Below are 114870 nucleotides of genomic sequence, written 5' to 3' on the forward strand. Positions count from 1 at the left end.
GGTCGAGCATCTCCATCTCGAACTTGTCGGTTGCCCCCATCAGGATGAGTTCGCGCAGGCGTGCGTCGTCGAAAGACGCGGCGATGGTTTTCCGATCGTCCCCGTCCTCGCGCATGTCGCGATAGGCCGCCTCAATCTGCTCCTGCCCGAGGTTGGTCGTCATGATGATGATCGCCTGGGAGAAGCGCACTTCCTCGCCATTGGCATTGTTGCCCCGCCCCTCGAGTATCGACAGCAGGATGTCCTGGATCGAGGGATGCGCCCGATCAATCTCGTCGAGCAGGATGACGCAGCTGGGGCGGCTGTGTGCCACATCGTAGATGGTGCGCGAAGCGCCGTAGCCGACGTAGCCCGGGTCGGCGCCGATGAACCGCGTGCGCGAACCGTCGGTGGAGTACTCGCTCATATTGAGGACGATGAACGCATCCTGGTCATAGCCGAGATTGCGCGCTAGCTGTCGCGACAGCAGCGTCTTGCCGACGCCGGGCGGGCCGGCGAACAGGAACCGTCCGCGCGGCAGCTCGGTCGACCCCACCTTCCGCTCGGCGGCAAGCACCCGTGTCACCAGTCGCACCGCGTGATCCTGCCCGATGATCTGTGCGCCCAGCTTGCGGTCCAGCTCGGTGTAGAACGCATCCGGATTCTGACCGAGGGTCTCCGGGGCGATACCGAGTTCGCCGACGATCGCCGCCTTCAGATCATCGAGGCCGATGCTGTCGAGCGGCGCCTCCTTCAGGAAGCCGACGCGGGCGACGCCTCGCTCGATGGTACTTGAGGCCAGATGGAGCGCAACTTCCGGGAAGAAGCGGCCCGGGTAGTACTCGCGAGCGGAGGCGACGATCTCCCGAGCAATAACATCAGCGCTTGGATCGAGCGTCAGCTTGGCGGCATTTTCCCGCCGCCGCGCCTCCAGCATGTTCGAGGTCAGCCGTCCGGTGGAGTCGCCGTCGAGTGCGGGCAGGGGATGCGCCTGCAGCGTGCGCAGCAGTTCGTCTTTGCGGGCCGGCGTCACCGTGCTAACCAGCACGAAGCTCTGGCGCGGGCGGAGCAGGTGCAAGCCGATCATCTCGCGGAACGCCGAGGCACTCGGCAGGGCCGGTTCGAGAAACGTGTGGATGTCGTCGAACGCCGGGATAATCGAAGGATCGCGCCGAAGCAGATCGAACACGGTCGTCACGCGCTGTTTAGTCGTTTCGGCATCGAACATCAAATCGTCGGGGCGCAACACAAGAAAGCGCCGGCGGCGTAGGCGCTCGCTTGCTTCGGTGGCGAAGCGTCGCTGCGCGCGCTGGAGCAACGTCTCAAGGAAAATCGTCTTGCCAACGCCTCGCTCGCCGGTGATCAAATAGTGCCGGTCGGCGAGCAACGCATTGCGCAACAACCCCAGGTGCCGCTCGATATCGGCGTCCCGGCCAATGAGCTTGTCGTCGGCACTGGAGTCATCGGCAATGAAGAAGCCGAGGCCGATTTCTGATTTGCCCGCGATGGTCCCGTCGGTGGCGACAAAGGCGGCAGGCGTCATGCGATTGGCGTAGCAGACGCGGCGGCAGGCCTCGAAGAAGTTGAAGGCGTCATCGTAGTTGTCAGCCAGCAACCACCACAGCAACTGGTCGAAGTCGGGCAGATCCGGCTTGTCGGCGAGGAACTCGAGGCAGCGCTCGATCGCCTCAAGCGCATCGAAGGTTGCGCTCGACACGTCCTGCTCCGCCGCGGCCTTCTCGGTGGCCGGCAACAGGTGTCGAGCGATGGCATCGTGGGCAAGGCGGGCAGCGGGGTCCGAGGTCCGCTCGGAGCGCTTGGCCAGTGCGGCCATGAACAGGTGTTGCGGGCCCAGCGCCTGTCCGGCGGCGAAAGCGTTGTTGCCGAGCCGGCCGATAATCTCCTTGAGCTTGGCCTGGTCGAGAGACATCGCTTATGGCTCTCCCAGTGCGTGGGTTGGCCGCCATCCCGCGCCGCCCGCTCCCAAGGGCGGGCCGTTGACCTGATCTAGGTAATCCTCATCGAGATGGAAACCTCGTGTTGCCGCTTTGAGGATTGGGCGCGCCTCAGCCGGTGCCCAGAAGAGCTGCCTCAGGTAGTCCTGCCACCAGTTCGGCCGGTAAAGGATCGGAGGCACCGCCTCGAGCGGCCTTTGCTTATTGAGGACTGCAAGAAACGTTGCTCCGCCGTCCCGTACGGTCTTGACCAGGTCGAGCATGTAGGGTTGCTCGAACGCGGAATGCGCTTTGGTCATGGCGCTGTCGACTTCGCCGTCGAAATGGTCCTCTAGCAGGGGAAGGTCCGCGGTCAGGCTGGACTGCGGGACGAGAAACGCTTGGGCAAAGGCATCGAGTTCGTGATGCAGCTGGAACTTGCCGCCTCGCTCGTTGCCCAGGTTCGCCGGAAGCCGGGCAGGCTCGGCGAAGCGCTTGCGAAGCTCGGCCAGGACCGCGACGGCGAACTCAATCTCCAAGGGTCGCTCAGCCGTTCTTTGCCCGACGCGCTCCAGTTGCACCTCCAGCGTTCCGCGGTGCCCCAGGTCGATCGGCGCGTCCGCAGGGGGCCGCTGCTGCTCAGTGAAGGCTGTCGCCTTTGCCGCAAGCTTGTCCGGGGCGAGGCGCTCAACTCCGAGGCGTCCTAGAGCCCTGGCGGCGAATTTGAAATCGACGCTCTCGAGGTCGAGGTTCGGCTCGGTCCAGGACCAGGTCCGCGAAGCCGCCGAGAACCGGAAGGTGCCGCGCAGCACATCCAGGCCCACAAAGTCAACGGCGCGCGGAACGACCGGGTCATTGTCGCCTGCGGACGTCCGACGAAGCAGCAGGTCGATGGCTGCCGGCGGCCGGCCGGCAAGCCGATGCTCGAGCATCTCCAACGCGGTTGCCCGAGCTACTTCATTTTCCGACAGACAAGGGATGAGCCACCAACTCCGGCGCCTCCCGATTTCCGCCAGTGCAGCGGTGGCGCTGTGCGTACCCGCGGCGCTCGGCAAGGGCCATGCTGCCGACCCTTCCAGGCGGATCGCGACCGGATTGAGGTGAGCGTCCACTCCGCCATCGCCGAGCGCGCGGCGCTCTCGAAGCTCGACAATTGCGTACTCTTGCTGACGCACCGCGCTCGCAGGCGTCGGGATCTGACGGAACGGTTGCAGGCTCTCCAGCCACGGGTCGATCGTTAGACCAAAGAAGTGCTCCTTGGCGCCGTCGACGTCGATCCGCTCGAAAAATGCGACCGGCCTCGACTTGTCATCCTTCACGTCGGTGAGCTGAAATTTCCTAAGCTTGAAATCAGAGCCCCAGACCAGCAGCTTGGCGTTGTCGCGCCCAAGCACGTCGATGACGGCCGCGTTGTCTGACGCGCCAGCCAGCCACCCATCAGGGGCTTCCGTGTTCGGGACCAGCCGGAGCTCGGTTGCACCGATAGCTCCGGCGGCGGGCCAATAATCCTTGGCTTCGACGGGAACTGGCGACCCGCGCAAGAGCTGGGGTACCTCCTTGATCCAGGCTGGGAGGCTGCGGTCCAGAGATTCGATGCGGCCGATGAACAAGTATTCGCTCATTCCGGTTCCCCCAGCTGGAGGGAAGGGCAGGGCGGCTTGCCGCGGAACGAGCTGAGCCTACAGGCAGCCCTCTTGAGGTCAGAGATCTGCTTTGCGAGGTCTTCCAGTAGTTTCGCTACCGGTTTTCCGTCCGCTTGAACATCGGCCGCGGGAATACTCTTCAGCCGCAAGTGCAGCGTGCCGGTTGACGTGTCTCCCAAAAAGGTTTGGATGCTGGTCAGGTCGTCGCCGAGCACTCGCAATCGCTCGGCAGCGTGGAGGTCGTCGGTAATACCTGCTTTCGCGAGTCGTCCATCGACAAACAAGGCAAGCGAAGACTGACTGACATCCGCATCGGGCCCCAGAAACGTCCTCAGCGTATCTGCTGAGGTCTTGAGGGCCGCAATCTTGTTGTCTAAGTCGATAATTGCAGCTTGCCTGGCTTGAGCCTCCGAGCTCTGTGCTGTGATCGCTCCATCGAGGCGTCGCTCGGCGGTCTCGACCCTCCGCTCCAACAGGCCGACCGTCACGCTCGTGGGTAGCTGGTTAACTGCAGAAGCCACCGAGAACTGGTTAACGGCTAACCCGATCGCCATGATCAAAGCGAGGGCGGCGGCTGCGAAGGTGTGGGCCCCGATCACTGACCCGGGCTTGTTGTCTGGCAAAGGTGACGTCATCGGTTCACGCTGGCCGACCTTGCCCAGGCGTTCATCGATATTGCCAAGGCGATCGTACACAGCCTGGATCCTGCGATCCATGCCGACGCGTTCCTCAGCACCTGCCTCAGACAGCGAGTTAAAGCTTTTCTCAAGATTGCGCAGGCCTCGGCTGGTTTCCGCACCTTGTTGGGTAGCGGTCCGCACAGCCTGCCGAATCGAAGGATCCGTGTCCGTTGCCGTCGGCCGGCCGACCGCAGCGGCCGCGGCGACGCGATCTAGTTTGGCGCCAGGTTCGAAAAGGAAGCGGCAGTGCGCCGCGTTTCGCGCAGTTCCCCTTTCGGGGGCAATTGAAATGTAGTCCGGCTCGCGGTCGGTCTCGCTCAGTGCTTCGAAAAGCCGCTGTGCCAGCTGCAGGGTCGGCGCTCCGCCTCCGCTGGTGATCCTGCCGTCCGGCTTGCCGACCCATCGCAAGGGTCCCGGTGACACGGTATCGAGGCCAAGCTCCTCGGCGCAAGGCGCCGCGAGCGCATCCACGAACGGGGAAAAGCCAAGCGACCGGTACTCGCTGCGGTTGACCCGGTGCGCATAGATGGAGTTAGAGCCTGCGGGCTTGACCACTACGTACCAAAAGTCGTCAGCGGCCTTCTGGTGGCCGACCGCGGCAACCGACTCCCCCAGTGCGCCGAATGGCAGCCAGGTCGAAAAGAGACGATCGGCATCAGGCTGCTCGTCGGGCGCGGCACCTTTGATGACGTAACCCTGCTGCTTGGCGAACTCGATTACGAACCAGCTCATGGGGAAGCCAAGTTGTCGGCCGCTGTGATGAGGTCGCCGAGCTCCACGAGCTCGGCCTCGAGCTTGTCGATTGCGGTGACGAAGTCGCGGTCGCCGGGCCCAGCCCTCCGCACGCCTTGCACCGGCAGTAGCTTGCCGGCAATTGCGGTCTGCAGGTTCTGCGCCTTCTCCGACTGCCTTGCGAGGTCATCCGAGAGCGACTGCCGTACGGCTCGCGAACGTTTGATCCACTGGCCTTGCTCGAGATAGAAGAAGGCCGAGGTAACGTTCAGCAGCCTGCGCTTCTCGAACAATTCCCGGACCTTGTTGCGGAAATCCTCGCGACGAAGCTCCCCGGCAAGCATTGAGTGGTAGCGCTTCACGAAGAGCTGGAGCGATCGTTCGACGTCATGCCGTTTTTCTGTGTCCTTTACACCTAGGCGCCGCGTCGCGGAGAGGCAGGCCTCCACCAGCGCATGTGAGGTCAATACTTCGTTCGTGACACGCCGTGCCTTGTTAACGGCCTCGACCTGCTGGCCCAAAGAGACATCGAGTGACCTGGCGCTTTCGACGACATCGGCCAGTTGCGTGCCCTTTTCTGCGCGTATCGCCTCGAAGGCTCGCAGTGCACTGGCGGTCCGGGCCCTGCGGCCCCACGATATCGAGTCTAGAAGCCACGTTTCAGTAGCGGTCTCCTGCTGTCTCTCGTCAAGGATTGAATGATGCTGACGACGGAAGGCCGAGAACATTTCCTGCAGAGACCGCAGCGTTGTCGCAACGGAGTGCAAGGCGCCCTGAGGCGGTGCGGCGGACGCCGGGCCGACAGCCGCCGGATTGGCGGCTGCTGCGGGAGGCTTGGCGGGAGCGGCTGGTGCGGGCGCGCTGCTGGCCGGGGGGGGTGGCAACGCAATGGAGCGTATGAGCGCATGCAGCTGCTCGTCGCCGGTAGGCAGGCCTGCAGCGTTCAGGCGAGCAAGGTACTGCAGGACGCGGAAGGCCATGGTGTAGTCGACGAACCGGGCGAGATCGAGCGCCCGCAGGTCGTCGAGCGTCGAATAGAGAACCTGCAGGCATTCAAGCAAGTTGATCCGGAACGCCCGCTTGTCTACGGCCAACCGTTCGGTCAGCACTGCGAACTGGTGCAGGTCTTTGTTGCCCAAGCGCAGCCACTGGGCGCGGTAGTCGCTGTTTCCCTCCGAAACCGCGTAGAGAGCATCGGTCAGGGCAAGCTGATCGGCCATCTGCCAGTCCTGTTTGCCCATCGCAAACAGCTCGCCAATTGTGGTAATTCGGCCGGCACCCAGGATGCGATGTGCGACCTCGGGGGAGACTTGGCGCTCCCAGATCCTGGATTCCGTGCCTGACTGCACGCCTTCCAGGACGTCGTAGGCGGCGGTGCGCTCCGGCCCGGCCAGCTTTCCCGGGGGCGCGACCATTGGCCTTGCGTCAGAAGCCTCAAGGGCCGACGGAAGGGCGCGCCCGATTAGTTTGGCCAGCTCGTCGCGTTGATATTCCGAGAAGAAGGTCACTTTGCCGTTGGCCTCCCATTGAACGGACGCCAGGCCCTGCTTCACCTGCTCGAGGATATCGGCCTCGAGTTCGACGTCGGTCGTCGGCCTCTGGGTCTTGGCGACGATTTCAACCACGTCGCCATTCAGATCGATGCCCGCCTCGCGAAGGAGAGCCTCGATGGCATCGGGAAGCACTTTGTCCCTCACCACTCGCGCTTGGGCGGCAGCGGCCAGTACCCCTTTTCCCGTGGCAATGAGCGGGTGATCGGGATCGATCTTGGCGATTTGGGAGATACAATTCTCCCAATCGCCCTCCGCCACGGTCACTTCCGGCGGCCGTGACGGACTGGGTGCACCATTGGCGGCGAACGCCAGTGCGGCACTTTGCGCGACGGTCGCCTCTACGGCCTCCAGGTGACTGGCGGCTGCTGTCCGGTCGGCATCGATGCGCCCCTTGAGCAACTCTTTGAACCCGGCTTTGCGCTGGCTAGCTGTAGCCGCCAGCAGCCGCTGAGTCAGATCCTCCCAAAGCTGATTGAGAGGAAGCAGGTGGTCCGGAACACCGGCCGCGAGGCAGGTTGCGTAGACGATGGAGATGTCGCGGTTGCCTTGCGCGAGGAGGGTGTCAATAACCGGGCTGAGGCGAGCGATGTCTGCTGCGAGCTGAGCCTGAAGAAGCGGACGCTTGACGATGCCGCGATGGCTGCGCAGAGTCTTGACCACGTCCGCCGCCCCACCCTTCAGCCGCTGGACATCGACGCTGCGGAGGCTGAAGAACGGCAGCTGTTGTTCGTTGCCGCGCGCGTCCTTGTACTTCTGCAGGTCCTCGGCCCGACCGCCGAGTATCTGGCGTATCGCGTCCTGGACCGGTCCGGCATACCGCTCGACAATCTGATCGGACTTATTGATAACGAGATAGACCGGGATGTCCTTGAGATCGCCGAGCAAGTTCTGGAAGATCACGGGATAATTGCGGCCGTCGTGGGTTTCGTCCGCGGCGTCAAAGAAGATCAATGCGCGTTGGTTGAGCCCGCGCAGATTGTCGGCAAGCACGCCGGACGGAGCCCGCGTGTCCGCACTCCATAGCTGCTCGCCGGCAACGTCGAAGAAGCGAAAACTGGCATGGTACGCGGTATCGACGCGGGCCAGGACACGCCAGCCGCCCCGCACCGTGTTCATGTCGCCGGCCGTGCCCGCTTCCCAGCGCGGCCGAATCTCCTCGATCTTGGCCGCCGCGGTCTTCCGGTCGCTCTCCGGGTAGGGGAACGGCTCGACCTCGGTCCTGAGGCCCGAATGCGCCTTGCTGTTGAGCGCCTTTTCGGTCGCGAAGATGAAATGGGTCTTGCCCACGCGTGGCGCACCTAAGACGGCGACCCATAGGTCACCCAGGTGCGGAGCCGCGAAACCGTTCGACGGTCCGGCATCCAACTCCGGGCTCCAGAAGCGATGGTCAAACATATCGGCCAGCGCGTGCCCGAAGATGGGATGCCTCGCCGCCCAGAAATTGAGCAGATCGTCAATGTCTTCGGCACTCACGCCCGCGCCGTTAAAGCGGCCAAGGAGTTCGGCTACCGAAGACGTGCCGTACTCACCGGTCGGGGTATCGGTTGCCACGCCGCTGAAATAGAGCAGCACTGAGTAGGCTTCATCGCGGCCAGTCGTCTCGCGGCCCTTCCCGTCTGCGACCAAGAGCGCAGCCGAGATGTCGGTGGGCGCTTTCGCTGCACCACGGCTTTCCTTGTAGGCGCGAAGCGTCGCGGCTTCGGCTACGATGGTGTCGCGTCCCGCATCCGCCGCCTGCATGAGGCGGTCGAGCCGCAGCAGGGCGTAGAGGGTGGAGCGCAGCGAGAGCGGCGCTGACTGGCCTTCCGCGGCGATGCGGCGAGCGACGTCGAGCCCTGCGGTGCTGATCGAGGTTGCAAAGTCGGCTCTCTCTCCGGGCAGCAACTGAGCGAAGATGCCATTGCCGGTTGCCAGTAGGTCGCGCACGACGGCCGGTCTCACGCCGGGCCCCTGCGCCAGTGCTGCGTCCGTCAGTTCCCCATTGCTGCCGGCCCCGGCCAGCCAAATGTCCCACAAATCGAGCAGCAGGCCACGGGCGATGGCGCCGGTACCTTCGTTCCACCCGGCTTCGATTAGTTCGGACCAGATGGCGTAATGTGCCTCGACGGGTAGGTCGCGGACATCATCGCCGAGTTCGGGAGCGAGCTCAGCCATCGCCGGTAACCTCGCAGCCAGGCCGCGAAACTTGGCTCGGATCTCGGTTTCGAGTTGCGACAGCGATTCCGGGTCGGCCGTGGATCGCGTCAGGGCCTTCAGCGTCGTCCGAAAGTCGGCGAGTTCCTCGCCCAGGTTCCTCAGGCGATCCGGGTACATCTCGGGCTCCGCCATTTCAGTGCTGGTGCTACCAGTAGACCTCGATACCGTCATTCCTGCCCCCTCGAACGCGCTCTAGCCGGAGCGACCTTCCACCCGAGTGTCCTCAGGCCCGATCACGACCAGTGACTTTGCCCGACCCTCGACCGGCAGGTCGTACAGCCACTCATCAGGCGAACCCGAGACTCTGCTGCTCTCGCGCAACGGCTGCAGGGCCGCGTCGTCGAACCCCCACTGCACCGGAGGCGGCCGGCTGGAGAATGAAAGCCGGACCTTGGCGGGCTGCGGGTGGCCGAGGCTGAACACGCAGCGGACTTGCCCCCTGAGGCCCCGTCGCGACTTATTGACCTCGGCGTTCAGCTTGTTTCCGGTGATCAGCAGCCGGTCGAGGACGCCATTCGCACTGAAAGCGACTGTCCAGGTCCGCAGCCAGGCTTCCGTCGCATCGACCGTCGCCTCAGGCGCCGAGATCAACTCCTCGAACGAGGCCGGGTCGGAAGCCCGCAGCGCGTGCCGAGCGAGCGCAGCAAAGGATGTCAGCCGGTGAAAAGCGCTTGGCGCATCGATAGTCGCGAGATCGGGCTGCATCGTCTGATCGAAGGAAACCAGGACCGGCGCAGCCGCGACGTGGTCCACCGGATTGACGATGCGGCTCGGCTCGAGCAACCGGCGGCGCCACGATTGCGCCGCCTCCATCAGGGCTGCCAGCTCAGCCTCGACCCTGTCCACGGCGGCGAGGCAGGCGAGCCCGGCGGTTACAGTCCAGCCCCCTGTACCGACTGCAGCGATCTTGTATCCCGCCGCCTCGGCCGCATCATCGATTTGACCTTCCCGCACAATCGCGATCGCCTTCGCCGACTTGCTGGCCGGGTGGTCGATCGCATCGAAGTGGAACGTCCGGCCAACCTGGTCAACAATCCAGACGCCGGTGCCCTTGAGGTGCCCCTCGCCGCTGACCGTAAGGGTTGCGGCCAGGGCGCCCGCCGGGCGGAAAACGCCCAATGAACCGTGCCCATGAGCAAGCCGCTCGGCATACCGTCGCGTCAGCTCGAACGCCTGATTTAAGTCCTCGGCGCGAAGTAACTGTCCATTTCTGAAGAGGGGAATGTCTGCCGCTTGCGCGGCGGGTGATGCAGTTTTCTTAGTTTTTGATGCCGTCCTTGGTCCTGCCGCCATCGTAAACTCCCCACAGCCCAACCATAATCAATACCCCTTACCTTGACCAGAGACGCGGGCGTAGTGTGACAAAAATCTGCCGAAGCCCACGGCTTAGACTGACGAGATGGTCGCAAGCTCGGAATTGCCATGCCTGGGATTGCCGTATCGGGTGCAAGAATTCTGGTCACTCCAACAAATGGTTGGTCCTGGGGGCCCAGCTGGTTGCTGGAACCAGGCAAGATCGACGTCAACGGCACGGCCGATCGATACAAAGTTGCCGGCCGGCCTGCGGCGTTCGAGAGCGATTTGCTGGAGGCTCTCGAACGCGAGCTGAAAGGGCGCGGTTACATTACGCCTGACTTTCCCATCGAGGGCAAGGTTGGACAGGTTTCGGCGATCGTCACGGGCGAAGCGACGGCCGGCAACACGGTCGGGAAAAGAAAGCTCGGCATGCTGGGGACGAAAGGCAGACTCAAGGCGGTCGCCAGTCCCAGCGCGAGCAACCCCGTGGGCCAACACGGCGGGATGTTGGAGGCCACCTGGGAGGTGGTCGACGCCGGGCAAACTATAGCCTTCGACAGCGAAACAAGGCCGGCCGCCGCTGGCTGCGGCGGAGAGCGCGAGCCCGCCAGTGCCGGCGACGGATTAGAGGAGCCGACGAGGGGCGAGAGCTTCACCGTCGCCGTTCGTTTCGAGCTAGATGATGCGGTCAACTACCAGATGCTGCGCCGTGCCTTCCCACGCGGCATCCAGATTGACCTCGCGTTTGCGCAGATGCGTGGTAGCACGCCCGTGGTTAGTCGGAAGACGGTTTTCTACAACCTCGGAGCGCTGCAGCCGCCCATGGCCGATCCGCCCGCCGAACAACAACCGGCCGTGGGCTGGGATGCGCAGCGCATCGAGATCCCCCTTGGGGAGCTGAGCTGGGAGACGGCGACCGAGTTCGTCGCGGCCGGAGCCAATGCTGTCGGGCTGCCGACCCATGTCCAGTGCAAGCAGATCGGCCTGCCGTTCCTCGCGTTCTCTCCCAATGGCGCGGAATTTCACGATGTGCAGCGTCACCGGGGGGGACGGCCGCGTTGGCGCGACACATACGGCAAGATCTTGAGCGCAGGGGGGAGGTCCGGTGCTCCATGGAGATTGACCGCTGCGCTCAACGGCCAGCCCAATAATGACAAGGCACTTTCCGAGTGGGCCGTTATCTACGTGCCGCAACGGGTCGAACTCGTCAGGGGCGCCGAAGTCACGTTGACCATGGCGCTGAGCTTTCCACGCCTATTCGCGATCGTCGATCGCACCGAGCAACTGGAGCGCGAGCTCGATCGTCTCGAAATAAGCGTGGCCAGGCGAGCTGAGCGAGTGAAGCTTGCCGCCCTAATCGATGGTTTGGACCAGACCATGGGGACCATTTTCAGCAAGGCGGCGGCGGTCAGGGATCCCGTTCTGGGTCGCTTCGTGATAGTCGAGGAGGACTACGACGCCGAAGGGAGGTCGGCGCCGCCAATCTTTCTCAATACCACCGAGATGCTGCTCCAATTGCATGAGTTCGACCTCATCGAGCGTCTCGTACCGATCATGGCTAATGCGACCGCGTTGCGCGAGCTACTTCCGGCGAGTTTCGAGAACGGGTTTTGTCAGGCAGCGGACGAGGAATACTGGCGGATGAAGCAGGGGAGATCGCATGGCGTGCTGCGCCCCGATCTCGAATGGTTGGCGCAGGCGGCAAAGGACGAGACGCCACTTCCGGATGGCATGCTCGCTGCGGTCGCGCACTGGATGGTGAGATCTTTCACGCATCGCAACGATACGTCACCGTTACGCGCGATAAGCGCCGCCATTCGCGCTTTCGAGGCTCTGCACTCGCTGAAGGCGTCACTGCGCTTCGAGAGCCAACGCTTCAAGCGCGAATTCCCCCGGGCAGACGAGGAGCAATCGGCTTGGAAGGATTGGCTGCAGGGCATTTCCGTGTCGCTGCAGGCCTCGCTCGGTTCGAGCGCCCGCCGCAGTTTCCTGGTCGACGACCTCAGGGCTTTTGCGTTCGTGACGCCCTTGTCCCTGTCGTCAGGGATCAAGGCGGTGGCCGGGACGACGACGACCGTCCTGAACGTCAAAGGAGCAATGAAGTCAATCGCCGACATCTTCCACCGCCGTGGCATTTGGCTAGGCAAGCTCGACGAGCTGGACATGAGCTGGCTGAAGAGCTTTGAAGGCAATGTCTTCGCGGTTCGCGAGGGGCGTCTCGTCGGCGTCCCATATCTGGGTCGGCTTCGGTCCGATCTCAGTGACAGCCTGCGGGAGGGGCGACTTCGCGGCGCGCTCGAAAAGAAAAAGCCCAACGACTTGTTCTCCGACATCGACGTGATCTTCCTACCCATAAAGATTGCAGCCCTGTCGGTCGAGCTATCGGAGGCGAAGTTCTCGCTGGAGAATGAGGGCGAGCGCGAGAAAACTACCAAAGTCATCGGCGGACTCGTCTCGATGATCTCAGATATTTCAGCCTCGCCAAAGGACATGGTCACTGTAGCCACCGCCGCAGGGGCGAGCAGCGGTCGCGCAAAGGAGGCTCTCGGCCGCTTCCTTGCGCTCCTGAAATCGGCGCAGAAGATCGGCGACCCGATTCACAAGGTTGCCGGGCCGATGGGGCGGGTCTTTTCGATCTGGTCGACGCTGCTGGCAGTCGAGCGGCAGACGCAAAGCGGCGAACGAGTCGATGCGGCCATTGGCTTAGTCGGAGCGGCGATCGGCGTCGTGGAGCTTGTCGCTCTTCTGTCGGGAGTTACTCTCGGGATCGTCTTCATCTCTGCCAGCGTATCGTTCACGGTTCTGTCGCTCCTCGCCGGCTCAGTCGTATTCAATCCTACCCAAGCCGAGATCGCTCTCCGGAAGGCGATTGGGACCAGCGAGTTTGGCAAGCAGGGTCTGGCGGAACGCCTGCGAAGTGGGCGTCTCCAAAGACCACTGCAATCCTCAACCGACGTGTGGTCCGATGACCTGAAGCGCTCATGGGGACGAGCCTATCTGGAGCTGAAGGAGACGGAAACGTCGTCCTTCATCCGACAGCTCGAGAGTGCCGTGCTCAGTGCCATCTGGAAATTGGAAGCCGATCACTATGCCATCGACGGTTCGGTGGTAGGCAGGCTCAGTGTGCGTCCCCGGCTCGCCATGAGTAGGATCTATCGCGCCGCTTACCTGTTCCCGGCCGATGCGAAAACTCGGGTCGAACTCGAATTGACCGTTCTGCCGAAGGCGGACGGCAAGTTACCCTTCGAGACTTGGCTCAACACCGCAGCCGCGATCAACACGAGCGCCAATGGAGGTGTGAAGCTGGTTGCCCGCGTCGCCAGCGGAACTCCTCATCGCCTGCGCCGGATCACGCCTTACCTTGACAAAGAGACCGGCAACCCGCGGTTCACCATAAGCTTAGCGCCGGAGGCCGATGGCGAGGGGGAGTGCAGCGTGGCGGCAGCCGCAGATTTCGATCTAAGCAACGGTGAGGTCTCGATCGTGATCGGTACCCACGTCGGTGAGGCGATCATGAGTTCTGATTCGCGAAGTGAGGTCGGGAAACGAGTGCCTGTTCGGATCAACGCCTTAGAGATAGTCGGCGGAATTTTCATCCAAGTGACGTCTGATATACCGGCAGCGATCCTGACATGGGAGAAGGTTGAGGCACCCAAGCAATAGGGCGCACGAACAAGGTTGCCGGTGCAATGATTGATCCCCATAGTCGCAGTCACCGCCGCTTCCATTTGATATTCTCAAAGTGACTATTTTCGGCGCTTCCGATCACTTTGGTGCGAACGGCGATTGATAGCTGTTCTCTGCTGCCCATTTCAGAAAAGCGCCTGACTCCCGGTCGACGTTCGCGTGTCTCACGCGAAACTTGGTCCTTACATAGTTAGCATTTTCGGTTGATAGTTCTCCGATGATTTCATACGTGAGCTGTTCGAACGCCGCGATAACTGGCTTCTCGAAGTTGTAAGCATTGTACAATCTTTCATCGTAGATCTTCCACAATTCGCCCATGTACCTAGGGTACTGGTAGGAACGCTCTCCTTCGGCCGATCTTTTCCAATAATCTTTTACAAATGGCCTAGTGAGACCCGCGTCTAGATCGGTTAGATAGCGCGGTAAAAAAAACCGTTGGTAGACTCCTTTGACAAAATACTCGTTTCGACTCGAGGCACAAACGGTGGTGAACGCTGCAAAGAATTTCGCCGGGTCTTCGACCTCACCCAGAAGCTTGTGAAAAATTAGATCAATGAGGTAAGGATCTCTTTCAGCGATCCGATCACACAGGTTCTCGAATTCTTGAGCGAGTTGATAGAAAAAATTGTCGTCAGAAAGATAGGGTGAACTCTTGACGTTCTGCAAATCATCTTGAAATGCGGCAAGGATGTCGGAATCAATACTTCTGACTGACAGTGGAAAAATCTTTGTAACCATTGAGCCCTTTCTTAGCATCTACCGTCTCCGATTGTGTCCTCGATGGCCGAAAGAGTAGTGTCGTCGCGAATCTCTGGGCGCGCGGCTCGAGATCACACGGCTCAAGCGCGAAGTGGCGAAGCTTAAGGCCGATCGGGACATCCTAGCACTACTTTGGCAAGATTTATGAAGCGGGCCCAACTGACTCTTGACCAGCCGGCTGTTGGTTCGAGCCCTGCATCGCATTGAATTCACTTCATATTTACCGACGGCCGCCAGACCCGGCTGCGACAGTTAGGTTTGCAGTTGGGAGAAACTGATGCCAGAACGTTCTCAGTCCGCATTGCGCTGACCCCTTTCGAGCTTCCGAATTGCGCTCTCAGCCGAGTGCCAGATCGCGCGCCAGATAGTGCAAGAATGGCTCCGTCACCGGTGCGATCCGCGTGACCGCGGTGCCGCGCTCGCGCCAAGTTGCGGGGGTCGAGGGCGATAACGTAATAGAGCAACGCTGAGAACGACGCCGTTCAATTGGTTGAAATCGCGCTCGAGCTGTCGCAAAGTTGATTGCCGGTTTCTGCAGCGACCTACTTGACGCTCAGTGTGGTTTCTTCCAGCCAGCCGCGCTCCGTGCTAGGATTCCTGCTTGAGCGCAGTGCGCGCGCAATTCTGCACGCGCCAACGAGCAGAAATTCCCAGATGGCGGGCGCTATCCATTTTTGGAGCAATTGCGGGCTCAGACCACGATGGCTTCAGATTCCGAACCTACCGTCGTGGCGGACCCAATTTGACGTTTGAACCAAGCCAGATGTGAGAAGACAACGGAGTACCTGCATGCGCTGGAGCCGCTCCCTTGACCGCCTTCGGCGACAATGCGGAACGTTGTGCCCCGTTGCGTTGGAGCCGTCCAATTTGGACCGAGTCGAGATTGGTAGGTGCAGACTACTGCGAAGGCGCGCAAAATTCCCCAGCATCAGTTCTGGAGGGCTGCGATGGAATATGTTGTCGTCATAGTCGTGATCTTCATTCTGATTGCATGGCTGACTAAATCTCGCGAGGAAAAATCACCTGCACAGAAAGGTATAGGGGCCTCAGAGCAACCCAATCAAAGCGGCGGCTTGCAGAAACGGAACGATGACATCGTATCGATTGTTGAACCTTTGGGAGACGAGGCCTCAATTCGACGGAGCTTTCGATCGGTGTTCGCAATGCTAACCGCTGATCGTCAAGCCGCTCTGATAAATTTCTACCGACAACAGCGTGGCGTTGACGAGTTAGAGGCCATGCAGATCGCAATTTTAGATCGCCAAAACGATGAAGATCGATTTAAGTAGTTAAATTTTGAAACCGGCCGATTTGGCTTGGTTAACGCTGCGGCTTGCAGGCCGTAGCCTGCGCGCACCCGATCGCGTTGGCGATGGTCTATCCGAGGGGCGCATCGGCGCAATGCTGTCGTCCCACGGGACGAACGGCAAGCTGATCTCCAACCCGTACTAGCAGTCATCGTGCTACGGCGTGTCTATCCGGAGACGCTTGGCGTTTCGCGCCTAAAGTTACGGACAATCGGTACTCGCGCTCAACAAGTACGCGCAAATGACGCACACCTCCCAACACTATTCGGCACAAGTTGATCCGCAGGCCTGGCTGGCTGATGTCCTAGCCCGCATCGCTGACCGTTGCGCTCGTCGGCAGGTCAAGTTGCTTCACCGGCTGCCGTAGGAGCGCGTATGCGTTGTTTTCAGGCCGTCCTTGAGGGATCGCCTTCGGTAGGCCCAAGGCAACAGGGTCTCTGCTTCTCTAGTTGTTGGTTGGTGTGCCAAGGCTGGATGTCATCGCATGCATCCAAGATGGCGAAGCCGTGTGGAGGTCGCCGTTAACGCGCTCATTCTTTAGCTCCTGGCGTTCCAGTCTATCAGGATCGTTGCTCTTGCGTCATGGTCCGCGGGCCTTCCTCTGCGCTCCCACTCTGCCAAGATGTGTCGAGGAGTATGGGTCCGCACATAACGCGAGACCGTCCAGGGAATATCCGGGTTGTAGAACTCGAACCAAGTCGTGAATAGACGAGTCTCAAGACTACGCTGCAGGAAATTGCCGGCTATGCGGTCGAATGCTTCTCCGTATTCATCCTCGTTGCGTCGGTTAAGCTCATCGATAATTTCTCCCAGGCAAAGCTGAAGGTGACGGGTAAGCAGCAAACCCTGGAAGATGGCGTCGCGAATTTCGTGCGCGCTCATGGTAGAAGACAGGAGAGCCCGGAACGTACCGATTTCCTGGCCCATGTTGCGAGCGACCGGCAGTCCCTCCCTGATCAGCCGCACCAGTTCTTCCGTCAGGCGCTCATCACTTGCGCGAACGCAGCATGCCGTTGACTCGATGGCTCCCCAGTAGCCCCGTTCATCGATGGCACGAGGGTTGCTAGACAGTTCTCCTAGGAATGAGAGAGCGCTCGCGGCCCGGTCACGAGCGTTAGGGCTCGTCGACATGCCAAAGCACAGGTCGCGCAATTGATCGCACACGTCCGCAACGTCGGTTTCTCCACGAGAATGAGATGCGCGAAGAGCGGTGAGCTTGCGTCCAAATTCGTCCAGACTCGACGACATCTGATTGCCATCCCATAGATGGCGGCATCGTACCAGATCGGGCCAAGTCTGCCTATGCTGTTCCCAAGCACCGCCCGTCGCGCGTTTTAGTGATTACAGCTTATGGCGCGGCACTGCCCTAGGCAGAAGCGATACTCACGCCGAGCAAGATTCTGCACATTCGTTTGCATCAGGAATCCCTTAACAGCTTCGAACGTATGGGCTCCCCCCACTTCGTGCGATCAGTCCCCGGATCATTGCGACGCCTGGCAGCCACTCATCCCGCGCAAATCGGCCGGGCAACTTGAGTCAGTCGCCGCATTCTACAATCCCGAAGGTTGGTATCTCGAAGAATCCGCCCCGCACACCTAGAGACCTTGCGTAAGCTTCCGCATTCTTTGGGTCATTCACTTCACGGTTTCCAGCAGAATTGATCGTGCGTTAAGTTCACAAGTCCACAGGCTTCGTTCCACTTCGGCACTCGCGCTCGAGTCGAAGTGGCGCATAGCAGGATCGCTGCGGTGGACGCCGTTCATACAAACGGCTTCGGATCATTGTCTAGCGCTGTGCGTTCTACTGTTGCGCTGTCTGCTACATTGCCGCTCTCTGAGGACACGCTGGCACTTGCTCATCGCAAGATGTCGGCAGGCCCGATGCCCCAATGCGGGTTGCTTCGGGCTCCTTGCTACCGCAAGCTGCTGCGCAGAAGGCAACAAGCTTGCATATCGAGAGCTACCGAGACGCCGCCACATATTCCGGGCTTGGTTTCAAAAAATACCGGACCCGTCCTGTTCCAGGAAAGATTTTTGCTACTTGGCAAGGCCAGACCCCGAACGATCTTCGTGGAAGTGAACACCGTTATCGCGGATGAGCAACAGACCCATTCAAACATGAGTGTGCCGACGAAAGGGCTGCGTACGTGCGCCCCGTATTGAGTTAGTGACGCTCAGCCGAGAAGCCGTCTTTAGACGGCTTTGAACGGAAATCGTTACTACGGGGTTCAAGTTGAGGGAGCGAAATACGGCGTTGGCTTCGGATCTGCCCTCGCCATATCCTACACTGCCGATCTCTCGATACTTTCGGCAATCATCCACGGCATCTTGGGCTGGATGTATGTGATTTACGACGCACTGTTTCGGTCATGTTCACCTCACCATCAACACCTCGTAACCCTGATGCAGATCGCCGATCGACTGAGCGGTCATTTGGCAGGCCGACGAGAGGCGGCTAGTTGCGCGGGTCCGGCCGAAGCCAAGTAGAAGGTCTCCTTCCAAGGGTTAGGAACCGACACACGATGGCTCGCATGCATGGGGCGAACGAACTCGCCAACTTCAACAAGGGCGATCGTGCATCATCCTATTGGTGGACGTCGGCACATTTGCTTGGTACAAAGGGCCAATTCGGTGTGGTTCTAAGCTTTTGATTTTGCTTCAATTTGCGGTGTTGGAGGACAATCCTTTCCTGGGCACCATTGCCCTTGCCCGAGCGAGTTGAGATGCCGGCTGGCGCCAGACCCCGGGGCGATGGATGCTCACCTGCAGTGGCGATATGTTGCTGACCTATGCCGTCGGATCCGGATCGGATGCCGTCGTGTGTCCGTCCGGACCACGACTGAACACGCCGTAATTGCTCGACTTCGCCCCGTCGCCATCGGCTGCCTGCGCCGTCAGCCCAAGTTTCAGGAGTTCGCGAACGGCCGCTGCCCGCGTCGGCATGCGGTGTTTGAAGCGGAAATCGTCAATTGCGGTCAGTTCATCCGGCGAAAGCATGACCTGCAATCGTTCATCGCGGATATCGGACATCGCTGCGACCCAAACTGAGCTGATTGAGTAATCCACTCAATGCGCGTGACCGGCGCAGGTTCCAGCAATGGAGATTCAGGAGCTAAGTTAGCTAATTACACCAGTAAAAACAATGTGTTACAGGTTGATTTAGCGTCTGCGCCGGCGCATAATTTGGTCTTGGAGAATGGCCATGACCGAGAACGTCAAGCTGCCGCGCAAGCTGTCCGAAGAGCGGGAACCGCCACCGCCGCGCCGGCCGAGCCATGCGGACGTCATTGAAAATCTCGACCGTTGGGCCAACAGTCCGGAGCTTCAGCCGCCGAAATCACCCGACGAGAAGACGGGCTAATCCGCCCTGACCTCCGGCAGCGGGCATACGTCGCCATGCACGAAGCGGGCGATGGCCTGAGTGGCGGACAAAATCACGGCGAACTCCGCAATTCCCGCCGTATAAGCCATGCCCAGCCGCTCGCCTCCGGCGGTTTCGGGCGCTAGTGTTTCCGTCGAATCGACTGAAGACACGAGGCTTCCCTTCATGACAATCCGCCTGCATCGTGGCGACCTGCCCGATCTGTCCCGTTACAAGGATTCGGTGGCGATCGATACCGAGACCATGGGGCTCAATCCGCATCGTGACCGGCTCTGCGTGGTGCAGATGTCGAGCGGAGATGGCAGCGCTGATGTCATCCAGATCCCGAAAGGCCACACCGACGCGCCGAACCTGAAGGCGCTGCTCGCCAATCCCGCCATCACGAAGATCTTTCACTTCGCCCGCTTCGATGTCGCCGTGCTCTACAACACCTTCGGCGTGATGCCGCAGCCGGTCTATTGCACCAAGATCGCCTCGCGGCTGAGCCGCACCTATACCGACCGCCACGGCCTGAAGGACCTGGTGCGCGAGCTGCTCAACATCGATCTATCGAAGCAACAGCAGTCGAGCGACTGGGGATCAGAGAGTCTGAGCGAGGCGCAGCTCGCCTATGCCGCGTCCGACGTGCTGCATCTGCATGGCCTTCGCGAGCGGCTCGATGCCATGCTGGCGCGCGAGGGGCGCACAGCGATGGCGCAGGCCTGTTTTGACTTCCTGCCGACCCGGGCAAAACTCGATCTCGGCGGCTGGGAGGCCGAGGACATCTTCGCGCATTCGTGATGCGTGCCCCGGATGCTGCGCAGCGCCATAAGCGCGTTTACGCGCGTCTTCGAAGCACTATGGTGATGCGCTGCTGAGCCGGGCCTGTCTCCGCACGTCGGGCGCTGGATCCCGGCTCTGCGGAGCAGCGCGAAGAACGCTGCACCGCGTCCGGGACACGGTCAAATAATCCGCTTCCGCCCCGTTTCGGTCACACTCATCGCGAGTGTCCGGGCTGCATAATCCCGCGATTGCGGGTAGGATGGCGCTCTCTTGGGCGTCTTTGGAGCCGCGGTGAACTCGTTACAGAACCCAGCCTTTGCCACCGGAATGGAGGCCCGCTTCGCTGCGGCCGCCCGTCACAGCCGGATGGTGCGGGTGCTGCGGGTCGCGGTTCCGGCAGCCGTGCTGCTGGCCATGGCCGGGATCGTCGCGATCTCGGTCTTTAATCCGTTCCGCATCACGGGGCTCTCGAAGCTGCCGGTCGACATGGGCAATCTCGTCGTGTCAGGCACCAAGATCACCATGGAAACGCCGCACCTTGCCGGCTTCTCCACCGACCAGCGCCCATACGATTTGTGGGCCAAGGCAGCGATCCAGGATCTGACCAACCCCGATCACGTCGAACTCCAGACGCTGCGGGCCAAGGTCATGATGGAGGACAAGAGCACCGTGACGATGGATGCCCGCACGGGATTTTTCGACAGCAAGCAGCAGATGCTCGACCTGCGAAAGGACATCTTCCTGCAATCCTCCACCGGCTACGAGGCGAAGCTGTCGCAGGCCTATGTCGACATCAACAAGGGCACGGTGACGTCGGACGAGCATGTCGACGTCAAATTGCTGAACGGGACGCTGACCGCCGATCGGCTCAGGATCATCAACAGCGGCGAGATCGTGCGCTTCGAAGGCAATGTCGTGATGAACCTGATCATGGAAAGCCCTCCGGCACCTGAGCCTGAGCCCGAGCCGCAGCCAGCGCCGAAGACGCGGTCCATCAGCGGCAAGTCCGCCAACACGAAATGATATCTATGATGCAGTTGTTCTCGCGCAGGTTTGCGGCCGTAGCACTTGTGCTCGCGTTGACCGCCTCCGATGGCGCCTTCGCGCAGGGCGCCATGTCGGGCGTGCCGAATGCGATGCAGGGCTTTTCGCAAAATCGCGATCAGCCGATTCAAATCGAGGCGGCGTCGCTCGAGATGCGCGACAAGAAAAAAGAGGCGACCTTTTCCGGAAACGTGAAGGTCGTGCAGGGCGACACCACCATGACCTCGAAGTCGCTGGTGGTGTTTTACGACTCCGGTCCGGCATCGGACGCGCCGCCCGCCGCACCCAAGGGATCGAAATCCGCGTCGATGCAGTCCGCGAGCCCCGGGCCTGGCGGCAGCTCGTCTATCCGCCGGCTCGAAGCCAAGGGCTCCGTCGTGGTCACGCAGAAGGACCAGGTTGTGACCGGCGAGACTGCGATTTTCGACACGCGGGCCAACCTCATCACCATGGTGGGCGGGGTCGTGCTGACCCAGTGCAAGAACGTGCTCAAGGGTGACCGCCTCAAGGTCGACATGACGACCGGCGTGTCGCGCGTCGAATCCGACAGCGGCAAGGTGCAGGGCATGTTCATCCAGGGAGAGAATTGCGGGGCGGGATCGGGCGGGTCGAAGCCTGCTCCGGTTCAGATACCCTCGCTGATCCCTGGTAAAAAATAAGCCAGATCAGCGTCTTAAAGATTATTTGGGCCTGTCACGGTTGAAGCTGGTAGCGCGAGCCTGTATTTACACAGGGTAGGGCGCACGGCGGGGTGTTTCGCTGGGCAGGGACATCCATTCATTCATGGTTCGCTAGCGAAGCGATTCGCCGGCGGGCGCGTCGCGGAATCACCGTGAAAGGCTTAAGCGAAGCGGGATGGTGGATTTACTCGGCATGTTCCGTCGACGCCCCGCGAAACGCGGCCCTGTAGGCTTTGCGCGTTCGCGCGAGGACATCACGGCGCTCGGCGATTCCTTCGGCGACATGCTGGCAAGCCCGGTGCGCGATGCGCCGCCAATGGCCCGTTCGGCTTCGCTGCCCGGGCTGCAATTGCCGCAGCCTGAGCCCCACGTCGAACCCCGCGAGGAGAGAGCGCGTTCACGGGCACAGGCGCCCCGCGCCAAGGCCAATGGCGGCGAAGCGCCACGCCTCGTCAAGCGGCCCGGCTTTCTCGCTGTGCACAGCGTGGAAAAGAGTTTTGGCACGCGGCAAGTGGTGCGCGGCGTCAGCATCTATGTTCGCCGCGGCGAGGCGGTCGGCTTGCTCGGCCCGAACGGCGCCGGCAAGACCACCGTGTTCTACATGATCACCGGCCTGATCAAGGCGGATCGCGGCGCCATCGAACTCGATGGTCACGACGTAACGCAACTGCCGATGTATCAGCGCGCGCGGCTCGGCATCGGTTATCTGCCGCAGGAAGCCTCGATCTTTCGCGGCCTCACCGTCGAACAGAATATTCGCGCCGTGCTTGAGGTCGTTGAGCCCAATCGCAAGAAGCGGGAGGCCGAACTCAATTCGCTGCTCGACGAATTCAACATCACGCGCTTGCGCAAATCGCCATCGATCGCGCTCTCCGGCGGCGAGCGCCGCCGCGTCGAAATTGCGCGCGCGCTGGCGACGCGTCCGAACTACATGCTGCTGGACGAGCCCTTTGCCGGCATCGATCCGATCGCGGTCGGCGACATTCAGGACCTGGTCCGCCACCTCACCAACCGCGGCATCGGCGTCCTGATCACCGACCACAATGTGCGCGAAACGCTCGGCCTCACCGACCGCGCCTATATTGTCTATGCCGGACAGATACTGACCGAGGGCAGTCCGGAAGAGATCGTCAACGATCCGGATGTACGCCGTCTTTACCTTGGCGAGGAATTTCGACTATAGCGCGCGACCCGCCAAAATATCGGCGGTGCGGTCATAAGGTATTGCACTCAATCAGGATTTTCTGGCGCGTCCGGGAGCGGCTCGCCTTCCGACGGTCGCTGATCGCGCCATAGCCCAATTTTCGCATTCGTCAAGCCGTGTACAAGGGCGTTGGACTAATATAAGCAAGAATCGGACCAACTTTTGGTAGATCGGTTCTTGGCCTCATGGCGCTGACGCAGAGATTAGAGTTCCGGCAGTCGCAGTCGCTGGTGATGACGCCGCAATTGATGCAGGCGATCAAGCTGCTTCAACTGTCGAATCTCGACCTCTCGGCTTTCGTCGAGGAGGAATTGGAGCGCAATCCGCTGCTGGAACGGGCCAGCGACGGCCCCGAACCGCCGGTTGCAGGCGAGCCGGTACCCGAACGCGCCGAATTCTCCGATTCCGGCAGCTATGGCGAGGACGGCGGCGGCGATGCCTCCGATATGAGCACCGGCCCAGGGGGCGAGACCTTCGAGCCCGGCCAGGAGGACTGGCTGAACCGTGACCTCGGCAGCCGGACCGAGATCGAGCAGACGCTCGACACCCCGCTCGACAACGTCTTTTCCGAAGAGCCCGCCGAAGCCGCCGCGCGCGCCGCACAGGACGCGGCGCCGACCGCCTACACCGAGTGGGGCGGGGGCGCCTCCAACGACGACGAATACAATCTGGAAGCCTTCGTCGCCGCTGAGGTGACGCTATCCGGTCACCTCGCCGAACAACTCGCGGTCGCCTTCAGCGCGCCGGCGCAGCGCATGATCGGGCAGTACCTGATCGATCTGGTCGACGATGCCGGCTATCTGCCGCCGGATCTGGGGCAGGCTGCCGAGCGGCTGGGTGCCTCGCAGGCGGATGTCGATGCCGTGCTCGCGGTGCTGCAGACGTTCGATCCGCCCGGCGTCTGCGCGCGGAACCTGAGCGAGTGCCTTGCGATCCAGCTTCGCGAACTCAACCGCTACGATCCGGCCATGCAGGCCCTGGTGGAAAATCTCGATCTGCTGGCGCGGCGCGACATAGCGTCGTTGCGCAAACTGTGCGGCGTCGACGACGAAGACATCACCGACATGATCGGCGAGATCCGGCGTCTCGATCCGAAGCCCGGCCTCAAGTTCGGCTCGGCGCGCACCCAGACCATGGTGCCCGACGTCTATGTGCGGCCCGGCCCGGACGGCGGATGGCATGTCGAACTCAACAGCGACACCTTGCCGCGCGTGCTGGTCAATCAGGTCTATTACACCGAGCTGTCGAAGACGATCCGCAAGGACGGCGACAAATCCTATTTCAGCGACTGCCTGCAGAACGCGACCTGGCTGGTGCGCGCACTCGATCAGCGTGCCCGCACCATCCTGAAGGTCGCCACCGAAATCGTCCGCCAGCAGGACGGGTTCTTCACCCATGGCGTCGCGCATCTGCGGCCGCTGAATCTGAAAGCGGTGGCGGACGCGATCCAGATGCATGAATCCACGGTGTCGCGGGTCACCGCCAACAAATACATGGCGACCAATCGCGGCAGTTTCGAGCTGAAATATTTCTTTACCGCCTCGATTGCTTCGGCCGACGGCGGCGAGGCGCATTCGGCGGAAGCGGTCCGCCACCACATCAAGCAATTGATCGATGCTGAAGCGCCGAGTGCGATCCTCTCCGACGATACCATCGTGGAACGATTGCGCGAATCGGGCATTGATATTGCCCGCCGCACGGTCGCGAAGTACCGCGAAGCCATGCGCATTCCTTCTTCGGTCCAGCGCCGCCGCGACAAACAGAGCATGCTCGGTAACGCCCTTTCCGCTCCCGCCACTTCCTCCGACCGGTCCCGCGATGCGGCGCCGGCCTGATTGCGTTCGCGTCAGATCGCGATAGTGTCAGGTCCCCGACAGAGCGCGACCCGGAAAGCGACACCGGCTTTCCGAATGGGCCATGCTCCGGCAAAACCAGAGTAGTCGAGGCATCAAGCGAGGCATCAAATGACCCTTCGAATCTCCGGGAAAAGCATCAGTGTCGGCGAGGCGCTTCGTTCGCGCGTCAGCGAGCGCACCGATGAGGTCTTGAGAAAATATTTCGACGGCAATTACTCCGGCCACATCACGCTGAGCAAGGACGGCTTCGGCTTCCGCACCGATTGCGCGCTGCATCTGGACTCCGGGATTACGCTGGAGGCCGATTCCAATGCTCCCGATGCCTATGCCAGCGCCGACCAGGCGCTCTTGATGATCGAGAAGCGCCTGCGCCGCTACAAGAGCCGGCTGAAGGATCGCTCGGCCCGCAAGGCCTATGCGGCCTCCGCAGCGCTGGCCGAGATCGATACCCCGGTGCTCGATGCGCCGAGCTATGTGATCGAGGCGCCCGCGGGAGGCGAGGAGGAGGTCACATCCTATAGCCCCGTCATCATCGCGGAGGCGACCACGTCGCTGAAGCGGCTCTCGGTCAGCGAGGCTGTCATGGAACTCGATCTGACGGGGGCCGCCTGCATCGTGTTCCAGCACGGGTCCAGCGGCCGGGTGAACGTCATTTACCGCCGGCCGGACGGCAATGTCGGCTGGATCGATCCTCCCTCGGTTACCCCCTGAGAACTAAGCCGATGGCATTGACGCCCCCACTGGCCCTCCCTATGGTCCGCCGCTCTTTAAGCATGGCGTGCAGGAACTGGCTGTTCGGGAGTTGGCACCGCGCGTGCGTTGGAGTAGAAGCCGTGCAAATCGGGACCCGGGCTTAACCCCGCCTCCCGTCTCATCTTCTTGACGCCCCAGTTCTAGAACCTATCTCGCAACCTGACGGTTTAATTCACCTCGGAACGCCCCATGACGATTACCGATCTGGTCGCACCCGAGGCGATTCTCCCCGCTTTGAAGGTCATCAGCAAGAAGCAGGCGCTGCAGGAGCTGGCCGCGCGCGCTTCCGCCCTGACCGGCCAGAACGAACGCTCGGTGTTCGAGGTGCTGTTGCAGCGGGAGAAACTCGGCACCACCGCGGTGGGCTACGGCGTCGCCATTCCGCACGGCAAACTGCCGAAACTGGAAAAGCTGTTCGGGCTGTTCGCCCGGCTGGAACGCCCGATCGATTTCGAGGCGATGGACGGCCAGCCGGTCGACCTGATCTTCCTGCTGCTGGCCCCGGAAGGCGCCGGCGCCGATCATCTGAAGGCATTGGCCCGAATCGCCCGGCTGTTGCGCGATCAGGACGTGGCCAAGAAGCTGCGTGCCTCCCGCGACGCCCAGGCGATCTATTCGGTGCTGGCGCTGCCTCCGGCGAGCGCAGCCTAATTCCGCGCGTCAGAACGGTTTCCTGCCGGTAGTACGCCAGAATAAACGCAATTTTAAGCTAAATAGCAGCTTATTTCGGGCGCTGGGATTTTTTTTACTAGGCCCGGAGAACATTGCCATGACGCTGCGCCTGACGATTTCGCGCGCAATTTTGATTTTCGGATTGGTTACCGCCTTAGGCCTCGGTGCGGTGATTGCCACAAGCGTTTATGCGCTGTCGCAGCTCAAGGTCGGTGGCCCGCTCTATAGCCAGATCAAGCTCGGCAACGACCTCATCGCCGACATTCTGCCGCCGCCGGAATACGTCATCGAGGCCTATCTCGAGGCCACCCTCGTGCTGCACGATCCGGCGCAGCTTTCGTCGCATCGCGACCGTATTGCGCAGCTCAAGAAGGAATATGACGAGCGGCACGATTTCTGGACCAAATCCGATCTCGATCCTGTGCTGAAGACGAAGTTGGTCGAGAAGTCCGACAGCGAGGTGCGCCGCTTCTGGACCGCAATCCAGGACGGCCTGTTGCCTGCGCTCGCCAAGGGCGACGGCACGGCTGCGGCGAAATCCTATGCCGAGATCACCGCGCGTTATACCGCGCATCGCGCCATCATCGACGACATTGTCAAGCAGACCAACGACCGGAACGCGGCGACGGAGGTCGCGGCGACGGGCCGCGTCAGCACGTTCACGTGGGTGCTGTGGGGCGTTTCGGCCGCGGTGTTTCTGGTGATCGGCGCCGGCATTTTCGGTGTGGCATTCGGCGTCATACGTCCCATCGCCGAAATGACTGACGTGATGAAGAGCCTCGCCGGCGGCGATCTCTCTGTCTCGGTCCCGGCCCTCAGCCGCGACGACGAAGTCGGAGCGATGGCGCGCGCGGTTCAGGTGTTCAAGGACAACGCGCTGCGCGTTCAGTCGATGGAACAGGAGCAGGCAAGTCTGAAGTCGAAGGCCGAAGGCGAACGCAGGGCAGCGATGCAGCAGATGGCCGACGGCTTCGATGCCGCGATTGGAAAGATCATTCAGACCGTATCGACCGCCTCATCCGAACTCGAATCATCGGCCGGACGGCTAACCAAGACCGCCGAAGTGACCCAGATGCTCTCGGCAACCGTTGCCTCCGCATCGGAGCAATCCTCGGCCAATGCGCAGTCCGCCGCAGCGGCCGCGGAAGAGATGGCCTCGTCGGTGTCGGAGATCGGCCGCCAGGTTCAGGATTCGCACAAGATATCCCGCGAGGCGGTCAGCCAGGTCGAGCAGACCAATGCGCGGATTGCCGATCTCGCGCAGTCCGCCAGCCGGATCGGCGAAGTGGTCAAGATGATCAGCGCGGTCGCCGAGCAGACCAACTTGCTGGCGCTGAACGCCACGATCGAAGCGGCGCGCGCCGGTGAGGCGGGACGCGGATTTGCCGTCGTCGCCTCCGAGGTCAAGGCGCTTGCCGCGCAGACCGCGAAAGCGACCGAGGAAATCAGCGAGCAGATCGGCCAGATGCAATCGGCGACCAATCAGTCGGTGTCGGCGATCCAGGAAATCGGCGGCACGATCGGCCGCATCGCGGAAATCTCGCAGGCAATCGCGGCGGCGGTGGAAGAGCAGGGCGCAACAACCCAGGAGATCTCGCGCAACGTGCAGCAGGCGGCGCAGGGCGCCACACAGGTCGCAGGCAGCATCACCGACGTCAACCGCGGCGCGACCGATACCGGCGCGGCATCGACGCATGTGCACGGTCTGGCCCGCTCGCTGCTGGGACAGAGCAATCACCTCAAGGGCGAAGTGGAGAAATTCCTCTCGACCGTGCGCGCGGCCTAGAGCATGATCCGGAAAAGTGCGAAGCGATCTTCCGAAAAGATCATGCTCAAACAAGAGATGAGATCATGATGCGATTCTACGAAATCGCATCATGATATAAGCGGATTGGAATTTGCTACTAACGAAGATACGCGGGCGATGCCCGCGTATCCGAAACTCTCTTCTCGCATTCACTCGGCATCAGATCAGTCGATGCCGGCGAAGCTTCGTCAGTGACAGCAGCAACAGGAGCTGCGTCAGTGACAGCAGCAAGTGCTGCGTCAGTGTACGCTGACGGCCTGAAGCTCGTTGCTCCATGCGTTGGCGATCGCAGCTTCGCGGCTGTCGGTCAGCATGATCGGGGTGCCGTCGGCGGCATGCAGCGCGAACAGTTTCAGCCCCGGCGCGATTTTCGGCGCCTGCGGAAACAGTCCCGGCACGTCCTCGGAACGGACTTGTTTCACGTAGGCGATATGGCCTTCACCAAGATGGGCCAGCGCCTCAACAGAAACCTTTTCGGCTTCGAAGGTCACACTCACGTCACTCATGGTCTCGACTCCTCTGGAGACTAAGCGGTCGAGTCCGCTCCTTGTTCCACTATTATTCGTGCTCATTGATAGCGATTGTCTTAACGACCCTTTCAGGTTCCGGCCTGGCAAGGTCGATCGACAACAGCCCGTTTTTCAAATCCGCGCCTAGCACCTGCATCCCCTCCGCCAGCACGAAGGTGCGCTGGAAGTGGCGCGCGGCGATGCCGCGATGGATGTATTGCCGGGCCTTGTCGTCCTGCTGGCGGCCCCGGATCACGAGCTGGTTTTCCTCAATGGTCACATCGAGTTGGTCACGGGTAAAACCCGCCACCGCCAGCGTGATGCGCAACCGTTCGGGTTGGCCGTTGGCGCGGTCACACCGCTCGATGTTGTAGGGAGGATAGCCGTCGGCGCCTTTGACGACGCGATCGAGCGCACGCTCAATTTCGTCGAACCCAAGCAGGAACGGACTTGATAACGAAGGAACACGAGACATCACAAAGTCCTCTCGAAGCGACTTTGAGGGGCCCTTGCGGCGCCCCATTCAACCGGCCGGCCGACTTGCCGTCCGGTCAGGAGGGAATATGGGGTGATTTGGGGAGGGTTCAAGCACCTCTGAATGCAGCGTAAATCGGCGGTGGTGGGGTTTTCCATCGTCCGGACCGTCCCGGAATGACGGATTACCCGCCCACGCGCTTCCTTCCATCAGCGGTAAACAGATGCAGCTTGTCGGGCGCGGCAACCGCCCTGATTCGCTCGCCGATGGCGGGACCGACGGCGCCGGGAATGCGCACGATGATTTCTCCCGGCGGCAGCTCGCCCGGATTGGTGGCTACCCCCTGCATTTCCTGCTGCCTCGTCCCGTAGACAAAAGTCTCGGCGCCGACGCGCTCGATCGCTTCCACGGTGAGGCCGAGCGCCACGCCACCAGACACCGTTTGGTTCGAGATCACAAAGTCCTCAGGCCGAATGCCGATGATGCCGGCTTCGGCGGCGCGGGCATCGCCGGCCAGTTGCGATTTCAATTCGGAGCGCAGCGGCATCAGGTTCATCGGCGGGGCGCCGATGAAGGAGGCAACGAAGGTGGTGGCGGGCTTCTGGTAAATTTCCAGCGGATTGCCGATCTGCTCGACCTGGCCGCCGTTCATCACCACGAGAATGTCGGCCAGCGTCATCGCCTCGAGCTGGTCGTGGGTGACGTAGATCGATGTCGTGGACAGCCGGCGCTGCAATCTGCGGATTTCGACGCGCATGGCGATGCGCAGTTTGGCGTCGAGGTTCGATAGCGGCTCGTCGAACAGAAACACTTTTGGCTGCCGCACGATGGCACGGCCCATCGCCACGCGCTGGCGCTGGCCGCCAGACAATTGCCGCGGCTTGCGTTCGAGCATTGCGCCGAGCTCGAGAATGCGCGCGGCTTCCTCGACACGCGTCTTGATCTCGCCCTCTGCCATGCCTCGGTTGCGCAGGCCGTAGGCCATGTTGTTGTAGACGCTCATGTGCGGATAGAGCGCATAGTTCTGGAACACCATTGCGATGTCGCGGTCGGCCGGCTCGATCTGGTTGACGACGCGCCCGCCGATATCGATCTCGCCGCCGGTGATGGTCTCCAGCCCCGCGACCATGCGTAGCAACGTGGACTTGCCGCAGCCGGACGGGCCGACCAGCACGCAGAACTGGCCGTCGCCAACCTCGAAATCGATGCCCTTAATGGCCTCGAAGCCACCAAGGTAGGTTTTGTGGACGTTGCGGAGCGTTACATTAGCCATCGAGCATTCGCCATATTCACTTTTCCGTCTGGACCAGGCCGCGCACGAACAGCCGCTGCATGAATATGACGACCGCGACCGGCGGCAGCATGGCGAGGACCGCGGTCGCCATTGCGAGCTGCCATTCGGCGAGCTCGTCGGTCGTCACCAGCATCTTCTTGATGCCGATCACGATGGTCTGCATCGAATCCTGCGTCGTGATCAAAAGCGGCCAGAGATATTGATTCCAGCCATAGATGAACTGGATGACGAACAGCGCCGCCATGGTCGTCACCGACAGCGGTAAGAGCGTGTCCCAAAAGAAGCGGAAGGGTCCGGCGCCGTCGATGCGCGAGGCTTCCAGGAGTTCATCCGGCACCGTCATGAAGAACTGGCGGAACAGCAGCGTGCCGGTGGCGGATGCAATCAGCGGCAGGATCAGGCCGGCATAGGTGTCGAGCAGGCGCAAATCCGCGACCACCTTGTAGGTCGGGTAGATCCGCACTTCGACCGGGAGCATCAGCGTGATGAAGATGATCCAGAACGCGGTCTTGCGGAAGGGGAAGCGGAAATAGACCACCGCATAGGCCGACAGGATCGAGATGAAAATCTTGCCGACCGCAATGCCGATCGCCGAGACGAAGGAATTGATCAGCATGTTGGCCACCGGCTCGCGGCTGGTGCGCGTGCCGCCGACGAAGATGGCGCGATAATAATTCTCCAGCGTGCGGCTGCCGGGCGTCGCCGGCATCTGGCCGCCGACCACCGTCGCCGCGTCATGGGTCGAGGCGACCAGCGCGAGATAAACCGGGAAAGCGACGATGAACACGCCAAGCGTCAGGATGGTGTAGGCGATGAAATCGGTGAGCGGGCGATGCTCGACCATCAGTACTGCACCTTGCGCTCGACATAGCGGAACTGGATCGCGGTCAGCGCGATCACGATGACCATCAGCACGACCGACTGCGCCGCCGAGCCGCCGAGGTCGCCGCCGAGACGGCCGTCGGCATAGACCTTGTAGACCATGGTGGTGGTGGCGCCGGCGGGTCCGCCGCCGGTGACGGCGTCGATGATGCCGAACGTGTCGAAGAAGACGTAGACGACGTTGACCACCAGCAGGAAGAACGTGGTCGGCGACAGCAGCGGGAAGATGATGGTCCAGAAGCGGCGCACCGGCCGGGCACCGTCGATGGCGCTGGCCTCGATCACGCTTTTCGGGATCGATTGCAGACCGGCCAGGAAGAACAGGAAATTGTAGGAGATCTGTTTCCAGACGGACGCCATTACCACCAGCATCATGGCGTGGTTCTCGTTAAGCAGCGGATTCCAGTCGAGGCCCATACCGCGCAGCGGACGCGCCAGCATGCCGAGCGAAGGCTGGAACATGAAGAACCAGAGCACGCCGGCCACCGCGGGCGCCACCGCATAGGGCCAGATCATCAGCGTCTTGTAGGCGGGCGCGGCCTTCAGATTCTTGTCGGCCTGGGTTGCGAACAACAGCGCGATCGAGAGCGACAGCGCCGCAACCAGCGTCGAGAAGATCACCGTCGTCAGCATCGACCGGTAATATTCCGGCTGAGCGAACAGGGCCTGATAATTTTCCAGCCCGACGAATTCGGAGACCAGGCCGAACGCGTCCTCGCGCAGGAAGGACTGCCAGATCGCCTGGCTTGCCGGCCAGTAGAAGAAAACAACCGTGATGACGAGCTGCGGCAGCAGCAGCAAATAGGGCAGCAGGCGGTTGTTGAAGACGGTGGATTTTTCCATTCAGGCGTCGCGGGCTTACCGGTGATGCAAGCGCTCCCTCCCAGGTTTCGGGAGGAAGCGCCAGTAGCCTAGTTCGGCTTCGCCTACTTTGCAGTCTTCTCGAAGGTGCGCAACACCGCATTGCCGCGGGAAACGGCGGCATCGAGGGCTTCCTTCGCGGACTTCTTGCCGGCCAGCGCTGCCTCGATCTCCTCGGACCAGAGGTCGCGCATCTGCACCATGTTGCCGAAGCGCAGGCCGCGCGAGTTCTCGGTCGGCTCCTTGTTGGTGAGTTCCTTCAAGGGAGTCTGCAAGGTCGGGTTCTTTTCATAGAAGCCGTCCTTGATCGACTTCTCGTAGGCCGCCTTGGTGATCGGCAGATAGCCGGACTCCTGATGCAGCTTGGCCTGGCGATTGGTGTCCGACAGGAAGGTGAAGAACTTTGCGACGCCCTTGTACTCTTCCGGCTTCTTGCCGCCCATAACCCAGAGCGACGCGCCGCCGATGATCGAGTTCTGGGGGGCGCCGGCGACATCAGGGTAATAGGGCATCGGCGCCGAGGTGAAATCGAACTTGGCCGTGCCTTTGGCGGTAGCGTAGTAGCCCGACGAGGTCAGGAAGATCGCGCATTCGCCGGAGCCGAAGCGGGCTTCGTTGGTGCTGGTGCGTCCGCCATAGTCATAGGTCTTGTCCTTCTGCAGATCGACCAGGTTCTGCAGATGCTTTACGTGCAGCGGCGAGTTGAACTTCAGCTCGGTATCGAAACCGTCGAGGCCGTTGGCCTTGGTGCCGATCGGCACGTTGTGCCAGGCCGAGAACTGCTCGATATGCACCCAGCTCGCCCAGGCATTGGAGAAGCCGCAGGTCGCATGCCCGGCCGCCTTCAGCTTCTTGGCGGCCTCGAACACTTCCGGCCAGGTCTTCGGGATTTCGGTGACACCGGCCTTCTTCAATTCGTCCTTGTTGATCCACATCACCGTCGATGAGGAATTGAAGGGGAACGAAAGCATGTCGCCCTTCGAGGTCGAGTAGTAGCCGGTGATGGTCGGCAGGTACGCCTTGGGATCGAACGGCTCGCCGGCATCCTTCATGAGCTGGTAGACCGGCTTGATGGCGCCGGTGGCGCTCATCATGGTGGCGGTGCCGACTTCGAACACTTGCATGATGTGCGGTGCGTTGCCGGCCCGGAACGCCGCGATGCCGGCGTTCATGGTGTCGGGATAGCTGCCCTTGTAGGACGGCACGACCTTGTAGTCGGACTGGCTGGCGTTGAACTCTTCGGCGAGCTTGTTGACGATGTCGTTGTTGCCGCCGGTCATGGCGTGCCACCACTGGATCTCGGTCACAGCGTGGGCAGGTGTTGCGAACGCCAGCGCAGCAGTAACTGCTGCGGCTGGGCCGAATTGTCGAAATACCATGAAATTCCTCCAGGTTGGGATCGTCACCTTCGTTTCGCGCGATAGCAGCGCCGGATGACGTGCAAATGACCCTATAAGCGAAAGGATGCTAGTGGAAAAGCTTGCGGCTGGGGAAGCCGGAAAATAGGAAGGCACCAATGATACCCGTCGCCCTTGCGTTCGCAGGAGCGACGACGTTTAGCGCTTGCGTTCGGAGCCGCAGACCGCGCCCTTGGCGACCAGCGCCTCGATCTCGCCCTTCGAGTAGCCGAACTCGCCCAGCACCTCCGATGTGTGCTGGCTGAATTTCGGCGGCGTGCGGCGCAGGCTGGGCTTGGTCCGCTCCAGCCGGATCGGGGAGGCGACGCCCTTGTACCAGTCCTTTTCGATGATATCGCCACGATGCAGCGTATGCGGATTGGTCAGCGCCTGGTCGATCTTCTGCACCGGGCCGGCCGGCAATCCCGCCGCCAGCAGCCGATTGCAGAGCGGTTCGGCCTCGTGCTGGCTGAACACGGCGGCGAGCTCGGCGCGCAGCGCCTCGCGGTTGGCGATACGGTCCTTGTTGCGGGCAAAGCGCGGATCGGTGCCGAGCTCGGGTTTGCCGATTTCCCTGGCGAGCTTGCGGAAGGTGCCGTCATTGCCGACGCCGATGAAGATGTTGTCGGTCTTGGTCGGAAAGATCGCGTAAGGAACCAGGTTCGGGTGCTCGTTGCCGGTGAGCGACGGCGGCTTGCCATGCATGAAATAGTTCGCGGTGTGCGGATGCATGATCGCAAGGCCGGTTTCATACAGCGTGGTTTCGAGAAACTGGCCGAGACCCGAACGCTGCCGCTCCGACAGCGCCATCAGGATGCCGATCGCCGCGTAAAGCCCGGTGGTGATGTCGACCAGCGGAACGCCGATCCGCATCGGGCCGCTTTCGGGCGAGCCGGTCGCCGCGATCATGCCGGTCATGGCCTGGATGATCGCGTCATAGCCGGGATTGCCGCCGCGCGGACCGTCGGCGCCGAAGCCGGAAATCCGGCAATGCACCAGCTTTGGAAATTTCGCGCGCAAGACGTCGTTGCCGATGCCCCATTTGTCGAGCGTGCCCGGCTTGAAATTCTCGATCAGGACGTCGGCCGTCTCCAACAGCTTCATCAGCACCGCGCGTCCGTCTTCGGACGCGAGGTCAAGGCCGATCGAGCGCTTGTTGCGGTTGATGCCGACGAAATAGGCCGCATCCTCCTCGTGGAACGGAGGGCCCCAGTCGCGCACCTCGTCGCCGGCCGGCGGCTCGACCTTGATCACGTCGGCGCCGTGGTCGGCGAGGATTTGCGTGCAATAGGGGCCGCCAAGCACGCGCGTCAGATCGATCACGCGCAGGCCGGTCATTGCGCCGGGAGAACTCATGGAGAAGACCTTCGCTCAGGATGAGAAATGGAGGCTTTGAGCTAGCGGTCTTCAGGCGCGGCGGCAATGGCGTCTCGCGCACAGGCGCATGACGCGGTTGCCGTAGCACGAGGTGAAATTCCACGGGACGAACGGCCCGCCGATACCCAGCGGCGGGCCGTTCGGGCATCGTCGTCAGACGACGGTCAGGCGCACGTCGACATTGCCGCGCGTGGCGTTGGAATAGGGGCACACCTGGTGGGCCTTCGCGACCAGGGCTTCCGCATCCGCCTTGGGAAGGCCGGGCAGCGAAACGGCCAGTTCGATATCGAGCCCGAAGCCGCCTGCCGAGCGCGGACCGATGCCGACGGTGGAGGTCACCGAAGCATCTGCCGGCACCTTCGGCCCGCCTTGCGAAGCCACGAATTTCATTGCGCCGATGAAGCAGGCGGCATAACCGGCCGCGAACAGTTGCTCGGGATTGTTGCCGGCGCCACCGCCGCCGCCGAGTTCTTTCGGGGTGGCGAGCTTGACGTCGAGTGCGCCGTCGAGGGTGGCGGCGTGGCCATCGCGGCCGCCGGTTGCCTTGGCGCTGGTCTTGTAGAGCACGTTCACGGACATGTCGGTCTCCTCTGGGTTTGCCGTTTCGGTGGACTATGTATTGCACACGATTAGATTTTGCACAATCTAAATTATTGCACAAGCCGCGATTTAATTGTATACAATTGAAATCAAGCGCTTACGGCCCCGAATCGGGGCAGGGGCGCCGCCCGTTGACGAGGTTGTGATGGCCAGAAAACACGCGGCCGACCTGCCGCTGAAGCTCGATAATCAGCTCTGCTTTGCGGTGTATTCCACCGCGCACGCGTTCAACCGCGTCTACAAGCCGCTGCTCGACCGGCTCCGACTCACCTATCCGCAATATCTGGTCATGCTGGTGCTGTGGGAGCGTGATGGCGTGCCGGTGAAAGACATCGGCGAGCGGCTGCACCTGGACTCCGGCACGCTCACGCCGCTGCTCAAGCGGCTGGAGGCGGCCGAACTGATCAAGCGGACACGCAGCACCGAGGACGAGCGGCAGGTGCTGATCGCATTGACCCCAAAGGGCGAAGCACTGCGGGAGAAAGCGCGGGCTGTACCGCAGGCGATCCTGGCGGCGTCGGCCTGCTCGGTCGGCGAACTCGTGGCGATGAAGAACGAGATCGTCGCGCTTCGCGATCGGTTGAATGCGGTGGTGGGGGAGTAGGGGGAGTCAGAGGCGCTTTTTGGCGAAGGCGCGGCCGGAGTGCGATTTGAGGTACTTCTCGAACGCAAGCGCTTTGTACTTGTCGGGAAAGGCGCAGTACCAGACCAGCTTCCAGGGTTTGAACTTTGCGGTATGGCTGGACTTACCCGTGTTGTGGTCTGAGATCCGACGCTTGAGATCCTCAGTTGCGCCGGTGTATTCCTGATCGGGAAATTCTACGCTGCGGATGATGTAGACGTACCACATCGTGCTGCTAGCCCGTTGCGCCGGCAAGGATAAGCCAGCCTCGGGCGCTCCACGTATAACCCGAATGAAGAAGGGCTTTAGCTAAGATACATTGAAGAATTGTTGCGAAGAATTGTTGCGCCACCAGCCCGTCTTCGCCCTCCGGGCTACGCCGGGCACGCTTCGCTCTTCGGGCATCGCGCGGCTGCGCCACGCGTAGCCCGAAGGGCGAAGCGTGGTGGAGCCAGGCGGGATCGAACCGCCGACCTCTTGCATGCCATGCAAGCGCTCTCCCAGCTGAGCTATGGCCCCTTAAGAATCGCGCGCCTCAATTCGGCGTGCGGGCAATGACCCTGAACCACAGTTTAGGGCCGACCTCAAGTCTCTTCGTCACCTCCGACGTCGCCGATGATGTCGGTAACGTCCTCATCGCCCTCTTCCTCGTCGGGAATGAAGGTGGAATCGTCGTCGTCATCGTCCTCGATGGTCTCGTCGATCTCGATATCGTCTTCCGATTCGGGAACCACGGCCTTGACCTTGCCGGTGTTCTCCTCGGCATCGGCCTCCTCGAGCGAAACCAATTCTTCTGCCTCGGCGGCCTCCGGCATATCGGCAGCAGCAGTAGCCGACGCGGCGGCTGCAGCGCGCGCGGCATCGCCACGGGCAGCTCGCGGCGGCGCGATCGGGGCAATCGGGACGACCTCGCCGGTGTAGGGCGAAATCACCGGGCTCTTGTTCAGGTCATAGAACTTCTTACCCGTCGTCGGGCAAATACGCTTGGTTCCGAGATCGGATTTGGCCACGTGTAGATCCTGGGAAATTCTGAAAAACGGTGCTTCACTTGGCTAGTTGAGGGGCCGGTGTCAATAGCGCTTTGAAGCTTTTGAGGGCCGCGTGACGTCGTGTGGTCCATGTGATACTGCCGCCCCCGCAGAGGACCACCATCTTGACCCATTCAACCACCCAGACCCCGCTGGAATCCCGCGCCAGCGGTCCCTTGGCCGGGAAAGTCCGCGTTCCCGGCGACAAGTCGATTTCGCACCGCGCACTCATCCTGGGGGCGCTTTCGGTCGGCGAAACCAGGATCTCCGGCCTGCTCGAGGGCGAGGACGTCCTCAACACCGCCAAATCGATGCAGGCGCTGGGCGCCCAGGTCGAGCGAACCGGGCCGTTTGCCTGGCAGGTCAGGGGCGTGGGCGTGGCAGGCTGCGCCCAGCCGGCCTCCCCGCTCGATTTCGGCAATTCCGGTACCGGGTGCCGGCTGGTGATGGGGGCTGTGGCCGGCTGTCCGATCACGGCCGTGTTCGATGGCGATGCCTCGCTGCGCTCCCGTCCGATGCGCCGGATCCTCGATCCCCTGGAACTGATGGGAGCCAAGGCCGGGGAGACCAAGGAAGGCGGCCGCCTGCCGCTGACGCTGCATGGCGCCCGCGATCCCGTTCCGATCCTGTATCGCACGCCGGTAGCCTCGGCTCAGATCAAATCGGCGGTGCTGCTGGCGGGACTTGCCGCGCCCGGTGTCACGACCGTCATCGAGCAGGAAGCCAGCCGCGATCATACCGAACTGATGCTGAAACATTTCGGCGCAGATATCGTCTCAGTCAGGGAAGGCAGCCACGGCCGCAAGATCGCGCTCACCGGCCAGCCCGAACTGCATGGTGCCGAGGTCGTGGTGCCTGCCGATCCATCCTCGGCGGCATTTCCAATCGTGGCGGCGCTGATCGTCGGGGGCTCCGATGTGACCTTCTCCGACGTCATGACCAATCCGTTGCGCACCGGCCTGCTCACGACGCTGCGCGAAATGGGCGCCGCCATCGAGGAAAGCGAGGTTCGCGGCGACGCCGGCGAGCCGATGGCCCGCTTGCGCGTGCGCGCCTCAAAACTGCGCGGCGTCGAGGTGCCGCCGGAGCGCGCGCCCTCGATGATCGACGAATATCTGGTGCTCGCGGTCGCAGCCTCCTTTGCCGAAGGTACCACCATCATGCGCGGCCTGCAGGAACTGCGCGTCAAGGAGTCCGACCGGCTGGAGGCGACCGCCGACATGCTGCGCGTCAACGGCGTCAGGGTCGAAATCGCGGGCGATGATTTGATCGTCGAGGGCCGCGGCCACGTGCCCGGCGGCGGTCTCGTCGCCACCCACATGGACCACCGGATCGCCATGTCGGCGCTGGTGATGGGGCTTGCCGCCGACAAGCCGGTCAAGGTCGACGACACCGCCTTCATCGCCACCAGCTTTCCGGATTTCATTCCGATGATGCGATCGCTGGGAGCTGAGTTTTCATGATCATCGCGATCGACGGACCGGCGGCATCCGGCAAGGGTACGCTCGGCAAACGCCTCGCGCATCATTACGGCTATCGCCACCTTGACACCGGCGTGATCTATCGCGCGGTGGCGAAGGCGTTGCTGGACGAGGGTTTCGACCTGACGGACGAGGCGCGTGCAGTCGCTGTCGCGATGGAGCTTGATCCAGAGAAGTTCGGGCATCCCGAGCTGAAGACGCAACGGATTGGGGACGCCGCCTCAGTGGTGTCGGCGATCCCCAGCGTGCGCGAGGCGCTGGTCAATTTTCAGCGTCAGTTCGCGGCCGGTCCGCCGGGCGCCGTGCTCGACGGGCGCGACATTGGAACCGTGATCTGCCCGAACGCCGACGTGAAGATTTTCGTGGTCGCCGATCCGCAGGTGCGGGCCCGCCGACGGACGCTCGAAGCCCGCGCGCGGGGCGAGGAGGCCGATGAGGCGCTGGTGTTGGCCGATATCCTCAAGCGCGACGAGCGGGACCGCAATCGCGCTGCCGCGCCCCTCAAGGCGGCCGACGACGCCCATGTCCTGGATAATTCCAATCTCGACATCGAGGCCGGCGTTCGCGCCGCAATTGCCATCGTCGAGGCCGTCCGCGCCCAGCGGAAATAGCCAGGATTTGACCCGTCGCGGCGGCCCGAACCGCCTGTAAATCGGGCATTTCCGGCTTGCCGAAAATGGCCCGTGGGGCTATATCCACGGCCATCCGGGCCGCCATCGATGAGATCAGGGCCGTCCGAGCGGGCCGGCCGGAGGTTTGAACCTCCCGCCGTCATTGGAGGAAAGCCCGCTCCAGGTTCTTGAAGTCGATATGCTCGTTTCAGGCTCCGGATTTCTGACGCTACGCGCACTCTTCCGCTGAACCGGTACCCGCTTTTGCGGAATGCGCGACATCAAACGTATCGAACGTGCAGGCATGCTGCCGGCCCGCTTTTGCGCTCTCCGCAAATGCGGTCGTCAGGGTTTGCGGACCCCTGACACTTCACGCGCGATGCGCCCTGTAACCCGAACGGCCGGCAAGATTCCGCATTGGAGAACAAATGGCTTCGACTACTGCTGCTTCTTATAATCCGACCCGCGACGATTTCGCTGCGATGCTGGACGAGTCCTTTGCCGGCGGCAATCTGCAGGAAAGCTCCGTCATCAAGGGCAAGGTGGTTGCAATTGAAAAGGACATGGCCGTCATCGACGTCGGCCTGAAGACCGAGGGCCGCGTGGCGTTGCGCGAATTCGCCGGCCCCGGCCGCGAAAGCGAACTCAAGGTCGGCGACGAGGTCGAGGTGTTCCTCGATCGGATCGAGAATGCGCTCGGCGAAGCCGTGCTGTCGCGCGACAAGGCGCGCCGCGAGGAAAGCTGGGGTAAGCTCGAGAAGGCCTTCAACAACAACGAGAAGGTTCACGGCGTCATCTTCAACCAGGTCAAGGGCGGCTTCACCGTCGACCTCGACGGCGCTGTCGCCTTCCTGCCGCGCTCGCAGGTCGATATCCGCCCGATCCGCGACGTCGCTCCCTTGATGAACAACTCGCAGCCGTTCCAGATCCTCAAGATGGATCGTCGCCGCGGCAACATCGTGGTGTCGCGTCGCACGGTTCTCGAAGAGACCCGCGCCGAGCAGCGCCAGGAGCTGGTGCAGAACCTCGAAGAAGGTCAGGTGATCGACGGGGTGGTCAAGAACATCACCGATTACGGTGCGTTCGTTGATCTCGGCGGCATCGACGGCCTGCTCCACGTCACCGATATCGCCTGGCGCCGGGTCAATCACCCGACGGAAGTGCTGACCATCGGCCAGACCGTGAAGGTCAAGATCATCAAGATCAACCACGAGACCCACCGTATTTCGCTCGGCATGAAGCAGTTGCTGGACGATCCGTGGCAGGGCATCGAGGCGAAGTACCCACTGAACGCGCGGTTCACCGGCCGCGTCACCAACATCACCGACTACGGCGCGTTCGTCGAACTGGAGCCGGGCATCGAAGGTCTGATCCACGTCTCGGAAATGTCGTGGACCAAAAAGAACATGCACCCCGGCAAGATCGTTTCGACCTCGCAGGAAGTCGAAGTGCAGGTGCTCGAAGTCGATTCGGTCAAGCGCCGCATCTCGCTCGGCCTCAAGCAGACCATGCGCAATCCCTGGGAAGTCTTCGTCGAGAAGTTCCCGGTCGGTTCGGTGGTCGAGGGCGAGGTCAAGAACAAGACCGAGTTCGGCTTGTTCCTCGGTCTCGACGGCGACGTCGACGGCATGGTCCATCTGTCCGACCTCGACTGGAAGCTGCCGGGCGAGCAGGTCATCGACAACTTCAAGAAGGGCGACATGGTCAAGGCCGTGGTGCTCGATGTCGATGTCGAGAAGGAACGCATCTCGCTCGGCGTCAAGCAGCTCGAAGGCGATCCCTTCGCAGAACCCGGCGACGTCAAGAAGGGCGCGGTCGTGACCTGCGAAGTGCTCGAAGTGAAGGAAGCCGGCATCGAGGTGAAGATCTCGGGCACCGACTTCACCACCTTCATCAAGCGCTCCGAACTGGCCCGTGACCGCAACGATCAGCGCGCCGAACGCTTCGCCGTGGGCGAGAAGGTCGATGCCCGCGTGATCCAGTTCGACAAGAAGGCCCGCAAGGTGCAGGTCTCGATCAAGGCGCTGGAAGTTGCCGAAGAAAAGGAAGCCATCGCGCAGTACGGCTCCTCCGATTCGGGCGCGACGCTCGGCGATATTCTCGGCACCGCGCTCAAGAACCGCGAGAAGTAAGCGTTCGCTTATTGCCTGCGACATCAGGCCCCGGTTTCGACCGGGGCCTTTTTGTTTCCGTCGTCCCGGACAAGCCAACGGGGTCGCGCGAATGCGCGCCCGATGACAGGCTCCGCGCGATCGGGACCCATAACCACAGTGGATTGCATTGGGCGCGCTGGGGCCCCATCGAATGCGACAATCAGCACCTGTGGTTATTGGTCCCCGCGCGCGCGGGGACGACGAAGCCGGGCCTTGCTTTCTTCATATTGCATCGCAATTGATGTAATCAGGTAACGGTTCGCTCACGCTGCGACTGCAAAACGGGCTGATGTTTTCAGGAGAATTTCGATGTCGCTCGATTCGGACGTGATCGTCGATCGCCGCAGGATCCGCCGGAAGCTCACGTTCTGGCGTATCGTGGCTGGCCTGGTGACCATCGCGGCGATCGTCACCGCCGGCGCAATCGCGACAACGAGCGGGCCGGCTGCCCTGACGCCATCGGGATCGATCGCGCGCGTCAATATCGAAGGGCTGATCCGCAGCGATCAGAAGCGCGTCGAGGCGCTGGAGCGGCTGGAGAAATCGAGCCATGCTGCGGTTATCGTGCACATCAACTCGCCGGGCGGCACCACGGCAGGCTCCGAGCAGCTCTACGAGTCGCTGGTGCGCCTGAAGGCCAAGAAGCCGCTGGTCGTGGTGGTCGAGGGGCTGGCCGCGTCGGGCGGTTACATCTCGGCGATGGCCGCCGATCATATCGTCGCCCGGCAGAGCTCGCTGGTCGGATCGATCGGCGTGCTGTTTCAATATCCGAATTTCACCGAGCTGATGAAGACCGTGGGCGTCAAGGTCGAGGAGGTGAAATCCTCGCCGTTAAAGGCTGCGCCCAATGGTTTCGAGCCGACCAGTCCTGAAGCGCGCGCTGCGCTCGACGCGCTGGTAAAAGATTCCTATGCTTGGTTCCGCGGCCTGGTGAAGGAGCGGCGCGGCATGGATGAGGCGCTACTGGAAAAAGTCGCTGACGGGCGGGTCTTCACCGGTCGCCAGGCCGTCGAACTGAAACTGGTCGATCAGCTCGGCGATGAAAAAGCAGCCGTTGCATGGCTGGTCGCCGAGAAGAAGATCAAGAAAGATCTGCCGGTGCGCGATTACAAGCTGAATCCGCAGCTTGGCGACCTGACGTTTCTCCGAACGGCGGCTTCCATCGCGTTCGACGCGCTCGGATTGAGTTCCATTGCACGCCAGATTGAACAGGCCGGCCTCGCCCAGGCGGTCGATCAGCTCTCGCTCGACGGCATGCTGGCATTGTGGCGCCCCGCAGCCTCCAATTGAACCGCAGCGGCTGCCCTTCGCGACGTTCTCCCGCAGTGCGGGTGTTGTCACAAACCGCTTCCGGGCGGCTTGTCACGCCATTTCGCGCTGCCCAAAAGTGAATTAGCGTCTTGACAGTGCAAGGCATTTTCACGGAAATGGAAGTCCGCACGATCCCGGATCCCTACTTCGATGATCAAATCCGAACTTGTTCAGCGCATCGCCGAGCACAACCCGCACCTCTATCAGCGGGATGTGGAGAACATTGTGAACGCGATCCTCGATGAGATCGTCGCTGCCTTGGCGCGCGGCGACCGTGTCGAGCTGCGCGGCTTCGGCGCCTTCTCGGTCAAGCATCGCCCGGCGCGGGCGGGGCGCAATCCGCGTACCGGCGCTCATGTGCCGGTCGACCAGAAGAGCGTCCCGTTCTTCAAGACGGGCAAGGAAATGCGCGAGCGGCTGAACCGCGACAACGGCTCGCCCGAGGCCGGCGCGTAACCAATTTTTTCGATCTGTAGCCGTGTTGCGGGCCTCGTGCCCGCCTTTCTCCATCACTGCGAGAAATGGTCATGCGAAAGTTCTTCACGGCGCTGGTCGTCATTCCCTTAGGGCTGATCTTCGTCATTTTCGCCGTCGCCAACCGCCATTTCGTGACGGTGTCGTTCGACCCCTTCAATTCAAGCGATCCGGCGATCACGGTGCGGATGCCGCTGTTTGCCGTGATCATCACGGCGGCCATTCTGGGGGTGGCGGCGGGCGGCATGGCGACCTGGTTCCGCCAACGCCACTGGCGCCGCGCGGCGCGCCAGCATGAGGCGGATGCCCGCCGGGCAAGGGCGGAGGCGGCCGATTTACGAGCCGCGGCGGCAGTTTCCCGGGCGGATCAGCAGCGGCTTCCAGCGCCGTCCCAATATGGCTTCTACGGGGCCGCCGGGCGAGACAAGCAGGGCGCGACGTTGTAGAACCCGCCCCGTCGGCCCCTGTTCCATGCGGTTACGGGGCTATAATCCGTGTCCGAGAGACCATGTCCCTGCTCGTCAAAATTTGCGGCCTGTCCACGCGCGAGACGCTCGAGGTCGCGCTTGAGGCGGGTGCAGACATGGTGGGTTTCGTATTCTTCTCTCCGTCGCCGCGCCATCTCAGCCTCGAGAGCGCGCGCGAGCTCGGCCAGCAGGCCAAGGGCCGCGCCACCAAGGTGGCATTGACCGTAGATGCCGACGACGCGACGCTCGAAAATATCGCCGAGACGCTGCAGCCGGACCTGCTGCAACTGCACGGCAAGGAAAGCATCGCGCGGGTGCGCGACATCAAACAAAAATTCGGATTGCCGGTCATGAAGGTGATCGCCGTTGAAACCTCGGCCGATCTCGCCGCGCTGCCGGGCTATGCGAGCGTTGCAGATCGCATCCTGTTCGATGCTCGCGCTCCCAAGGGCGCCACCCGTCCAGGCGGGTTGGGGACGGTGTTCGACTGGCACGTTTTGGAGAAGCTCGATCTCCAATTGCCCTTCATGGTCTCCGGCGGGCTCAGCGCCAACAATGTCGCGGATGCCATTCGCGTCACCCGCGCCGGCGGCGTCGACGTATCCTCGGGCGTGGAAAGCGCGCCCGGTGTCAAGGATGCCGAGCTGATCCGCCATTTCATTCGCGCCGCGCGCGCCACCGAAGAATTGATGGTCCGATGAATCAACGCCTGCCCAATTCATTCCGCACCGGTCCCGACGAGCGCGGGCATTTTGGCAATTTCGGCGGCCGCTTCGTCGCGGAAACGCTGATGCCGTTGATTCTCGACCTGGAAAAGGCCTATGCGGCAGCCAAGGCCGATCCGTCGTTCCAGGCCCAGATGAACGGCCATCTCAAGGATTACGTCGGCCGGCCGTCGCCGCTCTATTTCGCCGAGCGGCTCACCGAGCATCTCGGCGGCGCCAAGATTTACCTGAAGCGAGAAGAGCTGAACCATACCGGCTCGCACAAGGTGAACAACGTGCTCGGCCAGATCATGGTCGCGCGCCGCATGGGCAAGAAGCGCATCATCGCCGAAACCGGTGCCGGCCAGCATGGCGTCGCCACCGCGACGCTGTGCGCACGCTTTGGTCTCGAATGCGTGGTCTATATGGGCGCGGTGGACGTCGCCCGTCAGGCGCCGAACGTGTTCCGCATGGAGATGTTGGGTGCCAAGGTCGTGCCGGTGCAGTCGGGCACGCGCACGCTGAAGGACGCGATGAATGAGGCGCTGCGCGACTGGGTCACCAACGTGCACAACACTTTCTATTGCATCGGCACGGTGGCGGGGCCGCATCCCTATCCGATGATGGTGCGCGACTTCCAGTCGGTGATCGGCGAGGAAACGCGCAAGCAGATGCAGGAAGCCGAAGGCCGTTTGCCGGATTCGCTGGTCGCCTGCATCGGCGGTGGCTCCAACGCGATGGGCCTGTTTCATCCCTTCCTCGACGACCCTTCCGTCGAAATTTTCGGCGTCGAAGCGGCCGGCCATGGGCTGACGCAACTGCATGCCGCCTCGATCGCCGGCGGCCGGCCCGGCGTTCTCCATGGCAACCGCACCTATCTCCTGATGGACGATGACGGCCAGATCCAGGATGCGCATTCGATCTCGGCGGGCCTCGACTATCCCGGCATCGGCCCGGAGCATTCCTGGCTGCATGAGACCGGCCGCGTCACTTACCTTTCTGCGACCGATGACGAAGCGCTTGCCGCCTTCATGCTGCTGTCGCGACTGGAGGGCATTCCACCCGCGCTGGAGTCTGCGCACGCGATCGCCAAGCTCACGGAGCTCGCGCCGAAGCGGCCGAAGGACCATCTCATGGTGGTCAACCTTTCCGGCCGTGGCGACAAGGACATTCCGCAGATCACGGAGATCTTGAAAGGCAGGAAGCAGTGACCACCCGCATCGACGCACTCTTTGCCGAGCTCGCAAAAGAAGGCCGCTCGGCGTTTGTCACCTTCCTGATGGCCGGCGATCCCGATCCCGCGACTTCGCTCGATATCCTCAAGGCGCTGCCCAAGGCGGGCGCCGACATCATCGAGATCGGCATGCCCTTTACCGATCCGATGGCGGACGGGCCATCGATCCAGGCCGCCGGCCTGCGCGCGCTCAAGAGCGGCATGACCCTGAGGAAGACGCTCGAGATGGTGCGCGGCTTCCGCGAGGAAGACAACACCACGCCGCTGGTGCTGATGGGCTATTACAATCCGATCTATATTTACGGGGTCGACAAGTTCCTTGCCGACGCCAAGACCGCCGGCGTCGATGGCCTCATCATCGTCGACTTGCCGCCGGAGGAGGACGATGAGCTCTGCATTCCCGCGCTGAAGGCCGGGCTCAACTTCATCCGCCTGGCGACGCCTACGACCGACGACAAACGCCTGCCCGCCGTGCTCGCGAACACTTCCGGCTTTGTCTACTACGTCTCGATCACCGGCATCACCGGCGCTGCGGCGGCCGATTCGAAGGTGGTCGGCGATGCGGTGGCCCGTATCAAACGCCACACCAAGCTTCCGGTGTGCGTCGGCTTCGGCATCCGCACCCCGCAGGCGGCGCGCGCGATTGCCGAGAAGGCCGATGGCGCCGTGGTCGGCACCGCCCTGGTCGATGCGTTGCGCGACAGCCTCGACACTCAGGGTCAGGCGACCGCCAAGACAGTGGCCGCGGTGGCCGACGTCGTGGCGTCGCTGGCGCAGGGCGTCCGGGGCGCGAAGCAGGCTGCGGAATAAGCCACAATTTACGTGGAAATAGGCGGGGCATGATCCGGAAAAGTGGAGACCGGTTTTCCGAAAAGATCATGGACAAACCAGTAGGCGGCGGCTTGCCGGGTCCAGGCCAGGCCGCCATATATCCAGTTAATGCGTCCTACCGCATTCGGAGCGAACCATGAATTGGCTCACCAATGTCGTCCGGCCCAAAATCCGCAGCATCCTGCGCCGCGAGACGCCGGAGAATCTGTGGATCAAGTGCCCGGATTCCGGGCAGCTCGTGTTTTACAAGGACGTCGAGGCCAACCAGTTCGTCATTCCCGGCTCGAACTATCACATGCGCATGGGCGCGGTGGCGCGGCTGAAGTCGATCTTCGACAACGAGACCTGGTACGACATCGCGCTGCCCGAAGTGACGGCCGATCCGCTGAAGTTCCGCGATGAACGCAAGTATGCCGACCGCATCAGGGACGCCCGCGCCAAGACCGGACTGAACGACGCCATCAAGGTCGGCTACGGCAAGCTCGAAGGCGCCGGCGTCGTCATCGCAGTGCAGGATTTCGATTTCATGGGCGGCTCGCTCGGCATGGCCGCGGGCGAGGCGATCGTGCGCGGGCTCGAACTGGCGGTGGAAAAGAAGTCGCCGTTCATCGTGTTCGCGGCTTCGGGCGGCGCACGCATGCAGGAAGGCATCCTGTCGCTGATGCAGATGCCGCGCACCACCGTCGGCGTACAGATGCTGCGGGAAGCGAAGCTGCCCTACATCGTGGTGCTGACCAATCCGACCACCGGCGGCGTGACCGCATCCTACGCCATGCTGGGCGACGTGCAGATTGCCGAACCCGGCGCGCTGATCGGTTTTGCCGGCGCGCGCGTGATCGAGCAGACCATCCGTGAAAAATTGCCGGAAGGATTCCAGCGCGCCGAATATCTGCTCGATCACGGCATGATCGACATGGTCGTGCATCGCCACGAGATGCGCTCGACACTGGCGCGGCTGTGCCGGCTCCTGACCAAATCGCCGCCGCTTGAGGTCGCATCAAAGCCTTTGCCTGAGGTCACAGACCCGGCCCAGATCGTCTCGGCCCCGGAAGCGGTGCCGGCTGCGCCCCACGCGTGAGCCTGCCTGCCGCCAGATCCCAGCCGCTCGGTGAATTGATCGCGCGGCTGTCTGCCTTGCATCCGAAGCGCATCGATCTCAACCTTGATCGTATGCACCGCCTGCTGGCGCGGCTCGATCATCCGGAGCGGCTGTTGCCGCCGGTGATCCATGTTGCCGGCACCAATGGCAAGGGCTCCACCATCGCCTATCTGCGCGCGATCCTGGAGGCTGCAGGCCTGCGCGTGCACGTCTACACCTCGCCCTATCTGGTCAGGATCAATGAATGCTTCCGGCTGGGCAAGAAGGGCGGCGGACGGCTGGCTGATGACGCCGAATTGCGCCGGGTGCTGGAGCATTGCGAGCAGTTCAACGCGGGCGATCCGATCACGATTTTCGAAATGGAGACCGTGGCGGCGTTCTGCCTGTTCGCGGAGCATGAGGCCGATGTCGTGCTGCTGGAAACCGGGCTCGGCGGAAGACTCGACGCCACCAACGTCATCGACCGGCCGGTCGCGACCGTGATCGCGCCAGTCAGCATGGATCATACAGAGTTTCTCGGTAACACGCTGACCGCGATCGCCGGCGAGAAGGCCGCCATCATCAAGCGCGGTGCGCCGGTGATCTGCGCGGAGCAGGCGCCGGAGGCGCTGGCGGTGATCGAGACGCAGGCCAACCGCATGCGCGCGTCGCTGCATGCTGCCGGGCAGCAATGGCATGTCGGTGTCGAGCGCGGGCGGCTGGTCTATCAGGACGAACGCGGCCTGATGGATCTTGCGGCGCCAAGGCTGTTCGGGCGGCATCAATTCGACAATGCCGGCCTTGCCATCGCCACGCTGCGCGCGATCGAGGCGTTCAGGATCGGAATGGCGGCGTTCGAGGCCGGCATCGTTGGCGCAGAATGGCCGGCGCGGATGCAGCGGCTAGTCTCGGGCGCACTGGTCGATCAGGGGCCGAAGGGTTGCGAGATCTGGCTCGATGGCGGACACAATGCGGAAGGCGGCCGCGTCGCTGCGGCCGCCTTAGGCGATCTCGAAGAGCGGGTGTCGCGGCCGCTGGTGGTGATCGCGGGCATGATGGCGAACAAGGATGCGACCGCGTTTCTCGCCAATTTCGCAGGACTGACGCGGCACATCGTGGCGGTGCCGATCCCCGGGCGCGACAACGCGATGACGCCGGACCGGCTGGCGGATGCGGCGCGCGCGCTCGGCATGCGCGTGGAGAATGCTGCAAGCGTCGAAGCCGCGCTGCACGCGCTCTCGCGTCTCGCCTACGAAGTGCCGCCGCGGATTCTGGTCACCGGCTCGCTCTATCTCGTCGGCCATGTGCTTGCCATCAACGGCACGCCGCCGGCATAGTATTCCCCAAAATTAAATGACCGCTGGAATCGCTTCCAGCGGCCGCCCGGGAAAAATATCGATTGCTTATGAAACTAGCCAGCCCCGGTCTCTGCAAAGACTAGCCAAGACGCCTGAGAGCTGCGAGTCGGAACCTTCGTTCCGCAATAGGAAGTAAGGATAATGTTGCAGGCTAGCTTCACCCAAATGAGGTAAATGGCGCAGCATCGTTCTTGCAGGCCGTACGACAATCATCAAAGCTGGAATCCGCATGCGTTTTGCCGCCATTGCCGACGTGCACGGAAATTACCTCGCGCTAGAAGCCGTCCTGGCCGACATCCGCGCGCTGGGCATTGGCGAAATCGTCAATCTCGGCGACATGGCGAGCGGACCGCTCGACGCGCGACGCACCATGGATGCGCTGATGGCGCTCGACGCCGTTCACGTACTAGGCAATCACGATCGGTATCTGATCGACCGGCCGCCGGAGAAGATGGGATCATGGGACCGGCCGGCGCACGCGCAGCTCGAAGAGCGCCATCTCGATTGGCTGCGCGCGGTGCCGAAGACGGCCGTGTTTCGCGATCGGGTCTTCCTCTGCCATGCAACGCCCGAACATGACGAGGTCTACTGGCTGGAAACGGTGTTGCCCGACGGCACCGTGCGAATGTCATCGCTGGATGCGATCGAGGAGAGCGCGCGGGGCGTCACGCAGTCCCTGATCCTCTGCGCGCACACCCATCTTGCCCGCGCGGTCAGGCTTCGCGATGGCCGATTGATCGTCAACCCCGGCAGCGTCGGCTCGCCCGGCTATCGCGACGTGCATCCCTTTCCGCACGTCGTCGAAGCCGGCACACCGGATGCGCGTTATGCGATCCTCGAACTTACTGACGGCGCCTGGCGCGTCACGTTTCGGCATGTGCCGTATGATCACGGCGCGATGGCCACGCTCGCGCAACGGAACGGTCAGGCCGAGCTCGCCAGCGCGCTGGCGACAGGATTGATCAGATAGCTCCTAAACCGGCACCGGTGCAGCCGATGCATGACTACGATGCGGAATACCGCCGCCTGAAGATAACCGGTCATCGGGGTTGGGCAGGAAGCGCGCAGGAGCGGAATCTTGCGCGCATGACCGATACGCTCGATCGGCTCGAGCGGGAATTCCTGCCATCGCCACCGGCGAGAATTCTCGAGCTCGGCTGCGGCAACGGCATGTCGTGGTCACTACTGATGGCCGGAAAGGGCTACGAGGTGCACGGCATCGATATTTCGGAAATCGCGATCGTCTGGGCAAAAGAGCAATTCGCCGAACGCAGGCTTTCCGGCGCTTTCCGGAAAGGCAATGTTTGCGAGATGCCGTTCATTCCCGACGCGTCGTTCGATATCGTGATGGATGGCAGTTGCCTGCATTGTCTGATCGGGTGCGATCGAACCCGGTGCCTTCAGGAAGTTCATCGAATCCTTCGAGCTGATGGCGTCTTCGTCGTCAGCACCATGTGCGGCTTGCCGAAATCCGACGACGCCAAGGCGCGCTTTGACCCGGTTAACGGTCAATTGTTGCAGGACGGCCGTGCGTACCGCACGCTGAAGCCGTTGAAGGATATTGTCCGCGAGGTGATGGACGCGCGCTTTGAGGTGCGAGAGAGCACGGTCAGCGTCAATCCGTGGTGGGACCATGCGACAATGGCTGTCGCATCGCGGAGACCGCGTAGCCCGGATGGAGCCAACGGCAATCGGGTCGCGCCGCGAACATAGAACCCGGGTTACGCTTCGGGCTACAAGCCCGCGTTATTCAGCGAGGCTGATCGGCAACATCGGATACGCCGACGTGGTTGCGGTAAACCATGTCCCAGCCCTTCCAGCCGGTGAAGAGCAGGATGAGTACGACGATGAGCGATAGGACCAGACCCGTCGGGACAATGGCCGATGTTCCCTCAGTGTAGCGAGAATACCAGTTATAGAGCTCGATCAAGACCGCAACGACATTGCCGCCGGCATGCAGCCATGCGTCGTTGAGATTGCGGATGCGATCGTCCCCCATTAGGTCGATCACGCCCACGACCGCCGCGAGTGCGGCCATGATCAGGCCTATTCCCAGTAACCAGAGTGAGGCGGTGGCCCAGAAATCGTTCGAGGTTCTCCAGAATGCGACGTCAGATACGAACGCGAGAACGAAGCAGGCGACCGGAAACGGAATAAGCATGGGATGGATCGGGTGACCGGCAATTTGCGCCGTGGATTTTGGGTTGGTCATGAATGCCTCCTGAATGGGCAATGGGCATTCAACTGCCTGTTGAAACGCGGGTTCCTGCGCCATGCTGCGGAGGGTCGAATGTGCGCCGCAAAAACTCAGGGAACGTCCGCTTCGCGACATAGCGCCCGCTTCACTTCAGCAGCTTCAGCGGGTCGGCAGCTTTCTGCTTGAGTTGATCGAAGGTGCACTGCCGCGGCGCCTTGTCGGGCCGCCAGCGCAGGATCGAGGTGCCGTGGCGGAATCGCTCGCCGCTGAAATGATCGTAGCAGACCTCGATCACGAGTTTTGGCTTCAGCGGGCACCACTTTGCCGATCGCTCGGTGGACCATCGGCTCGGGCCGCCCGGCGCGTTGCCGGTGAAGCCGGGAGGCGCGATCAGCGGCTCGAGCCGATATGTCAGCGCCGGCTTGTCCGCCTGCTTGATCGCGGAGGTGAAGCCGACATGATGCAGAAGCCCCTTGTCATCATAGAGACCGAGCAGCAGCGAGCCGACGACTTTCCGGTTCGCGATTCTGTTGGTGGCGTAACGGAAGCCGCCGACGACGCAATCGGCGCTGCGGAATTTCTTGATCTTCTGCATGCCGTCGCGGTTGCCGGCCTGATAGGGCAGGTCGACGCGCTTGGCGATCACGCCATCCGAACCGCGGCCGGCTTGTTTCAGCCATTTCTGGGCGGTTGTGTAGCTCGTGGTGAGCGGCGACAGACGAAACGTCGGGCTGGATTTGAACTGGGCTTTCGCAAACGCTTCCAGCGCTGGCCGGCGTATCCGCAAAGGCGATGCGGCAAGCTTCTTGTCCGCCGTGGTCGCCAACAGGTCGAAGGCGATAAACAGCGCCGGCGTTTCCTCCGAAAGCTTTTTTACCCGGCTGGCGGCGGGATGAATCCGCTGCAGCAGATCGTCGAATGAAAATGCCTTGCCATGCGGCACGACGATTTCGCCGTCGAGCAGAAAGCTGGTCGCCTTCAATGCAAGCGCTGAGCGAACCAGTTCGGGAAAGTAGCGGGTGAGATCCTCGCCGGACTTGGAGCGAAGGTCGACCTTGTCGCCGTGGCGGGACAGCAGGCAGCGAAAGCCATCCCATTTCGGCTCGTATTGCCATTCCGCGCCGCGCGGGATGACATCGACCGAGCGTGCTTCCATCGCCGTCAGCGGGGCGGAGCGCCGCCGAGCCTTTCCAGGTGGCAGGCTCGAGAACTCTTCAACGCGAGACATACCGTCTCAACGCAAACGGCCGGCTATTCGCCGGCCGTTCTCTTAAAAAATTGTCGGCTTACGGTCGATCAAACCGCCGCAGTGATCCACTGCTGCAGCTTCGCCTTCGGCGCGGCGCCGACCTGGCGGGAGGCCATCTCGCCGCCCTTGAAGATCATCAGGGTCGGGATCGACATCACGCCGTATTTGGAGGCCGTCTTCGGGCTCTCGTCGACGTTCAGCTTCACGATCTTGACCTTGTCGCCCATCGCGCCGGAAATCTCGTCGAGCGCAGGCGCAATCATGCGACAGGGGCCGCACCATTCGGCCCAGAAGTCGACGACCACCGGCCCGGTCGCCTTGAGCACTTCGGCTTCGAAATCGGCGTCAGAAACCTTGCCAACGGCCATGGGAATTACCTCGTTTGGTTAGAAACTAAGGGGCGCGGTCAAGAATCGCGCCCCGGGTATGATGTGGCAAACCTATGAACGCGATCCTGCCGGGTCAAGCGCGGTCACGCCGAGATGATGGATGCCAGCTCGGCCTCCAGCGCGGAAGCGGAAATCTCCATCAATTCAGAGGTTTCGGTCCAAAGCAGCGCCGCCCGCACCGGGCGCTGGGGATAAAGCTTGCCGAGCACCGCCCGGTACAGCGCGAGCTGGCGGACATAGCCCCTCGGCGCCTCCTCGGGCCGGCCTGGCGGGGCGTGATTGGTCTTGAAATCGACGATCAGGACTTCGCGCTCCGTCACCACGAGGCGGTCGATCTGCCCGGACACCAGCGCCGGCCGTCCGCCCGGCCGCTCCAGCCGCCCGACGATCGAGACTTCGGCGCGGCTGCCCGGGGCGAAAGCGTGCGCAAACCGCGCATCGGCGATCAAGGCGAGCGTGCTTTCGGCCAGCACCTGCCGCTCCTCGTCGGTCCAGCCATCGGCATTGCGGGCCAGATAGGTCAGCGCGGCCTCCCGCCGGCGCTCGGCGGCGACGTCGGGCAGCGACTGCAGAAGCCGGTGCACCAATGTGCCGCGCTGCAGGGCGCGGGCGCGCTTCGTGAGCGACTCCGCCGTCCGGACCGGGCGGCTGTCGCTGTCAGCGGGGTCCGAAGGCCGCAACAGACTTTCCGAGGAAATTTCGGGCTGCGCCGGCGTCAGTAGCCAGGTGGGCAGCACGATCGGCGCCGCCGGGGATGACGCAGCAGGCGGAGCGGCCGAGGGCGCGGACTCCTCGGGCCGCGTATAGCGCTTTACCCGGCCTATGGCGGTCTCGATCTCCTGAAGCTGCAAGGTGGAGCCGTCGAGCCCCTTGGCGATCAGATCGTACCAGGACAGCGGCCGGACACTTTTCATGTTGCCGGGCATGCAGCCGCCGACGATCAGGCGGTCCGCTGCGCGCGTCATCGCGACATAGAGCAGACGGCGGTATTCATCCTCGGTATCGTCGATCATCGCGGCGCGGGCGGCGGCGACAGCCGGTGGGTCCTCCGCCTTGCGGCCGGCCCACACCACCACACCCGGCGCATGCGGATCGGCATTGCCCAACGGCAGGTTGATGAGCTTCAGCCGCTGCGTATCCGAGGGTGAGGTCGTGGTGTCCACCAGGAACACGACGGACGCTTCCAGGCCCTTGGCGCCATGCACCGTCATGACGCGAACCTCGTCGCGCGAGATCTCCATGTCGCGCTTTACTTCGAGATCGGCGGTGCGCAACCAGGCCATGAAACCCTGCAGCGAAGCCGGCGCCTTGCGTTCATAGCTCAGCGCCAGCTCCAGAAACTCATCCAGCGCGTCGTTCGCCTCGTGCCCAAGCCGCCGCAGGATTCGTGCGCGGCCGCCATCGCCGCCGAGCAGCCAGGCATAGAACGCAAACGGCGTTTCGCTGGCAAAGCGGCGCTCGCACTGCTCGAGCCGCCACAGCGCATCCCTCAGCCGGCCATCAGCCGCGGCGCGCGCGGTCAATGCGGCGCGCAACGATCCCTTGCGCTGCCAGGCGATCTTGAACAGGTCGTCATCGTCGAGCCCGAACAGCGGGCTCTTGAGCGCCACCGCCAGCGCCAGATCGTCCTGCGGCAGCAGCAGCGCGTCGGCGAGGTTCATCAGGTCGATGATCGCGATGTGCTCGGTCAGCTTGAGGCGGTCGGCGCCGGCGACCGGGATGCCGGCGTGCTTCAGCGCCTGGATCACGGCGTCAAACGCGTTGCCGCGCCGCCGCACCAGGACCAGCATGTCGCCATAGCGCAGCGGGCGGCGGTCGTTTTTGCTGCCGGTCATCGCACCGCTGCCGACCAGCGTCTTGATCTCGGCCTGGATGCGCCGGGCCAGCTTCACTTCGGGGCTGGTCGCGGAGACGCCGTCGAACGGTGCGCGCCAGCCCTCGATATCCTGCCGGTCATCGGCTTCCGCCAGCTCCCAGAGATCGATCTGGCCCGGACCAGCATCGGCCAGCGCATGATGGATCGGGTTGCCGATATCGACCGCGTGAATGCTGCGGTAGATATCCTGCTCGCGAAACACCTGATCGACCGCGTGGAGGATCTCCGGTCCGGAGCGGAACGAATAGGTGAAGGATACCGGATCAAACTTCAGCCCGGCACCCTCGAACTTCCGCTGCAAGGCGCGGCGGCGCAGGTCGAATTCGCGGGGGGCCGCGCCCTGGAACGAAAAGATCGACTGCTTCTCGTCGCCGACCGCGAACACCGTTCGCACCACGCCATCGCGCGCGCCGGCACCCGAAGTGAATTCAGAGATGATGTGCGCGACGATATCCCATTGCCGCGGGCTGGTGTCCTGCGCCTCGTCGATCAGCACATGGTCGACGCCGCGATCGAGCTTGTAATGCACCCAGCCCGAGGAAACGCGGTCGAGCATTTCCAGCGTCTTATCGATCAGGTCGTCATAGTCGAGCAGGCCGCGCTCCTGCTTCTCACGGCGGTAGTTCGCCGCTGCAGCGGTTGCGATATATAGCAGCGCCTCGGTGCGGTCGCGTGCCACAACCGCACGTCGCCGTTCGATCAGGGGAAGGACGCGGCCGACTTCCGAATCGAACAATCGACCAACCGCAGGATGCTTTTTGACAAAGCTGTTGGTGACGACCGTTGCTCTGGGCGTGCGTTCATCTGTGAGAAATAATCCGAGATACGCGTCAACTTGGGCAGCCCCGGTAAATGCCAGCGCCTCACGAAGTCGGTCGGCCTGTTTCTGGTCGGCTTTACTGCTAGTATCCAGAACCAGGGCGATTTCCCGCCATTGCGATCGCGGCAGGTTGGGTCCTTCAACGATCTCACGCTCGACGTCTTCAATGCGATCATCGGGACCGACGCCGAGTGCGGCTGAAATCTGCGCGGCGGCCGCTTGCGCGCTACCGGCGGCATCCGTCCAGGCCATGAAATGATCGCGGCTGAGACAGGCCTCGCGCACGACGTCCTTGAAGGTGACGTCGGCAGCGCTCGCCATCGCGGTCATCAGCGCGCGCCCGGTCGCGCTGTCTGGGTTGCGCGAGGCCTCGAGGAAAACCGCGAGATTGGCGCGCTCCATCATCTCGTTCTGGTCGCGCTCATCGAGCACGGCGAACCGCGCCGGCACGTTGGCCTCGAACGGGAATTGCTGCAGCAGCCGCGTGCACAGCGCATGGATGGTTTGCACCTTCAGCCCGCCCGGCGTCTCCAGCGCGCAGGCGAACAGTTTGCGCGCCGATTTGCGCAGGCGTGCGCTGGGATGGGGAATGCCGGCCTCGCGGATCGCCGCGTCCAGCGCGTCGTCGTCGAGCGTTACCCAATGGCCGAGTGTGGTGAACACGCGCTCCGCCATGTTGGCGGCGGCGGCTTTCGTGAAGGTGATGCAGAGAATTTTCTCCGGCGCCACGCCGTCGAGCAAGAGCCGGATCACCCGCTGCACCAGCACATGCGTCTTGCCCGAGCCCGCATTCGCCGAGACGAAGGCGGACGCCGCCGGATCGGACGCACGCGCCTGCGTCGCGCGAACGGCGTCGGGGATGATGCGCCGGGCCTTCACCATTCCTCGATTCCCAAACCGCCGGCCGCCGACCATTCCTTGATCCGGGCGAGGTCGTCATAGGCGCCGTAGCGGTTCGACCACGTCGACAGGTTCAAAGAGGTATAGGCGGTCTCCACGTTCTCGAATTTGCGGATCAGCGCCTCGAGCTGTTCGCGCGCGTAGTCGGCCGCTTCGTCCGGCCGCTGCGGCGTATCGTTGTTCCTGATTTTCAGTTCCAGCGAGCGCTGCTCGCCGGGCGGATTGTTGCCGCTAAGCCTGACATAGACGAGTTCGCCGACGGACGAGCCGGCGTGGATATTCTCAAACCCTCCCTCGCGCAGGATTGCGGCCTCCAGCGTCAGTTGCGGCGACAGGCCCATCCGCACTTGCTTGCCGGTCGGCGGCTGTCCGGTCTTATAGTCGAGGATCGCAAAACTGCCGTCATGGCGCTGCTCGATCCGGTCGGCGCGCGCGGACAGCGTGAAGATGCGCTCGTTGTCGAGCGCAATCTTGATCTCGCCCCTGATCTCAGCGGCAATCTTCTCGATGTCGTCGCGCCGCGCCTTTTCCCATTCCGCAAACCAGGCGGCGATGCGCTGAAACCGCGGCCACCACAGCGCCCGCGCCTCCGGCCGCTCCATCAGCGGGGCGAAATATTTCTCGCCGATGCCGCGCAGCGCCAGCGCGGGCTCTGGCGGAAGCGCGTCGGCGAATTCTTGCGTGAATTCGCCGAGCGCGTCATGGATCGCCGAGCCGCGGTCGGCCGCCGACAATGGCATGTCGACGGGATCGAGCGGATCGAGCCGCAAAATATACTTTGCGTAGATCGTATAGGGATCGCGCAGCCAGTCCTCGATCGCGGTGACCGACAGCTTGAGCGGCCGCGTCTCGACCGGCGGCTTCGGCGCCGGCTGCTCGATCGGCTTGACCTCGTCGGGCTGATCCAGTTCGGCGGCGAAGCGGACGTAATTTTCTCCGGCACGTTTGGCTTTCTCCCAGCGCGGTTCACCGGCCACCGCCTCCAGGCGGTGCAGGAAGCGCGAGGCGACCGCCGGCGCGCCGCCGACTTTTGCCGCGTGGGTGAGAATCACATCTGGCGTGCCCAGCAATTGCGCGAAGTCGTGGGCGGAGAGGCCGATGCGCCGCTCCGGCAGATCGAGGCCGAGTTCATGGCGCATCGGCCGGCTGAGCCAAGGATCGACTCGCGGCGCCGGCGGCCACACGCCTTCGACCAGCCCGCCAAGGATGACGCGGTCGGATTCGGTCAGCCGCGCTTCGAGCTGGCCGTAGATTTGGAGTTGTGCATTCGCGGATTCCGGCCGCCGCACCATGCGGTCGGCATAGGCAGTCTGGAATACATCGGGGTAATCGCCGAGCTGGACCATCAGGCCGCTCGGCTTTTGCTCGGCCAGCAGGTCGTCGAACGCGGCTGACAGGGCCGAGCCTTGGGCTTCCTCGAAGACGATCGCCACGCCGTTCGGATCCGAGGACAGCGCGATCAGCGTTTCGCGATGGCGCAGCGCCAGCTCTGCGAAATCGTACGGCTTTGATGAGCCCATGATTTCCAGCGGCGACAGCGCCTTCTGCAACGCCGCGATCAGAGCCTGGGCCTGATCGAGTTCGTCATCCCTTAGTTTCGCGCGCGGCTCCGAAGCATGAAGGGAGGAGGTTTCCTCGCGCCTGAGTTTTCCAAGCTCGACGCGAAAACGATCGAAGTCGCGCGCCAAGCCGGCCGTTCCTGCCTGCGGCCGGGTGCCGCGCAGCAGCGCCAGTTCAAGGGTCTCGATAGCATGTTTGAAGGCGCCGGATGCGCCACCAAGCCGAAACAGCGGATGCTTCAGCAGCGCCAGCAGCGTCGGAGGCTCCAGCCCCTGGGCGGCGGCTTCCGCAGCGAGGCGGGCAAAAATGCCGCTTGGCGTATCCATCAGTGCGTCGCCGCCGGAATCATCGAATTCGAGATTCCAGCGCCTGAGCGCCGCCATCACCCGCCGTGCCAGCGCGCGATCCGGCGTCACCAGCGCGGCTGATTTACCGAGGTGCCGCGCCTCGCGCATCGCCACGGCGATCGCCAGCGCCTCCATCTCCGAATTGGGCGCTTCGACGACGGCGAGATTTGCCATGCCGGCCGCGATCCTCGCAGATACCTCCGGCTGCGCCAGCCGGTCGTGCCATTGCTCGGTCGCCGTGGACGGGCGCATCGTCTCCGATACCAGTACTTCCCGGCCCTGCGGTGCGGGCGTGCCGAGAATTTCGACGTCGCTTCGCTTGATGCCAAAGCGATCCAGCAATCCATGCATCGCGAATTGCGGGTGGTTCGAGGAGGGCTGCGTGGTGAATTTGCCCTGCGCGTCCCTGACGCCGCCAATCGTCTGCCAGGCTTCCTCGTCGAGATCAGTGTCGAGCCCCGGCAGCACCACCGCGCCCTGCTTCAGGTGGGCTACGGCAGTGAGGAATTTCGCGGTTGCCGGCATCGAGCCGGTCGAGCCGGCCGCGACCACCGGCCCCTCATGATGTGCGGTCAGGCGCGCGGCTTCCGCCTCAATCAGGCGGTCGCGCCGTTCCGCAGGCTCGATCCTGCCGATTTCCTTTAAATGCTCCGGCCATGCCTTGCGCGCGATGCGCAGGAATTCCAGCGAGTGCTGCCAATATTTGTCGAATTGGTCGGGCACCAGCCTGTCGAGCGCTTCCCAGGCGACGCCGCGCGTCACCATGTCGTCCATCAGCCGCGCCAGGTCGCCGGCCAGCGCCAGCGTCGAGGCCGGGCCGCCGACCACGAGCGGCGCCGACACCGGGCTTTTTGCCCATGCCGCAACTAGATGCGCCAGCGTCAAGCGACGTTCCAGTTCACCAAGTTTTGGCGGAATGTCGAGCGGCGCGACGCTGCTGAATTGTTCGGAACCTTCCGCAAACGCCAGCTCGTCCTCGTCGATGTCGCCGAGCGCGACAATGCGCGGCAGGATCGCGGCATCCGCCTTCAGCTCATCAAGAAATATCTCCCGCGCCAGCCGCCCGGCACGCCGGGTCGGCAGATAGAGCGTTGCCGTTGCGAGATTCAGCGGATCTTTGCGCGCCTCGAATCCCTCGACCAGCCGGCCGTCGACCAGCGCCGCGATGACGGCGCGCAGGAACGGTGCGGAGACGGGAACGCTGAAAACGCGCATGGACTTCCTGATTCGAGATCAGGGGCAATATAGGGAGGAATGAGGAGGAGGTCATGCGGGCGAGGGCGGCGTCCCCGCTACTCACTGCCAAAGCAGTCCGGGCCCACTCTACTTTGCATGGGGTTGTTTTCGAGATTTTTTGTCTCAGCCCTGCGGCGGACCGTCGAAGGGTATCTGCACTACCTTCCGGGCACGAATCGCTGATGCTTCGTGCTGACGGCGCATCGGTTCGACCCTGGTCCAGCGGTAGGGTGGGCAAAGCGAAGCGTGCCCACCATTCCTGCCGAAACCCGGGATGCATGGTGGGCACGGCGCGACGCGCCTTTGCCCACCCTACGGGACTACGGAATGCGGCTAGGCCACGCTCTCCAAAAACGCTTCTTCCGCGGCGTGTACCGCGTCGGGGGTTCCGACATGCATCCATACGCCGTCGAGCCTGAGGCCGAACAATCGTTCCTGCTCGTTGGCGCGGTCGAACATTTTGGTCAGCGAAAACTCGCCTGCCGGTGCGTCGGCGAAGAGCGACGGCGACATGATCGCGGCCCCCGCATAGACGAACGGCACTACCTGATGTTCACGCCGCTTGCGCAGCGCGCCATCCGGCAGCATGGCGTAGTCGCCGCGGCCGGCATAGCCGATGCTGCTCGTGGTGGGCGCCATCAAGAGCAGGATGTCCATGCGATCAGGATCGAAGGTTTCGGCAAGCCGTGTCAGATTGGGCCGCACGCCGTCGATCCACATCGTATCGGCGTTGACGTGGAAGAACGGCTCCTTGCCGAGCAGCGGCAGCGCCTTCACCACCGCGCCGCCGGTGCCGAGCACCTGGTCGCGTTCGTCGGAAATGATGATGCGGGGCCGGCTACGGTTCGCGGTGTGCTGGATGATCTGGTCAGGCAGGTAATGCACATTGACCACGGCCTCGCTGACGCCGGCGCCAGCGAGTTTGTCGAGCACGTGATCGAGCAACGGCTGGCCGGCCACACTCACCAGCGGCTTCGGTATATGGTCGGTCAGCGGGCGCATGCGCAAACCGAGACCGGCGGCAAGGACCATGGCTTTGGTCGGCGTAACAGACATTTTTGGAGTTTCTCGAACCATCAAATTGCGCCGCGGATCATACCACGGCGATTCAGTTGAACCCAGCCAACCATGAGGCCTTAGTGGGCGCACATGACGGCCGTACGACGGCGCCCCGGTGCTTGCCAACTTCAGGCGTCGGCGTCCTCGGACCCACGCTTGGCCATTTTCTTTTTCTTGTCGCCCTGCTTCAGGAAATTGACGCCGATCTGGTCGCCATTGACCCAGGCCAGCTCGCAGCGCCGATAGGCCAGTCCCGTCGACGACAACAGCAGGAAGAATTCCTTCAGATGCAGGCCCTCGACTGAGCCTTCGACCGTCAGCTTGGCGCCGGTCTCGGAGACGTCTTCCATCACGCAATCACGCCGCCAGGTGCCGTCGATCCCCATCATGTGCGCCGCAAAGCCGCGCTCGAATACGACTCGATCTCCCTTGCGCCGTTCCGCCGCCGCCATGGCCGTCCTTCCGTTTCAAAAAATGCTGGTCCACGCCTCCGCAGCGTGCCGGTTCCAGATTAAAGGCGGGGTGGCTAACAGGTGGTAAATCAGGGCAGTGGCGGCGGCACGTTGGCGGCATACCATTCTCGAAACGCCGCCAGCGCGGGGTGCGCCAGCGAGCGGTTCAGATAGGTCCAGATCCGGGGCTGGTGGCGCAGATATTGCGGCTTGCCGTCGCGCCCGTTGAGGCGGGCGAAGGTACCGAGCAGGCGCGTATTGCGCTGCGCCGACATGATGGCGTAGAGCTCAGCAAAGCTGGCCGGATCGAACTGACCATCTGTCGTGCGGCGCGCCTTGATGTAGCGGGTCAAGAGCGACAGCTCGAGCGGTTCGGGGACGTCGATCCGCGCGTCCTGCAGCAGTGATACCAGATCGTAGGCGGCCGGGCCCAATGCGGCGTCCTGGAAGTCGATGATGCCGACACGTAAAATCCCGGTGCGGTCGTCGAGCCAGATGATGTTGGGCGAATGAAAATCACGCAGCACCCAGGTTCGCGGCGCGGCCGCCGGCTTTTCGAGTAGCGTTCGCCACATCGCGATGAATTCGTCGCGTTGTTGCGGACTGACTTCAGCGCCGCGAACCGGCAGATACCATTCAAGCATCAGCCCGATCTCGACCAGCCATGCATCGATATCGTAGACCGGAATTTCATAGGAGCCCTGCGGCCCGAGCGGCGCCGTTTCGGGCAGGCTTTCGCGGTGTAACGCCGCGAGCATGTCGGTTGCCGCCTCATAGCGCTCGGCGATCGGTCGCGGCGGGTCGCCTTCGACGATGCCGGCGCTGCCGAAATCCTCGGTGATCAGAAAACCGGAATCGAGATCGGCGTGGCGGATCGCGGGCGCCGAGAAGCCGTGCGCGCGCAGGCCATTGTCGATGGCGACGAACGGCTTGACATCCTCGGCGAGATGAACGGCCGCGCCGTAGGATTTTCCGGCGTAGATTGCCGGTCCATCCGGACGGCGCGGCGAATTCATCAGGATGGATGTGCCGTCGTCGCCGATCAGGCGCGCATAGGAGCGCGTCGAGGCGTCGCCTGGCATGCGCTCGCGAGCTGCATCCAAAAAGCCGGCCTCAGCGAGAAATTTGCGCAAGCTGCTTAGTCGCGCCACCTGCGCCGCGGCCTTGCCATAGCCGGTGATTTCGGCGGCCCGCGCGCTCGATCCGAGCGCGGGACGATGGCTGAAGGCGATGTCGATGCGATCTTCGGGCAGTGCGTCGGGTGCGCGCTCCGGCCATTCGATCAGCGCCAGCGTGCCCTCGGGCAGTGGCGACAAGCCGATTTCCTCCAGCTCGCTCGAATCGTTGATGCGGTAGAGATCGGCGTGGACAATCGGAAACGGCAGCTCGTAGCTCTGCGCCAGCGTGAATGTCGGGCTCGGCACTTCGAGCGCGGGATCATCGGCGAGGTAACGGATCATGGCGCGCGCCGCCGCGGTCTTCCCCGCGCCGAGATCGCCCGAGAGCGTGATGACGTCGCCAGGGCCGACTAGCAGCGCAAGGTCGGCCATCAGATGCGCCGTTGCCGCCTCGTTCGCCAACGCCACGGTAAATGTTGCAGGCGCGGTCATTCGGCGGCGTTACGGTGGGCGTTCTGGTCGATCGGGAAATCGCAGGTGACGGTCGTGCCTCTGCCGACGATCGAGTCGACGCGCACCTTGCCGCCATGCAGTTCGACGAACGAGCGTACCAGCGACAGGCCGAGGCCGGCGCCGCGGTGGCGCGAGCCGTGGGAGTGGCTCTCAAACCAGTCGAATACCTTGTCTTTCACCTCGGCGGGAATGCCGGGGCCGGAATCGGAGACGGTGAAGATCACGCGATGCTTGGTTCGCCGCGCGCTGATCGTGACCGCGGCATCGTGCGGCGAGAACCCGACGGCGTTGGCAAGCAGGTTATAGAGCACTTGCACCACGCGCCGCTCGTCGCCGGTGAAGTTGCCGATTTCGGGATCGATATCGACCTTGAGCTCGATGCGGTCGGTCGCCAGCCGGTCCTGGATGCCTTCGGCGGCGGCCTGAATGGCTCCTTCGACATTGACCGGGCCGAGCTCCAGCTTCATGGCGCCGGCATCGATGGTGGCGAGATCCAGGATGTTGTTGGTGAGCGCGAGCAGCGCGTTGGTCGATTTGGTGACGTAGTCGAGATACTCGGCCTGCTTTGGCGTCAGCGGGCCGGTCGAGGGATCGCTCAGGAAATGCGCAAAGCCGATGATGGTGGTCAGCGGTGCGCGCAGCTCGTAGGACACGTGGTGGACGAAATCCACCTTCATCTGGTCGGCGGCTTCCAGCGCCTCGTTGCGCTCGCGCAGCGCGCGCTCGACATTCTCGGTGTCGGTGATGTCCTGGAATGTCAAAAGGGTCGCGCCGTCGGGTAGCGGCATGGTCATGCAATCCAGCACGCTGCCGTCCTTGCGCTCGAGCTTCAGCGCCACCTGCGCCCGGTGCTCGATCGCGGTGATCGCCTCGCGCAGCGCCCGCCAGGTCAGCGCGTCGTCGAACAGCGGCTTGCACCACGTTTCCACGGTCTCGATGTGGGGCTGCTCTTTGAGCGATTCCGCCGAGAGCTTCCACATTTTCAGGAAAGCGGGATTGAACAGTTCCACGCGGCCGTTGCTGCCGAACACCGCAACCGCTTCAGCCAGATTGTCGAGCGTTTCATGCTGGACCCGGGTCAGGCGGTCATAGCGGCGTGCGAGATCCAAGCTTTCGGTGACATTGTCGAACAGGTAGGTGACGCCGCCTTCAAGGTTCGGCGTGGTGACGACGCTGACGGCGCGGCCGTCGGGCAGAAACCAGGTGTAGTTCTCCGGCTCGACGGCGCGGTAGGCTTCGTGGAGCTTGGCTTTCCAGGCGCGGAAATCGGGCTGTTCGGGCAGCTTGCGCGCCGCGCGCAGCCGGTCGAGCACGCTTGAATCGTCGGGGTTGGAATCGAGGAAGGCTTGATCGAGACCCCACAGCCGCCGGTAGGATTCGTTGTAGAAGGCAAGCCGCCGCTGGCCGTCGAATACGGCAACCCCCGACGACAACTGGTCGAGGGTGCGGCGATGGGCTTCCGCCATCCGCTCCATGGCGTCGCGCAACTGGGTCGCCTCGCTGGCGTCGATGGCGATGCCGGCGCTGCCGCCGCCGAGCTTGAGCGCCTGAACGTCATAGATGCGCCGCTCGCCGCCGACCACGATCGGCAGCCGCGCCGCGTAGGTGGAATTGTCATTCAGCACCCGGCCCATCTCGGAACGCTGGTCATTCTCCAGTAGTTCGAGGTTGCGGTAGATCGCGTCCGCGACGCTTGCGCCTTCGGTGGCCCGCACATAGGCCGCGTTCGCGTAACGCAGATTACCCTCGGCGCTCTTGGCCCAGATCGGCCAGGGTGCCGCGGCGGCGAAGTCGCGCAACAACTCGGTCTCCTCCAAAAGCGTCCTGTAGCGCAGATTGGATTCGGCGAGTTCACGGCGCAAGCCGCCAAGTTCGCGAATCCGCACAATGGCTTGCCCCCCAATGGCGCGGCCCATCGCTTCGATGGCGCGGCCGTTCGAGGTGGAGAGGTTGAGCAGAAAGCCTTCGCCGGCCTCGCGCAGCGCGTCGACCGCATGGTCCATCCGCAGCGCCGGTTCCGGCGGCAGCCAGGTTCCAAAGGCAAGAATGCGTTGCGGCGAGTTCGATAGTGCGTCCTGCGAGATCAGAAGCGAGGTGTCGCCGCTGATCTGGGGCCGGTTGTCGCCCGCGGCCCAGGCGATCAGGACCTGGGGCTCGGCAAACAACAACGCGCGCAGCCGGTCGGCTTGTACCTGCAGGTCGGCGATATCGGAGCGCAGGTCGAGTTCGATCCGGGTAGCCCGAATGCGCGTGCGCATCAGCAGGATTGCGGCCACCACGGTAAAGCCGAGCAGCGATAGCGCCGTCGTCAGCACCGCGAATTCCTGGTGATTGAGCTCGAACAAGGCGGAAATGGCTTGCGTGATGGTCAATTCGTCGGCCGACGCGGCCTCCGGGAGCACGGACAGAGCGGTGGCGAGCGCAATCACGCCGTGGCGCGCCAGTGAGGTGCACGACAGCAGGGTTCGACGCATCGCAGCGACTACGCCCGACATTATTTGCCCCAAGAACGCATGACTGCAGGCACCACCCCCAGCGCATAATCCGCCAAAATGTGAGCGGTTTGCGTTGAGATTATGCGCCGACTAAGGATTGAGCGCGCCCGGACACAAAACCGGACCCCACTTTTGCTGGTCGCGCTCTACACGAATCGCGTCGAGAGTATCCCCTTCGGAAGTCGACCGGTAAGAGTCCAGACCGTGAACGCAAAACTGCCTGTGAAAAAATCAAGGCGGCATCGTTCCGAACCGTCCAATTTGAAGGATTCAGCGGCCGGTCGAGCCAAAACCGCCACTGCCGCGTCCGGTTGATGTCAGCGAAGTGACGGGAACCAGTTCCGCTTGCACCACAGGCGCGATCACCATCTGCGCGATGCGCTCGCCGCGCTTGATTGGAAAGGGCGTATCGCCGTGGTTGATCAGGAGCACGTTGATCTCGCCGCGGTAATCCGCATCCACTGTGCCGGGCGAGTTCAGCACCGTGACGCCGTGTTTGGCGGCAAGCCCGGAGCGCGGCCGCACCTGTGCCTCATATCCGGAAGGCAGTGCGATCGTGAGCGCGGTCGGCACCATCGCGAATTTTCCGGGCGGGAGGATCAGCGGCGTATCCGCTGGCACCGCCGCCAGCAGGTCGAGCCCGGCGGCATCGGCGCTCTGATACGCCGGCAGTGCGAGACCTTCGCCATGTGGCAATTGGCAGACGTCGACCTTCACCATCACACTCACGAATTCTTCTCCATGGTCTGCGCAATCTTCGCCACCAGTTCGGCTGCGACCTGTTCCTTGGTCATCACCGGCCAAGACTCCACCTTGATGCTGTCGACGTTGATCTCCTCGCCATCGCGCGTCAGTAGATGAACGGTGTTGCGGTCGCCGCCCATCACGCCGGTTGAAGGCGAAACGTCATTGGCGACGATCCAGTCGCAGCCCTTGCGCGCGATCTTGGCTTTTGCGTTGTCGATCAGATGTTCGGTTTCGGCGGCAAAACCGATCACCAGCGGCGGACGATTCTCCTTCAACTTCGAGATCGTCGCCAGAATGTCGGGATTTTCCACCAGTTCGAGCTGCGGCATGCCGGCGGACGTCTTTTTCAGTTTCTGCTCGCCTTCATTGGCAACGCGCCAGTCGGCAACGGCGGCTGCGAAGATCGCGATGTCGGCCGGCAAGGCAGCTTCCACCCGATGCAGCATGTCACGCGCCGATTCGACGCGGATCACCGTGACGCCGGCGGGATCGCGCAAGTCGACCGGGCCGGACACCAGCGTGACGTCCGCGCCCGCGGCCTGAGCCGCGGCGGCGATGGCAAAGCCCTGCTTGCCGGAGGAGCGGTTGGCGATATAGCGCACGGGATCGATCGCCTCATGCGTCGGGCCTGCCGTGATCAGCACGCGCTTGCCCACGAGCGGACGCGGTCGCGGCGGGCGCAGGATGTCGACGGCGGCGGCGGCAATCTCGGCCGCCTCCGACATCCGCCCGATGCCGGCCTCATTGGACTCAGCCATTTCCCCGGCGTTGGGGCCGATCATGTGAATGCCGTCGCGGCGAAGCTGCAGCACGTTGCGGCGGGTGGCGGCGTTGTTCCACATCAGGGGGTTCATCGCGGGCGCCAGAAGGATCGGCCGGTTGGCCGCCAGCAGGATGGCGGTAGCGAGATCGTCGGCATGGCCGTACGCCATCTTCGCCATCAGGTCGGCGGTCGCCGGCGCCACGATGATCAGGTCGCATTCGCGCGCCAGTCGGATATGGCCGGCGTCGAATTCGCTCTCGGGATTGAACAGGTCCGTATAGACGCGCTCATGCGACAGCGCGCTGGCCGAAAGCGGGGTGACGAATTGCTGGGCGGCCTTGGTCAGCACGCAGCGGACGTCAATGTGTCGCTCTTTCAGCCGCCGGATCAGTTCCAACGACTTGAACGCGGCAATGCCGCCGCCGATGATCAGGGTGACGTTTGGTGTGCTGGAGCCGCCAACCGATCGCACTGCCTGTGCGGGGACGTCTACGGAGGGCGGTGAGGTAGTGCCGCCTGATAGTTCGGGGCGTCCCTGGATTAGTTCTCCCAGGATGACCCGGACTTCCTCTTCGACGGAGCGGCCGTTCCCCGCCGACCTGAGCCGCAGATAGGCTTTGACGGCTTCGTCGAGTTTTCGGATGGTCAGGCTGGCCATAGGGCGGGCTCCGGCAAAATTGTGCAGCCAATGCTAGCACGCAATGCTAGCATTGCAATCACAACTGCAGGATCGCGAACAGAATTCCGATAAAGGTTGCTGCGATGATCCAGAGCGCCGCCGTGCGCCAGCGGCTCTTGCGGCCTTCGGCCCGGCCGAGCGCCGCAATGGTCTCCGGCGACAGCGTCAGACCCTCGCGGGACATCTTTTCCATGTTCTCGATCACGGCAACTGCCCGCGAAGCGATCGCCGGCAGGCCCGTCATGACGCGGCCGAGTTCGCCGGCGCCGGTCATCGCCCCCTGAACCCGCCCGAGGGGACCGAGATTGCGCTCGATCCATTCGCGCACCACGGGATCGGCGACCTTCCAGATATCGAGCTTGGGATCGAATCCGCGGGCAACCCCTTCGACCACGACCATGGTCTTCTGCAGCAGGATCAGTTCGGGCCGGGTCTGCATGTCGAACAGGCCCGTGACCTCGAGCAGCAGGGTCAACAGCTTCGCCATCGAGATTTCTTCGGCGGTGCGGTTGTGGATCGGCTCGCCGATGGCGCGGATGGCTTGCGCGAAATTTTCCACCGAATGATGCCCCGGCACGTAGCCGGCCTCGAAATGGACTTCCGCGACGCGGCGGTAGTCGCGCGTGATGAAGCCCAAGAGAATCTCGGCGAGGAAACGCCGCTCCTTCACGCCGAGCCGGCCCATGATGCCGAAATCGACCGCCACCAGCCGGCCGGTATCGTCGAGAAACAGATTGCCGGGATGCATGTCGGCATGAAAGAAGCCGTCGCGTAGCGCGTGGCGCAGGAAACTCTGGATCACCTTGCGCCCAAGGTCGGGCAAATCGACTTGCGCTGCTTCGAGGCGTGCATGATCGTTCAATGCGATGCCGTCGATCCACTCCATCGTCAGCACGTTATGAGTGGTGCGGTCCCAGTCGACCGCCGGCACGCGGAAATCCGGGTCGTCGCGGGTATTCTCCGCCATCTCGGACAGGGCGGCAGCCTCAAGCCGCAGGTCCATTTCCATCGCGACCGAGCGCGACATCGTGTTGATGACCTCGATCAGCCGCAGCCGCCGCGCTTCGGCCGAATGCGCTTCCGCATTGTGCGCGACAAAGAAGAAGTCGGAGAGGTCGCGGCGAAAACGCGAGGCGACGTTGGGCCGGAGCACCTTTACCGCGACCGGCTGGCGCACGCCATTTCGCTCGATCTCGCCGCGATGCACCTGCGCGATGGACGCGGCGGCGACCGCCGGGCCGAGGCTGACAAAGGCCTTAGCCACAGAGCGTTCCAGCGACAGTGCGATCACCGCTTCCGCTTCACTTTGCGAAAACGGCGGCAGCCGGTCCTGCAGGCTTTCCAGGTCGCGCGCCATCGCAACCCCGACCACGTCGGGACGGGTCGCCAGAAATTGTCCGAGCTTGAGGTAGGCCGGTCCCAGTCGCGTCAGCGCGCGGGATAGCCGTGGGCCGGATTTGGCGCCGGGCCGTTCGATCAATCGCGCCAGTCGCAGCGCGAGCTGCCCGGGCGCCGGCACCAGGCTCGGATCGACGACGCCGAACACGCCCTCGCGCGCGAACACGTAAGCGGCGCGGACAAGCCGCGCGATGTGAGTCGCCGCAGAAATCACAAGCGCCAGCCCGAATGCAGCGCCACGATCCCGCCGGACAGGCTTTCCCACTTCACCCGCGCAAAGCCGGTGCCGCGGATCATCTCGGCAAATACATTGGGCCGGGGAAATTTCCGGATCGATTCGACGAGATACTGATAGGATTCGGCGTCGCCGGTCACGGCGCGGCCGAGCGGCGGGATCACCCTGAACGAGAACTGGTCGTACAGCCAGTCCAGTCCGGGAACGTCGACGGTGGAGAATTCCAGACACAGGAATCGGCTGCCCGGCCGCAGCACGCGATAGGCTTCGCGCAGCGCCACATTGATCCGCGGCACGTTGCGAATGCCGAAGGCGATGGTGTAGGCGTCGAAGGAACGATCCGGGAAAGTCAGCGCCTCGGCGTTGCCTTCGACGAAAGACACCTGATGGTCAAGATGCTGCGCCAGCGCGCGGTTGTGGCCGACCTCGAGCATATCCGTATTGATGTCGCAGACGGTGGCGCGGAAGCCAAAGCCTGCGGCCTTGGCCGCGCGGAAGGCGATGTCGCCGGTGCCGCCGGCGACGTCAAGCAGCGCAAACGGCGCATCACTTTTCGGCGGGTTGAGCGCCGTGATCATGATGTCTTTCCAGACCCGGTGCAGGCCCGCCGACATCAGGTCGTTCATCAGGTCATAGCGCCTTGCCACGCTGTGAAACACGTCGTTCACCAGCGTCTGCTTGTCCCCTAAGGGCACGTCCCTGAAGCCAAAATGGGTGGTTTGATCCGGCCGATCCATTAGATGTACTCCACTAGCGGACCATAGCGCGCCCGTCGCAATGGCGCTATCACGTCACCTCCATAAGGTGAATGCCTGGATGCCTGAATTGCCCGAAGTTGAGACCGTCCGCCGCGGCCTGCAACCCGCCATGGAGGGGTCGAAAATCCTCAAAGCGGAAGCCCGGCGCAAGGATTTGCGGTTTCCCTTTCAAAAAGACTTTATCGCTCGGCTGGAAGGCCAGACGGTGACCGGCCTTGGCCGCCGCGCCAAATATCTGATGGCGGACCTGACCTCCGGCGATGTGCTGCTGATGCATCTGGGCATGTCCGGCTCGTTCCGGGTGCTCGATGGCGGCACTGACAATGCGCCCGGCCAATTCCACCATCCGCGCAGCGAGGACCGCGCGCATGATCACGTGGTGTTTCACATGTCGTCGGGCAGATCCGTCGTGTTCAACGATCCGCGCCGCTTCGGTTACATGAAGATTATTGCCCGCAACGTGCTGGAGGATGAACCGCTATTGAAGGGTCTCGGTCCGGAGCCGCTCGGCAACGAATTCGACGCCGCGATGCTGGCGCGGTCCTGCTTCAACAAGAAGACCAGCCTGAAGGCCGCGCTGCTCGACCAGCGCGTGGTTGCCGGCCTCGGCAATATCTACGTTTGTGAGGCGCTGTACCGCTCACACCTCTCACCGCGCCGGCTAGCGGCGACACTGGCAACGAAGAGGGGCGAGCCGACCGATCACGCCGGGCGGCTGGTGAATGCAATTCACACAGTGCTCAATCAGGCCATCAAGGCCGGAGGCTCCTCGATCAACGATCATCGGCTGACCTCGGGCGAACTCGGCTATTTCCAGCACTCGTTCCAGGTCTATGATCGCGAGGGCGAGAAGTGCCAAACTAAAGGCTGCGGCGGTGTCGTGCGACGCTTCGTGCAGAACGGCCGTTCAACCTTCTGGTGTCCGAAATGTCAGAAATGACCGTCACGCCGACGCTTGAAACGAAGCGACTGATCTTGCGGCCGCTGGCGCTATCCGATGCGCCGGCGATCCAACGTCATTTCAACAACTGGAATATCATCCAGCATCTCGCATCGGTTGTCCCCTGGCCATATCCGGAGGACGGCGCGACGACCTTCATCACGAGGGAGTTGGAGAGGGTCGCCGCGGGGGAGGAGATCTATAATTGGATGCTGGTGCTGCGCGGCGGTGACGGCGAAGCTATCGGGAATATTCGCTTTCACCCGAGGGCGGACAATGCGAAGGGCAACCGGGGCTTCTGGCTCGCGGAGCGCTATTGGAATCAAGGCCTGATGAGCGAAGCCGTCGCGGAGGTGAACAATTTCGTCTTCGGCGTACTCGGCCTCGAGGTTTTCTACGTCTGTAACGCGGTAACCAATGAGGCATCGCGCCGGGTCAAGCAAAAGACCGGCGCCGAATTGGTCGGCTACACCGAGCTTGCCCATCACAACGGTCAGACGCTGGCGGAACGATGGCGTGTGACGCGGGAACAATGGCTGCGCCGGAACAGGTAGGCGGAGCGAAGCAATCCAGCGGGGCTGGTTGGCGGGATTGCTTCCGTCTTCGCCTCGGGCAATGACGCTGCGCGAAGCGGGAATGTCAGGCGCGAGCCGGCGCTCTCAGGAAGAGAGCACTGTCGTTCGCCATGACCGGCAGCGCAGCCATTGCCGGAAGTATCGCAGGCGTTTCCACCAATTCGTCGATGATCGGCTCGTCGCCGGCCGCTGCCATATTGCCGAGCCGCACTTCGATCCACTGCCAGAGAGCGCGGATTTCCTCGGCAGATTTGCCGGACGGCGCGTATTCGCAGACCGCAAGTCCGGCGCTGAGCGCATCCTGATGATCGTTGCGCATCACGATCAAGGGTTTGGCAAGGATATCGCCGATGTCGAGCGCGGCCTCGTCGCTCAGCGCGTTCTCCGCGCTGGCAAGGCGCGTGCCCCGGATCGGCGTCTGGTTCAGGACATAGGCGAACGGCTTGTGCCAGGCCCTGACGACGCTGAGCGTCGGGGCGGTCGCCTCAATGTCCGCGATGCTCGGGCGCGTCGGGATCAGGCAGAAATCCGCATAACGAATCGCTGAATTGGTCGCGGCGCTGACGCCGCCGGCGGTATCCACGATCGCTACCGTCACGCCCTCGCGGTCGAGCGATTGCAGGCGTTGTTCGACCTCCCTGGCGGCGTAGACCGGCTCGACGACCGGCGCGGCATAAGGGCGGCGGCGCTTCCAGTTCGAAAGGGTGCCCTGCGAGTCCGTCTCGATCAGGCGGACATTGTGCCCGGCCCGGATGGCGGCAAGCGCAAGGCTGATGGCGAGCGTGCTTTTGCCGGAGCCACCCTTCTGGGTGGCCAATACGATCGTCTGCATTTCAGATCCTTTGGATGGCTTTCAGGCATTTTGATTACGGCACACGAGCCGCGCCGCATTCTGCGACGCCGAGTTACGCGCTCGTTCAGACGTGCCCAGCCCGATCCAAAGGTCAGGGGATCGCGGTAGTCCGAATCAGTCAGCTTGCAATGATGCCCGATTATGGAAATGTGGTCATCCGGGCAAATACTGCCGTGCGGCGCATCGGCGCCCGATCATCGGCGGCGGCATGGCCCATATCCGGCTGGCCGATGTCAGCCACCATGCCGCTCGCCGACGTCATGCAGCCTGCTGGGGTGAGGACGGCACACCCGGCGGTATAGGTCCCGGCTCTGCGGCGCACCGCTGACGCGCTGCGCCGCGTCCTGGACACAAGCTCCTACTTCCTGACGCAGATCACGCGGACCACCGACGCCTTGGCGTCCGTCGATCCGCCAGCCGCGTTGATGCCGTTGGCCTTGAGGAACTCGCGCACCGTTTCGGCGGTCACCAGCATCGCCTGCGCCGCCGGCACGCCATTGGTAGGTCCCGCCACTTGAACCGGCTTCAACACCGCGATGCCGGCGAATTTGCCGTCGCCGTCCTGCGCGGGCGCACCGGAGAAGCCAAGCGCCGGCGCGGGCGTCAGCGCGATATCGCTGCTGCCGCCTAGCTGGGCCACCTTGGCTTTGGTGCTGGTCACCGCCGTGCCGCCGCCCTGGTTCTGCGGATCGGCAATGCCGGTGAGGTCGAGCGCCGGTTTGGTGGCGGCATTGGCGAGATTGAGCGCCTTCAGCCCGCGCACACCATAGATGCGCAAGAGCACCAGATCGTGCTCCTTGTCCTCGGCGACACGATCGGCATTGCCAAACCCTGCGATTGCGACCGTGAGGCAGCCGTCGATGATCTGGCGGTCGGCTAGAATGGCGCCATCGTCGCCGACGACGACACCGGTGCCGTACTCCACGCTCTTGCGCGGGGCAGGCCCTGCCGTCTGCGCGGCGGCCGGAAACGCATTGAACGCGCTCGACATCGCGATCACGACCGGCTCGACGGTGTTCTCGGTTGCCTGGTCGTACATGATGGTGAGGATGCGGACCTCGTCGCCTTTGAAGGTGCCGCGCATATAAAACTTCTTCAGGCCCTGCAGGCCGGACAGCACGAAGAAATCCGGCTTGACCACGGTGTAATCGATGGTGCGGTCCGGCTCTTTCTTCTCGCGCTCGGCGAGTTTTGCCGTGGTCGGATTGGCTTCCTTGCGCCGCGAAAGCTGGATCTGGATCGTGCCGGTTGGTGACGTCCATTTGGTGCCGTTGGCGTCGCTAGCCTGCTGCGGTACCAGCTTGGTGGGAATACCGAGCCGCGCGCTAGTGCCGGGATCGATGACGATTTTCCAGCCGACGCTCTCCTGCTTTTTCCTGGCAGTATCGGCGAGGACGCCGCGCTCCTGCGAATTGAGCACGCCGGTTGATTTAGCCCCGCGTGACTTCTGGAATTCCTTGATCGCATTGACCATGCGCTCGCTGACGTCACCGGTGATCGCGCCGTTATATTGTCCGACCCAGGCGAGGTCCGACTGCAGCGCCAGCCGCTCGGCCTGGTCCAAGGCCTTCGCGGTGTCCTCCGGCTTCTGCAGCGCGGGACGGATCGGCACCGTCGGGACTTGTTTCGGCTTGGCGCCCGCCGTGGAAGGTGACGTCATTTGCGCCTGCGCGGCGGCCCCGGAGATCACAAAAACCGAGGCTGCGATCGTCAATGTTGCTGAAAGCACCAATCTCATGACAAATCCCGGCAATATAAGGAGAGTGCGATCATTGACGCCCGGCCAATTAAGCACATCTGCTTAGTCGGCAACAACCGCGCCTCGGTTCAGGGGGATCATCCCCTCACTATGAGGGTTTGCCAGCGAAGGAAGGACAGCACACGACCATGCTGAGCGCCGACGAACTCGAACGTTACGCCCGCCATATCGTGCTGCGCGAAGTCGGCGGTCCCGGCCAGGCCGCCTTGAAAGCGGCGTCCGTGCTGGTGATCGGCGCCGGCGGACTTGGCGCGCCCGTCCTGATGTATCTGGCGGCGGCCGGTGTCGGCAGGCTCGGCGCTGTCGATGACGACACCGTCTCGCTGTCCAATCTGCAGCGGCAGATCATCCACACCACGCCGGACATCGGGCGGCGCAAGGTCGACAGCGCCGCGGAGACGGTTCGCGCGCTCAATCCCCATGTTCGTTTCGAGGCGCATGGGGTGCGTCTCGATGCAGGGAACGTGATGTCGCTGATCGACGATTACGATCTCGTGCTCGACGGCTCCGACAATTTCGAGACCCGCTACCTGATTTCCGATGCCTGCTTCTTTGCCGGCAAGCCGCTGATTACGGCGGCGCTCGGGATGTTCGACGGATCGCTGACCACGATCCGGGCGCATGAACGTGACAGCGACGGCCACTTCAATCCGACCTATCGCTGTCTGTTTCCCGAACCGCCGCCGCCCGGCACCATACCGGCCTGCGCCGAAGCCGGCGTCATGGGTGCGCTGGCGGGCATGCTCGGCTCGATGATGGCGCTGGAAGCGATCCGTGAGATCGTCGGCTTCGGCGAGAGCCTAGTCGGCCGACTGGTGATGGTGGACGCGCGCGCGATGCGGTTTGAAACCCTGCGCTACGCACGCGATCCGCAAAACCCGCTCAACGGCGATGGACCTGTCATCACCGACTTGAGCGGGCACGCGGCGTAGCGTCCCGCATACGCCAGTCTTGGATATACCCCAACTCACGAACCAACGGGCTTCTCGCTGTCCATATGCGCAAGCTGCGCCTCGGGATAGCGTGAGCCGGCAGCCACGCCGGGCGGAAACGCCTTGGCGAGTGCCGCGAGATGCTTTTCCGTCAGTTTCACATCGAGCGCGCCGAGGGCCTCAGCGAGACGGTCACGGCGGCGGGCGCCGACCAGAGGCACGATGTCATTGCCCTGCGCCGCTACCCATGCAATCGCGACCTGTGCGGGCGAGGCGCCGAGCTCGCTTGCAATCGCACGCAATGAATCCACCAGCGCCAAATTGGCGTCGAGATTGCTTCCCTGGAAACGCGGGCTCATGGCGCGAAAATCCTTGGTCCCGCGATCGGCCGTCCAATGCCCGCTGATCAGCCCGCGCGACAGCACGCCATAGGCCGTGATGCCGATGCCGAGTTCGCGGCAAGTCTTCAGGATGTCGACCTCGATGCCGCGCGAGATCAGCGAGTATTCGATCTGCAGATCGCTGATCGGGTGCACCGCATGGGCGCGTCGGATGGTCTCCGCGCCGACTTCCGACAGGCCGATATGCCTGATCCAGCCGGCCTTCACCATGTCGGCCATCGCACCGACCGTCTCCTCGATCGGCACGTCCGGATCGAGCCGAGCCGGCCGATAGATGTCGATGGTCTCGACGCGCAGCCGCTGCAGCGAATAGGCGACGAAATTCTTGATCGCCGCCGGGCGGCTGTCATAGCCGGACCAGTTCTTTGCGGGATCGCGCAGCGCGCCGAACTTGACGCTGATCTGGACGTTATCGCGGCCGCGCGCGGCAAGCGCTTCGCCGATCAGCATTTCATTGTGACCCATGCCGTAGAAATCGCCGGTGTCGAGCAGGGTGATGCCGGCATCGAGTGCGGCGTGGATGGTGGCGATGCTCTCGCTGCGGTCGGCCGGGCCGTAGAAGTCTGACATGCCCATGCAGCCGAGGCCGATGGCGGAGACGGTTGGCCCCGTCGTGCCGAGTTTGCGTGTTTCCATGGCGGTTTCTCCTCATAATCGGCGCCGGATCTGCGCCCGTGATGACGAGGCTGATATGAACCTTTTCGACTGAACCGGTAAGGTGGACAATTTCAAATAGCTTGTTCACTATACCGAACAATGAAGGATCTCGACCTCCGCGACCTCGATGCTTTTGTTGCCGTGGCGCGCACGCGGAATTTCCGCCGTGCCGCGATCGAGCAAGGCGTCTCCGTCTCAAGTCTCAGCCAGCGGCTGCGCGACATGGAGGAACGGCTCGGCGTGCGCCTGATGAATCGCACTACGCGCAGCGTAGCCCTCACCGAAGCCGGCGAGTTGTTGCTGGGGCGTGTCGGCCCGGCGCTATCGGATGTCGGGGCGGCGCTCGATCAGGTGCGCGGCCTGCGGGCTGTGCCGTCGGGGCGTCTGCGCATCAACGCGCCGCCGCCGGCAATCGACCTCGTGCTGGCGCCGATGGTCGCGCCGTTTCTCGAGAAGCATCCCAAGGTCGAGCTGGAGATCGTCGGTGAGAGTGCGTTTGTCGATATCGTCGCCGGCGGGTTCGACGCCGGCGTGCGCTATGGCGAACATCTGGCGCAGGACATGATCGCGGTCTCGCTCGGGGCGCCGCAGCGTTACGCGGTGGTGGCGTCGAAGGAATATGTTGCTCAACATGGTCGACCGGAAGCGCCGAAGGATCTGCTCGACCATGCCTGTATCCGCACCCGCTTCGGCAGCGGCGCGATGCTGGATTGGGAGTTCGAGAAAGCGGGCCGTGTCGTGAAGGTTTCACCGCCGGCCAAGCTGGTCGCGACCTATCTGGGGCTCGCATTGCGCGCCGTCCATGACGGGGTGGGCTTCTGGCTGACGTTCGAAGGTTATGTTCGGTACGGCATCAAGTCGGGCGCGCTGGTCAGCGTGCTCGACGACTGGTGCCCGCCGTTTCCAGGACCGTTTCTGTATTATCCGAGCCGTCGCCAGCCGCCGCCGGCGCTTGCCGCGTTCGTGGCTTTCGTCGCGGAGTGGCGGAAGCGGGAGCGGCGGAAGAGCGAAAAATTTCCCGTCGTCCCGGCCAAGCGAAGCGCGAGCCGGGACCCATAACCACCGATGTTGCTTGTCGGAAAGAACTTGGGCCCCAGCTTGTCGTAACCGCAAAGGCCTGTGGTTATGGGTCCCTGCATTCGCAGGGACGACTTCGTTGAAGCCTCCCGCTGCTCACAGCATGCTGGGCAGCACGCGATCCGGCGGCTTATGGTTGTCGAGGAAGGTCCGGATGTTGATGATCACCTTCTCGCCCATCTCGACGCGGCCTTCGATGGTGGCGGAGCCCATATGCGGCAGCAGCGTCACCTTGCCGGCTTTCGCGAGCCGCACCAGTTTCGGATTGACCGCGGGCTCGTGCTCGTAGACGTCGAGCCCGGCGCCGCCGACGTCGCCGGCTTCGAGCAGCTTGATCAGCGTATCCTCGTCGATCACGCCGCCGCGCGCGGTGTTGACGATATAGGCGTCCTTGCGGATCAGCTTGAGCCGCCGGGCCGACAACAGGTGATAGGTTGCCGGCGTGTGGGGACAGTTCACCGAGATGATGTCCATCCGCGCGAGCATCTGGTCGAGGCTTTCCCAATAGGTCGCGCCGAGTTCATCGGCGATAACAGGCGCCACGGGGCGGCGGTTGTGATAGTGGATCTGCAGGCCGAAGGCGCGCGCGCGGCGAGCTACCGCCTGGCCGATGCGGCCCATGCCGATGATCCCGAGGCGCTTGCCGCCGATGCGATGGCCGAGCATCCAGGTCGGCGACCAGCCGGGCCAGTTCTTGCCGTCGGGGAGGATCGTTGCGCCTTCGATCAGGCGCCGCGGCACCGCGAGAATCAGCGCCATGGTCATGTCGGCGGTGTCTTCGGTCAGGACTTTCGGCGTGTTGGTCACCGTGATGCCGCGCGCATGTGCCGCCGTGACGTCGATATTGTCGACGCCGTTGCCGAAATTGGCGATCATGCGGAGCTTGCAGTCAGGGTGCTTGAGCATCTCCTCGCTGATCATGTCGGTGACGGTCGGCACCAGCACGTCGGCCGAGCGGCTGGCTTCGGCAATCTGCTGCGGCGTCATCGGCATATCGTCGAGATTCAACCTCGCGTCGAACAGCTCGCGCATCCGGGTCTCGATCGAGTCCGGCAATTTGCGAGTGACGACGACGAGAGGTTTTTTCTTGATCGACATGTCCTGCTCTCATGAGGGAGGTGCGCAGAGGCGCGCCGTTCAGACCTCATTAACCCGGTTGTTCGACACTGCGATGGCCACGCGGTCTCGGTATCCGGCTGTTTGCTGAGGTTAAGTCCCTTGGGTTCCCCAATGCTTGCCTCGGATTTTCGGCGGAAAATCCGGGCGTTCTGGTTCTAGGCGTTCCGTCCTCTCTATCAGAAGACCGGGCCAAGACAAGAACCCTCGGCTGTCGCAAGCCGGGTGCGGCCAAGGCGGGGCACGGGGTCTGGGTTTCAGGCGTTAGCGGGCGGTTCAACTCGGAGAGTTCGAGTTGGGTGTGGCTCGGCAGGAGACGGGTTGATGGCGTTGGGGCGTTTCTGTTCGGTAGCAGTGCTGGCGGCGTGCTGGCTTGTCGCTTCCGTCAGCACAGGGTTGTCGGCCAAGGATTCAGCCACCACCACGAGCGGCCTCCCGGTGCCACGCTATGTCAGCCTCAAATCCGATCATGTGAATGTGCGGGCCGGTCCTACCAAGGACAACGACGTCGCCTGGGTCTATACCCGCTCCGGCCTGCCGGTCGAAATCACCGCTGAGTTCGAGAACTGGCGGCGCGTGCGCGATTCCGAGGGCGCCGAGGGCTGGGTCTATCATTCGCTGCTGTCCGGCCGCCGCACTGCGGTCGTCACCATGAAGAGCAAGGACGAGTTGGCGTCGCTGTACGATAGTCCGGATCCAACCAGCGCAGTCGCCGCCCGCCTGCAGGCCGGCGTCGTCGCGCAAGTCAAGAAATGCGCCAATGGCTGGTGCCGCGTCGTCGGCAACGGCTTTGACGGCTGGATCGAGCAGCAGCGCCTATGGGGCGTGTATGCGGACGAGAGGGTGGATTGAGGATGTTGGTGTCCCTGCGAACGCAGTGCCCCATACGCCGCGGCTTCTCAATAGGGCGGCGGGGCGATGCGCCTCCTCACAACATAGATTTGTGGTTATGGGGTCCCTGCGTTTTGCAGGGACGACAGCTAGCGCTTCTTGCGCAGCCGCACGACCATGTCGACGCGGGCGATCTCGTAGCCCTCGGGCACGTCGGGCATCTTCGACAACACCAGGTGCGGATCGGGAATGTCGACCAGCTCGTGGTTGTTCTCGAGATAGAAGTGGTGATGCGCGGTGACGTTGGTGTCGAAATAGGTCTTGGTGCCGTCGACCGAGACCTGGCGCAACAGGCCGGCATCGGTGAGCTGATTAAGCGTGTTGTAGACGGTGGCCAGCGACACCGGAACCTTGGCAAGCGTCGCTTCTTCGTAGAGCATTTCCGCGGTCAGATGGCGGGCACCCTTGCCGAACAGCAGCCAGCCCAGCGCCATGCGCTGGCGGGTGGGCCGCAGACCCGCGGCCTGCAGCATTTCGTTGACGTCGTGCCAAGGACAGCCGGTCAACGAAGGCTGGTGTCCGGCGGCGCGGGCAGCCGGATCGATACCGTCGTCGTTCAGGGGCGAGGTTGGGTCGGTTCTGTCCACTTCGGGTACCACACGCGCTAACTTGGGCAATATTCTTGCCCAATATAAAAGGAAATCAGGTAGATGCAAGTTTTTCGCAACTAGAACCGACCCAAGGTTAAGAGGAACCAGCGTGACTATGGGGCGTTTTAGCCCGTTCCAGCGCTTTGCCGGGCCGTAATGCCTATGTTACAGAGCGCGCGGACCACATATGCGATTTCGGCAGAGAGTCATGCCGATAGCACCCTAAGTAGCGCCAAATTGCGGGAAACAAACGTTCTCCCGTGGGGAAACGGGTCCGGTTCGCTCAAAAGCGCTCCATCGGGACATCTAAGGTGAGGCTGAATACGATGCTGGATCGGCGCAGCGGTTATGAATACGAGGATTTGCTTGCCTGCGGCCGCGGCGAGATGTTCGGCCCCGGAAATGCGCAGCTACCGCTGCCGCCGATGTTGATGTTCGACCGCATCACCGAGATCACCGACAAGGGCGGCGAGTTCGGCAAGGGCCTGATCCGCGCCGAACTCGATGTGAAGCCGGACCTGTGGTTTTTCGGCTGCCATTTCAAGAATGACCCGGTGATGCCGGGCTGCCTTGGCCTGGACGCGATGTGGCAGATGGTCGGATTTTACCTCGGCTGGATCGGCGGCGAGGGACGCGGCCGGGCGCTGGGGCTCGGGGAATTGAAGTTCTCCGGACAGGTGCTGCCGAACGCCCGCAAGGTTGTGTACAACATCGACATGAAACGCGTGATGCGTTCAAAGCTGGTGCTCGGCGTCGGCGACGGCTGGCTTTCCATGGATGGCGAGATTATCTATCGCGCCAAGGATCTGAAGGTCGGGCTGTTCAAGCAGGGCTCCGCGCCGGGCGGCTGAGCAACGCGATCAAGCAGCAGCAACACACCTTCACAGAACAACGTAAACGGCGAGGCGAGGCGATCATGAGGCGGGTTGTCATCACGGGGATGGGTATCGTCTCATCCATCGGAAACAACACCCAGGAAGTGCTTGCGAGCCTTCGCGAGGCAAAATCCGGCATCACGCGTGCCGAAAAGCACGCCGAGCTCGGTTTTCGCTCGCAGGTGCAGGGCGCGCCAACGCTCAATCCCGCTGACGTCATCGATCGTCGCGCCATGCGATTCCTCGCCGAAGGAGCGGCTTGGAATCACGTCGCGATGGAGCAGGCGATCCGCGATTCCGGCCTTGAACCCAACGAAGTCTCCAATGAGCGCACCGGCATCATCATGGGGTCGGGCGGACCGTCGACGCGGACGCTGGTGGAAGCGGCCGACATCGCGCGCACCAAGGGTCCGAAGCGGATCGGCCCGTTCGCGGTGCCGAAGGGCATGTCATCAACGGCCTCGGCGACATTGGCGACCTGGTTCAAGATCAAGGGCGTGAACTATTCGATCTCGTCGGCCTGCGCGACCTCGAACCATTGCATCGGCAACGCCTATGAGACGATCCAGATCGGCAAGCAGGATGTGATCTTCGCCGGCGGTTGCGAGGAGCTCGACTGGACCCTGTCGGTGCTGTTCGACGCCATGGGCGCAATGTCGTCCAAATACAACGACACGCCGGCGACGGCCTCGCGCCCCTACGACATCAGCCGCGATGGCTTTGTGATCGCGGGCGGAGCTGGAGTGGTGGTGCTGGAAGAGCTCGAACGTGCCAAGGCTCGCGGCGCACGCATTTACGGCGAACTGGTCGGCTATGGCGCGACGTCGGACGGTTACGACATGGTGGCGCCGTCGGGCGAAGGCGCCGAGCGCTGCATGCGCATGGCGATCTCGACGGTGAAGACGCCGATCGACTACATCAATCCGCACGCCACCTCGACGCCGGCCGGCGATCCACCGGAGATCGAGGCGATCCGAAAGGTGTTCGGCACCGGTGACAAGTGCCCGCCGATCTCGGCGACCAAGGCGTTGACCGGCCATTCGCTCGGCGCCACCGGCGTGCAGGAGGCGATCTATTCGCTCCTGATGCTGAACAACGGCTTCGTCTGCGAGAGCGCCCATATCACCGAACTCGATCCGGTGTTTGCCGATATGCCGATCGTGCGCAAGCGCATCGACAACGCCAAGCTAGGCACCGTGCTGTCGAACTCCTTCGGTTTCGGCGGCACCAACGCCACGCTGGTGTTCAAGCGGCTGGATGCGTGATGTACTCGTCATGCCCCGCGAAGGCGGGGCATCCAGTACGCCGCGGCCTCTCGGCTAAATCACTGACCCCTCTGGAATACTGGATCACCCGCATTCGCGGTTGATGACGTCGAAGACAATGGGAGCGAGCGTACGATGCAAGACCTGATGAAAGGCAAGCGCGGGCTGATCATGGGCGTCGCCAATGATCATTCGATCGCCTGGGGCATCGCGAAGGCGCTTCACGCGCAGGGCGCCGAGCTCGCCTTCACCTATCAGGGCGAGGCGCTCGGCAAACGTGTCAAGCCGCTGGCGCAATCGCTCGGCGTCGATACGGTGCTGTCGTGCGACGTCGAAGACCTTGCCAGCGTCGATTCGGTTTTCTCGGCGCTGAAGGCCAAATGGGACGGGCTCGACTTTCTCGTCCACGCGATTGCGTTCTCCGACAAGAATGAGTTGAAGGGGCGCTATGCTGATACCACGCGCGAGAACTTTTCGCGCACCATGCTGATCTCCTGCTTTTCGTTCACCGAAATCGCCAAGCGCGCCGCCGAGCTGATGCCCGAGACCGGTGGCTCCATGATCACGCTGACCTTCGGCGGATCGGTGCGCGTGATGCCGAATTACAACGTGATGGGTGTGGCGAAAGCGGCGCTGGAAGCATCAGTACGCTATCTCGCCGCCGACTTCGGCCCGCGCAAGATCCGCATCAATTCGATCTCGGCCGGCCCGGTGCGCACGCTGGCCGGTTCCGGCATCGGCGATGCGCGCGCGATGTTCGCCTTCCAGCAGAAGCACTCGCCGCTTGGCCGCGGCGTGACGCTGGAAGAGCTCGGCGGCTCGGCGCTCTATCTGTTGTCCGATCTGTCAGGCGGTGTCACCGGCGAAATCCACTACGTCGATTCCGGTTACAACGTGATCTCGATGCCGCGGCCCGAAGAATTGAAAGCGGAGTAGAGCTGCCAACACACAGTAGATTCGTAGGGCGGGCAACTCGAAGCGTGCCCATCATTTCACGCGCGGAATGCTAGACGGTGGGCACGTCGCTGCGCTCCTTTGCCCACCCTACGACCGCTACGACCGCCTCACCCCGCCGCGATCTTCTCCGCGCGCTGAAAGGCCGGACGCGCCGCGCAGCGGTCGATATAAGCGTCGAATGACGGCCGTGGCGGCACCATCTTGAACATCCGTACCGCAAAATTCAGCCCCGAGCCGAGCATGATGTCGGCGGCGGAGAATTTCTCTCCGAGAATCCAAGGGCCCTTCTGCAGGGCGGCATCGAGCACGTCAAATGTCTGGGTCGCACTGCCCCACGCCGCCGTGCTCGACGGCACCTCCAGCTTCGTGAAGAGCTGGATCAGCGCCGGTTCGATGCAGCTCGGCGAGAAGAACAGCCACTGCAGGTATCTTGCGCGCAGCGGATCGGTGGCGGCCGGCGCAAGGTCGGTTTCCGGATAGCGGTCGGCGATGTAGGCGCAGATCGCGGCCGCTTCCCCGAGCGCGGCGTCGCCGTCCTTCAATCCCGGCACCTTGCCCATCGGATTGATCGCTAGATACTCCGGCGCCTTCTGCGCGCCCGTGGTGATGTCGGTGAGCACGCGCTCGTAAGGTAATCCGGTTTCTTCCAGGAGCCAGATGGCGGAGAACGAGCGCGAGCGGGGCGACCAATAGAGCTTTATCATCAGACGTTTCCTTTTCGGATCAATTGCGAATGTCGCGTAGGATTGCGTCAACGTCACGACTGGCCGTGGAATGATACCAGAGCGTCAGCTCAGCGTTGCTCTGTAAGCATCGCTGGTATGGTCTGGTCTAGGCTTGCCGCCAGCAAGGCCCGAACGCCATCGCCGCAAGGCTGGATTGCTGGCTGCTTCCGCCGGAACCGCCGGGAAAGATCCCTCCTCCAACTTGCGACTAGGTCCATGAATAGGATTCAAACCCAGCCCGCGTGAGAGCAGAGATTCGTCGCCAGTTGACGCCGCGGCCCGCTTGATGGTCGAAAAATTCTCTCCGTCAAGCACGAGGATATAGGTCAGAGCGAACAAGTAGTTTCGGCCGGCCCAGCCGACGATTCCGATACCGCGTACGTTCTGGTTGGTGTTGCTGAACTGACTGCTGGACCGCTGCACCAGGATATACCGTTTGCAGTGGATGCCGGCCGCGCTCTGCCGCACGGCGGCAACCAGCTCTGCGTTGGTGTCGCGAAACAGCGCGGACACCCCTCCCTGACGCTCGATCGCCGCGAACGCGTCCTTGGCGGCCGTGATTTTCCGAACCGAGACTCCGGGCGCGGCGGCGCGAATTCGCGCGACGGCGAGGTCGTCGAGACCCCAGCCGCTGGTCGGCACCTCTTGGTATTTGTTGCCGAATACTATAAGGCCGACCTTCTGCACGACGAAGGCATCGCCGATGACCGGAATGACGCCGATCTGGCACGGACCGCTTTCAGCGGGCGCGGCCGGCTTGGCGCCGTTTTTGGCTTTGGGCGTGGACCTCTTCGCAGCAGGTGCACCGGTTTGGGTCGTCGCTCCCTGTGGCGACGGGGTTTGTGCCGATGCGGAAATTATGAAGCACGAAAAGAAAATCGCGGCGGTGAATACTCTAACCATACAAACTCGGTAAAGTGCGGGGTGCATCGGGGCATTTGCGAAACTAGAACGTGCGGGAGCGATGCGCAAGGCGAAGGTGCTTCGCACTCCTCGGATCAGTCGCTCTTCTTCCATCGGTAGTGCTTCATCACGCGGCCCGTCAACGGCTCGACCTCTTCCTTCTCGAACACAAAGCCTTCGCGCTCGTACCAGCGCCAAGCCCTTTCGTTCTCGCGCACGCAGCGCAGCCAGATTGCGTCCGGCAGATGTTTGCGCGTAAAGGCGAGCAGTTGGCGTCCGACGCTGTTGCCCTGATACTCCGGCGCGACGAACAACTGGTCGAGATAGCGATCTGAAAGATGCAACGCGAGCATTGCCGCCAATTTGCCGCTGTCGTCGGCGACGTAAAGGCTGCAGCCCTTCTCCACCTCCATCGGGACACGCGCGCGCAATTTTGCCAGCAGGGCGCCGCTGGCATCTTCCAATCCGGTCGAGACCCAACTGTCCATCCAGACCCCGGCGATGGGGTCATATTCGTCTGGTCGGGCGAGGCGGATGATGATTTGTGACACGCCGATACTCCCGAGGCGCCCGGCTCGTCAGGTCCGCGCTTTCCGTGGTGACGATCCCGTCTTGCGCTGTTCGCGCAATGCGTCGGCGGCGAGGCAGACCACCTCGGAGATTTGCTGGAGCTGTCCGGCGAGCGGGCTCGTCTTGCGCCAGACCATGCCGATGGTTCGCGACGGCTGCGGATTCCTGAAGCGGGCGACGGAGACCGGCGCCGAGCGGGTTTCCACCGCGACTGCCATTTCCGGGATCAGGGTGACGCCGATACCGGCGCCGACCATTTGCACGAGCGTCGACAGCGAGCTTGCGTCCAGGACTTCCCGCGGCGGCGAGGACTGCATGTTGCAGAACGACAGCGCCTGATCGCGGAAGCAGTGGCCCTCCTCGAGCAGCAAGAGCCGCATTTCGCGCAGCGTCTCGTGGCTTGGTACCGGCGTTCCTTCATCCTCGCCCGGCCGCACCAGCAGGAAATTCTCAGAAAAACACGCGACCTCGGTCAGCGAAGGCTCCGACACCGGCAGCGCAACGATCGCGGTATCGAGCCGGCCCTCGACAACTTCCTTGATCAGCTTCGGCGTTAGCGTCTCACGCACGTGAATGTCGAGCTCCGGATGCAGGCGCGCGAGGTTCTCGATCACCTTCGGCAAAAGATAGGGCGCAATCGTCGGAATCATGCCGATGCGCAAGCGCCCCGCCAGTCGATCGCTCGACGCGCGTGCAAAATCTCCGAGTTCATCGACCGAGCGCAGGATGTCGCGGACACGCTGGATGATCTCTTCGCCGAATTTCGTCAGCGTCACTTGTCGCGCGCTTCGTTCCAGCAGCACGCCGCCCAGGACCTCCTCCATTTCCTTGATTTGCATCGACAGCGCCGGCTGCGAGATCGAACATGCCTCTGCTGCGCGTCCGAAATGGCCATGACGTGCCAGCGCATCGAAATAGCGAAGCTGTCTGAGTGTCATCTGGATCATCAGATTATCTTATCAGCTCGATCATTAAAATCAACTTCACCTGATGGAAGGCTCTGCTTAGAGTGCTTCCAATCCGAACAGGAAGCGACCTCAGGAGACAATCATGGATGACAAGACCAAATGCCCGTTCTCGGGCGGCAATCGCGCACGCACGAACCGCGACTGGTGGCCGGACGCGCTGGACGTTTCGGTTCTTCACCGCAATTCCACGCTCTCCGATCCGATGGGCGAGGCGTTCGACTACGCCAAGGAATTCAAGACGCTCGATCTCAATGCCGTGATCAAGGACCTGCACGCGTTGATGACGGACTCGCAGGAATGGTGGCCGGCCGACTTCGGTCACTATGGCGGCCTGATGATCCGCATGGCCTGGCACAGCGCGGGCACCTACCGCATCACGGACGGCCGCGGCGGCGCCGGCGCCGGTCAGCAGCGCTTCGCGCCGCTGAATAGCTGGCCTGACAACGCCAACCTCGACAAGGCGCGCCGGCTGTTGTGGCCGATCAAGCAGAAATACGGCCGGAAAATCTCGTGGGCCGACCTGATGATTCTCGCCGGCAACGTCGCGCTGGAATCGATGGGCTTCAAGACGTTCGGCTTCGCCGGCGGCCGCGCCGACGTCTGGGAGCCCGAGGAGCTGTTCTGGGGGCCCGAGGGCACCTGGCTCGGTGACGAACGCTATAGCGGCGAACGCCAGCTCGCCGAGCCGCTCGGCGCCGTGCAGATGGGCCTCATCTACGTCAACCCGGAAGGGCCGAACGGCAATCCGGACCCGATCGCGGCGGCCAAGGATATCCGCGAGACCTTCTTCCGCATGGCGATGAACGACGAGGAAACCGTCGCCCTAATTGCCGGCGGTCACTCGTTCGGCAAGACCCACGGCGCCGGCGATCCGTCGCTGGTCGGCGCGGACCCGGAAAGCGGTGCGCTCGAGGATCAGGGCCTCGGCTGGAAGAGCAAGCATGGCACGGGCGTCGGCGCCGACGCCATCACCGGCGGCCCTGAAGTCACCTGGACGCAGACGCCGACCAAGTGGAGCAATCTGTTCTTCAAGAACCTGTTCGAAAACGAATGGGAACTGACGCAGAGCCCGGCTGGAGCGAAGCAGTGGAAGGCGAAGGGCGCGGAAGCCTCGATCCCGGACGCCTACGATAAGTCGAAGAAGCATGTGCCGACCATGCTGACCACCGACCTGTCGCTGCGCCTCGACCCGGCCTACGAGAAGATCTCGCGGCGCTTCTACGAGAATCCGGACCAGTTCGCCGATGCGTTCGCGCGTGCCTGGTTCAAGCTCACGCACCGCGATATGGGCCCGATCGCGCGTTACCTCGGCCCGCTGGTGCCGAAGGAAACGCTGATCTGGCAGGACCCGATTCCGGCGGTCGATCATCCGCTGATCGGCGAGCAGGACATCGCCGCGCTGAAGGCGAAGATTCTCGCCTCCGGCCTGTCGGTGTCCCAGCTCGTCTCGACCGCATGGGCGTCGGCCTCGACGTTCCGCGGCTCCGACAAGCGCGGTGGCGCGAACGGCGCGCGGATTCGTCTCAGCCCGCAGAAGGACTGGGACGTCAACCAGCCGGCCGAGCTCAAGACTGTGCTGCAGAAGTTAGAGGCGATCCAGAAGGAGTTCGGCAAGAAGGTTTCGCTTGCCGACCTGATCGTTCTCGGCGGCTGCGCGGCGGTCGAAAAGGCCGCCAAGGACGCCGGACTGGACGTCAAGGTGCCGTTCACGCCGGGTCGCATGGACGCGTCGCAGGAGCAGACCGACGTCGAATCCTTCGCCCCGCTCGAACCGCGGGCCGACGGCTTCCGCAACTTCGTCAGTGCTAAGAAGCACCAGTTCATGAAGCCTGAGGAAGCATTGGTGGACCGGGCGCAGTTGCTGCGGCTGACGGGGCCCGAGATGACGGTGCTCGTCGGCGGCCTGCGTGTTCTCGGCGCCAATTTCGGCGGGTCGAAGCACGGCGTGTTCACCCAAAAGCCGGGCACGCTGACGAACGATTTCTTCGTCAACCTGCTCGACATGGGCACGCAATGGCAGCCCGCCGGCTCCGACGGCGTATACGAGAGCCGAGACCGCAAGACGAATGCCGTCAAGTGGACCGGCACCCGCGTCGACCTGATCTTCGGTTCGCACTCGCAGCTCCGCGCCTTCGCGGAAGTCTATGCGTGCACGGACTCGAAGGAGAAGTTTGCCAAGGATTTCGTGGCGGCGTGGACCAAGGTGATGAACCTCGATCGATTCGACATCGCCTGATCCTGACAAGAGAGCTATCGGGAAAACAAAAAAGGGCGGCCGAGAGGCCGCCCTTTTCACATGGGATTTCACTTGGGATGCGCTCAAACGCCGAGTGTACCGGCCTTGGCCGCAGCATAACGCTCCGCGATCTTGGCCCAGTTCACCGTATTCCACCACGCTTTCAGATAATCCGCGCGGCGGTTCTGGTAGTTCAGGTAATAAGCGTGCTCCCAGACGTCGTTGCCCATCAGCGCGCGCTTGCCGTCCATCATCGGATTGTCCTGGTTCGGACGGGTCTCGATCGCAAGCTTGCCGTCCTTGCCCACCGTCACGAACACCCAGCCCGAGCCGAACTGGCGTCCGCCGGCGGCATTAAAGTCGTTCTGGAATTTTTCCATGCCGCCGAGATCGCGATCGATCGCCGCCAGCACCTCGCCCTCCGGCTTGCCGCCGTTCGGGCCCATGATTTCCCAGAACATGGTGTGGTTGGCGTGCCCACCGAGATTGTTGCGCACGGTGAACTTGATGCTGTCGTCGAGCGCATTCAGGTTGCCGAGCACGTCTTCGATCTTCGCCGTCCCCAATTGCGGATTGGTCTTGGCGACGTTGTTGAGGCTGGCGACATAGGCTGCATGGTGCTTGCCATGGTGGATTTCCATCGTCTTGGCGTCGATGTGGGGCTCGAACGCATTGGTCGGATAGGTTAGCGGCGGCAGCGTAAACGGCCCGGTTGGGGCGGCGGCCGGGGCGGGAGCAGCGGCCTGCGCGAAGACCAGACGTGCGGCTGCAGCCACGGCCGCGATACCGGTTGCAGCAAACATCAAGTGGCGCCGGGACATGGATGACATCGACTTCTCCTGTAAGTGAACTGAGTGAATATCCGTTGGACGGAACGCCGTAGGCCGCTACGCGCGGCAATGTACGGATGAAGGGCAGGATCGGGTTTCGTTTTCTGTCCTCGCAAGCCTGCGACGTAATCGCACAGGTGCTGCCGTCCCGACAATGTAACTCGGGCCGCCAACAAAAAAGGGCGGCCGTTCGGCCGCCCTCTTGTTCACATTTTAGCGATGCCTTACTCGCCGGCGGCTTCACGCGGCGCCTGGCCTTCCGCCTTCTGCTTGGCCTCGAGGTCCTCGCCGGTGACCTGATCGACCACCTTCATCGACAGCCGGGTCTTGCCGCGGTCGTCGAAGCCCAGCAGCTTGACCTTGACCTTGTCGCCTTCCTTGACGACGTCGGAGGTCTTCTGGACGCGGTTGGCGGCGAGCTGGCTGATGTGGACCAGACCGTCCTTGGCGCCGAAGAAGTTCACGAAGGCGCCGAACTCCATCACCTTGACCACGGTGCCCTCATAGATCTGGCCGATCTCCGGATCGGAGGCGATCGACTTGATCCACTTGATCGCGGCCTTCATCGCCTCGCCGTCGTTGGAGGCGACCTTAACGGTGCCGTCGTCCTCGATGTTGACCTTGGCGCCGGTCTTTTCGACGATCTCGCGGATCACCTTGCCACCGGTGCCGATCACTTCACGGATCTTGTCGGTCGCGATCTTGAAGGTCTCGATGCGCGGCGCGTATTCGCCGAGCTCGGCGCGGGCGTTGGTCAACGCCTTGGCCATTTCGCCGAGGATGTGGACACGCCCTTCCTTGGCCTGACCGAGCGCAACCTTCATGATCTCCTCGGTGATGCCCTCGATCTTGATGTCCATCTGCAGCGAGGTGATGCCCTGGTCGGTGCCGGCAACCTTGAAGTCCATGTCGCCGAGATGATCCTCGTCGCCGAGAATGTCTGATAGGACCGCAAAGCGGGAGCCTTCCAGGATCAGGCCCATCGCGATACCCGCGGTCGGCCGTTTCAAGGGAACGCCCGCATCCATCAGCGCCAGCGAGGCGCCGCACACCGAAGCCATCGACGAGGAGCCGTTGGATTCGGTGATCTCGGAGACCACGCGCACCGTGTAAGGGAATTCGTGGTGCGGCGGCAGCACCGGATGGATCGCACGCCAGGCGAGCTTGCCGTGGCCGATCTCGCGGCGCTTGGTGCCGCCGAGGCGTCCGGTTTCACCGACCGAGTAGGGCGGGAAGTTGTAGTGCAGCAGGAACGTCTCTTTATACGTTCCCGACAGCGCGTCGATGTACTGCTCGTCCTCGCCGGTGCCGAGCGTGGTCACGACCATCGCCTGGGTCTCGCCGCGGGTGAACAGCGCCGAACCATGGGCGCGCGGCAGGACGCCGACTTCGGCGATGATGTTGCGCACGGTCTTGACGTCGCGGCCGTCGATGCGCTTGCCGGTATCGAGGATGTTCCAGCGAACGATCTTGGCTTCGAGCTCCTTGAACACGCCGGCGATGCGCAGCTTGTCGTATTTCGGCTCCTGGCCTTCCGGGAAATAGTGCGCGATCACCTTTTCCTTGGCCTTGCCGACCGCCGCATAGCGCTCCTGCTTGATCGGAATCGCGTAAGCCGCGCGCAGGTCCTGCTCGACCAGGCCGAGCATTTCCTTCTCGATCTCGCTGTTGTCGATAATGGTGACTTCGCGCGGATCCTTGGCGGCCTTCTCGGCCAGCTCGATGATCGCCTTGATCACCGGCTGGAAGTGGCGATGGCCGAACATGACCGCGCCGAGCATGATCTCTTCCGTGAGCTCCTTGGCTTCGGATTCGACCATCAGCACCGCGTCCGACGTGCCGGCGACGACGAGGTCGAGCTGCGTGTCGGTCATTTCATCGAGCGTCGGGTTGAGGATGTATTCGTCGTTGCTGAAGGCAACGCGCGCGGCGCCGATCGGTCCCTTGAACGGAGCGCCCGACAGCGTCAGCGCGGCCGAGGCGGCGACCATCGACAGCACGTCCGGATCGTTCTCCATGTCATGCGAGAGCACGGTGACGATGACTTGGGTTTCATTGCGCCAGCCGTCGGCGAACAGCGGACGGATCGGGCGGTCGATCAGGCGGGAGACCAGCGTCTCCTTTTCAGTCGGACGTCCCTCGCGCTTGAAGTAGCCGCCGGGAATGCGGCCCGCGGCGTAGGTCTTTTCCTGGTAGTCCACGGTCAGCGGCAGGAAGTCTACACCTTCGCGTGGCGCTTTGGCGGCAACGACGGTGGCAAGCACGACGGTCTCGCCATAGGTCGCCATCACGGCGCCGTCGGCCTGACGGGCGATCTTGCCGGTTTCCAGCTTGAGGGGACGTCCACCCCAGTCGATTTCGACGGAATGCGTATTAAACATAGTGGTCTTCTTTCATGGGTTCACGAGAGAGCGGAGCCCAAAAACACAAAGACCATGCGCAAGATGGCGGGACGCTGATCGCAACAAGAGATCAGCATCCGGCGATCCTGCCATGGTCTTTATCTTTCGGATGGCGTCCATCCTCCCGGCAGTCATGGGCACCTTGCCCTGTCCAGCGGCCGGATTGCTGCTGGACGTTTGTCGAGCACGATCCTTGTCGGATGATGCTCCTTGCGCATGATCGCCTCCAAAAATTGGAGTCCGATTTCTTCGGAAAATCATGCGAAAGCGCGCGCAAATTGCGCGCGCGTACACTCAAATCAACGGCGAATGTTATGCTTTTCGAGCAACGCCTTGTAACGCGCCTCGTCCTTCTTCTTGATGTAGTCGAGAAGCGAGCGGCGCGTCGACACGAGCTTCAGGAGGCCGCGGCGTGAATGATTGTCCTTCACGTGGGTCTTGAAGTGGCCCGTGAGATTGTTGATGCGTTCCGACAGGATCGCAACCTGGACCTCGGGCGAGCCGGTGTCGCCGGCTTTGGTGGCATTCGTCTTGATGACTTCCGCTTTGCGTTCGGCGGTAATCGACATCGTCAAACTCTCTCATTGCTGCGACCGGGACTGGCAGTCAGCCCGGTCAGGTTGAACACGCGCTTGGGGATGAGTTCGCCATTGCCAATTTCAGCAAGCGCCAAAAGACGGCCTGCCACCGTGACATAGACTGTGCCGCTACTATTGGGCGCATCCCGTCCGCGCAACAAAACGGCCTGGCCCCTGTGGAGCCTTGCCGCATCAGCCCGTGTGACGGCCAGTGCCGGGATGTCGTCCAGCGCGGTCTCAACGGGCAAAAGCGCGTCGGCGAGGCTTCCCTCGCCAGACGCGGCTCTATTGCATAAAGCCTCCAACTCTTCCAGCGGAATCATGTCCGTTTCGCGGAACGGGCCGACCAACGTCCGCCGCAACGCGCAGATATGGCCGAAACAGCCCAGAATCCGGCCGATATCGCGGGCCAGCGCTCGGACATAGGTGCCCTTGCCGCACTCCGCCTCGAACACGGATTGACCGTTATCTCCATGTTCTACAAGGGTTAATTCGTGAATCTCGACCGGCCGGGGCTTCAATTCGACGGTTTCGCCGTCCCGCGCCAGGTCATAGGCGCGCTCGCCCTGGACCTTGATTGCCGAATATTGCGGCGGGATCTGCTCGATCAGCCCGGTGAATTGGGGCAGCAGGGCCCGGATCGCGTCCGCTGACGGGCGGAGTTCGCTGCTCTGGGTCACCCGCCCCTCGGTATCGTCGGTGTCGCGCTCCTCACCCCAGGCGACCGTGAAGCGGTAGCGCTTGCGGCCGTCCATCACGAACGGAACCGTCTTGGTGGCCTCGCCGAGCGCGATCGGCAGGCCGCCGGACGCCAGCGGATCGAGCGTGCCGGCATGGCCGGCGCGCTTGGCCTGGAACAGGCGCTTGAGAATGGCAACCGCGTGCGTCGACGTCATGCCGATCGGCTTGTCGAGAATCACCCAGCCATGGACGTCGCGCTTGTCGCGCCGCGGCTGGTTGTTCTGGCGCGGCTGTTTGGTATGGCGCGGATCGTTGTTGGTGCGACGTTCGTCATTGTCGACGCGGCGCTTGCCGTCGTCGACGCGGCGTTCACCATCGTTGCGTGAATCGGAAAAATTATTTTTTTCAGCATCGTGCGAATCGGCAGTTTGCTGCTCGATCGCACGGTTGGCAGCGGTCGTAACCATCACTTGTCGTCCGAATCGGGTGCAAGGTCTCTTTGCACCGCAGGTGTTCGCAGTAATTTCTCGATCCGTTCCGCTTCGTCGAATCGTTCGTCGACGCGAAAGCGAAGGTCGGGAGCAAATTTTAAGTTAACGCGATGCGCGATCTCGCCGCGCAGGAATTTCTTGTTGCGTTCGAGCGCCGCAATCACGACGTCGGTGTCGCGTCCACCGAGCGGCATCACGTAAATTGTCGCGAGTTTCAGGTCCGGCGACATTCGCACCTCGGGAACGGTGATGATGTGGCCTTCGAGGTCGGGGTCGTGCACGTTACCGTGCGACAGAATATCGGCGACCGCATGGCGCACCGTTTCGCCGACGCGCAATTGTCGTTGCGAGCCGCCGGGAGCGGAACCCTTGCTGTGGTGGCGGGGCATTTGTCGAAATCCCAATTGCCGTCACCACCCGCGAAAGCGGGTGATGACGTATTCCGTGCTCAACGTTAGTTGCGGTGACTACTGGATGCCCCACCCCAGGGCGCAATTGCGCACAAGGCGGGGCATGACGGCTTAGTTCAAAAATCCCAAGCTCTTCGTAAGACTTGGACTTACAGAGAGCGCTGGATCGTCTCCACGCGATAACATTCGATGACGTCGCCGACACGCATGTCGCCGTAATTCTCGAACGCCATGCCGCATTCCTGGCCGGACTGCACTTCCTTCACTTCGTCCTTGAAGCGTTTCAGCGTCGACAGCTTGCCTTCGTGCACGACGACGTTGTCGCGGATCAGGCGAACGTTGGCGCCGCGCTCCACGGTGCCGTCGGTGACGCGGCAGCCGGCAACCTTGCCGACCTTGGAAATGTTGAACACTTCCAGGATCTGAGCATTGCCCAGCATGGTTTCGCGCAGCGTCGGCGCGAGCAGGCCGGACATCGCCTTTTTGATGTCGTCGACGAGATCGTAGATGATGTTGTAGTAGCGGATCTCGATGCCGTTGCGCTTGGCGGCCGCGGCAGCTTCCTTGTTGGCGCGCACCGAAAAGCCGATGATCGCGGCATTAAAGCCTTCCGCCAGCGTGACGTCGGATTCGGAGATGCCGCCGACGCCCGCGTGCAGGATACGCGCGGCGACTTCGTCGGTACCCAGTTTTTCCAGCGAACCCAAAATGGCTTCGAGTGAGCCCTGCACGTCGGCTTTGACGATCAGCGGGAATTCCTTGCGGCCCGCGGTCTTGAGCTGCGACATCATCTGCTCGAGCGAGCCGCGCATGCCGGAAATCGAGGCGGCGGCGTTCTCGCGCTTCTGGTGGGCGCGATAGCTCGTCACCTGGCGGGCGCGGGCTTCGTTCTCGACCACCGCAAGGCGGTCGCCGGCTTCCGGCGGACCGTTGAAGCCGAGTACTTCGACCGGCACCGAAGGTCCGGCTTCGTCGATGTTCTCGCCCTGATCCGAGATCAGCGCGCGGACACGGCCCATTTCGGCGCCGGCCACGATGATGTCGCCAACCCTCAGCGTACCGCGCTGGACCAGCACGGTCGCGACCGGGCCGCGGCCGCGATCGAGCTTGGCTTCGATCACGGTGCCTTCGGCAGGCCGTTCCGAATTGGTCTTGAGGTCGAGCAGCTCCGCCTGCAGCGCGATCATTTCGAGCAGCTTGTCGAGGTTGGTCTTGTTCTTGGCGGAGACCTCGACGTCGACGACTTCGCCGCCGAACGATTCGACCTGAACCTCGTGCTGCAAGAGTTCGGTGCGCACGCGTTCCGGCTTGGCGTCGGGCTTGTCGATCTTGTTGATCGCCACGATCATCGGCACCTTCGCCGCCTTGGCGTGGTTGATCGCCTCCACCGTCTGCGGCATGACGCCGTCATCGGCCGCCACCACCAGGATCACGATATCGGTGACCTTGGCGCCGCGCGCGCGCATCGCGGTGAACGCGGCGTGGCCGGGCGTATCGATGAAGGTGATTTTCTTGCCGCTTTCCGGCGAGGTCACCTGGTAGGCGCCGATATGCTGGGTGATGCCGCCGGCTTCGCCCGACACCACATTGGCGTGACGAAGCGCGTCGAGCAGCGAGGTCTTGCCGTGGTCGACATGGCCCATCACGGTAACGACCGGCGAGCGCGGTTCGGTATCGGTGGAATCGTCGACGACGTCGAACAGGCCCTCTTCCACGTCGGAGGCGGCGACGCGCTTGACGGAGTGACCCATTTCCTCGGTGATCAGCTGCGCAGTGTCGGCATCGATCACGTCGGTGATCTTGTGCATCGCGCCCTGCTTCATCAGCAGGCGGATGACGTCGACCGCGCGCTCCGACATGCGGTTGGCGAGTTCCTGGATGGTGATCGCTTCCGGGATCGTGACCTCGCGGATCAGCTTTTCCTTTGGCTCATTGGAGGCGTGGCCCTTCAGACGCTGGGTGCGGCGGCGGAACGAGGCGATCGAACGCTCGCGCACGTCGTCATTGAGCGCGGTGACCACCGTCAGGCGGCCGCGTTCCTTCTGTGGGCCGGGCTTGTGGGTGGCCTTGGGAGGGGTTGCGGGGCGCATGGCGCCGCCGGGGCCACGCCGAACGAGACGCGGACCTTCGTCTTCATCGGAACCATCGGCGGCAACGCCCGGGGCGCGCGCGGGCGGCACTGCAGCCGGACGGGCGCCAGCTGGGCGGGCGGCGGCGGGTCGCGCTGCGGCGGGTGCCGGCGTCGCCGCGGGCTTGGTCTCGGTCTCGCCAAATCGCTTCTTGGCCTCGACTTCGGCCTTGCGCTTGGCTTCCTCTTCCAGGCGGTGCCGTTCTTCCTCAGCCTTGCGGCGGGCCTCGGCGGCCTCGCGTTCGGCCTGTTCGATGCCTTCACGGCTGGCGCGGCGCTTGGCCTCTTCCTCGGCCAGGCGGCGCTCTTCGATTTCGCGCATCTTGGCGTCGGCCAGCGCGCTGGCGCGGGCGGAACGCTCGTCTTCCGTCAATGTTCGCAGCACCACGCCCGAACCGCCGCGCGCGGGACCCGGCGTTGCTGCAGGGCGGGAGAGGGGGGCCTTTGCGGCGGGCGCCGCCTTGGCGGCGGCCGGCTCGGGCGCATGCGTCTCAGTGGCGGGCGCGTCGCCGCCGACGCGGCGCTTCCCACGCTTTTCGACCACGACCTGCTTGGTCCGGCCATGGCTGAAGCTCTGGCGCACGGTGCCCGTCTCGACCCGCGGCTTCAGCGTCAAGGTCTTGGTCGGAACACTCAAAGTCTTGTCGCCAGGCGTTTTGGTATCAACCATTCAGCAGTCCTAATCTCGTTAGCGTTGTGCGGTTTCCGCACCGTCTTAAAGCAGGTCTTCGGAACCAATCTGTCAGTCAGAATTTCTGGTCGCCATTCCGGTCTTGTCGTCATCGTCCGTCCGGTATCGAACCAGGATCTGGCAGCGCGACAGGAACGTCTTGCTCGCCGGGCCCGCGAGCAGCGCAGCATGTATCACATTTGACCGGCCCAGTGCCAAATCCAATTGTGCCGAGGTTAAAGCAGTAACAATCGGCAAATCCCGCGATTCACCGATATTTCGGCCCCTTTGCCCGGCGATCGCGTCCAATTTGCGGATTCCGTCGGCCGCGCCGTCGGAAGCGTGGATCAAGACTGCGGCCCTGCCCTGTTCGAGCAGGCCCTCGACCTTGGCAAAGCCGGAAACCACCTGACCGGCTTTGGCCGCCATGGCCAGTGCCTCGGTGCAGCTTCGTTCCAGCAGGGCCTCGGTATCGGCGGGAAGGGTCGCCGCGACCCGGACGTCGCGCTTGAACCCTCTGTTAAATTGGTGACGCCGCACCGCTTCCGCAACCGTCCGGCGCGAGGCCGACACCCAGAGGCCGCGGCCGGGCAGCTTGCGTTTCAAATCGGGGATCACCTCGCCCGAGGGGGCGACAACGAACCGGATCAGCTCGTCGACCGGACGCACCTCGCGACTGACCGCGCACATCCGCATGGTCGCGGACTTGTCGGTCCGCGGCCCATGGTCGAGATCGGGGTCAGCCAAAGCGAGCATGCCTGTTTGATAGCTCCAGTCATCTGCGCACGGTCTGCGCGCAGAAAAGAGTTTCGGTTTTGCGGAACACCCGCACTACGCCGTTTGGTCTTCGGTGGCTTCAGCCGTCTCGGATTGCTTGGCGAGTTCGGCCTCGGTGATCCAGCCGGCAATGACGCGAGCCTGCATGATCATGGCTTCCGCATCTTCGCGCGAGATCTCGTTGGCGTCGAGAATGCCGGGATGCTTGGTCGGCTCGCCGCCTTCCTTGCGTTCGGTCCAGCCGACCAGATCGTCGGTGGCGCAGCCCGCCAGATCCTCGACCGTCTTGATGTCGTTTTCGCCGAACTTCACCAGCATCTTCGAGGTCACGCCGGGGACCTTCTTCATTGCATCTTCCACGCCGAGTTCCTTGCGCTTGTTTTCCAGCTCGGTTTCGAGCTGCTCCAGATATTCTCTCGCCCGGCTCTGCAGCTCGTTGGCGGTTTCCTCGTCGAAGCCCTCGATGCCGGCCAACTCCTTGGCATCGACCAGCGCCAGTTCCTCGACCGACGTGAAACCTTCGGATGCCAGCAACTGACCCACCACTTCGTCGACGTTCAGCGCTTCCATGAAAACGCGGGTCGAGTTCTCGAAATCGGCCTGACGGCGCTCGGATTCTTCCTGCTCGGTGAGGATGTCGATGTCCCAGCCGGTGAGCTGCGAGGCGAGGCGCACGTTCTGGCCGCGGCGGCCGATCGCCAGCGAGAGCTGATTGTTGGTGTCGGGAACCACGACCTCGATCCGCTCGCGGTCCTCATCGATCACGACCTTGGCGACTTCGGCGGGCGCCAGCGCGTTGACGACGAAGGTTGCGATGTCGGGCGACCACGGAATGATGTCGATCTTTTCGCCCTGCAGTTCGTTCACCACCGCCTGCACGCGCGAGCCGCGCATGCCGACGCAGGCGCCGACCGGATCCACCGAGGAATCCCGGGAAATCACGCCGATTTTCGCACGCGAGCCGGGATCGCGGGCCACCGCCTTGATCTCGACGATGCCGTCATAGATCTCAGGCACCTCTTGCGCGAACAGTTTGGCCATGAACTGCGGATGGGTGCGGGAGAGGAAGATCTGCGGTCCGCGGGTTTCGCGGCGGACATCGAAGATATAGGCGCGGACGCGGTCGCCGTTGCGGAATACCTCGCGGGGCAGCATTTCGTCGCGGCGGATGATGGCTTCACCGCGGCCGAGATCGACGATCACGCTGCCATATTCGACGCGCTTGACGACGCCGTTGACGATGTCGCCGATGCGGTCCTTGAATTCCTGGTATTGCCGGTCGCGTTCGGCCTCGCGCACCTTCTGCACGATCACCTGCTTGGCGGATTGCGCGGCGATGCGGCCATATTCCAACGGCGGCAGGGTGTCGGCGATGGTGTCGCCGACCTGGGCGCCCGGATTAGCGCGCTGCGCGTCCGCCAGCGAAATCTGGTTCGCCGAGTTCTCGACGTGATCGACCACCAGCATGTGGCGGGACAGCCGCAGTTCGCCCTTCTTGGCGTCGATCTCGGCGTGAACGTCGGTCTCGCTGCCGTAACGGGCGCGGGCCGCCTTGGCGATGGCGTCTTCCATCGCGGCGATCACGATGCCGCGGTCGATCGACTTTTCGCGGGCGACCGCGTCTGCGATCTGCAGCAACTCGAGTTTGTTGGCACTGACTGCCATGACCTAGTCTCCTTCGGTAGGATCGATCTCGCCTCTGCGCAGTCTCTCTGCGGCGAGGCGGTGTTTCTTGGTATTCGTCGGCTCCAGCTTCTTGCCGGGCTTCGGCTTCGGTTTGTTGCTTTTGGCCGGATCACTCTTTTTTGCGTGCGGCGGAGGCGGCGGCGTCAGCCCGAGATTCTGCTTCAACTCGCGCTCGGCTTGCTTGCCGCGCCGCATCGATTCCGCAATCAACTCGTCGGTCAGAACCAGCCGGGCGTCGGAGATGTCTTCCATCACCAGGAGCACGTCGCCATCTTCGTCCGCGCGTGTGTCATCCCGATGTAGCCGCACGGCATTGCCTTCGACACCTGCCAGCGTACCACGGAAGCGCTTGCGGCCCTGATGGGCGACTGCCATTTCGATTTTCACGAGATGACCGGCGTAGCGTTCGAAATCGGAGCGGCGCACCAGCGGGCGATCGATGCCGGGCGATGAAATCTCCAGACGGTAGGCGCGCTCGATCGGATCGGCGACGTCGAGCACCGGCGACAGCGCCCGCGAGATCGCCTCGCAATCCTCGATCTGCATCGAGCCGTCGGGCCGCTCCGCCATGATCTGGACAGTGCATCCGGCCTCGCCGGAAATCTTGATCCGGACTAGGCGGTAGCCCATTCCCTGCAAAACCGGCCCGGCAACGGCCGACACCCGCGCCGCCACGCCCGGCTCGACGACGAGACGGGGCTCGGCCAAGAGGTCGGCATCCTCGGGAACAGCAGTTGGATCGGTCATGTCCAGGGTCAAAAGCGTCTTACTTGCATGGGTTTAGGCCGGGCCTAACCGGAGGTCCGGCCGGTTCCCCGAACCGCCCTTGAGGCCCCGTTCTGGGCAAGGCGGGTTCAGGTAATAAAAAAGAGCGGGTCCCGGGGGGCCCACTCTCAATACGCGATCGTATGAGAACCATAAGTTGCCGCGGATATAGCGGTTTTTCCGCAATCCGACAAGGCCCGCAATCCCGTTAAGTCCGATTTTGCCAAGCTTTGAGAGCGGGGTAAAGCCTAACCCTTCATTCATGAACGCTGCCTAGATTTCCCGAAACCAGCCAATTTTGGCCGGTTTAGGTGGGTTTATGATTGTTTCGCCATCGCTGATCCCCGAACTCGACGACATTGTCAGTCGTGGCGACCCCAAGCGCCGCGCCGATGCCGCGCGTCGTATCAGCGAGCTCTTCCTGCAGGGTGCAGCAAGCTTCCGTCCCGATCACGTCGATTTTTTCGACGGCGTCCTGACCAGCCTCGTTCCGCATGCCGAGATCGAGGCGCGCGCCGAACTGGCCGAGCGCCTGTCGACGCTGGCGAATGCGCCGCGTGGCCTGGTCGGCCAACTCGCCCATGAAGATGAAATTGCCATTGCAGGCCCGTTGCTGCGCCACTCGCCGGTCATCGCCGAGAAGATGCTAATCGAAATTGCGTCCATGAAGGGCCAGGGTCATCTGCTGGCGATGGCGGAGCGGCCGACGCTTTCGGCCGAGCTCACCGACGTCATGATCGCCCGCGGCGACCGTGCGGTGGTCAGGCGCGCCGCCGGCAATGCGGGCGCGGCCTTTTCATCGGAAGGCTATTCGACGCTGATCAAGCGCGCCGGCCAGGACGGCGTGCTGACGATAAGGCTCGGCCAGCGCGACGATCTGTCACCTACGCAATTGAAGGAGCTGCTCTCCGGCTCCATCGACGTCATCCGTCGCCGCCTGTTCCAGGTCGTCAAGCCTGAGCGGCAGGCCGATATCAAGCAGGCAATGACGGCTATCACCGGCCCGTCCGAACGCGAGGAGCGACGCGACTTCGTGCCGGCGCAGCGCACGGTGCTGAAGCTCCACCGCGAAGGCGCGCTCGGCGAAGGCGCATTGCTCAACTTTGCCAGGGCCTTCAAATACGAGGAATCGATCGCCGCGCTGTCGGCGATGACCGGCGTCAAGATCGAAACCCTCGACCGCCTGATCAGCGGCGATCGCTACGATCCGATCCTGATCGCCGGCAAAGCCATCGATCTCGAATGGGCGGCGGTGCGCGCGCTGATCATCCTTCGGCTCGGTCCGAACCGGACGGCATCACCTGCCGAGATCGAAAGCGCGCGTGTGAATTACGTGCGCCTGATGCCCATGACCGCCCAGCGCGTCGTCGAGTTCTGGAAGACGCGGTAGCGATCTGCCTCGCTCGTCATTGCGAGGAGCCAACGTCGAAAACTCATCATGCCTTAGTGGGACTGAGCGTAGGGTGTCGCATTCATCAGCAGCACACCAAACAGAAGAACCAGATAGAGTATGGAAAACGCAAACAGACGACGAGCAGGCCGCCGTTGCTTATCGTCGCTCCGATGTACTTGCCATGAAAGAAAAACCATGATCGCCCCAAGGACCGCCGCAGCCGCGCCATAGATCGCTCCGGCGAACCCCAGCGCCCAAGGTAGCAGTGAGATCAGAACGAGAAAAACGCTGTAGAGAAGAATCTGGCGTTTTGTTTCGACCCCGCCGGCTACGACCGGCAGCATCGGCACGCCGGCCCTGGTATATTCTCCGGCAAGATTGAGCGACAGTGCCCAGAAGTGGGGTGGCGTCCAAAGGAAGATGATCAGGAACAGGATGAGCGGCTCGATCCCGCCATTTCCGGTGGCAGCAACCCAGCCGATCACCGGAGGGAGTGCGCCGGCAGCACCGCCAATGACAATGTTCTGCGGTGTTCGGCGCTTGAGCCACATTGTGTAGACGACGACATAAAAGAAAATTGTGAAAGCAAGCAGCGCAGCCGCGGCCAGGTTCAGCAAAGTGCCGAGAGCCAGAACGGCACACACGCCGAGCGTCAGTCCGAAAACCAATGCTTCCGAGCGAGATACGCGGCCGCCAGGAATGGGACGCATGGCGGTACGCGCCATCACCGCATCGATGTCGGCGTCGTACCACATATTGAGAGCACCTGCGGCGCCAGCTCCGGCAGCTATGCAAAGAATGGCAGCCATACCGGCGAATGGATCGATGTCGCCGGGCGCGACCATGAGACCGACGAGTGCCGTAAACACGACGAGCGACATGACGCGCGGCTTTGTCAGCGCGACATAATCCCCGACCGTGGCATACCTCCCGCGAAGGAGAATTGAACGATTGATTTGCATGAGACTGATGCCCCCCCTGTTGCAAGCGAGCTGGCGACGTGTTGAAGCACCTCCGATACGAAGCAAAGCTGATTACGTCGGGGAGGCGAAGAACAGGACCCGGATCAGGTGCGTGTAGTCGGATTCGAACACCATGATGGCCACGAACACCAGCACCAACACCGGCGGCAGCAGGATGGCGTAGACCAGGGCCAGCCGCTCCCAGGCCATATGCATGAAGACGGCGACGATCAGGCCCGCCTTCAACATCATGAACAACAGGATCAGGGACCATCTGAGATAGCCGTGTAAGCCGAAGTAGTCGACGAGATACGAGCAGGCGCTGAGGACGAACAACCAGCCCCAGACCACGAGATAGAGCTTGATCGGATGCTGCTGCCCCTTTTCGTGCGCGGCTGGAGCTGCGATTGCATCATGCGCATGGGTTTGCAGCGAAGGTTGTTGTGCTTCCAGATGTACTGCCACGTTTGTCATGCGCCGACCTCACCAAAGATAAAAGAAGGCAAAGATGAACACCCACACGAGGTCGACAAAGTGCCAGTAGAGGCCCATGATTTCGACGATCTCGTAGTGTCCCTTTCTGCTCGTGAAGAAGCCGCGCCTTGCGACGTCGAAGTCTCCCCGCCAGACCTTTCGCGCGATGGCGATCAGGAAAATCACGCCGAACGTCACGTGAGTGCCGTGGAATCCGGTGATCATGAAAAAGCTTGCACCAAACTGCGGTGCACCCCAGGGATTTTCCCAGGGCCGCACGCCTTCCATGATCAGCTTGGTCCATTCGAAGGCCTGCATTCCGACGAACGTTGCGCCAAGTGCCGCTGTGACCAGCATCAAGACTGCGGTTTTGACGCGATCGCGTCGGTAGCCGAAATTGACGGCCATCGCCATCGTCCCGCTGCTGCTTATCAGGACGAAGGTCATGATGGCGATCAGGATGAGGGGGATGTGATGTCCGCCAATCGTGAGGGCGAACACCTCGCTCGGATTCGGCCACGGCACGGTCGTGGACATTCGCGCCGTCATGTACGACAGCAGGAAGCAGCTAAAGATGAAGGTGTCGCTCAGGAGGAAGATCCACATCATGGCCTTCCCCCAAGAGACATTCTTGAAGGCGCGCTGATCCGACGACCAGTCGGCGGCGATACCCTTCCAGCCGGCAGTCTGCGCAGGCGATTTTCCAGGGTTTGTCAGCACCGTCTCTGCCATCTGGTCTCTCCCTAGCTGAGCAGCCGGCGACAGATGTCGACGAAATCGTCGGTCCAGCCCGTCAACAGACCAAGCAAGACCAGCCAGACCAACAGCAGGAAATGCCAGTAGATCGTGCAGAGCTCCACACTCAGGCGCACCTGGGGCATCTCAGCGCCGCGCCACACCTTGGCAGTGGTTCTGCCGAGCGCCACCAGACCGCCCATCAGGTGCAACCCGTGCGCCGCTGTAATCATGTAGAAGAAGGAATTGGCTGGATTGGACGCGATGAAATAGCCCGCGGCCCTTAGCTGTTGCCACGCCAGCAGTTGCCCAACCAGGAATGTTACGGCAGACGCTCCCCCAGCGCACAGGCCGACGATTACACCGTCCATGTTGTTTCTGTGCGCGGCCACGTATGCCCATTGCAGCGCGACACTGCTTACGACCAGGACGCCAGTGTTGAACCACAGCAGCCCCGGCACGGGCAGCGCCCGCCAGTCCACCATGTTCATGCGCATGGAATAAGCGCTCATGAAGAGCGCGAATAACGAACTGGCGACCGCGAGAAACACTCCCAGTCCGATCTTCGCCGCCGGCAGGGTCATTGCTCCCGTGCCCGGGAAGTGATCGATCGAACCTTCTTCCAGCCAGGGTTTGGCTGTCAGCCGTTGCTGCGACAGCCACCATCCGATGATCACCGCTATCACAGCCATGAACAGGATGATGGCGCTCACGTCGCGGCTCCCTGGACGGCCCGTGTCGCCGGCGGCTGGTTCTGCGGAATGAAATCTTCCTTGGCACCTGGCACGCTGTAATCATACGCCCAGCGATAGACCACCGGGAGCTCCTTGCCCCAGTTGCCGTGTCCGGGCGGAGTCTCCGGCGTCTGCCACTCCAGTGTTGTCGCCCGCCATGGATTGCCTCCGGACGGACGGCCCTTGAAATAGCTCCAGACAAGATTGAACAGGAACACCATCTGGGCGAAGCCCACGATCAAAGCCACAACGGTGATAAAAGCGTTGAGCGCATGGACCGACGGCGTGATGAACGTCGCTTCGCCAAGGTCGTGATAACGGCGCGGGACTCCCTGCAGCCCAAGATAATGCATCGGGAAGAAGATCAGATAGGCACCGAGGAACGTGACCCAGAAATGAAACTTGCCCATCCAATCGTCCATCATCCGTCCCGTTACCTTGGGGTACCAATGATAGATCGCGCCCAGCACAACCATGATCGGCGCCACGCCCATCACCATGTGGAAATGCGCGACAACGAACATGGTATCCGAAAGCGGGACATCGACGACGACGTTACCGAGGAAGAGGCCGGTGAGCCCGCCGTTAACGAACGTGATGATGAAGCCGAGGGCAAACAGCATCGGGACTGTGAGATGAATGTCACCGCGCCACAGGGTCAGCACCCAGTTATAGACCTTGATGGCGGTGGGGATGGCGATGATGAGCGTCGTCGTGGCGAAGAAGAACCCGAAAGTCGGGTGCATGCCGCTCACATACATGTGGTGCGCCCATACGATGAAGCTGAGCGCGCCGATCGCCACGATCGCCCAAACCATCATGCGATAGCCGAAGATGTTTTTTCGCGCATGCGTGCTGATCAGATCGGACACGATGCCGAAGGCCGGAAGTGCGACGATGTAGACCTCCGGGTGACCGAAGAACCAGAACAGGTGCTGGAACAGGATCGGGCTGCCGCCGCCATACTTCAACTGCTGACCCATCTCGACGAGGGCCGGCATGAAGAAACTGGTTCCCAGCAAGCGGTCGAACAGCATCATGACAGAGGCGACGAATAGCGCCGGGAAGGCCAGCAGCGCCATGACGGTTGCCGTGAAGATGCCCCACACCGTCAGGGGCATGCGCATCAACGTCATGCCGCGCGTGCGCGCCTGCAGCACGGTTACCACGTAGTTCAGCCCGCCCATGGTGAAGCCGATGATGAACAGGATCAGGGAGGTCAACATGAGAATGATGCCCCAATCCTGTCCTGGAGTGCCGGAGAGAATCGCCTGCGGCGGGTAGAGCGTCCAGCCTGCACCGGTCGGGCCGCCGGGCACGAAAAACGTCGAGGCCAGCACTAGGACCGCAAGCAGGTAGACCCAGTAGCTCAACATGTTCACATAGGGGAAGACCATGTCCCGGGCGCCGACCATCAGCGGGATCAGGTAGTTGCCGAAGCCTCCAAGGAACAACGCCGTGAGCAGGTAGATCACCATGATCATGCCGTGCATGGTGATGAACTGGAGGTATTGGTTCGCATCAATGAAGGAGAATGTGCCAGGAAATCCCAATTGCAGCCGCATCAGCCACGACAGCACCAAAGCCACTAGCCCGATTGCCGTCGCCGTCAGCGAGTACTGGATGGCGATGACTTTGGCGTCCTGCGAAAAGACGTACTGCGTCCACCAGCTTTTGGGATGATAGAGCTCAACCTCCGGCACTTCGGCAGGCGGAACGTCTGCGATTCTGTCATACGGGACATCGACCATCGACTTACCTCCCGGTCGCTTCTTCCATCAGGGCGCGATCGGAGAGTCTTGCGCGCCCAATATATCTTCTTCGAAGCAGCGTTTCTTATTTGCCGCCGGATTCGTACGTTGCCCTTTTAACGGCGCTTCGGCCTGACAATTCCGCAAACGTCTTCTGCTTCTCCAGCCAGGCCCGATAGTCGCTCTCTTCGTCGACGATGACTTTGGCGCGCATCTGCGCGTGCGCAGCGCCGCATAATTCGGCGCAGAGAACATCAAACGTTCCGGTTCGGATCGGGGTCATCCAGAAATAGGTGACCATGCCCGGGACCATGTCCATCTTGGCGCGGAACTCGGGCACATAGAAATCGTGCAGCACATCAAGGGAGCGAAGCAAAACCTTGACCGGCTTCCCGACGGGCAGGTGCAAGTCGTCACTTGCGATGACAACGTCGTCCTGCCCATGCTTATCGTCGGGGTTCAAGCCCATCGGGTTGTCGGAGCTGACGTAGCGAACATCGGTTGTACCCATCCGGCCGTCCTTGCCGGGGAGGCGGAAGCTCCAGTTCCATTGCTGGCCCATGACTTCGATTTCGGTAGCGTCTGCAGGAACCGTAACGAACTGGTGCCAGACCACCAGGCCGGGCGCCAACATGGCTCCAACGCCGATGGCGGTCCCTACTGTGAGCCACCACTCGAGCCTTTTGTTTTCGGGATTGTAGGCTGCCTGCCTTCCCTCCTTGTGATGGAAGCGGAAGACGCAATAGGCCATGAAAGCGATGACCGCGAAGAAGACCGCCCCGGTGATCCAGAAGGTTATGTTGATCGTGTCGTCAATGTAGCGCCAGTTGGTGGCGATCGGCGTCCACCACCACGGGCTGTAGATGTGAAACAGCACCGAGCCGACGGCGACCATAAGCAGTACGATAGCGACAGCCATCCCTCATTCCTCCTTGCCATCAAAGGCAACGGAGACGAATCAAAGGGCGGAGCCCGCATCTCTCTCGATGGCTGACTTCACATGCGCCATCGCAGTGCGTCTTGCCTCGCCCACTTTGACCGGTCGCGACATCCAAACGTGGCACCGAGCACACGTTACGACCGGTTCCATTCAGATCTGGGGCGTCAGAAATGAGGATGGTACGCGTCGGGGCTGTCGTCAATAGGTCACTTGAGCGTCGGACGCTGCGCGGATGCCGCGAGCTGCCCAGCGTCGGCTGCAATCGTTGATGATGACGCAGCGCGAAATGCCCGCGAACGTGCACAGTTCACCGAACCGTGAGCGCTGTCTGGGTACCATAGCGCTAAGCTTGTTGGGCAGGTCGCGACAAGTTTCGTCCGGCTAAGCTCCTTCGTTGGACCAGGGTTTGCCGTACTCGGCTCGGTCGCGTTCCCGCAGAGGGTGACACGCGTGCCTGGAAAGCGCGTCGTTTCGCCGCCGCGACTTTCAGCACGGGAGGGTGCGTCCATGGCCACTGTGTATTCCGACAATATCTCAAGAGTTGCACGGCACGTATTCGGCGACGCCGCCACATATCCCGTTCGTAAAATCAAACTATCCGACCTGCGCGAGGCGCTGCGCCTGGGCTGGGAAGACTTCAGCGCAATGCCAAGTCACGCGGTTGTCCTGTGCGTGATTTATCCCGTTCTCGGTATTTTCCTGTTCAGGCTGGTCCTTGGCTATTCGGTATTGCCGCTGCTATTTCCGCTGGCAGCCGGGTTTGCCTTGATTGGACCCTTTGCCGCGATTGGTCTCTACGAGCTCAGCCGCCGCCGCGAGCGCGGCGAGGAAGTCGGCGCATGGGATGCATTTTCCGTGCTGCGCGCTCCGGCTTTCGGTGCCATGATCGAACTCGGCGTGCTCCTGCTCGTTCTGTTCGGGGCCTGGATCGGCGCAGCGAACGCAATCTACGTTGAGATCTTCGGCCACGCTCCGGCCGCGAGCATCCCTGACTTTGCAACGCGCGTGCTGACGACGCCGGACGGATGGTCGCTCATCATCATTGGTTGCGGCGTCGGTTTTCTGTTCGCGGTCGTGGCGCTGTGCGTTAGCGTTGTGTCGTTTCCGTTGATGCTCGACCGCCATGCGACTGCGATTGACGCGATCCGGACCTCGCTGCGGGTCGTGATGAAGAATCCGGTTGAAATGGCCGGATGGGGACTGATTGTTGCGGCGCTGCTGGTGCTTGGTTCGTTGCCGGTCTTCGTCGGTCTCGCGGTCGTTCTGCCGGTGCTTGGTCATGCCACCTGGCATCTGTACCGAAAAGTGGTGGAGCCGGATTCCAATCCGCCACAGCAACAGCCTCGCCTGCGGAAAGGGCACCGCTACGCGGCGGATTTCCCGGCCAATCTCTTCCCGTGGAGCCGCGAGCGCTAGCGCGTAACGGTGGAATAGAACGGCATATCGCGCCGTTGAGCGGCCTTCGCCCGTCGGGGGCCGCGCAGCGCCGCGGCTAACCCGGGGTGACCGCGATCGCGTTCATCCCGGGGTGACGGACCATAAGCTTGCTTCATCAGGCTCTAGAAATTGGCCCCCGATACCAACAGGACTCCACCGAGGACCATAAGGAGAAGGCCCGGCCAATTCTCGCCAAGCCCCAAGAATCGCACGCTGCGCTGTGGCGGCTCCAACGTCTGGCGGGCCGGTCTGGCGGAATCCCGGCCGCTAAGCGGTCCCCGCCAAATAGTGGTGCGCGCCATATACAGGAGTCCGCCGATAACGAGGAGCGCGCCAAGTCCCATCAGGACCATTACCGCCTCTCAATTCGTCGCCCCGCAAGGGTTGGACTCAAGCATCCAGGCTCAAAAAGGTTCCGGCCAAGCGCTGTGGTTTAGCGGGCCGGCCGCTCCGTACCACGTAATCCAGGTCTATGGGCACACGCCCGCTAGCCGACACGCCGAAACCGCAGATACGCCGCCACTCTTCCCTCGCGTTCGGCTTTGCGGCCGTAGCGCGTCATGGTGTAGCCGTCCCAGGGTTTTTGCCAGTCGGCGGCACGCTCGGCGGTCCAGACAAAATCCGGCGAGCGCATCAGATGCGCCAGCGTCCAGGCGCAGTAATCGTCGATGTCGCTGACGAAGCGGAATTCACCGCCGTCCTTGAGAATGCGCGCCATCGCCTTCACCGTTGCGTCCTGCACGAAGCGCCGCTTCCAGTGCCGCCGCTTCGGCCAGGGATCGGGATGGATCAGGTCGATCCGCGTCAGCGAGCGCGGCGGCAGCCAGGCCAGCAATTCCGCGGCGTCGCCGGCATAGAGCCTGATATTGCCGATGTTGTGTGCTTCGATCTGCGTCAGGATCTTGGCCATGCCGTTTACATACGGCTCGCAGCCGATGAATCCGATGTTCTGATAGGCCTGCGCTTCCGCGATCAGATGTTCGCCGCCGCCGAACCCGATCTCGAGCCTGACATCCGTAGCTCGGCCATCGAACAGATCGGCAAGCCGCTCTGGCGCAGGCGTCGCAATGTCGAGCGCGAGATGCGGCAGCAGTTTGTCGATCAGGTCGGCCTGATGGATGCGGAGCTTGTGGCCCTTGCGGCGGCCGAAGAACGAACCGTGCGCATGCGTAGCCGCGCCGTCATCCGGCGGTGCGTCGCGGTCGCCGGTGTCGCGCGGGGCGGTCATCATCGCAGCGTCTGATAGAGACGGTACAACAGCCGCGCCCTCGGCTCGATCGAGGAGACGTACATCTGCTCGTAATGGGTATGCGCGCCCCGGCCGTCGACGCCAAGGCCGTCGAGGGTTGCGGTATGCGGCGCTGTGAAATTGCCGTCGGAGCCGCCGCCGGTCGAGGTGTCGACCAGATCGAAGCCGATCTCCGCCGCAATCGCCCTGGCATGCTCGTAAAGCGCCGCGCCGGCATTGCTCTTTTCGTAAGGCGGACGGTTCAGCTCGCCGATCACCTTGACGGTGACGCCTGCGCTGCGCGATTTCAGATTGAGGATCTTCGCAACGAGTTCGTCGGAATCGGCCATCGTCGGCACGCGCAAATCGACCTCGGCATAGGCCTCTTCCGCGACTACGTTCGGCTTGGTGCCGCCGCGGACAACTCCGACATTGACGGTGATACCGCGTGCAAGATCGTTCATCGCCTCCAGCGTTTGAATGACATTGCCGAGTTCGCGGATGGCGCTGCGGCCATCTTCCGGCCGGGTGCCGGCATGCGAGGGCACGCCCTTGATGAAGACATCGAAGCGACCGACGCCCTTGCGTCCGGTGACGATCTTGCCGCCGTCGCGTGCCGGTTCGGTGACCAGCACATATTTGGCCTTGCGGCCCTCGGCCTCGATCAGCGCGCGCGAGGTCGGGCTGCCGATCTCTTCATCGGAGACATAGAGCTGCGTGATGCCGAGCGGCGGCCGCGCACTGTCGGTGCAGACTTGCCGAAACGCATGATAGGCGAGATAGGCGCCGCCCTTCATGTCGTAGATGCCCGGGCCGAATGCGCTGTCACCCTCGATCCGGAATGGCAGCCGCTCGATGAAGCCAAGTGGATGCACCGTATCGAGATGGCTCAGTACCAGGATGCCCGGTTCGTCTCGTCCCCATAACGAGCGCGCCGCCAGGTGATCGCCGCAGCCGGAGTGGCCGGCGATCCGCTCCACCATCGCGGGCAGGCCGCGATAGCCTTCAGCGACGAGGTCGGCGAGCTTGTTGACCTGCTCAGGCGCTTCGGTCGGGCTCTCGATTTCGACCCAGCGGCGAATGCCCTCGAGGATCGGCGCGGAATCGAAGGGATTTTTTATCGTCATGTCGTATCCGATACGGTGTCATGTCCCGATGCGCAATTGCACATCGTGGACCCGCGCCGATGCGGGCGCGAAATGACGGCATATTCCGGAATACGAAATTCTCAATCGGTGCGGGACAAAAATCAACGCGGGTCCGGGCCGTCGCGCGACGCGATCTGCTCGACCAATTCGACGATGGAGCGGCGCATTTTGGAATCGGTGATGCGGGTGAACGCGCGTGTCAGCGCCAGCCCCTCCGATGTCGCGAGGAAATCGGACACGTAGGCCGGAGAGGCACCGTCGCCAAATCCGTCCGGATTCGCTATGCCGCTCGGCCCGCCATCGAACAGAAACGACACCGGCACCTGCAAAATCTCCGAGATTTGCTGCAGGCGGCTGGCGCCGACCCGGTTGGTGCCCTTTTCGTATTTCTGAACCTGCTGGAATGTGAGGCCGAGCGCTTCGCCCAGCTTTTCCTGACTCATGCCCAGCATGATGCGGCGCATCCGGACGCGGCTGCCGACATATTTGTCGACCGGATTGGGCGCTTTGGTGGACATCTGCATCACTCCTAGGATTGCGCGCCGGGCATGAGGCAGTGGAAATTCGCAGTGGAAATTCTATGCCTCAGGCGCGCCGGTACCGTCATATCCTGCTCGGAGGATCGGGTAGAATTGCGGACGATCTGAGCAACGGAAGTGACTGGTTGTCGTTTTTGGCTTGCAAGCGCAGAAAGCGAATCACAGGCTGTCTGTCAACTGGTGGAACCGCGCACGCAGCTTTTTTAGTAAACCCGTGACAACTCGGTCATGTGTAAATCTCAGGCAGCGTGCTTCGCAACGCGGCGTCTGACGACGACCAACAAGGCTGCGGCCACAATCACAGCCGCGGGGATATCTCCAAGGCGAGCATAAACGGTCGGCGACAGCGCGAACGGCAGGCTGGCATCCAGCACGCCTTCGATGCCGAGGTCGAGCTGTGCCACAATTCGCCCCGAGGGATCGATCACCGCCGAGATGCCGGTGTTGGCGGCGCGCACCATCGGCAGACCTTCCTCGATCGCACGCAGCCGCGCCTGCTGCAGGTGCTGGTAGGGGCCCGTTGAATTTCCGAACCAGCCGTCATTGGTCAGGTTGACGATCCAGCCGGGGCGGTCGTCACGCGCTGCAACATTTCCGGGAAAAATCGCCTCATAACAAATCAACGGTAGCGCGCGCGGCGCATTCGGTATCTCCATCGCGCGGCGCCGCGTGCCCGGAATGAAGCCGCCGTGGACTTTTGTAAGCTGCACGAATCCGAGCTTCTCCATCCATTCTTGAAACGGCAGATACTCGCCGAACGGCACCAGATGCAGCTTGTCGTAGACCGACAGCACGCCGCCGTCATGGTCGATCACATAGATCGAATTGTAGGCGCGCGAGACACGCACGCCGGGCGGGGTGTCCGGAGCGCGCACCGAGCCGGTCATCAGCACCGTGCCCTTGGGCAGGAGCTCGGCGATCTGTGCCATCGCGTCGGCTTCGCGCGTCAGGAAAAACGGGAAAGCCGATTCCGGCCAAATCAGGATCTGCACGTCGCGCACGCCGGTGGACTGTGGGCCTGAAGCGCGGTCGGACAAAGCAAGGTATTTCTGCATCACCTCCGCTTTGGCGCCATAGTTGAATTTGACGTCCTGCTGCAGGTTCGGCTGCATGATACGGAGCTTGACCTTGGTCAGGGCCGTCGGCTGCAGCGACAGCCGCGCAGCGCCGTAAATTCCCATCGCCACGAGCAGCAAGAGCGCCGCCACCGGCGCGATCCAGGGCTTGCGGCCGCGCGATGAACCGTCGATCAGCGCCGCCGGGCTGGCAAAGATCGCAACGCTGAGGAAGGTCATGCCCCACAGCCCGATCAGCGACGCCGCCTGCGCCAGCGCCAAGGGCTCCGACAGCGCATAGCCGAAGGCATTCCAGGGAAATCCCGATAGCAGATAGCCGCGCAGCCATTCGCTGACGGTGAGCCCGATCGCGAGCGCCAGAACCCGCGACGCGTCCCGCGTCCAGATCAGCCGCGCCAGCGCGAAGCCGAGCGCCGGAAACAAGGCGAGATAGGCCGGCAGGCCGAGCACTGCGAACGGCATCATCCAGGCAAAGGTCGGGGCGTCGACCAGGAAGGCGTTGCCGATCCAGTAGAGCCCGGGCACGAAATAGCCGAGCCCGAACCAGAAGCCCGCCATCGCCGCCGCTGGCACCCCGCGCCATTTTCCCGCCGCCGCGCCGTCGATCAGCCAGACCACGACCGGAAACGTCACAAACAGCACCGGCCAGGCGTTGAACGGCGCCATCGAAAGAGCCGACATGGCGCCGGCGACGAGCGCGAGCGCCGCGCGCTTCCAGCCCCAGGCCAGGATGATCGAAAGTCCCGCGGCGCGGAATTTGCTGGTTGAGATCACTGCGAGCCGGCTCCATCGCCGGAAGGCGGCGGCGTATTGTCATTGGTCGGCGGCGCGCTGGTGTCGGGCGCGGCCTCGCGGCGGCTTCGCTCGCGCGTCGCGCGCGGCGCGGGGCGCTCTTTCCGGATCCCGATCCGCAGCCGTTTGACCCGCCGCGGATCGGCATCGAGCACCTCGATCTCGAAATTGCCCGGGCCCGCAATCACCTCGCCCCGCACCGGCAGGCGGCCGACCTGCGCCACGAGATAGCCGCCAAGCGTCTCGACTTCCTCGCCGGCCTCGCCGGTGACGAATTCCTCGCCGATCATCTTGCGCGCATCCTCGAGGCTGGCGCGGGCATCGGCGATGAAGGCGTTATCTCCTTGGCGGACGATCGATGGCGGCTCATCGCTGTCGTGCTCGTCGTCGATCTCGCCGACGATCTGCTCGACGATGTCCTCGATCGAGACCAGCCCGTCGGTGCCGCCATATTCGTCCACCACCAGCGCCAGGTGGATGCGCGAGGCCTGCATCTGCGCCAGCAAATCGATCGCCCGCATCGACGGCGGCACGTACAGGAGCTTGCGGATGATGTTGGCCTCGGCCAGAGGCATTGCGAGGTCGACCGCGCGCAGGTCGAGCCCCGCCGGGAACGGCTTCTTGCGCTTGGGCTTGGTGGTGTCGCCGACGCGCGCCTTCGCGGTCATGAACGCCAGCAGGTCACGGATGTGAACGATGCCTTCGGGGTCATCGAGGGTTTCGTTGTAGACCACGAGCCGCGAATGCGCCGCGCTCTCGAACAGGCTCATTAATTCGCCGAGCGGAATATCTCGCTTGACGGCGACGATGTCGGCGCGATGCACCATCACGTCGGCGATGCGCCGCTCGTTGAGACCGAGGATGTTGCGCAGCATGGTGCGCTCGATGGCGGAGAAGCCGGCATCGTCAGGAGTGGACGTATCGAGCACCACCTGAAGATCGGCGCGCACCGATCCCCCCCTCCAGCCGAACAGCGTGCGGATCGCCCGTATCAGCCAGCTTTCGGCGGTCGGACGCAGAACCTCGCCTTCCTGCACCACCACCGGCAGGTTGCGCATGTTGCGCGGGTTGTCCTGTATCGGGTCGGAGTCCGGCATTTCAGTCCATCCGCTCCCGATCCGCATACGGATCGGGAATGCCGAGCTGCGCGAGTATCTCCCGTTCGAGATCCTCCATGGCCTCGGCATCGTCGTCCTTCTCGTGGTCGTACCCGATCAAATGCAGGAACCCATGAACCGCAAGATGGCTGAGGTGATGATCGAACGGCTTTTCTTCGTCATCGGCCTCCTTCCGGGTGGTCTCATAGGCGATGGCGATATCGCCGAGCATACGCGGCGCGTCGGCAGGCGCCCCCGCGGTCGGCTGCAGCGCCGGAAACGACAGCACGTTGGTGGGTTTGTCGATGCCGCGCCAGTTGCTGTTCAGCGTGCGGATTCCGGCATCGTCGGTCAGCATGACCGCAAGTTCCGTATCGCCGACGTCGGCATCGGCGATTTCGGCCGCCGCATTGATGGCGCGATGGATCACCGCCTCGGCCTCCGGCTCGGTCTGCCAGCCATCGGCGACGACGAGTACTTCGGTGAGAGGAAGGACGGACGACACGAGCGTTCCAGCGGTTTGCATTGCAATGTTGCGGTTGCGCCCCGGCCTGCCGGCGGCAGGTCCGGGCGCGAAGAGTTTGCGGTCAAGATTTTCCGGTTGCCGGTTTCTGCGGCAATCCCTCATAGGCGGCGACGATCCGCGCCACCAGTTCATGGCGGATGACGTCTTCCGCGGTGAATTTCACCTGCGCAATGCCGTCGACGTTGTCGAGCAGCTTGCAGGCTTCGGCAAGCCCCGAAGCCTGTCCGTTCGGCAGGTCGACCTGCGATGGATCGCCGGTGACGATCATGCGGCTGTTCTCGCCGAGCCGGGTCAAGAACATCTTCATCTGCATCGATGTGGTGTTCTGCGCTTCGTCGAGGATGATCACGGCATTGGTCAGGGTGCGGCCGCGCATGAAGGCCAGCGGCGCGATCTCGATTTCTCCGCCCTGCAATGCACGTTCCACCACTCGCGCGTCCATCAGGTCGTACAGCGCGTCATAGATCGGCCTCAAGTAAGGATCGACTTTTTCGCGCAAGTCGCCCGGCAGGAAGCCGAGTCGCTCGCCGGCCTCGACCGCAGGCCGCGACAGGATGATGCGATCGACTTCCTTGCGTTCGAACAATTGCGCGGCATGCGCCACCGCAAGCCAGGTCTTGCCGGTGCCGGCCGGGCCGATGCCGAACACCAGCTCGTGGCGTTTCAGTGCGCGGATGTAGGAATCCTGCGCCGCGGTGCGGGCGCGCACCGGACGCTTGCGCAGGTTGATGGTCTCGAACGAGGGCTTTGCGGTCTTGGCGTCGAACTCGAACAGCGATCCCTGCGCGAGGACGGCGCGGATCGCGCCTTCGACTTCGCCCTGCGAGAGGTCGTGGCCTTGCACGGCCTGTGAATAGAGCGTCTCCA

The 114870-nt window shown here is 62.8% G+C and carries 99 protein-coding genes, 1 tRNA gene and 1 pseudogene (2 of these 101 running past the window's edge); 36 read left to right on the forward strand and 65 right to left on the reverse strand.

What is annotated here, in order from left to right; genetic code table 11:
* From KJQ96_RS11585 to KJQ96_RS11605, 5 genes are all read right to left on the reverse strand, one after another.
* Window positions 1–1909: the 5' portion of an AAA family ATPase gene (locus KJQ96_RS11585; RefSeq protein WP_213286739.1), read on the reverse strand. The gene continues 407 nt to the left of window position 1, outside the view; only the first 1909 of its 2316 coding nucleotides appear in the window; it begins with the start codon at window positions 1907–1909; its stop codon lies beyond the left edge, outside the window.
* Window positions 1910–1912: 3 nt separating this feature from the next.
* Window positions 1913–3535, reverse strand: a complete 1623-nt coding sequence (locus KJQ96_RS11590; protein ID WP_213286740.1) for a hypothetical protein — start codon at window positions 3533–3535, stop codon at window positions 1913–1915.
* On the reverse strand, window positions 3532–4968 hold the full coding sequence (locus tag KJQ96_RS11595) for a hypothetical protein (protein ID WP_213286741.1): 1437 nt from the start codon (window positions 4966–4968) through the stop codon (window positions 3532–3534). Before KJQ96_RS11595 ends, KJQ96_RS11590 begins: the two co-directional genes overlap by 4 nt.
* On the reverse strand, window positions 4965–8834 hold the full coding sequence (locus KJQ96_RS11600; RefSeq protein ID WP_213286742.1) for a hypothetical protein: 3870 nt from the start codon (window positions 8832–8834) through the stop codon (window positions 4965–4967). The genes KJQ96_RS11595 and KJQ96_RS11600 overlap by 4 nt, the downstream gene beginning before the upstream one ends.
* A 75-nt stretch (window positions 8835–8909) precedes the next feature.
* Entirely contained in the window at window positions 8910–9836 is a 927-nt protein-coding gene (locus KJQ96_RS11605; RefSeq protein WP_213286743.1) for a hypothetical protein, read from the reverse strand.
* 303 nt (window positions 9837–10139) lie between these two features.
* Between KJQ96_RS11605 and KJQ96_RS11610 the strand changes: the two genes are divergently transcribed.
* Window positions 10140–13676 (forward strand): hypothetical protein, encoded by a 3537-nt coding sequence (locus tag KJQ96_RS11610; RefSeq protein WP_213286744.1) that lies wholly within the window; start codon window positions 10140–10142, stop codon window positions 13674–13676.
* A 102-nt stretch (window positions 13677–13778) separates the two neighbouring features.
* Here KJQ96_RS11610 and KJQ96_RS11615 read toward each other — a convergent pair whose 3' ends face one another.
* Window positions 13779–14438 carry a hypothetical protein gene (locus tag KJQ96_RS11615; RefSeq protein ID WP_213286745.1) on the reverse strand — a complete coding sequence of 220 codons (660 nt, stop codon included), beginning with the start codon at window positions 14436–14438 and terminating at the stop codon, window positions 13779–13781.
* Window positions 14439–15406: 968 nt separating this feature from the next.
* Between KJQ96_RS11615 and KJQ96_RS11620 the strand changes: the two genes are divergently transcribed.
* Window positions 15407–15748: a hypothetical protein gene (locus tag KJQ96_RS11620; protein ID WP_213286746.1), complete on the forward strand. Its 342-nt coding sequence runs from the start codon at window positions 15407–15409 to the stop codon at window positions 15746–15748.
* Window positions 15749–16303: 555 nt separating this feature from the next.
* Here KJQ96_RS11620 and KJQ96_RS11625 read toward each other — a convergent pair.
* The gene (locus KJQ96_RS11625; protein WP_213286747.1) at window positions 16304–17014 is read right to left on the reverse strand and encodes a hypothetical protein; all 711 of its coding nucleotides are present in this window, start codon (window positions 17012–17014) and stop codon (window positions 16304–16306) included.
* A 1538-nt stretch (window positions 17015–18552) separates the two neighbouring features.
* Window positions 18553–18795, reverse strand: coding sequence for a hypothetical protein (locus KJQ96_RS11630; RefSeq protein ID WP_213286748.1), 243 nt, complete (start codon window positions 18793–18795; stop codon window positions 18553–18555).
* Between the two features lie 172 nt (window positions 18796–18967).
* Between KJQ96_RS11630 and KJQ96_RS11635 the strand changes: the two genes are divergently transcribed.
* On the forward strand, window positions 18968–19126 hold the full coding sequence (locus KJQ96_RS11635; RefSeq protein ID WP_213286749.1) for a hypothetical protein: 159 nt from the start codon (window positions 18968–18970) through the stop codon (window positions 19124–19126).
* On the opposite strand, the gene KJQ96_RS11640 is transcribed toward KJQ96_RS11635, so the two are convergent.
* Window positions 19123–19314 carry a hypothetical protein gene (locus KJQ96_RS11640; RefSeq protein WP_213286750.1) on the reverse strand — a complete coding sequence of 64 codons (192 nt, stop codon included), beginning with the start codon at window positions 19312–19314 and terminating at the stop codon, window positions 19123–19125. The genes KJQ96_RS11635 and KJQ96_RS11640 overlap by 4 nt on opposite strands.
* Between KJQ96_RS11640 and KJQ96_RS11645 the strand changes: the two genes are divergently transcribed.
* From KJQ96_RS11645 to KJQ96_RS11680, 8 genes are all read left to right on the forward strand, one after another.
* A complete protein-coding gene (locus KJQ96_RS11645) occupies window positions 19313–19927 on the forward strand; it encodes a ribonuclease D (protein ID WP_213286751.1) in 615 nt (204 codons plus the stop codon). The two genes, KJQ96_RS11640 and KJQ96_RS11645, sit on opposite strands and share 2 nt — an antisense overlap.
* Window positions 19928–20200: 273 nt before the next feature.
* Entirely contained in the window at window positions 20201–20932 is a 732-nt protein-coding gene (gene lptC / locus KJQ96_RS11650; RefSeq protein ID WP_309142402.1) for an LPS export ABC transporter periplasmic protein LptC, read from the forward strand.
* Window positions 20929–21612: an LptA/OstA family protein gene (locus KJQ96_RS11655; protein ID WP_213286752.1), complete on the forward strand. Its 684-nt coding sequence runs from the start codon at window positions 20929–20931 to the stop codon at window positions 21610–21612. The genes lptC and KJQ96_RS11655 overlap by 4 nt, the downstream gene beginning before the upstream one ends.
* 196 nt (window positions 21613–21808) lie before the next feature.
* The gene (gene lptB, locus KJQ96_RS11660) at window positions 21809–22816 is read left to right on the forward strand and encodes an LPS export ABC transporter ATP-binding protein (RefSeq protein WP_213286753.1); all 1008 of its coding nucleotides are present in this window, start codon (window positions 21809–21811) and stop codon (window positions 22814–22816) included.
* A gap of 206 nt (window positions 22817–23022) precedes the next feature.
* Entirely contained in the window at window positions 23023–24672 is a 1650-nt protein-coding gene (gene rpoN / locus KJQ96_RS11665; protein WP_213286754.1) for an RNA polymerase factor sigma-54, read from the forward strand.
* Between the two features lie 129 nt (window positions 24673–24801).
* A complete protein-coding gene (gene hpf / locus KJQ96_RS11670) occupies window positions 24802–25404 on the forward strand; it encodes a ribosome hibernation-promoting factor, HPF/YfiA family (RefSeq protein ID WP_213286755.1) in 603 nt (200 codons plus the stop codon).
* A 231-nt stretch (window positions 25405–25635) separates the two neighbouring features.
* Window positions 25636–26097 (forward strand): PTS IIA-like nitrogen regulatory protein PtsN, encoded by a 462-nt coding sequence (gene ptsN, locus KJQ96_RS11675; RefSeq protein ID WP_028347914.1) that lies wholly within the window; start codon window positions 25636–25638, stop codon window positions 26095–26097.
* 118 nt (window positions 26098–26215) lie between these two features.
* Window positions 26216–27904 (forward strand): methyl-accepting chemotaxis protein, encoded by a 1689-nt coding sequence (locus KJQ96_RS11680; RefSeq protein WP_213286756.1) that lies wholly within the window; start codon window positions 26216–26218, stop codon window positions 27902–27904.
* A gap of 260 nt (window positions 27905–28164) precedes the next feature.
* Here the strand turns inward: KJQ96_RS11680 and KJQ96_RS11685 are convergent, their stop codons facing one another.
* The 8 genes from KJQ96_RS11685 to KJQ96_RS11720 all read right to left on the reverse strand — a co-directional run bounded on the left by KJQ96_RS11685 (window position 28165) and on the right by KJQ96_RS11720 (window position 35299).
* Entirely contained in the window at window positions 28165–28431 is a 267-nt protein-coding gene (locus KJQ96_RS11685) for a DUF1150 domain-containing protein (RefSeq protein ID WP_213286757.1), read from the reverse strand.
* A gap of 52 nt (window positions 28432–28483) precedes the next feature.
* The gene (locus KJQ96_RS11690; protein WP_028347911.1) at window positions 28484–28909 is read right to left on the reverse strand and encodes an Hsp20 family protein; all 426 of its coding nucleotides are present in this window, start codon (window positions 28907–28909) and stop codon (window positions 28484–28486) included.
* Between the two features lie 184 nt (window positions 28910–29093).
* On the reverse strand, window positions 29094–30182 hold the full coding sequence (locus tag KJQ96_RS11695; protein WP_213286758.1) for a sn-glycerol-3-phosphate import ATP-binding protein UgpC: 1089 nt from the start codon (window positions 30180–30182) through the stop codon (window positions 29094–29096).
* Between the two features lie 16 nt (window positions 30183–30198).
* Window positions 30199–31047, reverse strand: coding sequence for a sn-glycerol-3-phosphate ABC transporter permease UgpE (gene ugpE, locus KJQ96_RS11700; protein WP_213286759.1), 849 nt, complete (start codon window positions 31045–31047; stop codon window positions 30199–30201).
* Complete coding sequence (gene ugpA, locus KJQ96_RS11705; protein ID WP_065746392.1) at window positions 31047–31928, reverse strand: sn-glycerol-3-phosphate ABC transporter permease UgpA; 882 nt, start codon at window positions 31926–31928, stop codon at window positions 31047–31049. The genes ugpE and ugpA overlap by 1 nt, the downstream gene beginning before the upstream one ends.
* Window positions 31929–32011: 83 nt before the next feature.
* Window positions 32012–33325: a sn-glycerol-3-phosphate ABC transporter substrate-binding protein UgpB gene (ugpB, locus tag KJQ96_RS11710; RefSeq protein WP_213286760.1), complete on the reverse strand. Its 1314-nt coding sequence runs from the start codon at window positions 33323–33325 to the stop codon at window positions 32012–32014.
* A 177-nt stretch (window positions 33326–33502) separates the two neighbouring features.
* Window positions 33503–34699: a CaiB/BaiF CoA-transferase family protein gene (locus tag KJQ96_RS11715; RefSeq protein ID WP_249733958.1), complete on the reverse strand. Its 1197-nt coding sequence runs from the start codon at window positions 34697–34699 to the stop codon at window positions 33503–33505.
* 174 nt (window positions 34700–34873) lie between these two features.
* Window positions 34874–35299, reverse strand: coding sequence for an organic hydroperoxide resistance protein (locus KJQ96_RS11720; protein WP_028347905.1), 426 nt, complete (start codon window positions 35297–35299; stop codon window positions 34874–34876).
* A gap of 166 nt (window positions 35300–35465) precedes the next feature.
* Between KJQ96_RS11720 and KJQ96_RS11725 the strand changes: the two genes are divergently transcribed.
* Window positions 35466–35924, forward strand: coding sequence for a MarR family winged helix-turn-helix transcriptional regulator (locus KJQ96_RS11725; RefSeq protein WP_213286761.1), 459 nt, complete (start codon window positions 35466–35468; stop codon window positions 35922–35924).
* Between the two features lie 6 nt (window positions 35925–35930).
* On the opposite strand, the gene KJQ96_RS11730 is transcribed toward KJQ96_RS11725, so the two are convergent.
* The 3 genes from KJQ96_RS11730 to KJQ96_RS11740 form a co-directional block, all read right to left on the reverse strand.
* Window positions 35931–36170: a GIY-YIG nuclease family protein gene (locus tag KJQ96_RS11730; RefSeq protein ID WP_213286762.1), complete on the reverse strand. Its 240-nt coding sequence runs from the start codon at window positions 36168–36170 to the stop codon at window positions 35931–35933.
* Between the two features lie 215 nt (window positions 36171–36385).
* Window positions 36386–36461 (reverse strand) — tRNA-Ala (locus KJQ96_RS11735).
* A 65-nt stretch (window positions 36462–36526) separates the two neighbouring features.
* A complete protein-coding gene (locus KJQ96_RS11740; RefSeq protein ID WP_065726216.1) occupies window positions 36527–36952 on the reverse strand; it encodes a TIGR02300 family protein in 426 nt (141 codons plus the stop codon).
* A 143-nt stretch (window positions 36953–37095) separates the two neighbouring features.
* Here KJQ96_RS11740 and aroA point away from each other — a divergent pair, with 143 nt between their 5' ends.
* The 13 genes from aroA (at window position 37096) to KJQ96_RS11805 (ending at window position 50385) form a co-directional block, all read left to right on the forward strand.
* On the forward strand, window positions 37096–38433 hold the full coding sequence (aroA, locus tag KJQ96_RS11745) for a 3-phosphoshikimate 1-carboxyvinyltransferase (protein WP_213286763.1): 1338 nt from the start codon (window positions 37096–37098) through the stop codon (window positions 38431–38433).
* Window positions 38430–39062: a (d)CMP kinase gene (gene cmk / locus KJQ96_RS11750; RefSeq protein WP_057844776.1), complete on the forward strand. Its 633-nt coding sequence runs from the start codon at window positions 38430–38432 to the stop codon at window positions 39060–39062. The genes aroA and cmk overlap by 4 nt, the downstream gene beginning before the upstream one ends.
* 428 nt (window positions 39063–39490) lie before the next feature.
* Entirely contained in the window at window positions 39491–41194 is a 1704-nt protein-coding gene (rpsA, locus tag KJQ96_RS11755) for a 30S ribosomal protein S1 (protein WP_213286764.1), read from the forward strand.
* Window positions 41195–41524: 330 nt separating this feature from the next.
* Window positions 41525–42505: a signal peptide peptidase SppA gene (sppA, locus tag KJQ96_RS11760; protein ID WP_213286765.1), complete on the forward strand. Its 981-nt coding sequence runs from the start codon at window positions 41525–41527 to the stop codon at window positions 42503–42505.
* A 171-nt stretch (window positions 42506–42676) separates the two neighbouring features.
* Window positions 42677–42982 carry an integration host factor subunit beta gene (locus KJQ96_RS11765; RefSeq protein ID WP_057844774.1) on the forward strand — a complete coding sequence of 102 codons (306 nt, stop codon included), beginning with the start codon at window positions 42677–42679 and terminating at the stop codon, window positions 42980–42982.
* A gap of 71 nt (window positions 42983–43053) precedes the next feature.
* Window positions 43054–43446, forward strand: coding sequence for a lipopolysaccharide assembly protein LapA domain-containing protein (locus KJQ96_RS11770; protein WP_213286766.1), 393 nt, complete (start codon window positions 43054–43056; stop codon window positions 43444–43446).
* Between the two features lie 62 nt (window positions 43447–43508).
* The gene (locus tag KJQ96_RS11775) at window positions 43509–44168 is read left to right on the forward strand and encodes a phosphoribosylanthranilate isomerase (RefSeq protein ID WP_213286767.1); all 660 of its coding nucleotides are present in this window, start codon (window positions 43509–43511) and stop codon (window positions 44166–44168) included.
* A complete protein-coding gene (gene trpB, locus KJQ96_RS11780; protein ID WP_213286768.1) occupies window positions 44165–45382 on the forward strand; it encodes a tryptophan synthase subunit beta in 1218 nt (405 codons plus the stop codon). Before KJQ96_RS11775 ends, trpB begins: the two co-directional genes overlap by 4 nt.
* The gene (gene trpA, locus KJQ96_RS11785) at window positions 45379–46215 is read left to right on the forward strand and encodes a tryptophan synthase subunit alpha (RefSeq protein WP_213286769.1); all 837 of its coding nucleotides are present in this window, start codon (window positions 45379–45381) and stop codon (window positions 46213–46215) included. Before trpB ends, trpA begins: the two co-directional genes overlap by 4 nt.
* 157 nt (window positions 46216–46372) lie before the next feature.
* A complete protein-coding gene (gene accD, locus KJQ96_RS11790) occupies window positions 46373–47314 on the forward strand; it encodes an acetyl-CoA carboxylase, carboxyltransferase subunit beta (RefSeq protein ID WP_213286770.1) in 942 nt (313 codons plus the stop codon).
* On the forward strand, window positions 47311–48651 hold the full coding sequence (locus KJQ96_RS11795) for a folylpolyglutamate synthase/dihydrofolate synthase family protein (RefSeq protein ID WP_213286771.1): 1341 nt from the start codon (window positions 47311–47313) through the stop codon (window positions 48649–48651). The genes accD and KJQ96_RS11795 overlap by 4 nt, the downstream gene beginning before the upstream one ends.
* A gap of 250 nt (window positions 48652–48901) precedes the next feature.
* Window positions 48902–49642: a metallophosphoesterase gene (locus KJQ96_RS11800; RefSeq protein WP_213286772.1), complete on the forward strand. Its 741-nt coding sequence runs from the start codon at window positions 48902–48904 to the stop codon at window positions 49640–49642.
* A gap of 116 nt (window positions 49643–49758) precedes the next feature.
* Complete coding sequence (locus KJQ96_RS11805; RefSeq protein WP_213286773.1) at window positions 49759–50385, forward strand: class I SAM-dependent methyltransferase; 627 nt, start codon at window positions 49759–49761, stop codon at window positions 50383–50385.
* A gap of 37 nt (window positions 50386–50422) precedes the next feature.
* Here KJQ96_RS11805 and KJQ96_RS11810 read toward each other — a convergent pair whose 3' ends face one another.
* The 13 genes and pseudogenes from KJQ96_RS11810 to ubiE form a co-directional block, all read right to left on the reverse strand.
* On the reverse strand, window positions 50423–50884 hold the full coding sequence (locus KJQ96_RS11810) for a DUF2231 domain-containing protein (RefSeq protein ID WP_213286850.1): 462 nt from the start codon (window positions 50882–50884) through the stop codon (window positions 50423–50425).
* 130 nt (window positions 50885–51014) lie between these two features.
* On the reverse strand, window positions 51015–52097 hold the full coding sequence (locus KJQ96_RS11815; protein ID WP_256441608.1) for an ATP-dependent DNA ligase: 1083 nt from the start codon (window positions 52095–52097) through the stop codon (window positions 51015–51017).
* A 68-nt stretch (window positions 52098–52165) separates the two neighbouring features.
* Window positions 52166–52486 carry a thioredoxin gene (gene trxA / locus KJQ96_RS11820; RefSeq protein ID WP_016847387.1) on the reverse strand — a complete coding sequence of 107 codons (321 nt, stop codon included), beginning with the start codon at window positions 52484–52486 and terminating at the stop codon, window positions 52166–52168.
* Window positions 52487–52558: 72 nt separating this feature from the next.
* A pseudogene (gene addA / locus KJQ96_RS11825) lies at window positions 52559–56085 on the reverse strand (double-strand break repair helicase AddA).
* Complete coding sequence (gene addB / locus KJQ96_RS11830) at window positions 56079–59225, reverse strand: double-strand break repair protein AddB (RefSeq protein ID WP_213286774.1); 3147 nt, start codon at window positions 59223–59225, stop codon at window positions 56079–56081. The pseudogene addA and the gene addB overlap by 7 nt, the downstream one beginning before the upstream one ends.
* A gap of 354 nt (window positions 59226–59579) precedes the next feature.
* Window positions 59580–60302, reverse strand: a complete 723-nt coding sequence (locus KJQ96_RS11835) for a nucleotidyltransferase family protein (RefSeq protein WP_213286775.1) — start codon at window positions 60300–60302, stop codon at window positions 59580–59582.
* Between the two features lie 131 nt (window positions 60303–60433).
* Window positions 60434–60757 carry a PilZ domain-containing protein gene (locus KJQ96_RS11840; protein ID WP_213286776.1) on the reverse strand — a complete coding sequence of 108 codons (324 nt, stop codon included), beginning with the start codon at window positions 60755–60757 and terminating at the stop codon, window positions 60434–60436.
* A gap of 89 nt (window positions 60758–60846) precedes the next feature.
* The gene (gene tsaE / locus KJQ96_RS11845; protein ID WP_213286777.1) at window positions 60847–62367 is read right to left on the reverse strand and encodes a tRNA (adenosine(37)-N6)-threonylcarbamoyltransferase complex ATPase subunit type 1 TsaE; all 1521 of its coding nucleotides are present in this window, start codon (window positions 62365–62367) and stop codon (window positions 60847–60849) included.
* Complete coding sequence (locus tag KJQ96_RS11850) at window positions 62364–64883, reverse strand: PAS domain-containing sensor histidine kinase (RefSeq protein ID WP_213286778.1); 2520 nt, start codon at window positions 64881–64883, stop codon at window positions 62364–62366. Before KJQ96_RS11850 ends, tsaE begins: the two co-directional genes overlap by 4 nt.
* A gap of 270 nt (window positions 64884–65153) precedes the next feature.
* Window positions 65154–65603 (reverse strand): dUTP diphosphatase, encoded by a 450-nt coding sequence (dut, locus tag KJQ96_RS11855; RefSeq protein WP_249733992.1) that lies wholly within the window; start codon window positions 65601–65603, stop codon window positions 65154–65156.
* Between the two features lie 5 nt (window positions 65604–65608).
* The gene (coaBC, locus tag KJQ96_RS11860) at window positions 65609–67051 is read right to left on the reverse strand and encodes a bifunctional phosphopantothenoylcysteine decarboxylase/phosphopantothenate--cysteine ligase CoaBC (protein ID WP_213286780.1); all 1443 of its coding nucleotides are present in this window, start codon (window positions 67049–67051) and stop codon (window positions 65609–65611) included.
* Between the two features lie 58 nt (window positions 67052–67109).
* Window positions 67110–68684 carry a 2-polyprenylphenol 6-hydroxylase gene (gene ubiB / locus KJQ96_RS11865; protein ID WP_213286853.1) on the reverse strand — a complete coding sequence of 525 codons (1575 nt, stop codon included), beginning with the start codon at window positions 68682–68684 and terminating at the stop codon, window positions 67110–67112.
* Window positions 68681–69442 carry a bifunctional demethylmenaquinone methyltransferase/2-methoxy-6-polyprenyl-1,4-benzoquinol methylase UbiE gene (gene ubiE, locus KJQ96_RS11870; protein WP_213286781.1) on the reverse strand — a complete coding sequence of 254 codons (762 nt, stop codon included), beginning with the start codon at window positions 69440–69442 and terminating at the stop codon, window positions 68681–68683. The genes ubiB and ubiE overlap by 4 nt, the downstream gene beginning before the upstream one ends.
* 79 nt (window positions 69443–69521) lie before the next feature.
* Here ubiE and mutM point away from each other — a divergent pair, with 79 nt between their 5' ends.
* Both mutM and KJQ96_RS11880 read left to right on the forward strand, forming a co-directional pair.
* Window positions 69522–70403, forward strand: coding sequence for a bifunctional DNA-formamidopyrimidine glycosylase/DNA-(apurinic or apyrimidinic site) lyase (mutM, locus tag KJQ96_RS11875; protein WP_213286782.1), 882 nt, complete (start codon window positions 69522–69524; stop codon window positions 70401–70403).
* Window positions 70391–70957, forward strand: a complete 567-nt coding sequence (locus KJQ96_RS11880; RefSeq protein ID WP_249733960.1) for a GNAT family N-acetyltransferase — start codon at window positions 70391–70393, stop codon at window positions 70955–70957. Before mutM ends, KJQ96_RS11880 begins: the two co-directional genes overlap by 13 nt.
* Window positions 70958–71042: 85 nt before the next feature.
* Here KJQ96_RS11880 and KJQ96_RS11885 read toward each other — a convergent pair whose 3' ends face one another.
* From KJQ96_RS11885 to KJQ96_RS11890, 3 genes are all read right to left on the reverse strand, one after another.
* Entirely contained in the window at window positions 71043–71810 is a 768-nt protein-coding gene (locus KJQ96_RS11885) for a ParA family protein (RefSeq protein WP_213286783.1), read from the reverse strand.
* Between the two features lie 160 nt (window positions 71811–71970).
* Window positions 71971–72093 carry a hypothetical protein gene (locus tag KJQ96_RS41355; RefSeq protein ID WP_256441609.1) on the reverse strand — a complete coding sequence of 41 codons (123 nt, stop codon included), beginning with the start codon at window positions 72091–72093 and terminating at the stop codon, window positions 71971–71973.
* A 96-nt stretch (window positions 72094–72189) separates the two neighbouring features.
* Window positions 72190–73569 carry a serine protease gene (locus KJQ96_RS11890; RefSeq protein ID WP_213286784.1) on the reverse strand — a complete coding sequence of 460 codons (1380 nt, stop codon included), beginning with the start codon at window positions 73567–73569 and terminating at the stop codon, window positions 72190–72192.
* Window positions 73570–73718: 149 nt separating this feature from the next.
* Between KJQ96_RS11890 and KJQ96_RS11895 the strand changes: the two genes are divergently transcribed.
* Window positions 73719–74522 (forward strand): molybdopterin-synthase adenylyltransferase MoeB, encoded by an 804-nt coding sequence (locus tag KJQ96_RS11895; protein ID WP_213286785.1) that lies wholly within the window; start codon window positions 73719–73721, stop codon window positions 74520–74522.
* 35 nt (window positions 74523–74557) lie between these two features.
* Here KJQ96_RS11895 and KJQ96_RS11900 read toward each other — a convergent pair whose 3' ends face one another.
* Window positions 74558–75559, reverse strand: coding sequence for an aldo/keto reductase (locus tag KJQ96_RS11900; RefSeq protein WP_213286786.1), 1002 nt, complete (start codon window positions 75557–75559; stop codon window positions 74558–74560).
* Window positions 75560–75679: 120 nt separating this feature from the next.
* Here KJQ96_RS11900 and KJQ96_RS11905 point away from each other — a divergent pair, with 120 nt between their 5' ends.
* Window positions 75680–76639 carry a LysR family transcriptional regulator gene (locus KJQ96_RS11905; RefSeq protein WP_213286787.1) on the forward strand — a complete coding sequence of 320 codons (960 nt, stop codon included), beginning with the start codon at window positions 75680–75682 and terminating at the stop codon, window positions 76637–76639.
* 114 nt (window positions 76640–76753) lie between these two features.
* Here KJQ96_RS11905 and KJQ96_RS11910 read toward each other — a convergent pair whose 3' ends face one another.
* Window positions 76754–77755, reverse strand: a complete 1002-nt coding sequence (locus KJQ96_RS11910; RefSeq protein WP_213286788.1) for a D-glycerate dehydrogenase — start codon at window positions 77753–77755, stop codon at window positions 76754–76756.
* Window positions 77756–78097: 342 nt separating this feature from the next.
* On the opposite strand from KJQ96_RS11910, the gene KJQ96_RS11915 reads away from it, so the two are divergent.
* Window positions 78098–78625 (forward strand): SH3 domain-containing protein, encoded by a 528-nt coding sequence (locus KJQ96_RS11915; protein ID WP_213286789.1) that lies wholly within the window; start codon window positions 78098–78100, stop codon window positions 78623–78625.
* A 128-nt stretch (window positions 78626–78753) separates the two neighbouring features.
* Here the strand turns inward: KJQ96_RS11915 and irrA are convergent, their stop codons facing one another.
* Window positions 78754–79224 (reverse strand): iron response transcriptional regulator IrrA, encoded by a 471-nt coding sequence (irrA, locus tag KJQ96_RS11920; protein WP_305829323.1) that lies wholly within the window; start codon window positions 79222–79224, stop codon window positions 78754–78756.
* Window positions 79225–79580: 356 nt separating this feature from the next.
* On the opposite strand from irrA, the gene fabA reads away from it, so the two are divergent.
* The 3 genes from fabA to fabI all read left to right on the forward strand — a co-directional run bounded on the left by fabA (window position 79581) and on the right by fabI (window position 82330).
* Window positions 79581–80105 carry a 3-hydroxyacyl-[acyl-carrier-protein] dehydratase FabA gene (fabA, locus tag KJQ96_RS11925; protein WP_057844746.1) on the forward strand — a complete coding sequence of 175 codons (525 nt, stop codon included), beginning with the start codon at window positions 79581–79583 and terminating at the stop codon, window positions 80103–80105.
* Between the two features lie 65 nt (window positions 80106–80170).
* Window positions 80171–81394: a beta-ketoacyl-ACP synthase I gene (gene fabB, locus KJQ96_RS11930; protein ID WP_213286790.1), complete on the forward strand. Its 1224-nt coding sequence runs from the start codon at window positions 80171–80173 to the stop codon at window positions 81392–81394.
* A 135-nt stretch (window positions 81395–81529) separates the two neighbouring features.
* On the forward strand, window positions 81530–82330 hold the full coding sequence (gene fabI / locus KJQ96_RS11935; protein ID WP_213286791.1) for an enoyl-ACP reductase FabI: 801 nt from the start codon (window positions 81530–81532) through the stop codon (window positions 82328–82330).
* Window positions 82331–82458: 128 nt separating this feature from the next.
* Here fabI and KJQ96_RS11940 read toward each other — a convergent pair whose 3' ends face one another.
* From KJQ96_RS11940 to KJQ96_RS11955, 4 genes are all read right to left on the reverse strand, one after another.
* Window positions 82459–83055, reverse strand: coding sequence for a glutathione S-transferase family protein (locus tag KJQ96_RS11940; RefSeq protein ID WP_213286792.1), 597 nt, complete (start codon window positions 83053–83055; stop codon window positions 82459–82461).
* Window positions 83056–83139: 84 nt separating this feature from the next.
* Window positions 83140–84093, reverse strand: coding sequence for a hypothetical protein (locus KJQ96_RS11945; RefSeq protein WP_213286793.1), 954 nt, complete (start codon window positions 84091–84093; stop codon window positions 83140–83142).
* Window positions 84075–84530: a GNAT family N-acetyltransferase gene (locus KJQ96_RS11950; RefSeq protein ID WP_213286794.1), complete on the reverse strand. Its 456-nt coding sequence runs from the start codon at window positions 84528–84530 to the stop codon at window positions 84075–84077. Before KJQ96_RS11950 ends, KJQ96_RS11945 begins: the two co-directional genes overlap by 19 nt.
* Before the next feature lie 27 nt (window positions 84531–84557).
* Window positions 84558–85496: a LysR substrate-binding domain-containing protein gene (locus tag KJQ96_RS11955; protein WP_213286795.1), complete on the reverse strand. Its 939-nt coding sequence runs from the start codon at window positions 85494–85496 to the stop codon at window positions 84558–84560.
* A gap of 103 nt (window positions 85497–85599) precedes the next feature.
* On the opposite strand from KJQ96_RS11955, the gene katG reads away from it, so the two are divergent.
* On the forward strand, window positions 85600–87753 hold the full coding sequence (katG, locus tag KJQ96_RS11960) for a catalase/peroxidase HPI (RefSeq protein ID WP_213286796.1): 2154 nt from the start codon (window positions 85600–85602) through the stop codon (window positions 87751–87753).
* Between the two features lie 83 nt (window positions 87754–87836).
* On the opposite strand, the gene KJQ96_RS11965 is transcribed toward katG, so the two are convergent.
* The 9 genes from KJQ96_RS11965 to rimP form a co-directional block, all read right to left on the reverse strand.
* Window positions 87837–88583, reverse strand: a complete 747-nt coding sequence (locus KJQ96_RS11965) for a superoxide dismutase (protein ID WP_213286797.1) — start codon at window positions 88581–88583, stop codon at window positions 87837–87839.
* A 224-nt stretch (window positions 88584–88807) separates the two neighbouring features.
* A complete protein-coding gene (gene pnp, locus KJQ96_RS11970; protein ID WP_213286798.1) occupies window positions 88808–90964 on the reverse strand; it encodes a polyribonucleotide nucleotidyltransferase in 2157 nt (718 codons plus the stop codon).
* A gap of 320 nt (window positions 90965–91284) precedes the next feature.
* Entirely contained in the window at window positions 91285–91554 is a 270-nt protein-coding gene (rpsO, locus tag KJQ96_RS11975; protein WP_028347859.1) for a 30S ribosomal protein S15, read from the reverse strand.
* A gap of 2 nt (window positions 91555–91556) precedes the next feature.
* Window positions 91557–92711 (reverse strand): tRNA pseudouridine(55) synthase TruB, encoded by a 1155-nt coding sequence (truB, locus tag KJQ96_RS11980; RefSeq protein ID WP_213286799.1) that lies wholly within the window; start codon window positions 92709–92711, stop codon window positions 91557–91559.
* The gene (gene rbfA / locus KJQ96_RS11985; RefSeq protein WP_028347857.1) at window positions 92711–93124 is read right to left on the reverse strand and encodes a 30S ribosome-binding factor RbfA; all 414 of its coding nucleotides are present in this window, start codon (window positions 93122–93124) and stop codon (window positions 92711–92713) included. The genes truB and rbfA overlap by 1 nt, the downstream gene beginning before the upstream one ends.
* 170 nt (window positions 93125–93294) lie before the next feature.
* Complete coding sequence (gene infB, locus KJQ96_RS11990; protein ID WP_213286800.1) at window positions 93295–95943, reverse strand: translation initiation factor IF-2; 2649 nt, start codon at window positions 95941–95943, stop codon at window positions 93295–93297.
* A gap of 72 nt (window positions 95944–96015) precedes the next feature.
* Complete coding sequence (locus tag KJQ96_RS11995; protein ID WP_213286801.1) at window positions 96016–96699, reverse strand: RNA-binding protein; 684 nt, start codon at window positions 96697–96699, stop codon at window positions 96016–96018.
* Between the two features lie 75 nt (window positions 96700–96774).
* Entirely contained in the window at window positions 96775–98385 is a 1611-nt protein-coding gene (gene nusA / locus KJQ96_RS12000) for a transcription termination factor NusA (protein ID WP_057844732.1), read from the reverse strand.
* A gap of 3 nt (window positions 98386–98388) precedes the next feature.
* Complete coding sequence (rimP, locus tag KJQ96_RS12005) at window positions 98389–99153, reverse strand: ribosome maturation factor RimP (protein WP_213286802.1); 765 nt, start codon at window positions 99151–99153, stop codon at window positions 98389–98391.
* Window positions 99154–99490: 337 nt separating this feature from the next.
* Here rimP and KJQ96_RS12010 point away from each other — a divergent pair, with 337 nt between their 5' ends.
* Entirely contained in the window at window positions 99491–100561 is a 1071-nt protein-coding gene (locus tag KJQ96_RS12010) for a DUF2336 domain-containing protein (protein WP_213286803.1), read from the forward strand.
* Between the two features lie 53 nt (window positions 100562–100614).
* Here KJQ96_RS12010 and KJQ96_RS12015 read toward each other — a convergent pair whose 3' ends face one another.
* The 6 genes from KJQ96_RS12015 to KJQ96_RS12040 all read right to left on the reverse strand — a co-directional run bounded on the left by KJQ96_RS12015 (window position 100615) and on the right by KJQ96_RS12040 (window position 106139).
* Complete coding sequence (locus KJQ96_RS12015; RefSeq protein WP_213286804.1) at window positions 100615–101526, reverse strand: heme o synthase; 912 nt, start codon at window positions 101524–101526, stop codon at window positions 100615–100617.
* A gap of 72 nt (window positions 101527–101598) precedes the next feature.
* Entirely contained in the window at window positions 101599–102000 is a 402-nt protein-coding gene (locus KJQ96_RS12020) for a cytochrome C oxidase subunit IV family protein (RefSeq protein WP_213286805.1), read from the reverse strand.
* A gap of 9 nt (window positions 102001–102009) precedes the next feature.
* Window positions 102010–102732 carry a heme-copper oxidase subunit III family protein gene (locus KJQ96_RS12025; protein ID WP_213286806.1) on the reverse strand — a complete coding sequence of 241 codons (723 nt, stop codon included), beginning with the start codon at window positions 102730–102732 and terminating at the stop codon, window positions 102010–102012.
* Window positions 102733–102743: 11 nt separating this feature from the next.
* Complete coding sequence (locus KJQ96_RS12030) at window positions 102744–103448, reverse strand: cytochrome c oxidase subunit 3 (protein WP_213286807.1); 705 nt, start codon at window positions 103446–103448, stop codon at window positions 102744–102746.
* A complete protein-coding gene (locus KJQ96_RS12035; protein ID WP_213286808.1) occupies window positions 103445–105220 on the reverse strand; it encodes a cbb3-type cytochrome c oxidase subunit I in 1776 nt (591 codons plus the stop codon). The genes KJQ96_RS12030 and KJQ96_RS12035 overlap by 4 nt, the downstream gene beginning before the upstream one ends.
* Before the next feature lie 85 nt (window positions 105221–105305).
* Window positions 105306–106139 carry a cytochrome c oxidase subunit II gene (locus KJQ96_RS12040; protein ID WP_213286809.1) on the reverse strand — a complete coding sequence of 278 codons (834 nt, stop codon included), beginning with the start codon at window positions 106137–106139 and terminating at the stop codon, window positions 105306–105308.
* Between the two features lie 528 nt (window positions 106140–106667).
* Between KJQ96_RS12040 and KJQ96_RS12045 the strand changes: the two genes are divergently transcribed.
* Entirely contained in the window at window positions 106668–107576 is a 909-nt protein-coding gene (locus KJQ96_RS12045; protein WP_213286810.1) for a DUF2189 domain-containing protein, read from the forward strand.
* A gap of 508 nt (window positions 107577–108084) precedes the next feature.
* Here KJQ96_RS12045 and trmB read toward each other — a convergent pair.
* The 7 genes from trmB to KJQ96_RS12080 form a co-directional block, all read right to left on the reverse strand.
* A complete protein-coding gene (gene trmB / locus KJQ96_RS12050) occupies window positions 108085–108825 on the reverse strand; it encodes a tRNA (guanosine(46)-N7)-methyltransferase TrmB (RefSeq protein WP_375293162.1) in 741 nt (246 codons plus the stop codon).
* Window positions 108825–109952 carry a M20 family metallopeptidase gene (locus KJQ96_RS12055; RefSeq protein WP_213286812.1) on the reverse strand — a complete coding sequence of 376 codons (1128 nt, stop codon included), beginning with the start codon at window positions 109950–109952 and terminating at the stop codon, window positions 108825–108827. The genes trmB and KJQ96_RS12055 overlap by 1 nt, the downstream gene beginning before the upstream one ends.
* Before the next feature lie 122 nt (window positions 109953–110074).
* The gene (locus KJQ96_RS12060) at window positions 110075–110491 is read right to left on the reverse strand and encodes a helix-turn-helix domain-containing protein (protein WP_028347841.1); all 417 of its coding nucleotides are present in this window, start codon (window positions 110489–110491) and stop codon (window positions 110075–110077) included.
* 260 nt (window positions 110492–110751) lie between these two features.
* Window positions 110752–112362, reverse strand: a complete 1611-nt coding sequence (gene lnt, locus KJQ96_RS12065) for an apolipoprotein N-acyltransferase (protein ID WP_213286813.1) — start codon at window positions 112360–112362, stop codon at window positions 110752–110754.
* Window positions 112359–113477 carry a hemolysin family protein gene (locus KJQ96_RS12070; protein WP_213286814.1) on the reverse strand — a complete coding sequence of 373 codons (1119 nt, stop codon included), beginning with the start codon at window positions 113475–113477 and terminating at the stop codon, window positions 112359–112361. Before KJQ96_RS12070 ends, lnt begins: the two co-directional genes overlap by 4 nt.
* A gap of 1 nt (window position 113478) precedes the next feature.
* Window positions 113479–114003, reverse strand: coding sequence for an rRNA maturation RNase YbeY (gene ybeY / locus KJQ96_RS12075; RefSeq protein WP_213286815.1), 525 nt, complete (start codon window positions 114001–114003; stop codon window positions 113479–113481).
* A gap of 61 nt (window positions 114004–114064) precedes the next feature.
* Window positions 114065–114870: the 3' portion of a PhoH family protein gene (locus tag KJQ96_RS12080; RefSeq protein WP_213286816.1), read on the reverse strand. 250 nt of this gene lie beyond the right edge of the window; 806 of the gene's 1056 nt are visible here — the last part of the coding sequence; its start codon lies off the right edge, out of view; its stop codon occupies window positions 114065–114067.

The organism is Bradyrhizobium sp. sGM-13 (assembly GCF_018398875.1).
Taxonomy (GTDB): Bacteria; Pseudomonadota; Alphaproteobacteria; order Rhizobiales; family Xanthobacteraceae; genus Bradyrhizobium.

What these genes read in the sequence shown, in the direction of transcription:
- fabA (WP_057844746.1), top strand. Translation starts at nt 79,581, where the DNA reads ATGCTGGATCGGCGCAGCGGTTATGAATACGAGGATTTGCTTGCCTGC.
- ybeY (WP_213286815.1), bottom strand. Translation starts at nt 114,003, where the DNA reads ATGCAAACCGCTGGAACGCTCGTGTCGTCCGTCCTTCCTCTCACCGAA.
- KJQ96_RS11850 (WP_213286778.1), bottom strand. Translation starts at nt 64,883, where the DNA reads ATGTCGGGCGTAGTCGCTGCGATGCGTCGAACCCTGCTGTCGTGCACC.
- pnp (WP_213286798.1), bottom strand. Translation starts at nt 90,964, where the DNA reads ATGTTTAATACGCATTCCGTCGAAATCGACTGGGGTGGACGTCCCCTC.
- ugpE (WP_213286759.1), bottom strand. Translation starts at nt 31,047, where the DNA reads ATGGTCGAGCATCGCCCGCTCACCGATTTCATCGCCTACACCATCCTG.
- fabB (WP_213286790.1), top strand. Translation starts at nt 80,171, where the DNA reads ATGAGGCGGGTTGTCATCACGGGGATGGGTATCGTCTCATCCATCGGA.
- fabI (WP_213286791.1), top strand. Translation starts at nt 81,530, where the DNA reads ATGCAAGACCTGATGAAAGGCAAGCGCGGGCTGATCATGGGCGTCGCC.
- trpB (WP_213286768.1), top strand. Translation starts at nt 44,165, where the DNA reads ATGAATCAACGCCTGCCCAATTCATTCCGCACCGGTCCCGACGAGCGC.
- KJQ96_RS11610 (WP_213286744.1), top strand. Translation starts at nt 10,140, where the DNA reads ATGCCTGGGATTGCCGTATCGGGTGCAAGAATTCTGGTCACTCCAACA.
- ugpA (WP_065746392.1), bottom strand. Translation starts at nt 31,928, where the DNA reads ATGGAAAAATCCACCGTCTTCAACAACCGCCTGCTGCCCTATTTGCTG.
- KJQ96_RS11910 (WP_213286788.1), bottom strand. Translation starts at nt 77,755, where the DNA reads ATGTCGATCAAGAAAAAACCTCTCGTCGTCGTCACTCGCAAATTGCCG.
- rbfA (WP_028347857.1), bottom strand. Translation starts at nt 93,124, where the DNA reads ATGCCCCGCCACCACAGCAAGGGTTCCGCTCCCGGCGGCTCGCAACGA.
- KJQ96_RS12055 (WP_213286812.1), bottom strand. Translation starts at nt 109,952, where the DNA reads ATGACGATAAAAAATCCCTTCGATTCCGCGCCGATCCTCGAGGGCATT.
- KJQ96_RS11945 (WP_213286793.1), bottom strand. Translation starts at nt 84,093, where the DNA reads ATGGAAGAAGAGCGACTGATCCGAGGAGTGCGAAGCACCTTCGCCTTG.
- KJQ96_RS11810 (WP_213286850.1), bottom strand. Translation starts at nt 50,884, where the DNA reads ATGACCAACCCAAAATCCACGGCGCAAATTGCCGGTCACCCGATCCAT.
- KJQ96_RS11730 (WP_213286762.1), bottom strand. Translation starts at nt 36,170, where the DNA reads ATGTGGTACGTCTACATCATCCGCAGCGTAGAATTTCCCGATCAGGAA.
- KJQ96_RS11695 (WP_213286758.1), bottom strand. Translation starts at nt 30,182, where the DNA reads ATGGCTAATGTAACGCTCCGCAACGTCCACAAAACCTACCTTGGTGGC.
- KJQ96_RS11625 (WP_213286747.1), bottom strand. Translation starts at nt 17,014, where the DNA reads ATGTCGTCGAGTCTGGACGAATTTGGACGCAAGCTCACCGCTCTTCGC.
- KJQ96_RS11995 (WP_213286801.1), bottom strand. Translation starts at nt 96,699, where the DNA reads ATGCTCGCTTTGGCTGACCCCGATCTCGACCATGGGCCGCGGACCGAC.
- KJQ96_RS12040 (WP_213286809.1), bottom strand. Translation starts at nt 106,139, where the DNA reads ATGGCTGTCGCTATCGTACTGCTTATGGTCGCCGTCGGCTCGGTGCTG.
- KJQ96_RS11895 (WP_213286785.1), top strand. Translation starts at nt 73,719, where the DNA reads ATGCTGAGCGCCGACGAACTCGAACGTTACGCCCGCCATATCGTGCTG.
- infB (WP_213286800.1), bottom strand. Translation starts at nt 95,943, where the DNA reads ATGGTTGATACCAAAACGCCTGGCGACAAGACTTTGAGTGTTCCGACC.
- KJQ96_RS11640 (WP_213286750.1), bottom strand. Translation starts at nt 19,314, where the DNA reads ATGAAGGGAAGCCTCGTGTCTTCAGTCGATTCGACGGAAACACTAGCG.
- KJQ96_RS12020 (WP_213286805.1), bottom strand. Translation starts at nt 102,000, where the DNA reads ATGACAAACGTGGCAGTACATCTGGAAGCACAACAACCTTCGCTGCAA.
- rpsA (WP_213286764.1), top strand. Translation starts at nt 39,491, where the DNA reads ATGGCTTCGACTACTGCTGCTTCTTATAATCCGACCCGCGACGATTTC.
- truB (WP_213286799.1), bottom strand. Translation starts at nt 92,711, where the DNA reads ATGGTTACGACCGCTGCCAACCGTGCGATCGAGCAGCAAACTGCCGAT.
- KJQ96_RS11905 (WP_213286787.1), top strand. Translation starts at nt 75,680, where the DNA reads ATGAAGGATCTCGACCTCCGCGACCTCGATGCTTTTGTTGCCGTGGCG.
- KJQ96_RS11690 (WP_028347911.1), bottom strand. Translation starts at nt 28,909, where the DNA reads ATGTCTCGTGTTCCTTCGTTATCAAGTCCGTTCCTGCTTGGGTTCGAC.
- rpsO (WP_028347859.1), bottom strand. Translation starts at nt 91,554, where the DNA reads ATGTCGATTACCGCCGAACGCAAAGCGGAAGTCATCAAGACGAATGCC.
- rpoN (WP_213286754.1), top strand. Translation starts at nt 23,023, where the DNA reads ATGGCGCTGACGCAGAGATTAGAGTTCCGGCAGTCGCAGTCGCTGGTG.
- KJQ96_RS11635 (WP_213286749.1), top strand. Translation starts at nt 18,968, where the DNA reads ATGACCGAGAACGTCAAGCTGCCGCGCAAGCTGTCCGAAGAGCGGGAA.
- KJQ96_RS12010 (WP_213286803.1), top strand. Translation starts at nt 99,491, where the DNA reads ATGATTGTTTCGCCATCGCTGATCCCCGAACTCGACGACATTGTCAGT.
- KJQ96_RS11835 (WP_213286775.1), bottom strand. Translation starts at nt 60,302, where the DNA reads ATGTCTGTTACGCCGACCAAAGCCATGGTCCTTGCCGCCGGTCTCGGT.
- KJQ96_RS12060 (WP_028347841.1), bottom strand. Translation starts at nt 110,491, where the DNA reads ATGTCCACCAAAGCGCCCAATCCGGTCGACAAATATGTCGGCAGCCGC.
- KJQ96_RS41355 (WP_256441609.1), bottom strand. Translation starts at nt 72,093, where the DNA reads ATGACGTCGGCGAGCGGCATGGTGGCTGACATCGGCCAGCCGGATATG.
- ptsN (WP_028347914.1), top strand. Translation starts at nt 25,636, where the DNA reads ATGACGATTACCGATCTGGTCGCACCCGAGGCGATTCTCCCCGCTTTG.
- KJQ96_RS11595 (WP_213286741.1), bottom strand. Translation starts at nt 4,968, where the DNA reads ATGAGCTGGTTCGTAATCGAGTTCGCCAAGCAGCAGGGTTACGTCATC.
- hpf (WP_213286755.1), top strand. Translation starts at nt 24,802, where the DNA reads ATGACCCTTCGAATCTCCGGGAAAAGCATCAGTGTCGGCGAGGCGCTT.
- katG (WP_213286796.1), top strand. Translation starts at nt 85,600, where the DNA reads ATGGATGACAAGACCAAATGCCCGTTCTCGGGCGGCAATCGCGCACGC.
- KJQ96_RS11880 (WP_249733960.1), top strand. Translation starts at nt 70,391, where the DNA reads ATGTCAGAAATGACCGTCACGCCGACGCTTGAAACGAAGCGACTGATC.
- rimP (WP_213286802.1), bottom strand. Translation starts at nt 99,153, where the DNA reads ATGACCGATCCAACTGCTGTTCCCGAGGATGCCGACCTCTTGGCCGAG.
- accD (WP_213286770.1), top strand. Translation starts at nt 46,373, where the DNA reads ATGAATTGGCTCACCAATGTCGTCCGGCCCAAAATCCGCAGCATCCTG.
- lptB (WP_213286753.1), top strand. Translation starts at nt 21,809, where the DNA reads ATGGTGGATTTACTCGGCATGTTCCGTCGACGCCCCGCGAAACGCGGC.
- KJQ96_RS11770 (WP_213286766.1), top strand. Translation starts at nt 43,054, where the DNA reads ATGCGAAAGTTCTTCACGGCGCTGGTCGTCATTCCCTTAGGGCTGATC.
- KJQ96_RS11630 (WP_213286748.1), bottom strand. Translation starts at nt 18,795, where the DNA reads ATGTCCGATATCCGCGATGAACGATTGCAGGTCATGCTTTCGCCGGAT.
- ubiE (WP_213286781.1), bottom strand. Translation starts at nt 69,442, where the DNA reads ATGGATCGGCCGGATCAAACCACCCATTTTGGCTTCAGGGACGTGCCC.
- KJQ96_RS11590 (WP_213286740.1), bottom strand. Translation starts at nt 3,535, where the DNA reads ATGAGCGAATACTTGTTCATCGGCCGCATCGAATCTCTGGACCGCAGC.
- trxA (WP_016847387.1), bottom strand. Translation starts at nt 52,486, where the DNA reads ATGGCCGTTGGCAAGGTTTCTGACGCCGATTTCGAAGCCGAAGTGCTC.
- KJQ96_RS11720 (WP_028347905.1), bottom strand. Translation starts at nt 35,299, where the DNA reads ATGTCCGTGAACGTGCTCTACAAGACCAGCGCCAAGGCAACCGGCGGC.
- KJQ96_RS11615 (WP_213286745.1), bottom strand. Translation starts at nt 14,438, where the DNA reads ATGGTTACAAAGATTTTTCCACTGTCAGTCAGAAGTATTGATTCCGAC.
- KJQ96_RS11840 (WP_213286776.1), bottom strand. Translation starts at nt 60,757, where the DNA reads ATGGCGGCGGCGGAACGGCGCAAGGGAGATCGAGTCGTATTCGAGCGC.
- KJQ96_RS11685 (WP_213286757.1), bottom strand. Translation starts at nt 28,431, where the DNA reads ATGAGTGACGTGAGTGTGACCTTCGAAGCCGAAAAGGTTTCTGTTGAG.
- KJQ96_RS11815 (WP_256441608.1), bottom strand. Translation starts at nt 52,097, where the DNA reads ATGTCTCGCGTTGAAGAGTTCTCGAGCCTGCCACCTGGAAAGGCTCGG.
- KJQ96_RS11885 (WP_213286783.1), bottom strand. Translation starts at nt 71,810, where the DNA reads ATGCAGACGATCGTATTGGCCACCCAGAAGGGTGGCTCCGGCAAAAGC.
- tsaE (WP_213286777.1), bottom strand. Translation starts at nt 62,367, where the DNA reads ATGACCGCGCCTGCAACATTTACCGTGGCGTTGGCGAACGAGGCGGCA.
- sppA (WP_213286765.1), top strand. Translation starts at nt 41,525, where the DNA reads ATGTCGCTCGATTCGGACGTGATCGTCGATCGCCGCAGGATCCGCCGG.
- dut (WP_249733992.1), bottom strand. Translation starts at nt 65,603, where the DNA reads ATGGTGAAGGTCGACGTCTGCCAATTGCCACATGGCGAAGGTCTCGCA.
- KJQ96_RS11775 (WP_213286767.1), top strand. Translation starts at nt 43,509, where the DNA reads ATGTCCCTGCTCGTCAAAATTTGCGGCCTGTCCACGCGCGAGACGCTC.
- KJQ96_RS11655 (WP_213286752.1), top strand. Translation starts at nt 20,929, where the DNA reads ATGATATCTATGATGCAGTTGTTCTCGCGCAGGTTTGCGGCCGTAGCA.
- KJQ96_RS11805 (WP_213286773.1), top strand. Translation starts at nt 49,759, where the DNA reads ATGACCGATACGCTCGATCGGCTCGAGCGGGAATTCCTGCCATCGCCA.
- KJQ96_RS11965 (WP_213286797.1), bottom strand. Translation starts at nt 88,583, where the DNA reads ATGTCATCCATGTCCCGGCGCCACTTGATGTTTGCTGCAACCGGTATC.
- KJQ96_RS12070 (WP_213286814.1), bottom strand. Translation starts at nt 113,477, where the DNA reads ATGCCGGACTCCGACCCGATACAGGACAACCCGCGCAACATGCGCAAC.
- KJQ96_RS12015 (WP_213286804.1), bottom strand. Translation starts at nt 101,526, where the DNA reads ATGCAAATCAATCGTTCAATTCTCCTTCGCGGGAGGTATGCCACGGTC.
- KJQ96_RS11940 (WP_213286792.1), bottom strand. Translation starts at nt 83,055, where the DNA reads ATGATAAAGCTCTATTGGTCGCCCCGCTCGCGCTCGTTCTCCGCCATC.
- KJQ96_RS11765 (WP_057844774.1), top strand. Translation starts at nt 42,677, where the DNA reads ATGATCAAATCCGAACTTGTTCAGCGCATCGCCGAGCACAACCCGCAC.
- KJQ96_RS12045 (WP_213286810.1), top strand. Translation starts at nt 106,668, where the DNA reads ATGGCCACTGTGTATTCCGACAATATCTCAAGAGTTGCACGGCACGTA.
- KJQ96_RS11900 (WP_213286786.1), bottom strand. Translation starts at nt 75,559, where the DNA reads ATGGAAACACGCAAACTCGGCACGACGGGGCCAACCGTCTCCGCCATC.
- KJQ96_RS11715 (WP_249733958.1), bottom strand. Translation starts at nt 34,699, where the DNA reads ATGAGTTCTCCCGGCGCAATGACCGGCCTGCGCGTGATCGATCTGACG.
- cmk (WP_057844776.1), top strand. Translation starts at nt 38,430, where the DNA reads ATGATCATCGCGATCGACGGACCGGCGGCATCCGGCAAGGGTACGCTC.
- KJQ96_RS11680 (WP_213286756.1), top strand. Translation starts at nt 26,216, where the DNA reads ATGACGCTGCGCCTGACGATTTCGCGCGCAATTTTGATTTTCGGATTG.
- KJQ96_RS12035 (WP_213286808.1), bottom strand. Translation starts at nt 105,220, where the DNA reads ATGGTCGATGTCCCGTATGACAGAATCGCAGACGTTCCGCCTGCCGAA.
- KJQ96_RS11645 (WP_213286751.1), top strand. Translation starts at nt 19,313, where the DNA reads ATGACAATCCGCCTGCATCGTGGCGACCTGCCCGATCTGTCCCGTTAC.
- coaBC (WP_213286780.1), bottom strand. Translation starts at nt 67,051, where the DNA reads ATGGCCAGCCTGACCATCCGAAAACTCGACGAAGCCGTCAAAGCCTAT.
- ugpB (WP_213286760.1), bottom strand. Translation starts at nt 33,325, where the DNA reads ATGGTATTTCGACAATTCGGCCCAGCCGCAGCAGTTACTGCTGCGCTG.
- KJQ96_RS11800 (WP_213286772.1), top strand. Translation starts at nt 48,902, where the DNA reads ATGCGTTTTGCCGCCATTGCCGACGTGCACGGAAATTACCTCGCGCTA.
- trmB (WP_375293162.1), bottom strand. Translation starts at nt 108,825, where the DNA reads ATGACCGCCCCGCGCGACACCGGCGACCGCGACGCACCGCCGGATGAC.
- nusA (WP_057844732.1), bottom strand. Translation starts at nt 98,385, where the DNA reads ATGGCAGTCAGTGCCAACAAACTCGAGTTGCTGCAGATCGCAGACGCG.
- KJQ96_RS11600 (WP_213286742.1), bottom strand. Translation starts at nt 8,834, where the DNA reads ATGTACCCGGATCGCCTGAGGAACCTGGGCGAGGAACTCGCCGACTTT.
- addB (WP_213286774.1), bottom strand. Translation starts at nt 59,225, where the DNA reads ATGCGCGTTTTCAGCGTTCCCGTCTCCGCACCGTTCCTGCGCGCCGTC.
- KJQ96_RS11890 (WP_213286784.1), bottom strand. Translation starts at nt 73,569, where the DNA reads ATGAGATTGGTGCTTTCAGCAACATTGACGATCGCAGCCTCGGTTTTT.
- KJQ96_RS11915 (WP_213286789.1), top strand. Translation starts at nt 78,098, where the DNA reads ATGGCGTTGGGGCGTTTCTGTTCGGTAGCAGTGCTGGCGGCGTGCTGG.
- KJQ96_RS12025 (WP_213286806.1), bottom strand. Translation starts at nt 102,732, where the DNA reads ATGGCAGAGACGGTGCTGACAAACCCTGGAAAATCGCCTGCGCAGACT.
- KJQ96_RS11955 (WP_213286795.1), bottom strand. Translation starts at nt 85,496, where the DNA reads ATGATCCAGATGACACTCAGACAGCTTCGCTATTTCGATGCGCTGGCA.
- mutM (WP_213286782.1), top strand. Translation starts at nt 69,522, where the DNA reads ATGCCTGAATTGCCCGAAGTTGAGACCGTCCGCCGCGGCCTGCAACCC.
- KJQ96_RS11725 (WP_213286761.1), top strand. Translation starts at nt 35,466, where the DNA reads ATGGCCAGAAAACACGCGGCCGACCTGCCGCTGAAGCTCGATAATCAG.
- KJQ96_RS11620 (WP_213286746.1), top strand. Translation starts at nt 15,407, where the DNA reads ATGGAATATGTTGTCGTCATAGTCGTGATCTTCATTCTGATTGCATGG.